General features: G+C 68.8%; 105 protein-coding genes (2 of these 105 only partly in view). 54 read left to right on the forward strand and 51 right to left on the reverse strand.

Features of this window, described 5'->3' with window-relative positions; all coding sequences use genetic code 11:
* Together mctP and DL990_RS02540 are read right to left on the reverse strand one after the other, a co-directional pair.
* Positions 1–1393, reverse strand: the 5' portion of a protein-coding gene (gene mctP, locus DL990_RS02535) for a monocarboxylate uptake permease MctP (protein WP_125779944.1). The gene continues 251 nt to the left of window position 1, outside the view; the window shows 1393 of its 1644 coding nt (coding positions 1–1393); its start codon is at positions 1391–1393; the stop codon falls past the left edge of the window.
* Positions 1390–1668: a DUF3311 domain-containing protein gene (locus tag DL990_RS02540; protein ID WP_199746190.1), complete on the reverse strand. Its 279-nt coding sequence runs from the start codon at positions 1666–1668 to the stop codon at positions 1390–1392. The genes mctP and DL990_RS02540 overlap by 4 nt, the downstream gene beginning before the upstream one ends.
* Before the next feature lie 205 nt (positions 1669–1873).
* Here DL990_RS02540 and DL990_RS02545 point away from each other — a divergent pair, with 205 nt between their 5' ends.
* Both DL990_RS02545 and DL990_RS02550 read left to right on the forward strand, forming a co-directional pair.
* Entirely contained in the window at positions 1874–3490 is a 1617-nt protein-coding gene (locus DL990_RS02545) for an alpha/beta hydrolase (RefSeq protein WP_125779948.1), read from the forward strand.
* A gap of 419 nt (positions 3491–3909) precedes the next feature.
* Positions 3910–4185 (forward strand): helix-turn-helix domain-containing protein, encoded by a 276-nt coding sequence (locus tag DL990_RS02550; RefSeq protein WP_125797775.1) that lies wholly within the window; start codon positions 3910–3912, stop codon positions 4183–4185.
* A 4-nt stretch (positions 4186–4189) separates the two neighbouring features.
* Here the strand turns inward: DL990_RS02550 and DL990_RS02555 are convergent, their stop codons facing one another.
* The 11 genes from DL990_RS02555 to DL990_RS02605 all read right to left on the reverse strand — a co-directional run bounded on the left by DL990_RS02555 (position 4190) and on the right by DL990_RS02605 (position 16100).
* Positions 4190–4765, reverse strand: coding sequence for an EndoU domain-containing protein (locus DL990_RS02555; RefSeq protein WP_233620363.1), 576 nt, complete (start codon positions 4763–4765; stop codon positions 4190–4192).
* Positions 4766–4841: 76 nt separating this feature from the next.
* On the reverse strand, positions 4842–6089 hold the full coding sequence (locus tag DL990_RS02560; RefSeq protein ID WP_125797777.1) for a DUF6297 family protein: 1248 nt from the start codon (positions 6087–6089) through the stop codon (positions 4842–4844).
* Positions 6090–6120: 31 nt separating this feature from the next.
* Positions 6121–6726, reverse strand: coding sequence for an ABC transporter ATP-binding protein (locus tag DL990_RS02565; protein WP_125797778.1), 606 nt, complete (start codon positions 6724–6726; stop codon positions 6121–6123).
* Positions 6723–7595 (reverse strand): TIGR03621 family F420-dependent LLM class oxidoreductase, encoded by an 873-nt coding sequence (locus DL990_RS02570; RefSeq protein ID WP_125779957.1) that lies wholly within the window; start codon positions 7593–7595, stop codon positions 6723–6725. Before DL990_RS02570 ends, DL990_RS02565 begins: the two co-directional genes overlap by 4 nt.
* 278 nt (positions 7596–7873) lie before the next feature.
* Positions 7874–9700 (reverse strand): phosphoenolpyruvate carboxykinase (GTP), encoded by a 1827-nt coding sequence (locus DL990_RS02575; protein ID WP_125779959.1) that lies wholly within the window; start codon positions 9698–9700, stop codon positions 7874–7876.
* A gap of 396 nt (positions 9701–10096) precedes the next feature.
* Positions 10097–10819, reverse strand: coding sequence for a DUF6802 family protein (locus DL990_RS02580; protein ID WP_125779961.1), 723 nt, complete (start codon positions 10817–10819; stop codon positions 10097–10099).
* Positions 10820–10910: 91 nt separating this feature from the next.
* Positions 10911–12746 carry a dynamin family protein gene (locus DL990_RS02585; protein ID WP_125779963.1) on the reverse strand — a complete coding sequence of 612 codons (1836 nt, stop codon included), beginning with the start codon at positions 12744–12746 and terminating at the stop codon, positions 10911–10913.
* Positions 12743–13228 (reverse strand): nucleotide exchange factor GrpE, encoded by a 486-nt coding sequence (gene grpE, locus DL990_RS02590; protein WP_125779965.1) that lies wholly within the window; start codon positions 13226–13228, stop codon positions 12743–12745. The genes DL990_RS02585 and grpE overlap by 4 nt, the downstream gene beginning before the upstream one ends.
* 39 nt (positions 13229–13267) lie before the next feature.
* Positions 13268–13924 (reverse strand): TetR/AcrR family transcriptional regulator, encoded by a 657-nt coding sequence (locus tag DL990_RS02595; RefSeq protein ID WP_125779967.1) that lies wholly within the window; start codon positions 13922–13924, stop codon positions 13268–13270.
* Positions 13921–14400, reverse strand: a complete 480-nt coding sequence (locus DL990_RS02600; protein WP_125779969.1) for a hypothetical protein — start codon at positions 14398–14400, stop codon at positions 13921–13923. Before DL990_RS02600 ends, DL990_RS02595 begins: the two co-directional genes overlap by 4 nt.
* Positions 14401–14525: 125 nt before the next feature.
* The gene (locus tag DL990_RS02605; protein ID WP_125780078.1) at positions 14526–16100 is read right to left on the reverse strand and encodes a dynamin family protein; all 1575 of its coding nucleotides are present in this window, start codon (positions 16098–16100) and stop codon (positions 14526–14528) included.
* Positions 16101–16265: 165 nt separating this feature from the next.
* Here DL990_RS02605 and DL990_RS02610 point away from each other — a divergent pair, with 165 nt between their 5' ends.
* From DL990_RS02610 to DL990_RS02620, 3 genes are all read left to right on the forward strand, one after another.
* Positions 16266–17462: a sensor histidine kinase gene (locus DL990_RS02610; protein WP_125780080.1), complete on the forward strand. Its 1197-nt coding sequence runs from the start codon at positions 16266–16268 to the stop codon at positions 17460–17462.
* The gene (locus tag DL990_RS02615) at positions 17459–18115 is read left to right on the forward strand and encodes a response regulator transcription factor (RefSeq protein WP_005167029.1); all 657 of its coding nucleotides are present in this window, start codon (positions 17459–17461) and stop codon (positions 18113–18115) included. Before DL990_RS02610 ends, DL990_RS02615 begins: the two co-directional genes overlap by 4 nt.
* Positions 18116–18232: 117 nt before the next feature.
* The gene (locus tag DL990_RS02620) at positions 18233–18655 is read left to right on the forward strand and encodes a VOC family protein (protein ID WP_125779971.1); all 423 of its coding nucleotides are present in this window, start codon (positions 18233–18235) and stop codon (positions 18653–18655) included.
* A 232-nt stretch (positions 18656–18887) separates the two neighbouring features.
* On the opposite strand, the gene DL990_RS02625 is transcribed toward DL990_RS02620, so the two are convergent.
* Together DL990_RS02625 and DL990_RS02630 are read right to left on the reverse strand one after the other, a co-directional pair.
* Positions 18888–19799 carry an SDR family NAD(P)-dependent oxidoreductase gene (locus tag DL990_RS02625; RefSeq protein WP_125797779.1) on the reverse strand — a complete coding sequence of 304 codons (912 nt, stop codon included), beginning with the start codon at positions 19797–19799 and terminating at the stop codon, positions 18888–18890.
* Positions 19800–20378, reverse strand: a complete 579-nt coding sequence (locus DL990_RS02630) for a TetR/AcrR family transcriptional regulator (RefSeq protein WP_125779975.1) — start codon at positions 20376–20378, stop codon at positions 19800–19802.
* Between the two features lie 190 nt (positions 20379–20568).
* On the opposite strand from DL990_RS02630, the gene DL990_RS02635 reads away from it, so the two are divergent.
* The 6 genes from DL990_RS02635 (at position 20569) to trmB (ending at position 25529) form a co-directional block, all read left to right on the forward strand.
* On the forward strand, positions 20569–21510 hold the full coding sequence (locus DL990_RS02635) for an ABC transporter ATP-binding protein (protein ID WP_125779977.1): 942 nt from the start codon (positions 20569–20571) through the stop codon (positions 21508–21510).
* Between the two features lie 28 nt (positions 21511–21538).
* Entirely contained in the window at positions 21539–22270 is a 732-nt protein-coding gene (locus tag DL990_RS02640) for an ABC transporter permease (protein ID WP_125779979.1), read from the forward strand.
* Positions 22271–22419: 149 nt separating this feature from the next.
* The gene (locus DL990_RS02645) at positions 22420–23340 is read left to right on the forward strand and encodes an ABC transporter ATP-binding protein (RefSeq protein ID WP_125779981.1); all 921 of its coding nucleotides are present in this window, start codon (positions 22420–22422) and stop codon (positions 23338–23340) included.
* Complete coding sequence (locus tag DL990_RS02650) at positions 23337–24089, forward strand: hypothetical protein (RefSeq protein WP_125797780.1); 753 nt, start codon at positions 23337–23339, stop codon at positions 24087–24089. Before DL990_RS02645 ends, DL990_RS02650 begins: the two co-directional genes overlap by 4 nt.
* Positions 24090–24285: 196 nt before the next feature.
* Entirely contained in the window at positions 24286–24801 is a 516-nt protein-coding gene (locus DL990_RS02655) for a hypothetical protein (protein WP_370305303.1), read from the forward strand.
* A 44-nt stretch (positions 24802–24845) separates the two neighbouring features.
* Positions 24846–25529: a tRNA (guanosine(46)-N7)-methyltransferase TrmB gene (gene trmB / locus DL990_RS02660; protein ID WP_233620386.1), complete on the forward strand. Its 684-nt coding sequence runs from the start codon at positions 24846–24848 to the stop codon at positions 25527–25529.
* A gap of 216 nt (positions 25530–25745) precedes the next feature.
* Here trmB and DL990_RS02665 read toward each other — a convergent pair whose 3' ends face one another.
* Complete coding sequence (locus DL990_RS02665) at positions 25746–27995, reverse strand: FtsX-like permease family protein (RefSeq protein ID WP_125797782.1); 2250 nt, start codon at positions 27993–27995, stop codon at positions 25746–25748.
* Positions 27995–28690: an ABC transporter ATP-binding protein gene (locus DL990_RS02670; protein ID WP_125779989.1), complete on the reverse strand. Its 696-nt coding sequence runs from the start codon at positions 28688–28690 to the stop codon at positions 27995–27997. Before DL990_RS02670 ends, DL990_RS02665 begins: the two co-directional genes overlap by 1 nt.
* A gap of 180 nt (positions 28691–28870) precedes the next feature.
* Between DL990_RS02670 and DL990_RS02675 the strand changes: the two genes are divergently transcribed.
* Genes DL990_RS02675 through DL990_RS02685 form a run of 3 tightly spaced genes read left to right on the forward strand, consistent with a single transcriptional unit; the run spans position 28871 to position 32615 of the window.
* Positions 28871–30646, forward strand: a complete 1776-nt coding sequence (locus DL990_RS02675) for a sensor histidine kinase (RefSeq protein WP_125797783.1) — start codon at positions 28871–28873, stop codon at positions 30644–30646.
* On the forward strand, positions 30643–31293 hold the full coding sequence (locus DL990_RS02680; RefSeq protein ID WP_125731249.1) for a response regulator transcription factor: 651 nt from the start codon (positions 30643–30645) through the stop codon (positions 31291–31293). Before DL990_RS02675 ends, DL990_RS02680 begins: the two co-directional genes overlap by 4 nt.
* Before the next feature lie 14 nt (positions 31294–31307).
* Positions 31308–32615 (forward strand): amidohydrolase family protein, encoded by a 1308-nt coding sequence (locus tag DL990_RS02685; protein ID WP_125797784.1) that lies wholly within the window; start codon positions 31308–31310, stop codon positions 32613–32615.
* A 294-nt stretch (positions 32616–32909) separates the two neighbouring features.
* Here DL990_RS02685 and DL990_RS02690 read toward each other — a convergent pair whose 3' ends face one another.
* The 8 genes from DL990_RS02690 to DL990_RS02725 all read right to left on the reverse strand — a co-directional run bounded on the left by DL990_RS02690 (position 32910) and on the right by DL990_RS02725 (position 44049).
* On the reverse strand, positions 32910–33596 hold the full coding sequence (locus DL990_RS02690) for an SDR family oxidoreductase (protein WP_125797785.1): 687 nt from the start codon (positions 33594–33596) through the stop codon (positions 32910–32912).
* Positions 33597–33638: 42 nt separating this feature from the next.
* Positions 33639–35366: a hypothetical protein gene (locus DL990_RS02695; RefSeq protein ID WP_125797786.1), complete on the reverse strand. Its 1728-nt coding sequence runs from the start codon at positions 35364–35366 to the stop codon at positions 33639–33641.
* A gap of 53 nt (positions 35367–35419) precedes the next feature.
* Positions 35420–36043, reverse strand: a complete 624-nt coding sequence (locus DL990_RS02700; RefSeq protein ID WP_233620364.1) for a class I SAM-dependent methyltransferase — start codon at positions 36041–36043, stop codon at positions 35420–35422.
* Between the two features lie 188 nt (positions 36044–36231).
* Positions 36232–37836 carry an SdrD B-like domain-containing protein gene (locus tag DL990_RS02705; RefSeq protein WP_125797949.1) on the reverse strand — a complete coding sequence of 535 codons (1605 nt, stop codon included), beginning with the start codon at positions 37834–37836 and terminating at the stop codon, positions 36232–36234.
* A gap of 125 nt (positions 37837–37961) precedes the next feature.
* The gene (locus tag DL990_RS02710) at positions 37962–40064 is read right to left on the reverse strand and encodes a PhoX family phosphatase (protein ID WP_125797788.1); all 2103 of its coding nucleotides are present in this window, start codon (positions 40062–40064) and stop codon (positions 37962–37964) included.
* A gap of 178 nt (positions 40065–40242) precedes the next feature.
* On the reverse strand, positions 40243–42285 hold the full coding sequence (locus tag DL990_RS02715) for a PhoX family phosphatase (RefSeq protein ID WP_125797789.1): 2043 nt from the start codon (positions 42283–42285) through the stop codon (positions 40243–40245).
* A 98-nt stretch (positions 42286–42383) separates the two neighbouring features.
* Positions 42384–43601 (reverse strand): MFS transporter, encoded by a 1218-nt coding sequence (locus tag DL990_RS02720; protein ID WP_125797790.1) that lies wholly within the window; start codon positions 43599–43601, stop codon positions 42384–42386.
* Positions 43591–44049: a MarR family winged helix-turn-helix transcriptional regulator gene (locus tag DL990_RS02725; protein ID WP_125780007.1), complete on the reverse strand. Its 459-nt coding sequence runs from the start codon at positions 44047–44049 to the stop codon at positions 43591–43593. Before DL990_RS02725 ends, DL990_RS02720 begins: the two co-directional genes overlap by 11 nt.
* A 77-nt stretch (positions 44050–44126) precedes the next feature.
* Between DL990_RS02725 and DL990_RS02730 the strand changes: the two genes are divergently transcribed.
* Positions 44127–44768 carry an HAD family phosphatase gene (locus DL990_RS02730; RefSeq protein ID WP_125780009.1) on the forward strand — a complete coding sequence of 214 codons (642 nt, stop codon included), beginning with the start codon at positions 44127–44129 and terminating at the stop codon, positions 44766–44768.
* A 105-nt stretch (positions 44769–44873) separates the two neighbouring features.
* Here DL990_RS02730 and DL990_RS02735 read toward each other — a convergent pair whose 3' ends face one another.
* Together DL990_RS02735 and DL990_RS02740 are read right to left on the reverse strand one after the other, a co-directional pair.
* A complete protein-coding gene (locus tag DL990_RS02735; protein WP_125780011.1) occupies positions 44874–45956 on the reverse strand; it encodes an inositol-3-phosphate synthase in 1083 nt (360 codons plus the stop codon).
* A 63-nt stretch (positions 45957–46019) separates the two neighbouring features.
* On the reverse strand, positions 46020–46565 hold the full coding sequence (locus DL990_RS02740; RefSeq protein WP_005168208.1) for a PadR family transcriptional regulator: 546 nt from the start codon (positions 46563–46565) through the stop codon (positions 46020–46022).
* A gap of 248 nt (positions 46566–46813) precedes the next feature.
* Between DL990_RS02740 and DL990_RS02745 the strand changes: the two genes are divergently transcribed.
* The 3 genes from DL990_RS02745 to DL990_RS02755 all read left to right on the forward strand — a co-directional run bounded on the left by DL990_RS02745 (position 46814) and on the right by DL990_RS02755 (position 52825).
* The gene (locus DL990_RS02745) at positions 46814–47227 is read left to right on the forward strand and encodes a DUF5318 domain-containing protein (protein ID WP_125780012.1); all 414 of its coding nucleotides are present in this window, start codon (positions 46814–46816) and stop codon (positions 47225–47227) included.
* A 508-nt stretch (positions 47228–47735) separates the two neighbouring features.
* Positions 47736–50120 (forward strand): transglycosylase domain-containing protein, encoded by a 2385-nt coding sequence (locus DL990_RS02750; RefSeq protein WP_125797950.1) that lies wholly within the window; start codon positions 47736–47738, stop codon positions 50118–50120.
* A 161-nt stretch (positions 50121–50281) separates the two neighbouring features.
* Positions 50282–52825, forward strand: a complete 2544-nt coding sequence (locus DL990_RS02755; RefSeq protein WP_125797791.1) for a transglycosylase domain-containing protein — start codon at positions 50282–50284, stop codon at positions 52823–52825.
* 360 nt (positions 52826–53185) lie between these two features.
* Here the strand turns inward: DL990_RS02755 and DL990_RS02760 are convergent, their stop codons facing one another.
* On the reverse strand, positions 53186–54235 hold the full coding sequence (locus tag DL990_RS02760; RefSeq protein ID WP_125797792.1) for a Gfo/Idh/MocA family oxidoreductase: 1050 nt from the start codon (positions 54233–54235) through the stop codon (positions 53186–53188).
* A 55-nt stretch (positions 54236–54290) separates the two neighbouring features.
* Between DL990_RS02760 and DL990_RS02765 the strand changes: the two genes are divergently transcribed.
* Together DL990_RS02765 and DL990_RS02770 are read left to right on the forward strand one after the other, a co-directional pair.
* Positions 54291–55370, forward strand: coding sequence for an ROK family transcriptional regulator (locus tag DL990_RS02765; RefSeq protein ID WP_125797793.1), 1080 nt, complete (start codon positions 54291–54293; stop codon positions 55368–55370).
* Positions 55371–55499: 129 nt separating this feature from the next.
* Positions 55500–57077 carry a glycosyltransferase family 87 protein gene (locus DL990_RS02770; RefSeq protein WP_233620366.1) on the forward strand — a complete coding sequence of 526 codons (1578 nt, stop codon included), beginning with the start codon at positions 55500–55502 and terminating at the stop codon, positions 57075–57077.
* 133 nt (positions 57078–57210) lie between these two features.
* On the opposite strand, the gene DL990_RS02780 is transcribed toward DL990_RS02770, so the two are convergent.
* Both DL990_RS02780 and DL990_RS02785 read right to left on the reverse strand, forming a co-directional pair.
* The gene (locus tag DL990_RS02780; RefSeq protein ID WP_125780022.1) at positions 57211–57720 is read right to left on the reverse strand and encodes a hypothetical protein; all 510 of its coding nucleotides are present in this window, start codon (positions 57718–57720) and stop codon (positions 57211–57213) included.
* Positions 57721–57902: 182 nt separating this feature from the next.
* Entirely contained in the window at positions 57903–58682 is a 780-nt protein-coding gene (locus DL990_RS02785; protein WP_125780024.1) for a deoxyribonuclease IV, read from the reverse strand.
* 119 nt (positions 58683–58801) lie between these two features.
* On the opposite strand from DL990_RS02785, the gene DL990_RS02790 reads away from it, so the two are divergent.
* The 12 genes from DL990_RS02790 to dnaB all read left to right on the forward strand — a co-directional run bounded on the left by DL990_RS02790 (position 58802) and on the right by dnaB (position 68617).
* On the forward strand, positions 58802–59605 hold the full coding sequence (locus DL990_RS02790; protein WP_125797794.1) for a hypothetical protein: 804 nt from the start codon (positions 58802–58804) through the stop codon (positions 59603–59605).
* A gap of 124 nt (positions 59606–59729) precedes the next feature.
* Positions 59730–60617 (forward strand): hypothetical protein, encoded by an 888-nt coding sequence (locus tag DL990_RS02795; protein WP_125780028.1) that lies wholly within the window; start codon positions 59730–59732, stop codon positions 60615–60617.
* A gap of 101 nt (positions 60618–60718) precedes the next feature.
* Positions 60719–61606, forward strand: coding sequence for a hypothetical protein (locus DL990_RS02800; protein ID WP_125780030.1), 888 nt, complete (start codon positions 60719–60721; stop codon positions 61604–61606).
* A 102-nt stretch (positions 61607–61708) separates the two neighbouring features.
* A complete protein-coding gene (gene rpsF / locus DL990_RS02805; protein WP_177242327.1) occupies positions 61709–62029 on the forward strand; it encodes a 30S ribosomal protein S6 in 321 nt (106 codons plus the stop codon).
* 17 nt (positions 62030–62046) lie between these two features.
* Positions 62047–62559: a single-stranded DNA-binding protein gene (locus DL990_RS02810; RefSeq protein WP_101611516.1), complete on the forward strand. Its 513-nt coding sequence runs from the start codon at positions 62047–62049 to the stop codon at positions 62557–62559.
* Between the two features lie 77 nt (positions 62560–62636).
* Positions 62637–62885 (forward strand): 30S ribosomal protein S18, encoded by a 249-nt coding sequence (gene rpsR / locus DL990_RS02815; protein WP_005168122.1) that lies wholly within the window; start codon positions 62637–62639, stop codon positions 62883–62885.
* A 12-nt stretch (positions 62886–62897) separates the two neighbouring features.
* Positions 62898–63353, forward strand: coding sequence for a 50S ribosomal protein L9 (gene rplI, locus DL990_RS02820; RefSeq protein WP_005168124.1), 456 nt, complete (start codon positions 62898–62900; stop codon positions 63351–63353).
* A 142-nt stretch (positions 63354–63495) separates the two neighbouring features.
* Positions 63496–63900: a hypothetical protein gene (locus DL990_RS02825; protein WP_199746191.1), complete on the forward strand. Its 405-nt coding sequence runs from the start codon at positions 63496–63498 to the stop codon at positions 63898–63900.
* Positions 63900–64493: a DUF3558 domain-containing protein gene (locus tag DL990_RS02830; protein WP_125780032.1), complete on the forward strand. Its 594-nt coding sequence runs from the start codon at positions 63900–63902 to the stop codon at positions 64491–64493. Before DL990_RS02825 ends, DL990_RS02830 begins: the two co-directional genes overlap by 1 nt.
* 3 nt (positions 64494–64496) lie before the next feature.
* Positions 64497–65837 carry a PPE domain-containing protein gene (locus tag DL990_RS02835; protein ID WP_125797795.1) on the forward strand — a complete coding sequence of 447 codons (1341 nt, stop codon included), beginning with the start codon at positions 64497–64499 and terminating at the stop codon, positions 65835–65837.
* 97 nt (positions 65838–65934) lie between these two features.
* On the forward strand, positions 65935–66732 hold the full coding sequence (locus DL990_RS02840) for an ESX secretion-associated protein EspG (protein ID WP_125780037.1): 798 nt from the start codon (positions 65935–65937) through the stop codon (positions 66730–66732).
* A 475-nt stretch (positions 66733–67207) separates the two neighbouring features.
* Positions 67208–68617, forward strand: a complete 1410-nt coding sequence (dnaB, locus tag DL990_RS02845; protein WP_125780090.1) for a replicative DNA helicase — start codon at positions 67208–67210, stop codon at positions 68615–68617.
* Between the two features lie 10 nt (positions 68618–68627).
* Here the strand turns inward: dnaB and DL990_RS02850 are convergent, their stop codons facing one another.
* A complete protein-coding gene (locus DL990_RS02850) occupies positions 68628–69515 on the reverse strand; it encodes a LysR family transcriptional regulator (protein WP_125797796.1) in 888 nt (295 codons plus the stop codon).
* 71 nt (positions 69516–69586) lie between these two features.
* On the opposite strand from DL990_RS02850, the gene DL990_RS02855 reads away from it, so the two are divergent.
* Positions 69587–69976: a RidA family protein gene (locus tag DL990_RS02855; protein ID WP_125780041.1), complete on the forward strand. Its 390-nt coding sequence runs from the start codon at positions 69587–69589 to the stop codon at positions 69974–69976.
* Between the two features lie 3 nt (positions 69977–69979).
* Here the strand turns inward: DL990_RS02855 and DL990_RS02860 are convergent, their stop codons facing one another.
* A complete protein-coding gene (locus DL990_RS02860) occupies positions 69980–71110 on the reverse strand; it encodes an NAD(P)/FAD-dependent oxidoreductase (RefSeq protein WP_125797797.1) in 1131 nt (376 codons plus the stop codon).
* Positions 71111–71179: 69 nt separating this feature from the next.
* Between DL990_RS02860 and DL990_RS02865 the strand changes: the two genes are divergently transcribed.
* Together DL990_RS02865 and DL990_RS02870 are read left to right on the forward strand one after the other, a co-directional pair.
* A complete protein-coding gene (locus tag DL990_RS02865) occupies positions 71180–71860 on the forward strand; it encodes a TetR/AcrR family transcriptional regulator (RefSeq protein WP_125797798.1) in 681 nt (226 codons plus the stop codon).
* A 63-nt stretch (positions 71861–71923) separates the two neighbouring features.
* A complete protein-coding gene (locus DL990_RS02870; protein ID WP_125780045.1) occupies positions 71924–73102 on the forward strand; it encodes a serine hydrolase in 1179 nt (392 codons plus the stop codon).
* 9 nt (positions 73103–73111) lie between these two features.
* Here the strand turns inward: DL990_RS02870 and DL990_RS02875 are convergent, their stop codons facing one another.
* On the reverse strand, positions 73112–74065 hold the full coding sequence (locus DL990_RS02875; RefSeq protein ID WP_125780048.1) for a YafY family protein: 954 nt from the start codon (positions 74063–74065) through the stop codon (positions 73112–73114).
* A gap of 84 nt (positions 74066–74149) precedes the next feature.
* Here DL990_RS02875 and DL990_RS02880 point away from each other — a divergent pair, with 84 nt between their 5' ends.
* Entirely contained in the window at positions 74150–74521 is a 372-nt protein-coding gene (locus DL990_RS02880; RefSeq protein WP_125797799.1) for a VOC family protein, read from the forward strand.
* Here DL990_RS02880 and DL990_RS02885 read toward each other — a convergent pair.
* Positions 74497–74958 carry a MarR family winged helix-turn-helix transcriptional regulator gene (locus DL990_RS02885; protein ID WP_125797800.1) on the reverse strand — a complete coding sequence of 154 codons (462 nt, stop codon included), beginning with the start codon at positions 74956–74958 and terminating at the stop codon, positions 74497–74499. The genes DL990_RS02880 and DL990_RS02885 overlap by 25 nt on opposite strands.
* Positions 74959–75020: 62 nt before the next feature.
* On the opposite strand from DL990_RS02885, the gene DL990_RS02890 reads away from it, so the two are divergent.
* The gene (locus tag DL990_RS02890) at positions 75021–75389 is read left to right on the forward strand and encodes a MarR family transcriptional regulator (RefSeq protein WP_125797801.1); all 369 of its coding nucleotides are present in this window, start codon (positions 75021–75023) and stop codon (positions 75387–75389) included.
* A 60-nt stretch (positions 75390–75449) separates the two neighbouring features.
* Positions 75450–76256: a dioxygenase gene (locus DL990_RS02895; RefSeq protein WP_125797802.1), complete on the forward strand. Its 807-nt coding sequence runs from the start codon at positions 75450–75452 to the stop codon at positions 76254–76256.
* Here DL990_RS02895 and DL990_RS02900 read toward each other — a convergent pair.
* Positions 76253–77419: an MFS transporter gene (locus DL990_RS02900; RefSeq protein WP_125780058.1), complete on the reverse strand. Its 1167-nt coding sequence runs from the start codon at positions 77417–77419 to the stop codon at positions 76253–76255. The genes DL990_RS02895 and DL990_RS02900 overlap by 4 nt on opposite strands.
* 91 nt (positions 77420–77510) lie before the next feature.
* Here DL990_RS02900 and DL990_RS02905 point away from each other — a divergent pair, with 91 nt between their 5' ends.
* Positions 77511–78704 carry an ROK family transcriptional regulator gene (locus DL990_RS02905; protein WP_199746192.1) on the forward strand — a complete coding sequence of 398 codons (1194 nt, stop codon included), beginning with the start codon at positions 77511–77513 and terminating at the stop codon, positions 78702–78704.
* A gap of 583 nt (positions 78705–79287) precedes the next feature.
* Here the strand turns inward: DL990_RS02905 and DL990_RS02910 are convergent.
* Positions 79288–82554, reverse strand: a complete 3267-nt coding sequence (locus DL990_RS02910; RefSeq protein ID WP_125797803.1) for a PE-PGRS family protein — start codon at positions 82552–82554, stop codon at positions 79288–79290.
* A gap of 192 nt (positions 82555–82746) precedes the next feature.
* Positions 82747–83763, reverse strand: a complete 1017-nt coding sequence (locus DL990_RS02915) for a hypothetical protein (RefSeq protein WP_125781448.1) — start codon at positions 83761–83763, stop codon at positions 82747–82749.
* Between the two features lie 272 nt (positions 83764–84035).
* Between DL990_RS02915 and DL990_RS02920 the strand changes: the two genes are divergently transcribed.
* Genes DL990_RS02920 through DL990_RS02930 form a run of 3 tightly spaced genes read left to right on the forward strand, consistent with a single transcriptional unit; the run spans position 84036 to position 87051 of the window.
* Positions 84036–85232 (forward strand): AI-2E family transporter, encoded by a 1197-nt coding sequence (locus DL990_RS02920; protein ID WP_125797804.1) that lies wholly within the window; start codon positions 84036–84038, stop codon positions 85230–85232.
* Entirely contained in the window at positions 85229–86395 is a 1167-nt protein-coding gene (macS, locus tag DL990_RS02925; protein WP_125781452.1) for a MacS family sensor histidine kinase, read from the forward strand. The genes DL990_RS02920 and macS overlap by 4 nt, the downstream gene beginning before the upstream one ends.
* Entirely contained in the window at positions 86392–87051 is a 660-nt protein-coding gene (locus DL990_RS02930) for a response regulator transcription factor (protein ID WP_125781454.1), read from the forward strand. The genes macS and DL990_RS02930 overlap by 4 nt, the downstream gene beginning before the upstream one ends.
* A 42-nt stretch (positions 87052–87093) precedes the next feature.
* Here the strand turns inward: DL990_RS02930 and DL990_RS02935 are convergent, their stop codons facing one another.
* Positions 87094–88020, reverse strand: coding sequence for a hypothetical protein (locus DL990_RS02935; protein WP_125797805.1), 927 nt, complete (start codon positions 88018–88020; stop codon positions 87094–87096).
* Positions 88021–88209: 189 nt separating this feature from the next.
* On the opposite strand from DL990_RS02935, the gene DL990_RS02940 reads away from it, so the two are divergent.
* Complete coding sequence (locus DL990_RS02940) at positions 88210–88872, forward strand: DUF1707 domain-containing protein (RefSeq protein ID WP_125781457.1); 663 nt, start codon at positions 88210–88212, stop codon at positions 88870–88872.
* On the opposite strand, the gene DL990_RS02945 is transcribed toward DL990_RS02940, so the two are convergent.
* The 8 genes from DL990_RS02945 to DL990_RS02980 form a co-directional block, all read right to left on the reverse strand.
* Positions 88869–90287, reverse strand: a complete 1419-nt coding sequence (locus DL990_RS02945) for an MFS transporter (protein WP_125797806.1) — start codon at positions 90285–90287, stop codon at positions 88869–88871. The genes DL990_RS02940 and DL990_RS02945 overlap by 4 nt on opposite strands.
* An 83-nt stretch (positions 90288–90370) precedes the next feature.
* Entirely contained in the window at positions 90371–90940 is a 570-nt protein-coding gene (locus DL990_RS02950; RefSeq protein ID WP_199746208.1) for a cadmium resistance transporter, read from the reverse strand.
* A gap of 24 nt (positions 90941–90964) precedes the next feature.
* Positions 90965–92599, reverse strand: a complete 1635-nt coding sequence (gene ptsP, locus DL990_RS02955; protein ID WP_125797808.1) for a phosphoenolpyruvate--protein phosphotransferase — start codon at positions 92597–92599, stop codon at positions 90965–90967.
* Positions 92600–92667: 68 nt separating this feature from the next.
* Positions 92668–93528, reverse strand: a complete 861-nt coding sequence (locus tag DL990_RS02960) for a ribokinase (RefSeq protein WP_125781466.1) — start codon at positions 93526–93528, stop codon at positions 92668–92670.
* A 319-nt stretch (positions 93529–93847) separates the two neighbouring features.
* Entirely contained in the window at positions 93848–95506 is a 1659-nt protein-coding gene (locus DL990_RS02965) for a DUF6346 domain-containing protein (protein ID WP_125797809.1), read from the reverse strand.
* A gap of 38 nt (positions 95507–95544) precedes the next feature.
* The gene (locus tag DL990_RS02970; RefSeq protein ID WP_125781470.1) at positions 95545–96621 is read right to left on the reverse strand and encodes a WXG100 family type VII secretion target; all 1077 of its coding nucleotides are present in this window, start codon (positions 96619–96621) and stop codon (positions 95545–95547) included.
* Positions 96614–96955, reverse strand: coding sequence for a hypothetical protein (locus DL990_RS02975; protein WP_125781472.1), 342 nt, complete (start codon positions 96953–96955; stop codon positions 96614–96616). The genes DL990_RS02970 and DL990_RS02975 overlap by 8 nt, the downstream gene beginning before the upstream one ends.
* A 23-nt stretch (positions 96956–96978) precedes the next feature.
* Complete coding sequence (locus DL990_RS02980; RefSeq protein WP_125797810.1) at positions 96979–97527, reverse strand: YbaB/EbfC family nucleoid-associated protein; 549 nt, start codon at positions 97525–97527, stop codon at positions 96979–96981.
* Between the two features lie 191 nt (positions 97528–97718).
* Between DL990_RS02980 and DL990_RS02985 the strand changes: the two genes are divergently transcribed.
* From DL990_RS02985 to DL990_RS03005, 5 genes are all read left to right on the forward strand, one after another.
* Complete coding sequence (locus DL990_RS02985; RefSeq protein ID WP_125781476.1) at positions 97719–98090, forward strand: hypothetical protein; 372 nt, start codon at positions 97719–97721, stop codon at positions 98088–98090.
* 78 nt (positions 98091–98168) lie between these two features.
* Complete coding sequence (locus DL990_RS02990) at positions 98169–99548, forward strand: hypothetical protein (protein ID WP_125797811.1); 1380 nt, start codon at positions 98169–98171, stop codon at positions 99546–99548.
* A 2-nt stretch (positions 99549–99550) separates the two neighbouring features.
* Positions 99551–100306, forward strand: a complete 756-nt coding sequence (locus DL990_RS02995) for an ESX secretion-associated protein EspG (RefSeq protein WP_125797812.1) — start codon at positions 99551–99553, stop codon at positions 100304–100306.
* Between the two features lie 14 nt (positions 100307–100320).
* The gene (locus DL990_RS03000; RefSeq protein WP_125797813.1) at positions 100321–100719 is read left to right on the forward strand and encodes a hypothetical protein; all 399 of its coding nucleotides are present in this window, start codon (positions 100321–100323) and stop codon (positions 100717–100719) included.
* Positions 100716–101357, forward strand: a complete 642-nt coding sequence (locus DL990_RS03005; RefSeq protein WP_233598676.1) for a DUF3558 domain-containing protein — start codon at positions 100716–100718, stop codon at positions 101355–101357. Before DL990_RS03000 ends, DL990_RS03005 begins: the two co-directional genes overlap by 4 nt.
* Here DL990_RS03005 and DL990_RS03010 read toward each other — a convergent pair.
* Positions 101341–102438, reverse strand: a complete 1098-nt coding sequence (locus tag DL990_RS03010) for a hypothetical protein (protein ID WP_233620367.1) — start codon at positions 102436–102438, stop codon at positions 101341–101343. The two genes, DL990_RS03005 and DL990_RS03010, sit on opposite strands and share 17 nt — an antisense overlap.
* A 97-nt stretch (positions 102439–102535) precedes the next feature.
* Between DL990_RS03010 and DL990_RS03015 the strand changes: the two genes are divergently transcribed.
* A complete protein-coding gene (locus DL990_RS03015) occupies positions 102536–103252 on the forward strand; it encodes a TetR/AcrR family transcriptional regulator (RefSeq protein ID WP_125781486.1) in 717 nt (238 codons plus the stop codon).
* A gap of 1 nt (position 103253) precedes the next feature.
* Here the strand turns inward: DL990_RS03015 and DL990_RS03020 are convergent, their stop codons facing one another.
* The 3 genes from DL990_RS03020 to DL990_RS03030 all read right to left on the reverse strand — a co-directional run bounded on the left by DL990_RS03020 (position 103254) and on the right by DL990_RS03030 (position 108249).
* Entirely contained in the window at positions 103254–103991 is a 738-nt protein-coding gene (locus tag DL990_RS03020; RefSeq protein WP_125781488.1) for a 3-oxoacyl-ACP reductase family protein, read from the reverse strand.
* Between the two features lie 89 nt (positions 103992–104080).
* Positions 104081–106927, reverse strand: coding sequence for a leucine--tRNA ligase (leuS, locus tag DL990_RS03025; protein WP_125797815.1), 2847 nt, complete (start codon positions 106925–106927; stop codon positions 104081–104083).
* 170 nt (positions 106928–107097) lie between these two features.
* Positions 107098–108249, reverse strand: coding sequence for an esterase-like activity of phytase family protein (locus DL990_RS03030; RefSeq protein WP_125797816.1), 1152 nt, complete (start codon positions 108247–108249; stop codon positions 107098–107100).
* A 65-nt stretch (positions 108250–108314) separates the two neighbouring features.
* On the opposite strand from DL990_RS03030, the gene DL990_RS03035 reads away from it, so the two are divergent.
* Positions 108315–108737, forward strand: coding sequence for an SdpI family protein (locus DL990_RS03035; RefSeq protein ID WP_125781493.1), 423 nt, complete (start codon positions 108315–108317; stop codon positions 108735–108737).
* Here the strand turns inward: DL990_RS03035 and DL990_RS03040 are convergent.
* Positions 108734–109315 carry a YqgE/AlgH family protein gene (locus DL990_RS03040; RefSeq protein ID WP_199746193.1) on the reverse strand — a complete coding sequence of 194 codons (582 nt, stop codon included), beginning with the start codon at positions 109313–109315 and terminating at the stop codon, positions 108734–108736. The genes DL990_RS03035 and DL990_RS03040 overlap by 4 nt on opposite strands.
* A 272-nt stretch (positions 109316–109587) precedes the next feature.
* Here DL990_RS03040 and DL990_RS03045 point away from each other — a divergent pair, with 272 nt between their 5' ends.
* The 4 genes in view from DL990_RS03045 to DL990_RS03060 are tightly spaced (at most 55 nt apart) and all read left to right on the forward strand, a layout consistent with a single transcriptional unit that may run on beyond the window.
* Positions 109588–110901, forward strand: coding sequence for an MFS transporter (locus DL990_RS03045; protein WP_125797817.1), 1314 nt, complete (start codon positions 109588–109590; stop codon positions 110899–110901).
* Between the two features lie 55 nt (positions 110902–110956).
* Entirely contained in the window at positions 110957–111568 is a 612-nt protein-coding gene (locus tag DL990_RS03050) for a YbaB/EbfC family nucleoid-associated protein (RefSeq protein ID WP_233620368.1), read from the forward strand.
* Complete coding sequence (locus DL990_RS03055) at positions 111568–111885, forward strand: WXG100 family type VII secretion target (RefSeq protein WP_125781497.1); 318 nt, start codon at positions 111568–111570, stop codon at positions 111883–111885. The genes DL990_RS03050 and DL990_RS03055 overlap by 1 nt, the downstream gene beginning before the upstream one ends.
* A gap of 10 nt (positions 111886–111895) precedes the next feature.
* Positions 111896–115343: the beginning of a toxin glutamine deamidase domain-containing protein gene (locus DL990_RS03060; protein ID WP_125797952.1), read on the forward strand. 3704 nt of this gene lie beyond the right edge of the window; only the first 3448 of its 7152 coding nucleotides appear in the window; it begins with the start codon at positions 111896–111898; its stop codon lies off the right edge, out of view.

The following is a 115343-nucleotide window of genomic DNA, read 5'->3' on the forward strand; positions in this document are numbered from 1 at the left end:
CGGTCGCCGCGTTCGGGATGTTGTAGAGCATGACCAGGCCCCAGCCGATGCCGACCACCCAGCCGGCGATCAGGCCCCAGCGGTGGAACCACCGCGTGTAGAGCGAGATCGCGACCGCCGGCAGCGTCTGCAGGATCAGCACGCCGCCGATGAGCTGGAGGTCGATCGAGAACTGCGGGTCGATGAACAGGATGAACGCCACCGCGCCGAACTTCACGATCAGCGAAGCGAGCTTGGCCTGCTTCGCCTCCTGGCCCGGCGTCGCGTCCTTCTTGATGTACTCCTTGTAGATGTTGCGGGTCCACAGGTTGGCCGCCGCGATCGACATGATCGCCGCGGGCACCAGCGCACCGATGCCGATCGCGGCGAACGCGATCCCGGCGAACCACGACGAGAACTGCGAGTCGAACAGCACCGGGACGACGGTGTTCGTGTCGGGCTTGCCGGTGGCGTTGTTGGTGATCGGCGAGACCGACGCGCTGATCGCGACGTAGCCGAGCAGCGCCAGCAGGCCCAGCACCAGCGAGTACGCCGGGAGCGCGACCATGTTCCGCTTGATCACGCTGCGGCCGCGCGAAGCGAGCACGCTGGTGAGCGAGTGCGGGTACAGGAAAAGCGCGAGCGCCGAACCGAGCGCCAGTGTCGCGTACTGCAACTGGTTGTTGGCGTTGAGCAGGATGCCGTCCGCCTGGGACGGCGTCTTGTCGAATTTGGCGTCGGCCGCGTCGAAGATCGCCGACCAGCCGCCGAGCTTCGAGGGCAGGTAGATGATCGCCACGATGATCACGAGGTAGATCAGGATGTCCTTGACGAACGCGATCAGCGCGGGCGCGCGAAGGCCGGACTGGTAGGTGTAGACCGCCAGGATGACGAAGGCGACCAGCAGCGGCAGGTGACCGATGACGCCGGAGCCGTTGATGCCCATGGTCCGCAGCACCGCTTCGAGGCCGACGAGCTGCAGCGCGATGTACGGCATCGTCGCGATGATGCCGGTGATCGCGATCAGCAGCGCCAGCGTCGGCGAACCGAAGCGGCCGCGGACGAAGTCGGCGGGGGTGACGTAGCCGCGGACGCGCGAAACCGACCACATGCGCAGCGCCGGCATCAACACGATCGGGTAGACGATGATCGTGTACGGCAGCGCGAACATGCCCATCGCGCCGGCGCTGAACATCAGCGCGGGGACGGCGACGAACGTGTACGCCGTGTAGAGGTCACCGCCGAGCAGGAACCAGGTGATCCACGAACCGAACTTGCGGCCGCCGAGGCCCCATTCGTCCAGGTGGTCGAGGGTGTTGCCGGCCTTCCAGCGGGAAGCGACGAAGCCGAGCACGGTGACCACCGCGAAGAGGATCGTGAAGATGATCAGCTCTGGCCATTGGATGTTGCTCACTTGGCGTCCCCCTCGTCGAGCTCGTCCACGGACAGCCGGTCGGGACGCTCACTGGTCGGCTTGTCCTTGGTCATCACGAAGACGATCCAGGTGCACAGGACGCCGACGGCCACGAACACGAATTGGAACCAGTAGAAGAACGGCATCCCGAACACTCGCGGCCCGTCCGAATTGAACAAGGATGTGATCAGCACCAGCAACGGGATGATCAACAGGAGGTTCCAGGGGCTGAACTGAAAGCCCCTCACCTTCCCGTCTGCCTTACCTGACGCCATCGGACCTCACCTAACGTTTCCCGTACCCCCGGATGGTCCCGATGACCCTAAGACCTCTCCCCCACCCGGGTCACGCGTGCCCGATATCGATTTGATCAGCGACGCCCCATACGACGAAGGGCGGTTGCCGTCCCGCTCCCCGCCGGATATCAATAGCCGCAAGTCGCGAACAGGAACTTCGCACGCAAGATCAAAGGGGCATCGGATGAAGAAACTCCGCTATGCGGTGGTGATCCCGGCTGTCGCCGGCACCATGCTGGCCGGGTTCACTCCTGCGTTCGCAGGACCGGAGGCTGCTCGGCAGCAGCCGCTGAACTCCACCAACATTCCGGCGAAGTACGCGGACCAGAAGCTGGACTGGCACAAGTGCACCGCCAGTGAGCTGCCGTCCGCGCCGCCTCCGGGGGCCGAGAACATCGAGTGCGCGACCTACCGCGCACCGCGCAACTGGTACAAGACGAACGAGGCCATCGACCTGACGATCGCCGTCAGCCGCCTCGCCGCCACCAGCGGCAACGCGACCGCCAGCGTGATCACGAACCCGGGTGGCCCCGGCGCTCCGGGCCGTAACTTCCCGGCCCGTCTGCGTAACCAGACGAAGCTCCGCGCGAACCAGGAGATCATCGGTCTCGACCCGCGCGGCACCGGCAAGAGCACCAACATCACCTGCGGCAACGCGATCGGCACCGGCTCCGACCTCGACCCGCGCGACCGCAGCCGGGCGAACCTGAACCTGATCCTGGACGCCACCAAGTACGCGGCGGACTCCTGCCAGGTGAAGTCCGGCGAGCTGGGCCCGCTCATCAACACCGCACAGACCATCCGCGACATCGACCTGCTGCGCGTCCTCCTCGGCCGCGACAAGATCAACTGGGTCGGCTACTCGGCGGGCACCTGGATGGGCGCGCACTACGCGCAGCAGTTCCCCACCCGGACCGGCAAGTTCCTGCTCGACTCCTCGACCGAGTTCACCACCACCTGGCAGAACTCGTTCGACGGGCAGCCGCTCGGCTTCGAGCGCCGCTGGCGTCAGGACTTCCTGCCGTGGATCGGCAAGTACGACAAGGTCTACGGCTTCGGCAAGACCGGTGAAGCCGCTCGCCAGACGTACGAGAAGGTCCGCTTCGCGCTGACGCAGAACCCGGTCGAGGTGGACGGCGTCCCGGTTTCGGCCAACGCCCTCGACTCGACCATCGCGGGGTACCTCTACTCGAAGCGCAACTTCCCCGCGCTGGCCGACTACCTGGTCAACCTGAAGACGCTGACCGAGGGCACCTCGACGCAGCAGCAGAAGTCGGCCGCCGCGCAGAAGGTCAAGGCGGAGACGGTGGACGGTGACGGCGTCATCGGCCCGCAGCCGCTGTTCGTCCCGACCGACGGCGACTCCTACAACGCCAGCTTCTGGACCATCCCCTGCAACGAGGGCAAGTGGACCGGCAACCGGCAGAGCGTCATCCGCCAGTCGCAGAAGCTGATCGACCGCGACCTGCCGCTGCTCGGCGCCGGTTGGCTGATCCAGCCGTGCATCTTCTGGAAGAACAAGCCGGTCGACCTGCCGAAGCTCGACGGCCGCGGCGTCCCGCCGGTGCTGATCGTCCAGTCGGTGAACGACCCCGCGACCCCGATCGAGGGTGCGACCCGTGCGCACCGCGCGTTCGCCGGCTCGCGGATGATCACGGTGACCGGTGAAGGCGACCACGGTATCTACGCCGGCGGCAACGCGGGTGTGGACAAGGTCGTGGAGGACTTCCTCGTCGACGGCAAGGTGCCGAACGACCAGAGCCTCCCCGGACTCCCACTTCCGGTGCCCGCGGGCGCCTGAAGCCACTAGGGATTGTGGCCCCGTCGAGCTCCGGCTCGGCGGGGCCCTTTTCTCGGGGTTGTCCACGACCTGTGCACAGAGTTATCCACAGCCTGGGGGTAACTCGGTGGGGACAACTCAGCGGGCGGCGGTAGGGCGTGGGTCGGGTGGGTCGTGAGTGGCGATTCGGTTAGAACCCGAAGGTGTCTTAGGCCCCAGTTCGTGGGGATGTCGTGAAGGGCACCTTTGAGACGATCATCGTCTCAAAGGTGCCCTTCACGACATGAGAGTTCGGCGCTACAGCGACAGTGCGTGAAGCCCCCATCCTTGCGACTACGTACAGGAAGGAGACCTTCATGTACTTCAGCCACTCACGACCCACCCGACCCACGCCTGTCCGCGACCTCGACTCCCTCAGATCCGGTATTAGTATTGGCGCCATGGTGCGAGTGCCGTTGACGGACGAAGAGCGCGAACGCGGCGAGCGGCTGGGGCTGGCGCTCCGGGACGCGCGCGCGTCGGCGTCGCGGAGCATGGTCGAGGTCGCCGCGGAGGCCGGGATCTCGGTGGAGACGCTCCGCAAGATCGAGACCGGCCGGATCCCGACGCCCGCTTTCTTCACGGTGATGGCGATCGCGGACGCCGTCGGGCTGCCGCTGGACTCGCTGCGGGCGGCCGCGGAGGGCGGCACCGAGCAGGTCGCCGAAGCGAGCTAGGCGCCTAGGGCCGCAGCGCGGCCAGGGCGTGTGCCCGGTCGTTCAGGTAGAGGAAGCCGTCGATCGGCAGGTCGAAGCTGCTCAGCAGGCTTTCCAGGGTGGCGTATTCGTCCACGCCGAGCCGCAGGTTCTCCTTCATCGCGTGTGCGATGAGGACGTCGGCCAGCTCTTCCCACTCACCCGACCAGCGCAGCGTGCGGTAGAAGGCCAGGACGTCCGGCGTGATCCGGTCGGCGATCTGGTCGAGCAGGCTGTCGCCGAAGAAGCTGATGCGGCCGGCGGCGAGGTCGGCGACGGTCGGGTTCGCCGGGTCGGCCGCGGTGTCGGGATTGCGGACCACGCCGGGGCCCGCCACCGGATAGCCCGTTTTGACGTGGCCGTTGTCCTCGACCAGCACGATCAGATGCACGCCGTAGCGCTCGCCGGCACAGCGCCAGCGGCCGTTGTGCATTCTGACGCGGGGTTCGCTCGGATCGTTGGCGACGTCCTTGATGACCGCGATGATCTGCTCGTCGGTCCAGCCCGCGGGGAACTCGCTGGTCGCCCGCCGCCCCTTACCCGGTGCGTGCCCGCCGCCCACTCGTGCTCCTTTCGTCGCATCGAGGGTAACCCGCGTTCGGAGTATCCGGATGATCCGAACGCGGGAACGGGTGACCTCAGGCGATCACGCTGAGCAAGACGGCGCCGACGGCCAGTACGTCCACGCCTCGCAGGGCTTGGAAGCCGGCGGCCCCGCCGGCGACGTCGTAGTTCATCGGCGGCCGGGTCGCCGTCCGCAGCGCGGCGACCACGGCGAGCGGGATCGCGAGCCACACCGGCCAGGCCGGGATCACCCCGAGGGTCAACGTCACCAGGCCGAGCAGCACTCCCCAGCCGAGGCCGAGCAGGGCGAAGACCAGGCCGTTGACCAGCCGCAGCTCCCAGTCGGAGGCGCCGAGCCATCGCCTGCGGCCGGGATTGCGCCACAGTTCGCCGAGCCCGCCGACGAACGGCACGAGCGCCGCGTACGCGCCGAGCGCGAACAGCGGCACCACCGGGACGGCGGGGAAGGCCAGGTGCCCGAGACCGACCAGGCAAGCGATCACCACGCCGGCCGCCGCGTAACGCATCCGGCCGAGCACGCCCGCCCACGCGAGCCGCAGCGTCGTCGGACGCCGCAGCGTCAGCCACGGCACCGGCTTCGATTCCGGGATCAGCAGCATGGGGTCCATGAAGACCGCGGCCATCGCCCGCAGGAGCCGCGCGTTCCAGCCGTCGACGAGTTCCTGGCGCCCGACCCCGGACATCGGCTCGCCGCAGACGGCCACCGCCACCGCCACCGCGAACAGCCCGCCGGCCAGCACCTCGATCGCGATCGGGCCCAGCCCCGCGGCCGCCGTCGCCAGACCGGCCAGCGCGAGCACGACCGGACCCGCCGTTTCCCCGCGGATCGCCGTCCGCCGCGCGGTGACGGCGGCCAGGATCGCGCCGGAGGCGGTCAACGCCGACATCGCGATCCACACGTCCTTCGACCCGCCACCGATCGCGGTGACCAGCGCCCCGGTGTAGCCGACCACGACGACCAGCCCGGACCAGAGCGCCCACATCCGCTTCACGACGACACGGCGTCTGTCGACGCGGGCGAAGTCCATCCAGGTCAGCGCCGCCGGCTCGGCCCAGACGAAGCCGCGGCGAAGCAGGCTGCGCCAGAACATCGCGCACAGCACCACCAGCAGGCCGAACACCGCCGGGAAGTCCACAACGGACTGTCCAAAAAGGAAGTCGCGGAGCTTCGGCAGGTTCTGGAAGGCGGTGAACAGCGCGCCGAAGCCGAACAGTGCCAGGAAGGTCTGGTAATCCCCGTTGAGCAACCCGCCGAATCGCTGCCGTCCCGGGACGTGCGTGGGGGCTTTCGTGGTCACCACCTTCGAGGTACTCCTTTCCGCCGAGAAGGCATCAGCAGAGCTCGAGGGTGGAGTCGGCCGCTTCGAGCAGCGGGGGATGATGCGTGGCCACGACGACGGCCGCCCCGGCGTCGGTCGAACGCTTGATCAACGACGTCAGCCATTCCTTCCCTGCGACGTCGAGCGCCCGCTCGGGCTCGTCGAGCAGCAGGACGTCGTGCGGCCGCGCGGTCGCGCCGAGCAGCAACAGGCGACGGCGTTGCCCGGCGGAGAACTTGCCCGCGGTGACCTTCGCGCGTTCCGAGAGCCCCGCGTCCGCCAGCAACGCGTCGAAATCGCCGAGGTCGGCCCCGAACGAGCCCTCCAGCAGTTCGAGATGCTGAAGCGGAGTCAGTTCGGCGAAGAAATCGGAATCGTCGAACAACACGGAAACCTTGCGGCGAAAGGAAACCTCGCGTTCGTCGGGTTTCCCGCCCGCGACGACGACGCGTCCGCGCTGCGGCGTCTGCGTGCCGTACAGACACCGCAACAGGGTCGATTTGCCCACCCCGTTGGGGCCGACGATGACCGCGCATTCGCCCGCATCGACCTCGAAGTCGAGGCCGTCGAACAACCAGAGATCCCCGGCCTGGACGCCGAGCCCGCGTACGTCGATCATTTGTCGCGCAACAACTCGATCACCGGTGCGAGCGCGTCCATGTTGTGCTCCAGCACGGTGAAGTAGGTGAACCCGAACCGCTCACGATGCGCCAGGATCTGTTCGGCGATCTGCTCGTGCGTGCCGACCAGAGCCGTCGGCAGCTCGGCGAGTTGTTCGACGGTGAGCTTGCCTTCGAGCAGCTCTCGCAGGCTCTCCAAACCCTCTCGCCGGTCTTCGACCACGGCGACGAAATGCGCGAGGATATTGAATTCGGCGGCGCGGCCCTTCAGTTTTCCGCGGACGAAGTCCGCCCGCTCCGCGATCCCGGTGGCGTCGTCGACGGCGAGTGCTCCTCCGTCGGGAACGGCGGCCGTGCCGGTGAACCCGATGATGTCGGCGTGTTCGGCGGCGAGCGTGAGCAGCCTGTCGCCGCGGCCGGCGATCATCAGCGGCGGCCCCGGTTTCTGCACCGTGGCCGGTTTGTGCTTTTCGTCGGCATAGAGCCGGTTGAGTTCTTTGATCGTTTTTTCGAGGTGGGCGACGCGCTGTCCGGCGCGGGGGAACTCCATTCCCATCGCTTCGAATTCGGCCTTCACGTAACCGGCCCCCAGGCCGAGCTCCAGCCTGCCCTCGGTGAACTGGTCGGTGCCGGTGACGTCGCGGGCGAGCAGCACCGGGTTGTAGAAGGCCGTGTTGATGACGAAGGTGTTGAGCCTGGGGCGGCTCGTCACCTCGGCGGCGAGCACGAGCGCCGGAAAGGGCGGTGCCATGCCGAGGTGGTCCGCCGCGCCGATCACGTCGAACCCGAGGTCTTCGGCCTTGCGGCACTTGCCGACCCACGCCGCGCGGGTCTCCGGGACGACCATGTTGACGCCGAATTTGACCATGCGGCCACGGTACCGAGCGCGAAAGAAGACGGCCTCATCCCCGGGAATGACTCCGAGGATGAGGCTCACACCAAGCCGCCCAACCCGAACCCGAACCCGAACCCGAGCGATCCCCCCGGCACCGAAAGGTCTCCCCAAGGGCGCCCCGCGCCCGACGGAGACTTCACCGCTCGAGCGCCCTCTTTCGGGCCGAAGGCCCCCGGAAACGTGATGAAGGGGCGCCCTCCGCTCCCACCGTGAGGTGGAGACGGCACGGGCGCCCCTTCGGCACGTTTGCGTCAGCGCTCGAGCCGAGACTTGAGCGCGTCCAGCTCGTCACGCAGCGAAGCCGGGACCTTGTCGCCGATCTTCTCGAACCACTCCTCGATGAGCGGCAGTTCCTGGCGCCACTCCTCGGCGGAGACGTCCAGCGCGGCCTGGATGTCGGCCAGCGGCTCCTTGAGGCCCTCGGTGTCGAGGTCCTCGGCCTTCGGCACGAAGCCGACCGGGGTCTCGTTCGCGTTGCCCTTGCCCTCGACGCGCTCGATGACCCACTTCAGGATCCGCGAGTTCTCGCCGAAGCCCGGCCACAGGAAGCGGCCGTCGTCGCCGCGGCGGAACCAGTTGACGTAGAAGATCTTCGGCAGCTTGTCCGCGTCGGCGTTCTTGCCGAGGTCCAGCCAGTGCTTGAAGTAGTCACCGGCGTGGTAGCCGAGGAACGGCAGCATGGCCATCGGGTCGCGGCGCACGTTGCCGACCGCGCCGGCGGCGGCCGCGGTGGTCTCCGAAGACATGGTGGCGCCCATGAACACGCCGTGCTGCCAGTCGCGGGCCTCGTTCACCAGCGGGACCGTGGTCTTGCGGCGGCCGCCGAACAGGATCGCCGAGATCGGCACACCCTGCGGGTCGTCCCACTCGGGCGCGAGGATCGGGCACTGCGACATCGGCGTGCAGTACCGCGAGTTCGGGTGCGCGGCCTTCTCTTCCGACTCCGGCGTCCAGTCCTGCTTCTTCCAGGAGGTGACGTGGGCGGGCTTCTCGCCCATGCCCTCCCACCAGACGTCGCCGTCGTCGGTGAGCGCGACGTTCGTGTACACCGTGTTGCCCTTTTCGATGGTGCGCATCGCGTTGGGGTTGGTGTGCCAGTCGGTGCCCGGCGCGACGCCGAAGAAGCCGAACTCGGGGTTCACCGCGTACAGGCGGCCGTCCTCGCCGAACCGCATCCACGCGATGTCGTCGCCGAGGGTCTCGGCGCGCCAGCCGGGGATGGTCGGCTGCAGCATGGCGAGGTTGGTCTTGCCGCAGGCGCTCGGGAACGCCGCCGCGACGTAGTGGACCTTGTCCTCGGGCGAGATCAGCTTGAGGATCAGCATGTGCTCGGCCAGCCAGCCCTCGTCGCGGGCGATGACCGAGCCGATGCGCAGCGAGTAGCACTTCTTGCCGAGCAGCGAGTTGCCGCCGTAGCCGGAGCCGTAGCTCCAGATCTCGCGGGTCTCGGGGAAGTGCGAGATGTACTTGGTGGTGTTGCACGGCCAGGAGACGTCCTCCTGACCCGGCTCCAGCGGCGCGCCGACGGAGTGCAGGGCGGGGACGAACGCGCGCTCGGTGCCGTCCTCGGTGACGAACTTGTCCAGCGCGGCCTTGCCGGCGCGGGTCATCACGCGCATGGAGGCGACGACGTAGGCGAAGTCGGTGATCTCGATGCCGAGCTTGGGGTCTTCGGCTCCGAGGGGGCCCATGCAGAAGGGGATGACGTACATCGTGCGACCGCGCATGCATCCGCGGTACAGCTCCGTCATCGTGGCCTTCATCTCGGCCGGGTCCATCCAGTTGTTGGTGGGACCGGCGTCGGCTTCGTTATCCGAACAGATGAAGGTGCGCTCTTCGACGCGGGCGACGTCATTCGGGTCGGAAGCGGCCCAGTACGAGTTGGGCTTCGCGTCGAGCTGCACGAACGTGCCGGCGGAGACCAGCTCGGCGTTGATGCGCGCGGCCTCTTCGTCGGACCCGTCGACCCACACCACGCGGTCCGGAGTGGTCAGTTCGGCGACCTCCCGGACCCAGGACAGCACGCCACTGTGCGTCGTCGGCGCATTTTCCAGTCCGGGGATGGCGACTGCGGTCATCTCTTCTCCTGACTTCCGACGGCAGAAGCCCACACCGGGAACGACGCTGTTCCGATGCGGGCTTCGATGCCGGCGACCGAATGGCTTCGCACACCGGCGGGAAGGCCGGTGTGCAGGTTTTGGGATTCCCCGAGAGTAGCCGGATGACCGGCAGGTAACCGAGAGCTGACCTGTCGGTTCTCTCACAAGAACGATAAGGGAATCGATTCAGTATCACCGGAATGGGCCATACGCAGAAATTCTTCCGGTGATCGACGGCACGGCGATGGGGCGAATCGGACATGAGAAAGCCCGGCACGAGGTTTCGTACCGGGCTGTTCTGTGACCAGGATTACACGAATTCGGGTTCTAAAATGGCCTAGACCATTCTGACGATGGTTTAAACCATTTCCGGAATCAGTTCAGGCTGATCCACTGGCCGGTCGAAGAATCGATCTTCGCCACACCTTCGAGTGTTTCGGTGCCCGCGCCGCCCCACGCCGCGTCACCCGCGGGGTCGCCCTCGACGGCGGCCGGAGTGCTCGCGAAGGCCGAGCCGATGTCGTCGTTGACCACGCCGCTGCTGACCTCGGTCCACTGGCCGGGGCCGGTGTGCTCGTAGGTCTTGGAGTTGCCGGAGGCGTCGGTCTCCACCGCGATGTCGGCGTTGCCGTCGCCGTCCTTGTCGGTGAAGGCGATGGTGCGGCCGTCCTCCGTCTGGACGACGGCGGTGTCGGGAGTCCCGTCACCGTTGGTGTCGATCGTCGGCGGGCCGATCTCGACGTCGCCGCTGGGCATGTCGGCGTGCATGGTGCCGCTGGTGCCCGCGTCGGAACCGCCGTCGTCGCTACCGCCACCGGCCTCGACCCAGGCGCCGGACGCCTCGTCGTAGACGGCTTCCTGGACGACCTTGCCGTTCTCGTCCAGCACCGCGTACTGGTCGGCCTCGCCGTCGCCGTCGGTGTCGACGAACGCCTGGCCGGTGCCGTCTTCGTGCTGGATGACCGCGGCGTCGTTCACGCCGTCCTTGTCGAGGTCGTAGTTGAGCTCGGCCTGGTACTCCTCGCCGTCAACGTGGACCGTGACCGCCTCCGTGGAGCCCGTCTCGGTGTCCGTGCCGCCGCTCTCGTCGACCCACATGGGATAACCCCCTCGTTGACCTGCTGGTGTGTCGAAGCTTAGGACTCACCGTAGGCCGGTTCGGTTCCGGTCCACAACAGGACCACCCTGGTCAGGCGTCGCGCAGTGACCGAATGCGACCGAGCAGTGCCTCAGCGCGATCGCGACCGTCCGAGACGTCCTTCAGGCGCTTCGCGACCACCGAGATCTTCTTCGCCCGTTCCTGCGCGCCCATCTTGATCGTCTTGTCGACTTCCTTCAGCTCCGCCTCGATCGCGTCGATGCGGCGGCCGAGGGCCTCGTCGAGCGCCATCGACAGCTGCTGTTCGGCCTCGATCAGCTGCTCCGCGACGAGCTGGTCCAGCGTGGAACGCGCGTCCGCGATCGCCTCGACCAGCCACTGCTTCATATGCTGCTTGTCCGAGGCGTGTTTGCGGGTGCGCGCCATCCACCAGCCGGCGCCGAGGCCGATGATGATCGTGGCGGGCAGGATCACCGGATTCAGGATCGCGACACCCGCCAGCGGCAGCGCGGCGACCTTTCCGGCGCCGAGACCACCAGAAACACCCATGAAGATGAGCAGTTTGTCCTCGGCCGTCGGCGGTTTCTTGTCCGGCGGGCGCAGCACGACCGGCGGGCCGCCCGCCCTGGCGAACTGGCCGCGGATGATGGCGAGCTCTTCGGCCGAGAACAGCTCCGAAAGCGCGACGTTGGTGACCTGGTTGAGCCGCTGGGAGAGCAGCATCGAGATCCGCTGCGAGGTCGTCTGCAACGCGATGTCGACCTGCTGGGGCAACGCGGCGAGGGCGTCCCGTTTCGCGCCGTCGATCTGCTGCCGGAAATGCGTCGACGCGTCGCGCATCTGCCTGCTGGTCTCGTGTCCGACCTCGACGCGGGTCCGCTGGATCTCCGCGCGCAGTTTCAGCTGCCAGCCCCGCGTCGACGAGCGCCGTTCGGTGGTCAGGTCGTCGCGGCGCTGGCGGAGCTGTTCCGCCTCGGCCTCCCCGGCGGACAGCGCACGGCTTTCCGCCTGCGACTTCGCCTTGAGCTCGGCGAGGGCGCTCGACAGCGCGCGCAGGGTGTTGGCCTCGCCCAGCATCGCCGAGCGGCCGACCAGCATCTCCTGCAACGCGCCCTGCAGCGCGCCGATCCCGGCCTTTTCCCGCAGCATCATGGCCATCTGCTCGTTCGGGGCCTTGGCCGCCGTCTCGAACATCCGCGCGGACACCGGATGGAACACCGCGTCGGCGAACCGGGGAGCGTGCTCGGCGAGCAGCCGCCGGTCGGCTTCGAGGACCTCGCGCCAGCCGCGGAACTGGTCGGTCTTGGTCAGCGCGAACAGCACGGTTTCGACGCGCTCGCCCATGTCCTGCAGGAAATGCAGCTCCTGCGCGGTGAAGGGAGAGGATGCGTCGACGACGAACAGCAGCGCGGTGGCGCCCGCGGCGGCCTCCTTCGCCAGTTCGCCGTGCATCGAGTCGAGCCCGCCGACCCCCGGGGTATCCACAATGGACACTCGTTCGAGCAGCGGGACCGGACCGGAGACCTCGACGTAACGCGGCGGGATCTGCCCTTCCGGCAGTTCGTGCGCGGCCGAAACCCAGTGGATCAGGTCGTTGAGGTTGATCGGCACCGACGCCAGCTGGCCCGGATAACAGGCCTGCGCGGACCACTGCTCGGCGTGCTCGAAGACCAGATACGTCGCCGTGGCGACGTCGGCGTCCACAGGGGACAGTCCCGGCATGGACAGGAGCGCGTTCACGAGCGAGCTCTTGCCGCGGTTGGTCTCGCCGACCACCACGACCGACGGCTTCTTCGGCCGCGCCTTCCGGATGTCCTCGACCCATTTCGCGGCCTGAGGATCCGCTTCGCGGACGACGGTGAGCAGCTGCTCGCGCGTGCTCTTCACGACCGCCGGCAGATTGGTCGCCGCGCTCGGAGCGGTCACTGGGCCTTCTTCGCGTAGACGATGACGATCGGCGCGCGCAGGACCCGGTCGTGATCGGCGAACCCGACGACCTCGGTCTCCGCGACGAGCCCTTCGAGCGCGGGATCTTCGGTCGCGACCGCGCCACCCGCCTCGTGCACGGCGGGGTCGAACCGCTCACCGTCCGGGCGCAGGGCACGGACACCGATCCCGGCGAGACCGTGTTCCAGCCGCTCGACGACGCCGCCGCTGCGGGCGCGATCGAGGGCGTACAGGCAGAGCTGGATCAGCGCCTGCCGGTCGGCGAGAGCCTGTTCGAGGTCGGCCGGACCCGTGGTCGTGGACTCCACATCGGTCTTCGACGTGGCTTCGACGGCCACGGTTCCCTCGGACGGCGAAGTCGCGCCATCCGCTTCGGCGATGATCGCCGCCGAGATCTGGCCTGTCGGCACTTCGTCCGGGTCCACCTCGTCGACCGCCTTCTTGCGCAGCCAAGCACCCACCCGAATCGACCCCCGTAACTGGTGTCCCGGGCCTGCTGATCAGCCCGGGGAGATTTCACCAGTGTCGACCAAACGCCCGTCGGCCGGGGGCGAAATCGGCAGAACGGGACGAAGGAATCTGCTGATCAGCTCCTTCATCACCGCGAGTTCCGCTTTCGGATCGAGGTCCGGCTCCAGAATCACGCGTGAAAGCGGCGCATCGACCAACGCGACCAGCCAGCTCGCCACCGTCTTCGGATCGAAACCGGGATCGATCCGGCCCGTGTCCACCGCCCGTGTCACCAGGCCGACGAGACCGTCGCGCAGTGCACGGTCGTTGCGCTGGATGAGCCTGGCCAGATCGCCGTCACGGGAACACTGCGCGGCGACCTCGAGGACGAGCTTGGCGATGACAGGGTGCAGAAGCTGTTCCGACACATGGGTGATGACCTGGAGGATGGCTTCCCCCGGATCCTCGATCTCTTCGGCGGCCGCGAGCAGGGCCGCGGTCTCGTCGGCGTCCTGCTCGAAGATGCCGACGAACACCGCGCGCTTGTTCGGAAAGTAGTGGAACAGGCTGCCGGTGCTGATCCCCGCGGCGCGGCAGATCTCCGCCGTCGTCGTCTTCTCGAAGCCCTTCATCGCGAAACAGCCCGCGGCGGCGTCGAGGATGGCGCGGCGTTTCGCCTCGTGCTTGGCCGGGTCGACCGTCCTCATTTCACCGCCGGCGGCTCGTCGAGCCACGGGTAGCCGTGGTCGAGGAAGGCCTTGGCGACGGCTTCGCGGTCGACGTCGCCCTTCTGCCGCACCAGTTCCCGGCCGTCCGCGGCGAGCAGGACCAGTTCCTTGCCGTCGAGGAAGACGGCCTCGAGCTGTGCTTCGTACGCGCGACTGCGGCCCTTGGTGGTCAGCGTGATGCGGGTCGGCGTCACCTTGACGATCAGCCGCTCGTGCGCCCAGACCGCGGCGAAGAACAGGCCGAGGGCCAGGCCGACACCGATCCCGGTGACCACGCCCCATGGCCGCGGCATATCCGAGACGAGCTGGAAGGGGCCCTTGAACGGGACCCAGCTCAGGGACGCCACCCAGCCCGAAATCGACTGGAGGAACCAGCCGAGCGCGGCGCCGACCAGCGGACAGCCGAGCCAGGAGGCCGTGCGCAGCCACTGGGGCTCGTCGACGATCGTTTCCATGCGCCCATTATTAGACCGAGCGCTCGGTTTATCAAACCGACCCCGCAATTAGTCACCTACTTGCCCGGGTCGTATACGCGCGCGGGAGGCGTACCGGGGCAAGTAGGTGACTAATTGCGGAGGGGTCAGTCGCGGATCTGCTGCCAGATGAGGAAGTACGCCCGGTGCACGACGTGCGCGACGCGGCTCTGGGCGGGCGTCGCGCCGAAGGACGCGAAGGAACGCCACCAGCCGGCGCGTTCCAGGGCGTGGGCCGCCAGCTCGGCGCGCGGAGCGCCCGGCTTGCCGAGCTGGGCGCCGATGTCGGCGTTGCTGCCGACCCGCAGGACCTCCTCGGACAGGTCCTCGGGCATGTCGACCGCGCCGGAAGCGACCAGCGTGAGCGCTTCGAGCAGCCGGAGCTGGTGTGCCTCGGGCTTGGCGAGCAGGACCTCGATCGCGTCGTGGACGCGCTGCCGTTCCGCCGGGTCGCCGGACGCGTGGGCCAGCGCGGTGACCGAAGCCAGCGCGGCGGCCGCCTTGATGCCGTCGGCTCGGGCGGCGAAGACGATGCTCAGCCGCTGACGGACGGCTTCGAGCCCGGAGGCGTCGAGCAGCTTCCGCCGCAGCGAGCCCGCGGTGATCTCGGGTTCCTTGCGGATCGCCTCGACGGCGTACCGGACGCCGAACAGGTCCAGCTTCTCCAGCAGCCGCAGCCGGGTGCCCGCCGCGACGTCGCATTCCCAGCTGGTGAAGATGTCCGCCGAGATCAGCATGGTCTCGAGGATGTCGTCGTCCATCTCGGCCAGCTGGCGCAGCGCTTCGGCGTCGGGGGAGGTGAAGCCGCCGGACTCGGCCGACTCCGCGATCAGCCCGATCACCGGCAGCACGTCCGCGACGCGGGGCTTCAGCGTCGAGGCCTGCTTCTCCGACAGGAGCGTGGCGGCCTTCCACACGTCGCCGCCCGAGCCTTCGACCGACTCCGGCGCGATGGTGTCCGCCTTGTTGAGCACCGCGATCGCGTTGACCGGACCCGCCTCGCGGCTCGCGGTCGCGGCGGTGAACGCGGCCAAGGCCTGCTGGTCGTCGGCGCGGACGCCCTGCGTGACCACGTAGAGCACGGCCTCGGCACCCGCGACGGCGTTGCGCGAGGTGTCGTCCAGCTCGTCGGAGCCTTCTTCCTCGTCCTCGTCCTCGTCACCGTCGGGCTTGCGGTGCTTCGCCGCGCCCAGCAGCTCCTCGGTCCGCGACACCGAAGCGGCGTCGAGCGAACCGAGGCCGGGGGTGTCGATGACGGTCATGCCCTGCAGGACCGCGTTGGTGAGGTACGCCTCGATATGCGAGACCTTGTCGATGTCGATGCCCAGTTCCGCCGGGATCATCCCGTCGGCGGAGAAGGGCAGCACCTGTTTGCGGCCGTCGTTGAAGACGATCTCGACGCGGTCGACGGTGCCGTACTGGAACCTGGTCACCAGCCGGGTGCACTCGCCGACGTCGGTCGGCGCGACCCGGCGCCCGATCAGGGCGTTGACCAGGGTGGACTTACCCGATTTGATCCGGCCGGCGACGGCGACCTGCAGCGGTCCGCCCAGCCTGCGCAGCACTTCGGCGAAGCCGGCGGCGGTCCGCGCGGACACCTGCGGTTGCAGGCGATGGCAGAGATTGGCCACCGACATCGACAGCGGACCGGCGAGCCGTCCCTGCTCCGAAGGTGACGTCACGGCGCCCTGCCCCTCCCAGTCGTCGAGCCTGCCGAGGAGAATCGTGCCATGCCGCTCATCCTCGGGTCGCACCGAAGGTGGTACCGGCGACCGACGCGCGAACGACACAGGCCGACATAGTGTTACCAGGTGCGACGGTTAAGCCTCTGGATGCGTGCCCACCCCATGGCGGGCGACAGTTCCATCGCCGTCATCCTGCTGCTGACCGACCTGCTGCTTTACGTCGCCGCCGCCGAGACGCCGGAAGTCCAGTCGATGCCGCCCTGGTACGTGGCGGTGCCGCTGGACATCGCGATGGTCGCGCCGCTGGTCTTCCGGCGGAAGGCGACGCTGTGGTCGGCGTATCTGGTGCTGCTGGTCGGCATCCCGCACGGGGCGCTGGAGCTGGGCGCGGCCAGCGCGTTCGCGGTGATGATCAGCATCTACTCGGTGCTGGTCTACGTCGGACGCAAACAGGGACTGCTGTATCTGCTGGCGACGCTGGTCACCTCGGGGCTCCAGCTGTGGGCCGACCCGCCGGAGGACGTGTGGGTGCTGGCGATCATCGGCATCTTCTCCAGCGCACTGTGCTGGACGCTCGGCGAGTTCGCCGGCGCGAGGCGCGCCTATCACGAGGAGGTGGAAGCCAGGTTGCATCTGCTTGAGACGGAACGAGACCAGGCGACCAGGATCGCCGTCGGTGAGGAACGCGGACGGATCGCCCGTGAGCTGCACGACGTCGTCGCGCACGCGGTGAGCGTGATGGTCGTGCAGGCCGACGGCGCGTCCTACGCGGTCGACGGGAATCCCGAGATGGCGAAACGGGCCTTGCAGACGATTTCGGAAACCGGTCGCGGCGCGCTCGCCGAGCTGCGACGGCTGCTGGACGTGCTCCGCAGTGACGGCGACGACGAGCCGCGGGTGCCGCAGCCGGACGCCAGCGCGCTGACCGACCTCGCGGACCGGATCCGCCAGGCCGGTGTGCCGGTGACGCTGGCGATCGGTTCCGACGCGCTGGCAGGGCTGCCCGCCGGTGTCTCGCTCGGCGTGTACCGGATCGTCCAGGAGTCGCTGACGAACACGCTGAAACACGCCGGACAGGGTGCGCAGGCGGAGGTGCTGGTGCGCCGCGAGGCCGACGTGATCGACGTCCGGATCACCGACGACGGCGCCGGCCGCGCGAAACAGCTGGTGCCCGCCGCGACGAAGACGGGGTCGCACGGCGCTCCGTCGGGGCCGCGGAGACTCACCGTCCCCGGTGGGAACGGATTGATCGGAATGAAGGAACGGGCGAACGTCTTCGGCGGCACGCTGGAGGTCGGACCCGCTCCCGGTGGAGGGTGGCAGGTGCACGCGAGGCTCCCGGTTAGGTTGGCGACGTGATACGGGTGGTGGTCGTCGACGACCAGGAATTGATGCGCGTCGGGTTCCGGATGGTCCTTGGCGCGCAGGCCGACATCGATGTCGTCGGCGAGGCGGGCGACGGGGCGCAGGCCATCCGCCTCGCCGAGGAACTGCGGCCGGACGTCGTGCTGATGGACGTCCGGATGCCGGTGCTGGACGGGGTCGAGGCGACGAAACGGATCGTCGAGGCCGGGACGGCGCGGGTGCTCGTGATGACGACGTTCGACCTGGACGAGTACGTCTATTCGGCGTTGCAGGGCGGCGCGAGCGGGTTCCTGCTGAAGGACACCCAGCCGGATCACCTGGTGTCCGCGCTGCGAGCGGTCGCTTCGGGCGACGCCGTGGTCTCGCCTTCGGTGACCAGGCGGCTGCTCGACCGCTTTGTCGGCGGCGGCGGGAAGCCGATGCGGGACGCGGCCGAACTCGACGTCCTCACCGAACGCGAGCGCGAGGTGCTCGTGCTGATCGCGAAGGGCCTCTCGAACCTGGAGATCGCCGAGACGCTGTTCCTGTCCGAGGCGACGGTGAAAACGCACGTCGGGCGGATCCTGTCGAAGCTCGACCTGCGCGACCGGGTGCAGGCCGTGGTGCTCGCCTACGAAACCGGGCTGGCGCGCCCCGGGGTCACCTGAGGCCGGATCGACGCAAGTAGGTGACTACTTGCGGAGATCGCGCCGGAAAAGTGGTCATTCGGTGAGCACTTTGCGGTGGATCCTTGTCTCCAGAACCACTTGATGGAGGAGAAGGAAATGCTGCGAGGTCTCACCACCACCACGTTCTACGCCGACGACATGGCCGCCGCGATCGAGTGGTACTCCGATCTCTTCGGGATCGAGCCGTACTTCGTCCGCAACGGTCCCGACGGCGCGCCGGCCTACGTCGAGTTCCGGATCGGCGACTACCAGCACGAGTTCGGCCTGGTCCGCGGCGACTTCCGGCCGTCGATGGCCCAGCCCGGCCCCGGTGGCGCCATCGTGAACTGGGCCGTCGACAACGTCGAGGACGCCTTCGCGAAGCTGCTCGCGAAGGGCGCGAAGGAGTACGAGCCGATCATCGAGCGCGGGCCGGGCTTTGTGACCGCGGCCGTCGTCGACCCGTTCGGCAATGTCCTCGGCGTCATGTTCAACCAGCACTACCTGGACGTGTTGGCCGGGAACGTGGCGCGTCCGTGAAGGCCTGGTTCCGGACGGTCGACGGTAGCCGGACGTGCCCGAGAGTCCACAAGGGACACTTTCGGGGGATGGGGGTGGTGGCGGGGTGAGGCGCACCGGTCGTGAGTGGCGATTCGTGTTCTAACCCGAATCGCCACTCACGACCCCGCAACACCGCGCAAACTGCCCAATCGGGCACGATCACTTCCTCAAGCGTCCCTTGTGGACACTTGAGGGCGCGGCCGACCTCGAATCAGCGGTACAGGGCGTGGTCCGCCGTCTCGGCATCCTCGCCCGCGTCCCGGACTTCGGCCATCCACTTGCCGAAGTCGGGGCGTGAGCCATCGACGTCGATCAGGCCGTACTCGTTCATCAACGTCCACGAGGCCAGCGTTTTGCCCGCGAACCGCTCGACCTCCGGGTCGGTCGCCAGCTTCGCGACACCCCGCCCGAGCAGCGCCGGGGTCTCCGAGATGGCGAAGTCGACCGGAGCGGACTTGCCGACCGCGTCCCGCCACGTCTCCTCGGTGACCCCGAAGTGGTCGAGCATGGCTTCCGAACGCAGGAAGCCCGGCGTGACGGTCATGCCGACACAGCCGTACTTCTTCAGTTCGGCGCCGAGCGCCCTGCCGATCGCGCGGATGCCGCATTTCGCGAGGAAGTACGGGATCCCCGCGCCGACGTACTCGTCGTGGTCGCCGTCGGTGACCTCGATGACGAGACCGCCTTCCCGCCGCACGACCAGCGGGAGAAGCCGGTGCAGCGCGATCAGGTGCGTGTCGATCGCGTTGTGCACCAGCGTGAGCGCGTCGTCGAGGCTGGAGTCCCAGTACGCCCCCTCGAAGTCCGCGTACTGGTCGCCGCCCCAGACGTCGTCGACCAGTACGTCGATCCGGCCGTCCACTTCGGACTCGATCCGCGCTCGCAAGGCGTCCACATCGGACACTTTGGTGAAGTCGGTCCGGACGGCGATCCCCCGGCCGCCCGCCGCGTCCACGAGCTCCGCGGTGTCTTCGATCGTCTCCGACCGCTTCATCGGCGACTGGTGCTCGCGCGTCGTACGGCCGGTGACGAACACCGTCCAGCCGAGCCTGCCGAGCTCCACCGCGATCGCGCGGCCACATCCCCTGGTCGCCCCCGCGACCACGGCCACTTTCCGGTCCATTCAGGACACTCCTTTCCACGCGGTCAGCACCGCGTCCACGTCTTGCCCCATCCGGTCGACGAATCGGCCCTTCGGCCGGATCGACCAGTCCAGCGCGGCCCCGTTCGCCACCCCCAGCAGCACCCGCGCCGCACTGACGACCCCGGGCGCGCCCGGCAGGTCCTGTGCCGCGACGCGCGTCAGCCGCCGCAATTCCGCCTCCACGGCGGTGAAATGTTCACCCAGCAGGGCGCGGAGTTCCGGATCCCCGATGTCCACCCCCAGCTGCCCGAGATGGTTCGCCGCCGTCGCCGGGGTGCCCAACCCCTCGTAGACCACGACGATCGCCGCCCGCAGCGCCTCGACGGGATCGGCGAGCTCGCCGCACTCCCGCATCCGCCCTACGACCGACCGCGTGTTCAACCGGCTCAATGCCTGCAAGAGGCCGTTCTTCGAACCGAATCGCTGGGCGACGGTGCCGACCGCGACCCCGGCTTCGGCCGCCACCTGGGCGAGCGTGAAACCCGGGCCCACCATGCCGATCACGGTCTCCGCCGCGGTCAGCAGTCGTTCGTCGGTGATGGTGCGAGGCCTCGCCATGCGATTATTGAACCACGGTTCATTAACCCTGGCGAATCAGGGTCGTTCTCAGGGGTATCACCGATCGCGTACGCCGCCCGGAGACGGCAAGCTACGTCTCAGGTCGGGTATCAGGTTGGCACCTCAGGATGACGCGCTCGACCACCCACATGGACGACGATTGTTCTCGCAGTCGCCGAGGGGAGCAGACATGATCGAGGCAGTGGGCCTCACCAAGCGGTACGGCAGGACACTGGCGGTGAACGACCTGTCCTTTTCCGTCGCGGGCGGGGAGGTCACCGGATTCCTCGGCCCCAACGGGGCGGGGAAGTCGACGACCATGCGGATGATCCTCGGCCTGGACAATCCGACCGCGGGCCAGGTGCGCATCGGGGGCAAGCTGTACCGCGAGCTGAAGGAACCGCTGCGGACGGTCGGCGCGCTGCTGGACGCCAAGTGGGTGCACCCCAACCGGTCGGCGCGAGCGCATCTGCGGTGGATGGCGAAGTCCAACAAGATCGCGGAGAGCCGGGTCGACGAGGTGCTCGAGACCGTCGGGCTCACCAGCGTCGCCGGAAAGCGCGCCGGTGGTTTCTCCCTCGGCATGTCGCAGCGGCTGGGGATCGCGGCGGCACTGCTTGGCGACCCGGAGGTCCTCCTCTTCGACGAGCCCGTGAACGGCCTCGACCCCGAGGGCATCCTCTGGATCCGGAAGTTCATGCACCGGCTCGCCGACGAAGGCCGCACGGTATTCGTTTCCTCGCACCTGCTTTCGGAGATGGCGCTGACCGCGAGCCACCTGGTCGTGATCGGCAAGGGGCAGCTGATCTCCCAGTCCTCCACCGAGGACTTCGTCTCGCGGGCCGCCGAGAACACGGTCAAGGTCCGCTCGCCTCAGCTGCCCGCCCTGCGCGCCGCGCTGACTCAGGCGAGCGCACAGGTCACCGACGCCGACCGATCGCTCGTCGTGTCCGGTTTGGACAGTGACAAGATCGGCGAGATCGCCGCGGCCAACCAGATCGTGCTGCACGAGCTCAGCCCGCAGACCGGCTCCCTGGAGCAGGCCTTCATGCAGATCACCGGCGATTCGGTCGAGTACCACACGGGTCTCAGGGACGACACTGCCGAAGCCGCGTTCTCCGCCGCCCAGTAGCCGCTCACCTTCCGAGGAAAGAAAAGCCATGACTCTGCTCGCCGTGGAACGCATCAAGCTGTTCACCACACGCTCACCCTGGTGGTGCGCGCTGGCCGCACTCGCTGTCGTGATCGGTTTCGCCGCCATCGTCTCCGGTGCCGCACCCGAAGGGGAACTCACCGACGTCAGCCTGACCCAGTTCGGTTACGGCTTCGGCATGGCCGTGATCATGGTGCTCGCCGCGCTTTCGGTGACCACCGAATACCGCTTCAGCACCATCCGGACCACCTTCCAGGCCGTGCCGAATCGCACCGCGGCGCTGCTGGCCAAGACCGGCGTGGTCGCGACCCTGTCGCTCGTGATCGGCGAAGTCGCCGCGTTCGGCGCCTGGGGCCTCGCTTCGGTCATGCGGCCGGAAGACCTCGCACTGAACACCGCCGCGGAGTGGACCAGTGTCGCCGGGGTGGGCGTGGTGTTCGCACTCGCCTCGGTGATCGCGATCGCCATCGGCATCCTGATCCGGCACAGTGCCGGCGCCATCTCGCTCGTGCTGATCTACGCCCTCGCGGTGGAGAACCTGATCCAGCTCATCCCGAAGATCGGCAAGGACATCTACGACTGGATGCCGTTCCACGTCGCCGACAGGTTCCTCGGCGGTTCGGGCCCCGCCGCGGCGAACGCACCGTTGAGCCAGGCCGGTTCGCTGGCCTACTTCGCGGGCTTCGCGCTGGTGCTGCTGGTCATCTCGCTGGTCGTCGCGAACAAACGCGACGCGTAAGGACTTCCACAGGGGAAAGCCGGACGCCTCACTCGGGGGAGCGAGACGTCCGGCCGGGGAGAAAAAGGGGAACAAGGACCGGGCCGCCTAATCGGGGGGCAGCCCGGTCCTTTCCCGCGTAATGTCGGAATCCACCGGAGGGAGGGCTGATGATCGAGGCCACCGGACTCACGAAACGCTACGGCGACAAGCTCGCCGTCGACGACCTTTCCTTCACCGCCGAAGCGGGGCGCGTGACGGGATTCCTCGGCCCCAACGGGGCGGGGAAGTCCACCACCATGCGGATGATGCTCGGGCTCGACAACCCGACGTCGGGCACGGTGACGATCGACGGCAAGGCCTACCGCGAACTGCGTGATCCACTTCGGACGGTCGGCGGCATGATCGACGCCACCTGGCGGCATCCCGGCCGCACCGCGCGCGAGCACCTCCGGTGGATCGCCGCGACCAACGGCCTGCCCGACAAGCGCGTCGACGAGGTGCTCCGGCTGGTCGGGCTGGAATCGGTCGCCCGCAAACGGGCCGGGCAGTTCTCGCTCGGGATGTCGCAACGGCTCGGGATCGCCACGGCGTTGCTGGGCGACCCTCGCGTGCTGCTGTTCGACGAGCCGGTCAACGGGCTCGACCCCGAGGGCATCGTGTGGATCCGGAAGCTGATGCACGCGCTCGCCGCCGAGGGCCGCACCGTGTTCGTGTCCAGCCATCTGCTGCCGGAGATGGCGCAGACCGCGCAGGACCTCGTCGTGATCGGCCGCGGAAAGCTGATCTACCAGGGCACGATGGAGGACTTCATCGGCCGCGCGAAGGGCCTCGGCGTCCGGGTCCGCAGCCCGCATCTACCCGAACTGCGGACGGCGCTGACCGAGAAGGGCGCCGGATTCCGCGAGGAGGACGGCGCGCTCATCGTGTCCGAAATGGACAGCGACGACATCGGCGAACTCGCGTTCGCCGCCGGCGCGACCCTCCACGAGCTGAAGCCGCTCACCGGCTCGCTCGAACAGGCGTACATGCAGCTCACCGCCGGAGCCGTCGAATACGGCACCGGCCCGGTTCCGGAGGTCGTCCGATGACCGCGGCGAACATGCTCCGCGCGGAGCGGATCAAACTGCTGAGCACCCGCGCGCCCTGGTGGTGCGCGGGTATCGCGGTCGTGGTCGCGCTCGCCTACACCGCGCTCTTCTTCGGCTTCGTGCCGCTCGAAGGCCAGACGGGCGTCAACTCGACCCAGGTCGCCAGCGCGCTCGGCCGCACCGTGGTGCTGGTCCTCGCCATCCTCGCGGCGGCGACGGAGTTCAACTGGGGCACGATGAAGCTCACCTTCCAGGCGGTGCCCTCGCGGGTGCCCGCGCTGCTGGCGAAGGGCGCCGTCGTCGGGGTGTTCTCGGGGCTGATCGGGCTGCTGGTGGGCTTCGGCTCGTGGGCGGTCGCGTATCTGATCGAACCGGCCGCCGACCTGGGCATCGCCTCGGGAGCCGACTGGCGCGCGGTGGCGGGCCAGGGCCTGACCTTCCTCCTGACCGGGCTGCTCGGCGTCGGTCTCGGGCTGCTGTTCCGCAACCCCGCGTTCGCCCTCGGGTTCGCGCTGGCCTGGACGCAGTTGCTCGAGGGCCTCGTCGTGCTGATTCCGAAAGTGGGCGGCGACATCTACCAGTGGATGCCGTTCTTCGCGGCGAATCAGTTTTCCGGACCGGATCTCACGGTGGCGATGTTGAAACTCGAACCGCCGTTGGGGCCGTGGGGATATTTGGCTTATTTCGGCGGCATCTGCGTGATTGTGTATACGGCCGGGCTGATGATCACCCATCGACGGGACGCGTGAGCTTTTACCGCCTCCAAAGGAGTTAAGTCCACGTTAAGAAGCTGTGGCTTCTCTCACAGGAAGCGGACATACTGTTCCCCACCGGGCGATGCTCGGGAGTGAGCCTATTTCGGCTCGTCGGCCCCGGAGGTGATCCTTGACGGTGGATTCCGGTCAGGGAGTGGAACGCAAGATCCCGCAAGCCCGCACGGAAAGTATGCAGCCCCGGCTCGAGCCCATGCTCGACCTGGAATGGTCACAGGCGATCGAACTGCCCCGCACGGTCGCGTCCGCGACGCGGCCATCCGATATCCGCCGCGCGTGGGTGCACCGCGCACCCGAAGATCTCGTTGTCGCGCTGTACCGCGCGTCCAGTGGAATGCACGGCGAAATTCCCGCGCCGTGGTGGCTCCGCGCCGTCGTGGACGGCAGGCTCGAATCGCGAGAACTCGGTTTCCGCATCGAAGATCGCATCGCGGGCTTGCTCGGCAGGCGTCCAGGTTGGGAATTCGTCCCGTGGGCCGCGGACGGAGAATCCGGTTACTGGGAGTTCATGCCTTCCGAACGCGGAGCGTCCGGACATTCGATCCCGACCACCGTGCTGAACACCAGCCGTCACGACGGCTGGATCGACGTCCTCCCCGCCCATTCCAGTACGACGCCGTCGCCGATCCCGGTCGCCGGATTCGCGGGCCTGCGCTCGCGACTGGGGGAGTTCGAAGCGGTCCGGTAACCCCCACGTTTAATGGGTGGGTGGAAAACGAGGACCAGCCACGGATGCGCAGCGTGGTCAGTTATGTCAACCGCGGCGGCCGGATGACCGTCGGGCAGCAGCGAGCCTGGGACGAACTCTGGCCGTCGCTCGGCCGCACCGTCGGCGAACTGCCCGAGGGCCAGGTGGACTTCGAGGAGTGGTTCGGCAGGCGGGCCCCGGTCATGGTGGAGATCGGTTCGGGCATGGGCGAGACCACGTCCCAGCTCGCGGCCGCCGCCCCGGAGCTCAACTACGTCGCGGTCGAGGTGTACGAACCGGGCCTCGGCCAGCTGATGTTACGTGCCGAGAAGCTCGGGGTGAAGAACCTGCGGCTGATGCACGGTGACGCCGTCGTGCTGCTGACCTCGCACGTCGAACCGGGCTCGCTGTCCGGGGTCCGGCTGTTCTTCCCGGACCCGTGGCCGAAGAAGCGGCACCACAAGCGGCGGATCGTGCAGCCGGAGTTCGTGTCGCTGGTCGCCTCACGGCTCGCGCCGGGCGGGACCTTCCACATGGCGACCGACTGGGAGAACTACGCCGAACAGATGATGGAGGTCTGCTCGGCCGAGCCGCTCCTGCGCAACCGTCACGCCGGCGAGCCCGGTGGCTGGGCGCCGCGTCCGGAGTGGCGGCCGGTCACGAAGTTCGAGAACCGCGCCGACGTCGAAGGCCGGATCTCGCACGACCTGAGCTTCGAGCGGGTCTAGCCCGACAGAAAGGGCCGGTCAGGACGTCCCCACGTCCCTGACCGGCCCTTTCTCACACCCCGCACCTCGGGATACCCCCTGCGTATCCCCGGTGCCCGTTCATCCCTCCCCCGACAGAGGGACGACCGGGCACCCGGCCCGTGGGTGGATCACCACCGACTCCACCCACGAGACCTGCCCGCCCGGATGCCATGACGCCATTCGGGCGAACTTTTCTCACTCGTCGGCCAGTGGCTCCGACTGCACCCGCTTGAGCGCCGGGGTCGAGACGGATGCCCCGAGCAACGCCACCCCGATTCCCAGCACCACGGGTGCCAGCAGCCAGGGGCTCAGCACGACCGCGTCCTTCTCGACCATGCTGTAGAGCCCCATGCCGACTCCGATCCCGACCACACCCGCGCCGATGGTGGCCACCATCGCGGGCAGGGCCGCTTCCATCCGCAGCGCCCTCGCCAGCACCCGGACCGGTGTCCCGGCCGCGATGAGTGCCCCGAAGGTGCGGCGGCGGTCCATCACCGAACCCGCGGTCGCCACGGCCGCGCTGCATCCGGCGAGCACGCCGGCGGCGATCAGGCCGATCACGGTGACCCGGCGCAGGTCGCCGAGTTCCTGCTGCTGGCCGATCAGGTGCAGGCCGCGGCTACCGACCTCCTGGCCGGGGGCCGCGCCGACCAGCGCGGTCCGGACGACCTCGGCGTTCGCCGGGGTGGTCGGCACGACCACGTTGACGTATTTCGGCTCGACACCCGCGGGCAGGAGAGCCGGGTCGAGCACGATCGTGCTGGACGTGTCCTCGTCGCCGTTCGGGAAGAGCTGCACCGGTACCTTCGGATCCAGCGCCGTGCCCGCCTTGTCGTACTCCGACGTCACGCGGTACACCGCCGGGTCGATCTTCTGCCTGCTGTAGATCGCGGGGCCCTGCGCGCAGGAGCCGCCGATGTTCACCCGCAGCAGTTTCGTGGCGTCCTCGCAGGTCATCACGAACGCCCGGTTCAACGTCTGTGAGCGGGTCCCCGTCTCGCCGGTGGCCAGGTAGACCTCACCGACCGCGATGGCCTTGTCGGTGATCCCGTTGCGGGCGAGGGAGGCGTTGGTCTGCTCGACGGCCTGCCCCGCGTGGGCCGCGTCCGACTCGGCGTAGAGGACGTTGTCCTTGAAGGTCCGGCCGCCACCCGCCATCGACTCGAACGAGGGCAGCAGGGTGAGCGCCATGGAGCCGGTGAAGACAGCGAGCACGACACCGGCGGTGGCGCGGTAGGCGCTCTTCGGGTCGTCGCGGAGCCTGCGCCCGGCCAGCAGCGACGCCGGTTTGCGCCAGATCCGGACGAACGTGCCGCCGACCGCCGAGGTGACCCACGGTCCGACGATGGCCGCCGACCCGACCAGCAGGAACAGTCCGAGCATCACCATCGGCAAGCTGGCGTTGTCCTGGCTGACCGCGAAGAGGAAGAACGCACCGGCCACGGGCACCGCGAGCAGACGCCACCAGTGCAGCGGTTTGCGAGCGTGCGCCGAAGCAGCGAACAGCGGCGTCTTCAGCACCCGGCGGATGCCGAGGACCCCGGCGAAGACGACCAGCAGCGGAATCGCCACGGCGATCGCGATGGTCGAGCCGATCGAAAGACTGAAGTCCGACGCGAGCCACGTGCCGCCGCCCCACGGGACGAACGTCGAGAGACCTTGCAGCGCCGGTGCCACGAGGATGCCGAGCAGGGCACCGACGCTGGCGGACAACGCCGTTTCGGCGGCGACGATCTTCGTCACCTGGCCGGGGGTCGCCCCCGCCAGCCGCAACGCGGCCATCCGCAGCTCACGCCGGGCGGCGGTCAGCCGGGCCGAAGACGCGACGAGTACCAGGCTCGGCACGAGCAGGACGATGACACCGACCCAGGCGAGCAGCGCGAGCAGCGGGTCGGGCTTCGCTTCCTTGACGGGGAAGCCGTCCGCGGCCATCGCCGAGGTCGGCATCGACTCCGGGGTGTGGCCGACGACGGCGACCAGCTGCTCCGGGTACAGCAGGGAATCGGGTCCGAGCGAGTCGACGAGTTTGCCGAACCGGTCCCCGAGCTGCGCCTGCGGCGTCGACTGGATCAGTTTCCCGAGCGCCGGGGAGACGATCGCCTCGCCGGGCGCGGGCAGCCGCGGGATGCCCGGCGGCAGGCTGAGCATCGGCGACGTGCCGGTCTGGGCGATGTCGACTCGGGTGATCTCGCGGTCACCCGAGTAGTCCTTGTTCGCGGCCATCAGCAGCGGCGCCGCGCGCTGGGGCTGATCGGACTCGGAGTAGTAGCTGTGGATGTCCTGCCAGATCGCGCGCTGGGCGCGGGCCTGCGTGGCCCCCGGGAGAGAGGCGAGCAGGATCACCAGACTGGTCGCGACGGCGACCCCGACCGCGGTGAGGATGGCCGACGTGCGGGTCCGGCGGTCGACCCGAAGCACCCGCATGGCCAGCTGGAAACTGTTCATTACGCGGCCAGCCTCGTCGCGATCAGGCCGTCGCGGATGGAGACGGTGCGCGGCATGGCTTCGGCGAGCTCGCGGTCGTGGGTCACCACGATCACCGCGGCACCGCTGTCGGCGGCCGCGGCGAGCAGCGCGTCCATGGTGGCGCGGCCGGTGCGGGTGTCGAGCGCGCCGGTCGGCTCGTCGGCGAAGATCACCTTCGGCCGGTGCGTCAGCGCCCGCGCGATCGCGACACGCTGCGCCTCACCGCCGGAGAGCTCGCCGGGGCGGCGCTTCTCTTTGCCCGCGAGGCCGAGCTTCGCCAGCCATTCGCGGCCGGCCTCGATGGATTCCTTGCGCCCCTTGCCGCTCAGCAGCGAAGGCAGCGCGACGTTCTCCTCGGCGCTCAGCTCGGCGACGAGCATCCCGGACTGGAACACGAAACCGAACTCGGTGCGCCGCAGTTCGCTGCGCTTGCGTTCGTTGAGCTGGTCGACCCGCTGTCCGGCAAGGAAGATCTGCCCGGAGTCGGCGCGGAGGATCCCGGCGAGCACGTGCAGCAGCGAGGTCTTGCCGGAGCCGGAAGGCCCGACGATGGCGACCGCGTCCCCCGCCTGGATGTCGATGTCGATCCCGGCCAGCGCGTGCTGCGTGCCGTATCGCTTCACCAGTCCACGCCCGGCGAGTACCGGCTGCCCTGTCCACTGTGGATCTACCACCGCGAGTCTCCCTAGTCAGTCACTTGTGTTCGGCTTCGGGGAAGAGCTTCGCCGTGGACCACCTGTGTCCACTTCGGGCAGACGGCCAGTGCTGATCACGCCCGCATCGGCCGATCGGCCGACCCGGCTCGGGCCGGTCGGCCAAGGTGCGGACGGCGCCGGATCCTCTACCGTCACGGTGTGACAGCAGGTCCCTCCCAGAACAGGTTCTCCGCGCGGGTGAGTGCGCTCGCGCGCCGGATCGGCATGCCCGCCGTCGTCCTGCTGGCCGCGCTCGCCTTCGACCTCGTCTTCGTGACCGACGCCGCTTTCGACGACACAGGCCGCCGCGGGATCGATCTCCTGCTCTTCCCCGGCATCTTCGCGATGGTGTTCTGCGCGCTCTGGGCGCAGAAGCGGGCCGCCGTCGCCGCCATCGCGGCCTCGGTCGTGCTGGTGGCGTACACGCTGGTCGTCCGGTACTTCGACATCCCGACCTACTCGAGTGTGCTCGCCCATCTGTCCATCACCGAGGTGGTGGCGGGGGTCGAGGTCCTGTTCTACGCCGCGCGCCGGACGCGGCCCGGTGTCGCGTTCGCCGTGATCTCCGGTCTGGTGCTGGCCACGCTGACCGCGGTGTCCGGCCGCTACTACTACGGCGACAACTCGAACGGCACCATGGCGCAGGCGATGCTGTTCGGTGGCATCCTGCTGGGTTGCACGCTGGTCTTCGCGATCCCGGGACGCGACCGCACGGCGCACCCGAACCGCTACGAGAAGCTGCAGAAGCTCAACAAGCTGGTGATGGGCCAATGGCCGCTCATCGGCTTGCTTGGCATCGCGCTGATCCTGGAATTCGGCTTCACCTACGAGAGCGGGGCACACGGCTTCCCCATCGTGGTCTGCTCGATCGTGGCCGCGGTCATCGCGGTCGCCGCGCCGCGCCGACCTGCCGACGCGATGGTCGCGCTCACCGCGGTCATGCTGCTTTCCGCGCTGGTGACGCCGTTCCTCCGGCTCCGCTACGACTACCCGACACCTGGCGGAGTGCCGGGAGCACAGGTCGTCGCGGGGATGGGCCTGGTCGTCACCCTGGTCCGCGCGGTCGGGCTGAGCAAGGCTGTGCCCCGGATCGCCGGACTGTCCGTCGTGGTCGCCCTGGCCTGCGTCCTCAACGCCAGGCGGCCGACCCCCAACCTGACGACCGACCCGGACGACCTCGCCGGTTTCGCCGTCATCGCGCTGCTACTGCTCGGCATCTCGGTGGCGGTCGGCCTGGCGTTGCGGTCGCGGGATTCGGAACGCACGCAGGTCATCCAGTCGGCGATCAGCGACGCGCAGACCTCCGAGCGGATGGCGCTGGCGCGGGAACTGCACGACGTCGTCGCCCACCACGTCACCGGGATCGTCGTGCAGGCGCAGGCGGCGAAGATGATGGGTGAGAAGAATCCGCAGGTCGCGGTCGAGGCGATGGGCCGGATCGAGGACGCCGGGGTGGAGGCGCTCGCGGCGATGCGGCGGCTCGTGCGGAGCATGCGCGGCGACGCGCCTGCCGGGAGCAGCGAGTTCAGCGAACAGGCCACCACCGATCTCGCCGCCGACCTGCGGACGCTGATCGAACGGTCGAACCACGGCGTGAAGACGTCGATGAAGCTCGAACTGCCGCCGAACGTGCCGCACGAGGTCGGGCGGTCGGCGTTGCGGCTGGTGCAGGAGTCGCTGACGAATGTCGGCAAGCACGCGTCCGGCGCGAAGGAGGCGCTGGTCATCGCCGAGGTGAGCGAGAACGAACTGCACCTCCAGGTGACCGATGACGGACGCGAGCCCCACGGCCGTCCGGCCGGCGGGTCGGGCGGCTACGGTCTGATCGGCATGCGCGAACGGGTCGCCCTGCTGCACGGCCGGCTCTCCGCCGGACGGGCGCCGGGCGGCGGATGGCGCGTCGAAGCGTGGCTACCACTTGAAGGAGAAGAGTGATCCGGGTATTGATCGCCGACGACCAGGACATGGTGCGGATCGGCTTCCGGATGATCCTGGACGCACAGGACGACATCGAGGTGGTCGCCGACGTGGCGGACGGCGTCTCGGCGGTCGCGAAGGCGCGCGAGCTGCGGCCGGACGTCTGCCTGCTGGACATCCGCATGCCGGGAATCGACGGGCTCGAGGTCACCAAACAGCTGGCGGGGCCGGACGTCGCCGATCCGCTCAAGGTGGTGGTGGTCACGACGTTCGATCTCGACGAGTACGTGCACACCGCGCTGCGGAACGGCGCGAGCGGGTTCCTGCTGAAGGACGCCGGGCCCGCGCTGCTGATCGAGGCGGTGCGCGCGGCCGCGCGCGGGGACGCGCTGGTCTCGCCGCAGATCACCGTCCGGCTGCTGAAGCATTTCGACGGCGGGACGGTGAAACGCGACGTCAGCCCGCCTTCGGAACCGTTGACCGCGCGGGAGCTGGACGTGGTCAAGGCCGCCGCGAAGGGGCTGACGAACACCGAGATCGGTGCCGAGCTGTTCCTTTCGCTGTCCACGGTGAAGACACATCTGGCGTCGGTGCAGGGCAAGGTCGGCGCGCGGAACCGGGTGGAGATCGCGGCCTGGGCGTGGCGGAGCGGTGTCGTGGACTGACCTAAGCTCCTTACATGCAACGCCGTTTCCACGCTCCCGTCGTACTCCCCGCCGACCCCGGTTGCTCGTTGCTGCGTGACGCCGTGGTCGACGTGGACGAAACAGGGCGTATCACCCATGTCGGTCCCGCGTCCGGGGCTCCCGAGACGTCCGCTCCCGTGACCCGGTTGAGCGGTCTTCTCCTGCCCGGCCTGGTCAACGCACACGCGCACAGCCCGATGACGCTGCTGCGCGGGATGGGCGGCGACCTGCCGCTGCTGCGGTGGCTGACCGAGATCATCTGGCCGACCGAGGCGAAGTTGAAGCCCGCCGACATCCGCACCGGCATGATGCTGGGCTCGGTGGAAATGCTGCGGCACGGCGTCACGACCAGCGCGGAGATGTACTTCGAAGGCGAGCAGCTCGCCGACGCCGTACTCACCACCGGCGGCCGGGTGGTGCTGGGTCCGCCGATCATGGAACTGCCGGGGATGGACTGGCGCGCGATGCTGACGAGCATCGAACGCTGGATCGACACCGACGGCCTCCGGTTCGGGCCCGGCGAGCGGATCGAGGTCGGCTACGGGCCGCACTCGGCGTACATGCTGAACGCCGAAGCCCTGCGCGCGACCGCGGAATCGGCGGCCGAACGCGGCGCGCTGGTGCAGATCCACGTGGCCGAGGCGGCGCTCGAAGACGTCAAACAGCGTGAAGAGCACGGCTCGGTGCCCGCGCTGCTGGAGAAGGTCGGGATGCTGCGGGGCCGGACGCTCGCCGCGCACGCCATCCACCTGTCCGACGAGGACATCGCGCTGTTCGCCGCGCGCGGCGTCGGAATGGCGCACTGCCCCGGCTCGAACGCGAAGCTCGCTTCGGGCATCGCGCGCGTGACGGAGCTGCGGAAGGCAGGCGTCGCCGTCGGGCTCGGCACGGACGGCCCGGCGTCTAACGACGACATCGACCTGTGGGAGGAACTGCAGCTCTCGGCGATGTTCGCGCGGCTCGCGACCGGCGAATCGACCGTGCTGACCGCGGCCGACGCGTTCCTGCTCGGCACCCGCGGCGGCGCGGGCGCGCTGGGCCGGACCGACATCGGCGCGCTGGAAACCGGCCGATGGGCGGACATGGTGCACGTCGACCTCGACGACCCGGCGTTCGCGGCGGGCATCGACGTCCCGGACGAGCAGCTGCTCTCGAACCTCGTCTGGGCCGCGGGCTCGCGGCGTGTCCGCGACGTGTGGGTGGCGGGCGAGCAGGTCGTCGGCGACGGCGAATCCCTGCGCGTCGACCGCGCGAAGGTGCAGGCCGAAGTAGCGGAAACCTCGGCGCGACTGCGCTCCTAACTCACCTACGCAGCCCCCGCCCATCCCGGGGGGCGACCCCGAGGCCAGTCTATCGGGGGTTGGGGCTGGGACCTGCGTAAAAGCGCTGATCAGGGCCTGGTGTCCACAACGGTGCGAGGCTGTGGACAACTCGCCGCTGGGCCTGGGCGCCCAATGTGGCATTGGGGACGTTGAGCGACCCCAATGCCACATTGGGCGCGAACGCGGCTGGCGGTGGAACCCGAGTCCGGGGTTCCGAGTGTCTCGAATGCGACCTTGGGGAACATGCGAGCAGGGCGAAGCAAGCGCGAGCGGCTAGACCAGGCCGCGCGGCCGAAGGGTCACCTCGGTGGGGTGCGCGTCATCGGTGGCGGAGACCGCGGCGAGTACGGCGGCCGCGACGGATTCGGGGCGCAGGAAGCGTTCCGGCTCGTACGCGCGGCCCTCGTCGGCGACGATCGCCTGCTGCATTTCGGTGTCCGTGCGGCCGGGGTAGACCGACGTCACCCGCAGCGCGGACTCCTCCTCCCGCAGCGCGTCGGCGAAGGCGCGGACGGCGAACTTGCTGGCCGCGTACGGACCCCAGCCGGGGCGCGCGTTCTGCCCGGCACCCGAGTTGATCACGACGACGTGCCCCTTCGCGGCACGTAGCGCGGGCAGCAGCTGCCTGGTCAGCGTGACGACTCCCAGGACGTTGACCTCGAAGTTCGCTCGCCAGTCGGCGTCGGTCGCGGCCTCGACCGTGCCGAGCCGCGCGACGCCCGCCGAGTGCACCAGCACGTCCAACTCGCCGAATTCGGCGGTCGCCGCCTCCAGCGTCTCGACGTCGGTCAGGTCGATCGGCCACGGCCGGGCGTCGGGCAGCGTGTCCGCCAGCGTGCCGAGCGCGTCGGCGTCGCGACCACCGAGCAGCAGCCGGTGGGTCGGGGCGAGCGCGCGGGCGACCGCGGCGCCGATACCGCGGGTGGCGCCGGTGACGAGAGCCAAGGGGAGATCAGCCATACCGCCACGCTAGTGGTTCGGGTCTGAACCACTGACGCGTGTTCAGTCGCCGCACACGACGGGCGGCGTCGCCACCCGGGGGAACCGGAGGGAACCGCGCGTGAACGACCCGATGAAGTTGTCCGCGAGCCGTCCGGCCGTCAGCGGATCCCGCACCGACGCGTCGATCTCCACGATGTCCGGGCAGTCGAGCGCCGCTCGTGCGGCGGCGACGTCCTCGCCGCGGGCCGGGCCGCCCTCGGCGATCGGGAGCCGCGCCGAATTCGCCAGCTCCCACACCGGGGGCAGCCACTTCTGGTGGCCGGGCCTGCCGTTGGCGAGCGAAGTCGAATGCGCGGCGAACGGGTTGGCGAGGCCGTATCCGTCACGCAGTCGCATGTCGAGCGGGATCAGCAGGCCGAGTGCGCCCATGCTGTCCGCGGCGACGGTCACGTACGGCCGGTCCGTCGGGTACGCGTACCAGCGTCTGGTCGCGTAGTCCTGGATCAGCACCGCGGGGCCGCTCACGCCGCGGATCGCTTCCAGCGTCGACGGCATCAACGGATGGCCGGCGTAATCCTCCGCCAGGATCGGGTGCTCGTGGCCGGTCGCTCGCGACCAGAACGAGCGCTCATCCGTGACGCCGACAGCGCGCGGAGAAGCCGAGTACGACGGGCGAAGCGACCCGGCGGCCACGACCGCCCAGATCCCTACGACGGCGAGAAGCACCACGGTCACCCTCGTCACCGGCAAGGCCAGCACGGGCAACAGCAGGCAGAACAGCGCCGGGAGCAGCATGCGCCCGTGCATGAAATCCCCGCCGACCCGGATCACGTACAGCGCGAGCAGCACCGCGCCGACCACCGGGACCGCGGTGAGCACCGCGAACGTCTTGTCCACAGTGGACGCGACGGTGACCACGGCTGCGGCGAGCGCCAGCAACGGGAGCCACAGCCAGTACGGCTGGACGAGGTCGGTCAGGTACGACCAGCCGCGAGCCCAGTTCGCCTCCGACGCCTCTTTGACCAGCGCGGTGTTCGGCGTCAGCAGACCGTAGTAGCCCATCCGGAACACCTGATAGACCAACGGGAGCGCGGCCGCCACCACCAGCAGACCCAGCGCGCGACGCCGTCCCGGTCGCGCGAGCACGAACAGCGCGGCCAAGGCGACGGCGCTGAAGAGCGCGAGATCGGGCCGCACCAACGGCCCCAGCCCGGCGACCAGCGCGACCGGCCAGATGCGCAGATCGTCCATTGTGGACGTACGGCGGACGAGCAGCCACCAGGTACCGCCCAGCCACAACGTGATCAGGCCGGTCTCGAGCCCGGACGTCGCGAAGTCGCGGAACGGCGGCAACGCGCACACCACCAGCGCGCCGGCGGGCGCGAGCCCGTGGAACGCCAGCGGCTGGTAGAGCCGCCGGGCGCCGTCCAGACCGAAGAACAGCCCGGCGACCGAGAAGAGCAGCCCGGTGACCGCGGAGATCCACTCCAGCGGCACTCCCGGGATCAGCCCGAGCACGCTCAGCGCCGCTGTCCACAAAGGACTGGTGTTCGCCTCGACCCGCTCGCCGATGTTGAACACCGGCCCGTTGCCCGCCAGGATCTGGCGGACCGTCCGCAGCACGATCAGCCCGTCGTCGCTCATCCAGCGGCGGCGCCAGGCCAGATCGGCGTAGACCATCAGCACCAGGCCGAACCCGAACCACGTCCAGGTCGACGGCCGCCGGAACCAGGTGCGCGAAGGCCAGTCGGGCGTGTTCTCACCCGTCGTCGTATTCGTCTGCGTCATGGCCCCGCCCGCCTCGGTTGCGTGCGCAGGAGATCAGGTCCGCGGCCCAAGAGTCAAACCGCCCGGGCGGCGAGGCAGGACTGTGGCAGCTTCCTCCCTTCCATGGCCAGCCGCGCGGTGACCTCGAAGCCTGCCCTCCCCAACAGGTCGGCGACCTTGCCGGGCTCCAGCAGGTACGCGTCATAGGTGACCGGGTGGCCGTACGCCGTCTCCGGGCTCAGGCGCTCGTCGCCGACGTGGAACCCGAGCAGCAACCGCCCGCCCGGCGCGAGCACGCGGCGGAACTCCGCGAACACCGCCGGCAGCACCTCCGGCGGCAGATGGAAGATCGACCACCAGGCGACGAGACCGCCCAGTTCGCCGTCCGGTAGATCGAGGGCGGTCATCGAGCCGACGAAGAACCGCAGCTCAGGGTGCTGACGGCGAGCGACCTCGATCATCTTCGGCGACAAGTCGACACCGGTGACCTCGAGGCCGAGCGACGCCAGATGGGCGGTGACATGGCCAGGGCCGCAACCGACGTCGGCGACCGGGCCGCGCACCTGCTCGGCGAACGCGGCGAGCATCGCGCGACTGATCGGCTCCTGCTCGAAGAGCGGGCCGATCCGCGCCACGTAGTCCTCGGCGACGGTGTCGTAGGACTCGCGGGTGGTGGTCAGGAACGAAGGTTCGGTCACGATGGGCGACGTTAGCGGCACCCACCGACAATTCGCGCTCGTGAGCGGCGAGGGATGAGGCGACTCGCGTGATCAGACGTCGAACTCACGTGATTGGAGGCGCAACACGCGTGATTGGGCGACGATCACGCGTGATTGGAGGCGTAACTCACGTGATTGGAGGCGTAACTCGCGTGATTGGGCGGCGATCACGGGTCGAGCAGTCCGGCGTCCCTGGTCAGGTCCTCCGGCGCCGCCGGTTCGGCCACCGGTGTGCAGCCGGTCGCGGGATCCGCCGCCGAATCGGTGCCGTTGTACCGCGCCGCACCGGGCCGGGTCAGCTGACGGGAGCCGACGCCGAAGCACACCTGGTACGAGCCCGGACGCAGGCTTTCGAAGGCGTATCGCCCGTCGGGCCCGGTCAAGGTCGAGCCTGCTTCCTTGCCCGAAGCGTCCTTCAGCGTCACCTTCACGTCCGGGACACCGAGCTCGTCGCGGCTCTGGAGGCCGTCTTTGTCCTTGTCCAGCCACACGAAGTCGCCCAGTTTGCTCGTCGGCGCGGTCAACCCCGCCGCGAGCGTCAGGTCCAGGCGTTTACGAGGCCCGACCGTGGTGGTCGCCGTGCATCCGGTCGCCGGATCGGCGTCCGAGTCCTTCGCGTCGTCGCCCGCGTCCTTCGCCGTGTACGTGAAGGGAAGCCCGCTGATGTCGAAGCAGACCTGGTAGATGCCGTCTTTCAGCTTGGTGAAGCGGTACTTGCCGCCGGCGTCCGTCGTGAGGGTGCCGAGCGCAGTGCCTGACGCGTCCTTCAAAGTCACCTTCACGCCCTGAACGCCCGGTTCCCCGGAGTCCTGCAGCCCGTTGCGGTCGAGGTCGTTCCAGACGAACTCGCCGATCTCGTCGATGGCGGGCGGCGGGGTGACCTTGATGGTCGTGGTCGCGGTCTTCTTCGGCACCGTGCCGCTGGAGACGGTCACGGTGCTGACGTGGCCGTTGTCCGCTTCGGTGACGTTCTTGTGGTCGCAGGTGACGGTCGCGGACTTGCCGCCTTCGAGGGTCGCGATCGGGGCGGGTTTCACGTCGCAATACGGGTCTTCGACCTTGATGTCGGTCAGCGTCGTGGTGCCGTCGTTGGTGACCGTGAACCGGTAGTTCGCGGTGGTGCCCGCCTCCAGGGTGGCCGTGGCGCCCCAGGCCCCGCTCGCCGGATCCCGCACCTCGGCCTTGGCCGAGAACGAGGCGACCTGCAGGTGGACGCAGTCCCACATGACCCAGTTGCGGTCGGTGGCGGCGAAGAACTTCACCGAATTCGCCGACGGCGGGGCGGTCGACGGCGGGAAGTCCTGCCGGGCCAGTTCGCCGTCGGTTTCGACGGCGTGCACGACCTTGAGCTTGTTCTCCAGGACGACCTTGCCGGAGCCGTCGTAGAACCGCAGCCCCGTCTCCTGGACGGCGTCCGCGCGCCGGAGGTTGCCGTCGTTCGTGCCGGTCCAGTCGGTCAGCGTGTAGACGGCGCCAGGCACGAACTTCATCGCCGCGTAAGCGGTGCTGATCATCTTGTCCGGCGTCGAGATCAGGGCGTATTTGCCGCCGTCGGACTGGTAGCCGCCGGCCGTCGACAGCCGAGGCTGCTTGCTCCTCGGCGTTCCGTTGGGCACCGGGGCGGCCGGGTTGAACGTGTACCCGGCGGGCGGGCTGCCCTGTTCCACGCTCGGATTCGGCGCGGCGCCGCCGGTGCAGCCGGACGGAACGGTCGCGGCCTGCGCGGACACGGGAACGATGCCCGCCACGAGTGCACCTGCCGCCATGAACACCAGTGCCCTTTTCACAGGGCTGAAGCTAATGAGCGCGACACCGTTCCGTCATCACCGAACGGTGTCGTCCGGCGCCCCGATCAGGCAGAAGAGTCTCGCCGAGAGTGATCGGGGCGCCGGAGGCACTACTTGACGCCGATGCGGCCGACCTGGCCCCAGCGGCCCTTCTTCCACACCGACACGATCGACGGCCGCGGCTGCGTCGTGCCGCCGTCCGGCCAGTGCGACGTCGGGTTCGCGGAGCTGGCCGCGTCCTCACCGGGGTGCTGCACGGCGACGAGCACCAGGTGGTCGGTCACCACCGGGCCACAGCATTCCGCGCCGACCGGGACCGACAGGAACTGCTTGACGTGCCCGCGTTCCGGACCGTCGACCGGCACCGAGAACAGGCCGTCGTGGGCGCCGAGCGCGTTGCCGTCGGTGGAGATCCACAGGTTCCCGTGCCGGTCGAACGCGACGTTGTCCGGGCAGGAGATCGGGCTGACCTGCTCCTTCGGGAAGCCGCCGAAGTAGGTGTCCGCCGTCTTCGGGTCACCGCAGACGAGCAGCAACCGCCAGGAGAACTTCGTGGCCGCGGCGTCGCCGCCGTTCTCCTCCCATTCGAGGACGTGCCCGTTGCGGTTGTTCGGCCGCGGGTTCGCCTCGTCGACGTTGGCCTTGCCGGCGGGGCCACGCTGGCTGTTGTTGGTCAGCGCCGCGTAGATCCGGCCGTTGACCGGGTTCGCCTCGATGTCCTCCGGCCGGTCCATCTTGGTCGGCTGGACCTTGTCCGCGGCCTCGCGGGTGAACACGTAGACCTCTTCGGCGGTGAAACCGTCCACAAAGGACTTGTTGCCCGCGGCCAGCGGGATCCACTCGCCGACGCCGTCGAATTCGCCGTCACCGGGCAGCTTTCCGGTGCCGTCGATCTCGGCGGCCGGGCTGTCGCCGGTGAACCGGCCGACGTAGAGCGTGCCGTCGTCGAGCAGCGCGGAGTTGTGGCGACGCGCGTGCGCGCTCTTACCCGGCTTGTACTTGCCCTTGGAGACGAACTTGTAGATGTACTCGAAGCGCTCGTCGTCACCGGAGTAGACGGCGACACGGCCGTCCTTGGTGATCTTGATGTTCGCGGCCTCGTGCTTGAACCGGCCGAGCGCGGTGTGCTTGATCGGCGTCGAGTTCGGGTCGTTCGGGTCGATTTCGACGACCCAGCCGAACCGGTTGGCCTCGTTGGGCTCCTGCGCGAGGTCCCAGCGCTTGTCGAACCGCTCCCACCTGCGGGTGCTTTCGGTGCCGGAGAAGCCGTATCGCTTCAGGCGTGCCGCCGCGACCGGGTCGGTGACCTTGGCCGCGTTGGCGAAGTACTGGTTGACGTTCTCCTCACCGGAAAGCACGGTGCCCCAAGGGGTCACGCCGCCGGCGCAGTTGTTCTGCGTGCCGAAGACCTTGCGGCCGGTCGGGTCCGCGGAGGTCTTGAGGTACTTCGAACCGGCGGCCGGGCCACGCACCTCGAAGGCGGTGTTCAGCGTGATGCGGCGGTTGAACGGGCTCGGCGTCACGCGCAGCGCGCCACCGATCGGGTCGCGGAAGGCCTGGACGACCGAAAGGCCGTGCGCGGCCCACGCGATCTTGACCTGCTCCTCGGTCGGGTTCTTCGGGTCGTACTGGTCGGCCGGGAACATGTGGACCTCGGTGGTGTACTCGTGGTTCACCACCATGAGGTTGCGGATGCCCAGCGGATCCTGCGGGATCAGGCCGACGAAGTCGCAGTTGTAGCCGAACTGCTTCGCCTGCGCGGCCGCGGTCTGCTTGTGGAAATCGAACTTCGGCGCGCCCCACTCGACGGCGTCGCCCCAGCGGATGACGACGCGCTGCTCGTAACCCTCGGGGATGGTGATCGCGTCGAGCGTGTTCGGCGGCACCGCTTCGAAGTCGGTGCCGGGCACCGGACGCCCGGGGCGGCCCGGCTTGCCGTGTCCCGCGGCGGAAACGCCGTCCGGGGTTTCGGCGGCGGCCGTGCCGGACAGCGCGGCGAAGCCACCGGCGGCCGCGGCCATCACGGCACCGGCCTTCAGCGCGCCACGACGGGACAGCATGTTCTTGACGACGTCGCCGAAGTATTCGTTGTCCGACGTGTTGGGCTCGGGGTGGGCGCACGCGTTGCCGCAGCGGTACTCGCAGGTGACCGCGGAGCGGCCACCGGGGTGGGAGGTGATCAACGGCAGCAGCCGCTGAGGCTCGAAGGACACAGGGCCTCCATGGTCGCGGTGGGTACACGTAGTCCAGTCGGGGGAACGTCGTGACGGTAAGCGACCAAAGAGATCCGGCACTGGCCAGAAGATGAACAGCGCGCGAACGAGCGATGGCGCGCTGCCGGAGTGGCAGCGCGCCATCGACCAAAAGCACTGCTAGATCGTTGCTTTTCGACTAGGAACCGATGTCGGACAGGCCATGCCTGCCGGGTTTCCAGACCGCCACCACCGAGGGACGCGGCTGGGTTTCCCCGCCGTCCGGCCAATGGGAGGCCGGTTTGTCGGCGTTCGCGCCGTCGACTTCACCCGGATGCTGGACACAGACCGTGACGATCTTCCGCTCGACGATCGGCCCGCAGGTCTCCGCGCCGCGGGGCACGGTGAGGAACAGCTTCAGCTCCCCGCGGTTGCGGCCTTCCAGCGGCACCGAGTAGAGGCCGTCGTTGATGCCGAGCGCGCCCGCCGAGTCGGTGGAGATCCACAGGTTGCCGTGGTCGTCGAAGGCCACGTTGTCCGGGCTGGAGATCGGCGAGACCTGGTCCTTGGGGAAACCGGCGAAGTAGGTGTCCGGCGACGCGGGATCGCCGCACACCAGGAACAGCCGCCAGCTGAACGTCAGCGCGAGCGCGTCGCCGCGCCGTTCCTCGAACTCCAGCACCTGACCGTGCTTGTTGTTCAGCCGCGGGTTGGGCTCGGTGGCACCTTCCTTGCCGGGGTTGCCTCGTTCGACGTTGTTGCTGAGCGCGCAGTAGATGCGGCCGGTGCGCGGATGCGCCTGGATGTCCTCCGGGCGGTCCATCTTGGTGGCGCCCACCTTGTCGGCCGCCTCGCGGGTGAAGACGTACACCTCTTCGGCGGTCATTCCGTCCACAAAGGACTTATTGCCGGAAGCCAGCGGGATCCACTCGCCGCTGCCGTCGAATTCGCCGTCACTGGGCAGTTTCCCGGTTCCGTCGATCTCGGCGACCGGGCTGTCGCCGGTGAACCGGCCGACGTAGAGCGTGCCGTCGTCGAGCAGCGTCATGTTGTGCCGCCGGGCGTGCGCGCTGTCGCCCGGCTTCATGCGGCCCTTCGAGATGAACTTGTAGATGTACTCGAAGCGCTCGTCGTCACCGGAGTAGGCGACCACCCGGCCGTCCTTGGCGACGCGGATGTTCGCCGTCTCGTGTTTGAACCGGCCCAGATGCGTGTGCTTGACCGGGGTGCTGTCCGGATCGTTCGGGTCCAGTTCGATCACCCAGCCGAAGCGGTGGGCCTCGTTCGGCTCCCTGGCGATGTCCCAGCGCGCGTCGAACCGCTCCCACTTGCGGGTGGTCGCGGTGCCCTTGATGCCGTAGCGCGCGTATCGCTTGCGCTTCACGGGGTCGGCCACCGTGTCCGCGTTGCCGAAGTACTGGTTGATGTTCTCCTCGCCCGACAGGATCGTGCCCCAGGGCGTGACGCCGCCCGCGCAGTTGTTCATCGTGCCGAGCACGACAGTTCCGGTGGGGTCGGCGGCGGTCTTGAGCAGGTCGCTGCCCGCCGCCGGACCCGTCACCTTGAACGGCGTGTGCAGCGTGATCCGCCGGTTGTAGCGGGACATCCTTGGCCGCAGATGCCCGGTGTCGCGTCCGCGCGACACCTGGACGACGGTCAGCCCGTGGGCGGCCCAGGCGATCTTGACCTGTTCCTCGGTCGGGTTGTCCCGGTCGTAACCGCGGAACATGAACTCTTCCGACGTGTACTCGTGGTTCGTGACCAGCAGCGAGGAGAGCCCCCAGTGGTCGAGCGGCAGCAGCGCGGCGAAGTCGCAGTTGTAGCCGAACTGCTTCGCCTGCGCTTCGGCGGTCTGGTGGTCGAAGTCGAACTCGGGCGCGCCGGGCAGCACCGCGTCACCCCAGCGGATCACGATGCCCTGCTCGTAGCCCTCTGGCACGACAACGGCGTCGAGCGTGTTCGGGCTGACCCGCTTGTAGTCGGTGCCGGGTGGTGGTTTCGGACGCCCCTCGGGAGCGGCCGACGCGGGCGCGGCGAGCGCGAGCGGCGTACCGGCGGCCAGTGCGACGACGGCGGTCGCCTTCAACGCGCCGCGGCGGCTCACCGCGCCGAGCACGTCGGCGAAGGTGGGGTTGTCCGAAGTGTTCGGCGCGTCGTGGAAGCACGCGTCGCCACAGCGGTAGGTACAGGTCACTGACGCCCGGCTTGGTGAGTGGCCGGCCAGCAACGGAAGGAACTTCACTCGGACCTCCGGTCAGGCAGTTCGGGAGGTCGACGCTAAGGCACCGGACCGACGAGAGGAAACCCCTCGTTGGTCCGGCGTTCACCTTTTGTTCCGATTCACATCTCTTCGCCCACGAGGACCGCTTCGGCCGGGATCGTGTGCGGATCGGCGGTCTTCTCGCGGATCGTCAGCAGGGCACCGGCGAGCACGCACAGGATCGCGGCGATGACGAACGGCGCCTGCTTCGCGCCGAACCACTCGGCCAGGTGACCGACGACGGTCGCGGCGACCGCGCCACCGAGCCAGCGGCAGAAGTTGTAGCCCGCGCTCGCGACCGGACGCGGGGCGCCGCTGATCGACATGGCCGTGCCGGTGAAGAGCGTGTTGAGCAGACCGGACACCAGCCCCGACAGGATGATGCCGACCACCAGCACCGGCTTGCTCGGGATCGCCATGATCAGCAGCAGCACGGCGTAGCCGAAGACGGCGACCACGGTCGCGTGCCGCTCACCGAGCTTCGCGGCGAGCTTCGGCGCCAGCACCACCCCCGCGACGGCGACCGAAAGGCCCCAGCCGCAGAAGATCAGGCCGACGGCGACGGCACTCCACTCCAGCACGAACGGCGACCAGGCCAGCACCACGAAGAACGCGGCGGTGTAGAGCGCGGAACCGATCGAGGTACGCAGCAGGCCGCCGTGCTTCAGCGCGCGGAACGGGTCGAGCAGGCGGATCTTGGGCCGCTGCTCCTTCGCGTCGGCGGTCAGGAAGATCGAGCACAGCACGAGACCGCACAGCATCAGCAGCGAAGTACCGAAGAACGGGCCGCGCCACGAGATGCTGCCGAGCAGGGCGCCCAGCAGCGGACCGACCGCGAGGCCGACACCGAGCGCGGCTTCGTACAGCAGGATCGCGCCCGCCTGGCCGCCGGTCGCGGCGCCGACGATGACCGAAAGCGCGGTCGCGATGAAGAAGGCGTTGCCGAGTCCCCAGACCGCGCGCAGCCCGATGAGCTGCTCGATCGACCCGGACGCGGCGCACAGCGCGGTGGCGACGACGACCAGCGTCAGCCCGACGATCACGGTCCGCTTGGCCCCGAACCGGGCACTCATCGCGCCGGTCACCAGCATGGCGACCGCCTGGACGCCGAGGTAGCTGGAGAACAGCAGCGTCACTTCGGACGGCGTCGCCTTCAGGCCCTCCGCGATCGACAGCAGGATCGGGTCGACGAGCCCGATGCCCATGAACGCGATGACCGCGGCGAACGCGGTGATCCATACCTGTTTGGGCTGTCCCTTGACGGCGTCCAACAGGCTTGAGTGGTGCTCAGCGCTCATCGCGGATCAGTTCCTCCTTCTTGTCTTCGTGCAGCAACCTGGTGAGAGCGGGGAGCGCGGCTTCGATCGCGGTGCGGTCGGTCTCGTCCAGCTCGAAGAGCCGCTCGCGGAGGAATTCCTCCCTGGCGACGATCAACCGCCGATGGAAGCGCTGCCCCTGTTCGGTGACCTCGACGAGCACCGCCCGGCCGTCGGCGGGATCGCGACGACGGCTGACCAGGCCGAGCCGTTCGAGACGGCGGACGACGTCGGTCATCGTCGGCATCCGGACCCGTTCCAGATCGGCGAGCGTGCTCATCCGGCGCGGACCGCCGTTCAGCAGCTCCGACAGCACCGATCCCTGGGTGAGGGTGAGCTGAACTTGCGGCGTCTCCCGGCGGACGAGGTAGTACAGCCGGAACACCAGCGGGCGGAGCCGGTGGGCGAGGTCGGCGACTTTCGTGGTCACTTAGCCATGCTAACTAATATTACTGAGCATGGCTAAGTAATATGCCGCACAGGTTTCCACCGCCTAGGCTTGGAAGCGTGGAAGCGGTGATTTTCGATCTCGACGGTGTCCTGGTGGATTCGGAAACGATGTGGGACGAGGTCCGGCGATCCGTCGTCCACGAGTTCCACGGCACCTGGCGGGAGGAATCGACCAGGGCGATGCAGGGGATGAGCACCCCCGAATGGGCCGCCTACCTGGCGCACGACCTCGGCGTGCGACTCCGGCCGTCGGACGTCGCGCAGGTGGTGATCGAGCGGATGGCGCGGCGGTACGCGGAGAAACCGCCGATCATCCCGGGCGCGCCGGGTGTCGTCCGCGAAGTCGCGAAGCACTGGCCGGTGGCGATCGCGAGTTCGTCTCCGCCGCTGCTGATCAAGGCGTTCCTCGACATCACGCGGCTGCCGGTGCCGACGGCGGTGTCTTCGGAGCAGGTCGGCGCGGGGAAACCGGCGCCCGACGTGTACCTGAAGGCGGCAGAGTTGCTGGGCGCGGAGCCCAAGAACTGCGCGGCCGTGGAGGACACGACGAACGGGCTGCGCGCGGCGCTGGCCGCGGGGATGAAGGTGTACGCGGTGCCGAATCCGCACTTCCCGCCGGATCCGGCGGTACTGGCGGAGACGACGGTGGTCGGGAAGATCACAGACCTGCCTGCGGCGCTTCAGGACGCGAAGGACTGAAGTCGGGTCGGTCACGCGGGGTCGCCCTGCCTCCCGATGCTATGAAGGGGCCTTTCATTGCAAATTTTGCAATGAAAGGCCCCTTCATAGCGCGCTACTGGAGGGTCACGCCTCGCCGGCGATGAACTTCTCCACCTCGTCACGCGCGGTGGCGTCGTCGTACTGCTCCGGCGGCGACTTCATGAAGTACGAGGAAGCCGACAGGATCGGGCCGCCGATGCCGCGGTCCAGCGCGATCTTCGCGGCGCGCACGGCGTCGATGATGATGCCCGCCGAGTTCGGCGAGTCCCACACCTCGAGCTTGTACTCCAGGTTCAGCGGCACGTCACCGAAGGCGCGGCCCTCGAGCCGGACGTAGGCCCACTTGCGGTCGTCGAGCCACTGCACGTAGTCGGACGGCCCGATGTGGACGTTGCCCTTGCCGAGCTCGCGGTCGACCTGCGACGTGACCGACTGGGTCTTCGAGATCTTCTTCGACTCGAGCCGCTCCAGCTCCTTCATGTTCAGGAAGTCCATGTTCCCGCCCACGTTGAGCTGCATCGTCCGGTCGAGCTGGACGCCGCGGTCTTCGAACAGCTTCGCCAGCACACGGTGCGTGATGGTGGCGCCGACCTGCGACTTGATGTCGTCACCGACGATCGGGACGCCGGCCGCGCGGAACTTCTCCGCCCACTCGGGGTCGGAGGCGATGAACACCGGCAGCGCGTTGACGAACGCCACGCCGGCGTCGATGCACGCCTGCGCGTAGAACTTGTCGGCCTCTTCGGAGCCCACCGGCAAGTACGAGACGAGCACGTCGACCTCGGCCTCGCGCAGTGCCGCGACGATGTCGACCGGGGTCTCGTCGGACTCCTCGATGGTCTCGCGATAGAAGCGGCCGAGTCCGTCGTAGGTGTGACCGCGCTGCACGGTGACGCCCAGCGGCGGCACGTCGGCGATCTTGATGGTGTTGTTCTCGGAGGCGAAGATCGCCTCGGACAGGTCGCGGCTGACCTTCTTGGCGTCCACGTCGAACGCGGCGACGAACTCGATGTCGCGGACGTGGTACTCGCCGAACACGACGTGCATCAAACCGGGCACGCGAGTGCCGGCATCTGCGTCGCGGTAGTACTGAACGCCCTGGACCAGCGAGGCCGCACAGTTGCCGACGCCCACGATGGCCACCCGAACGCGGCGGTTCTCGCCCATGCCGGTTTCTCCTTCATTAGTTCAACAGTTGTAGGTGGTGCGCAGCGAGCACTCCGGAGCGCCTCAGGTCTCCGGTCCACGCTGCTCGGCCTGTTCGTGCGCGATGAGCTCGTTGAGCCAGCGCACCTCCCGCTCACTGGACTCCAGCCCGAGCCGGTGCAGTTCACGGGTGTAGCGGTCGATCTTCTCCTCGGCCCGCGCCATTGCCGTCCGAAGCCCTTCTCGGCGCTCCTCGACCCGACGACGACGGCCTTCCAGGATTCGCATCCTGACGTCGGCCGGTGTCCTCGAAAAGAACGCCAGGTGGACGCCGAAGCCTTCGTCGTCCCACGTCTGCGGCCCGGCGTCGCCGAGCAGTTCGGCGAACCGTTCCTTGCCCTCGGCGGTGAGCTTGTACACGCGCTTGCCCCGGCGTGCCCATGCCCGGTCTTCCACCTCTTCGAGTTCCTCGACGAGGTAACCGGCGCGAAGCAGCCGGCGCAAGGTCGGGTACAGCGAGCCGTACGAGAACGTCCGGAACATCCCGAGCGTCTCATGCAAACGTTTGCGCAGCACGTAACCGTGCATGGGGGTCTCGTGCAGCAGCCCCAAGATCGCGAGCTCGAGCACACCGCACCCCCTTCCGGGAACAAACCGCGACCGGTCGCGTTGGCCACCGAGACCGGCTCGGTCAACCTACCGGCCCACTATATCGCGCCGATACATCGAAGTGGTGTAGCTAACCCCGATCGAGCACCCGGAAATCCGGCCGAAATTCATCGGACAGTTATCGAATCTTCGGCGTGTCCGACCGCGCACGGACCGTCCCCTCGCGAACGGGGCGTGGACCACACAGCAATAGCCCGTACTCTGTTGGCGTGCGAAACCAGCGGCAGGTCGTGGACTACGCCTTACAGCGGCGCTCGCTGCTCAAGGGCGTCCACTCCGGACGCGTCGGCACGTACGACGTCTGCGACGCTGGCCCGTACCTCCTGCGGGCCGCGAAATTCCACGGACGACCAGGTGAGCAGGACTGCCCGGTCTGCCACCGGGAGGAACTGACCCTGGTGTCCTGGGTGTACGGCGACGAGCTCAAGCACGCCGCCGGATCGGCCAAGACGCCGGAAGAACTGGTGCGGATGGACGGGCTCTTCGCGGAGTTCACCGTCTACGAGGTCGAGGTCTGCGGGAGCTGTCACTGGAACCACCTGGTGCGCTCCTACGTCCTCGGAACAGGAGATCCGGGAACCACCCGGCCACGGACCCGTTCGCAGAGGACAGCGGGTCAGTGACAGGTATCGAAAACGCAGTTGAGCACAGAGCGGCGTCCCCCGAAGCGCCGGTCTGGGAGGCCCATTCGTGAACGACGACCGCAACCGCTCCTGGCCAGGCCAGGAGCCTGATGCACCTCGCCGTGCCCAGTGGCCGGGTGAAGCCGACGAACCCGGCTGGCCGAGCGAAGAACCCCCGCGCCGCCCCCAGCGCCGGACGCCTCCGAACGGCACTCCCCGCTCGACTCCGCCGCCACGCTCGGCGACTCCGCCGAATCCGCAGTGGCCTGGCGGTGACAGTGGCGGCCCAGAGTGGCCGTCCGACAACGACACAGGCGAACCGCGCCGTCCCGCGGCCCCGCGCCGCCCCAACGGCATGCCGCCGCGCAGGCAGGGGCCCCCGCCGCCGGTGCCCGCCCGTGGGCCCGCCGGTGACCAGCGTGTCCGTCAGGGCGCCGCCGGCCACCGCCCGCCGCCGCCTCCGCCCGGCAACCGCCGTCCCCCGGCTCCCGCCGACCAGGCGACCGCGCTGGTCCGGCCGGTCGAACCGGAGCCGTACGAGCGTGAGCCGGATCTCATCACGCATCACGCGCACAACGGCACCGAAGACCCGTACGGCTACGACCCGTACGACGATCGCTATGACGATCGTCACGAAAGCACCGCGCTCGGCGCCGAGGGCGAAGACCCGTACGACGAGCCCGCCGAAGACGAAGAGGACGGCAAGAAGAAGGTCCTCACGCCGAAGCAGCGCAAAAAGCGACGCTGGCGGATCATCCGCCGCGTCCTCTACGCGATGTTCGGCCTCTTCGTCGTGGTGCCCGCGATCGCGTTCGTCATCACCTATTTCTTCGTGGACGTCCCGTCGCAGGAAAGCGTCGCGAGCCTGCAGAGCCAGCCGATCACGCTGATGTACGCCGACGGCAGCCCGATGGGCAAGATCGCGCCCGCCAGTGGCGGCAGCCGGTACCTGCTGCAGCCCGGCGATATCCCGGACACCGTCAAGAAGGCCGTGTACGCGGCCGAGGACTCGTCGTTCGAGACCAACTCCGGCTTCGACGTCGGCGGCATCCTGCGCGCGGTCTACAACAACGTCACCGGCGGTCAGGGCGGCGGTTCGACGATCTCCCAGCAGTACATCAAGAAGGCCACGGCCAACGAGGCACCGACGCTCACGCGTAAATGGACCGAGCTGGCGAAGTCCTTCAAGATGAACAACCAGATGTCCAAAGAGGAGATCATCACCGCCTACCTCAACACCATCTACTTCGGCCGCGGCGCGAACGGCATCGAAGCGGCCGCGCAGGCCTACTTCAAGAAGCCGGCCAAGGAGCTCGGCGCGTCCGAGGCGGCTCTGCTCGCCGGGCTGATCCAGGGCCCGAGCAAGTCCGAGAACGACGCGTACGCGCAGCGACGCTGGAACTTCGTGATGGACCAGATGGTGGCGAACAAGTGGCTCGATCCGGGTGAGCGCGCCGCCGCGCAGTTCCCGAAGCCGATCCCGAAGGCGCAGGCGAAGGCCGACGACGCCGGAACGCTGAGCCTGCACATCCGCAACCGGGTGATCGACGAACTCGAAGCCCGCGGCTACGACCAGGACCGGTTACACCAGGGCGGCTTCAAGATCACCACGACGATCGACCCCAAGGCGCAGAAGATGGCCGAGGAGTCCGTCGCCGAGGGGATGAAGGGCCAGACGGACGAGAACATCCTGAACGCACTGGTCGCGATAGACCCCAAGACCGGCGGCGTGGTCGCGTACTGGGGCGGTCCGGACTGGACCGAGAACGCGCAGGGCCAGAAGGTCCAGGCCATCGACTGGGCGAACGTGCCGCACAACCCCGGTTCGGCGTTCAAGGCCTTCGACCTCGCCGCGTTCCTCAAGATGGGCAAGGGACTCGGCGAGACCTTCGACGGCTCCAACAACCGGAAGTTCGACGGTCGCACGATCCGGAACGCGGGCGAGAGTTCCAGCTGCGGCGCGCAGTGCACGGTCGCCGAGGCGATGAAGGTCTCCGCGAACACCGTGTTCTACGACATGGTCCGCAACGAGACGAAGATCGACCCGGTGGCGAAGGCCGCGAAGGAAGCCGGCGTGATGGTGGAGGCCGACGGCGGCAAGGCGAAGCTGAGCCCCGACATCAACATCGCGCTCGGCGGTGGTGGCACGGTCACCACCGCGGAGGACATGGCGGCCGGTTTCGCCACCTTCGCCGGTGACGGCGTCCGGCAGAAGCAGCACTTCGTCGCCAAGCTGACCAACTCGCAGGACGAGGTCGAGTTCGACGAGACGGCTCCCAAGGGAGCCCCCGCCTTCAGTGACGACGCCGGCAAGAGCAAGCAGATCGCGGGCAACGTCACCGACGCGCTCGAAGAGGTCATCCCGTACTCGAAGCTCAAGTGCCCGAAGGGCCACGAGTGCGCGGGCAAGACCGGGACGCACCAGTACGACCCTCAAGGCAAGGACCCCGCAAGCTACAACGACCGCAACGCGCAGACCTGGATGGTGGGCTACACGCCGAGCATCTCGACGTCGGTGTGGGTCGGCGGCGACGGCAACAGGCCGCTGCACGACAAGAGCGGCAAGCCGATCTACGGCCGGACCATCGCCGGTCCGATCTGGGAAGACTTCATGTCCCGGTACATGACCGGCAAGCCTTCGGAGAAGTTCGAGAGCGTCAAACCGATCGGCAAGGACGCGCGGTACGTGCCGTCCACGACGGCACAGAAGCCGCCGGAGACGTCGACACCGCCCTCGACGCCGACGACCACCCCGACACCGTCGACGCCCACCTCGCCGACGGAGACGACGGAGACCGGCGGCTGGCCGACGAAGCCGACCAAGCCCACCAAACCGACAAGGCCGGGGCCGGGGACGTCGGATCCGTTGTTCCCGAACGCCGAAGACCCGTGATGACCGGGCAAAACACATGAAGGAAGGTGTGCGGGGCGGTCGCCCGGCACACCTTTTTTCTTCGCGCCGGTGAACCTGAACCGATCCGATACGTCTTAACTAGAAGGAGACCTGCGACCGCAGGACCGCGCTCACCCACGGAAGGTTCGGAGGACGTCCCAGTGAACGACGATCCCCACGGCGGATGGCCAGGTCAGGACCCTGACCCCGCACGTCGTCCGCAGCGCCCGGCCGGACCACCCCGCCGCCCCGCCGGACCGCCTCCGGGATACGGGCAGCAGCAGGGCCCCGGCAGGCAGGGCCAAGGGCAGGCACCGTGGCAGCGGCAGGGCGGGCCTCAGCAGCAGCCGCCCCAACAGCCACCGCGGCGTTCGCAGCGGCCGCCGGTCGCACCGCAGCACGAGCCGGACCTCATCACGCATCACGAGCACAACGGCACCGTCGATCGTGGCGGTCGTGAATACGAAGAGCCGTACGAGGACGAGCAGTACGCCCCGGAGACCGACGAGAACGGGAAGCCGATCCTCACCCCGGCGCAGCGCAAGAAGCGCCGGTGGAGACGCATCCGGCGAGTGCTGCTCGCGCTGTTCGGCCTGTTCGTCGTCATCCCGGCGATCGCGTTCGTGATCACCTACTTCGCCGTCGACGTCCCGTCGCCGCAGGCCATCGCGGCCACACAGGGCCAGGCGGTGACGTATTACTACGCCGACAACACCGAAATGGGCAAGGACGTCCCCAAGGGCGGCAACCGGCAGATCCTGACGCCGGAGCAGATCCCGGACATCGTCAAGAAGGCCGTCATCGCCACCGAGGACGCCTCGTTCGAGACGAACTCGGGCTTCGACATCGGCGGCATCCTGCGCGCGGTCTACAACCAGGTGACCGCGGGCAAGGGCGGTGGTTCGACCATCTCCCAGCAGTACATCAAGGTCGCCAGTGGGGACGACGAATCGTCGCTCGCCCGTAAGTGGACCGAGCTCGCCAAATCCTTCAAGATGAACCAGACGTACGAGAAGAAGGACATCATCTCGGCGTACCTGAACATCATCTACTTCGGGCGTGGCGCGTACGGGATCGAGTCGGCCGCACAGGCGTTCTTCGGCAAGCCCGCCGGTGAGCTCAACGCCTCCGAGGCGGCGCTCCTCGCCGGCCTCATCCAGCAGCCGGGCCGCTCGGAGAACCCGAAGGTCGCGAACGAACGCTGGACCGTCGCGCTGAACCGCATGGTGCAGAACGGTTTCCTCTCCGCCGCGGATCGCGCGAACCTCCAGTTCCCGACGCCGATCCCGCAGGAGGACAAGCAGCAGGCAGGCGTGGTCAACCCGTTCATCCGCGACAAGGTCAAGGAAGAGCTCGCCGCGAACGGCATCACCGACGACGTCTACTACCGGGGCGGCTACAAGGTCTACACGACCATCGACCAGAAGGCGCAGGCCGCGGCGGAGCAGGCGGTCGCCGACGGGATGAAGGGCCAGACCGACGAGAACCTGCTCAACGCGCTCGTCGCGATCGACCCGAAGACCGGCGGGGTGAAGGCGTACTACGGCGGGCCGTCCATCGTGAAGGGGCCCGACGGCAAAGACCAGAAGGGCCGGGACTGGGCGAATACGCCGCAGAACCCCGGGTCGTCGATGAAGCCGTTCGACCTCACCGCGTACCTGCAGATGGGCAAGGGCGGCATCAACTCGACGTTCGACGGCTCCAACAACCGGCAGTTCGGGAAGCAGACGATCCGGAACGCCGGTCCCGGCAGCTCGTGTTCGGCGCAGTGCACGGTGTCCGAAGCGATGCAGCGCTCCGCGAACACGGTGTTCTACGACATGGTCGTGAACGTGACCAAGCCCGGCCCGGTGGCACAGGCCGCCAAGGACGCCGGGATCAAACCCGCCCCCGAGGGCGCCTCCGAACTGTTCGCCGACAACAACATCGCGCTCGGCGGTGGCAAGACGGCCGTCAGCCCGGAGGACATGGCCGCCGCGTACGCGACCTTCGCGGGCGATGGCCAGCGGCGGACCAGGCACTTCGTCGCCAAGGTGACCAACTCGCAGGACGAGGCCGCTTACTCGGCCCCGGAAGAGGCGAAGCCCGCGTTCTCCGACAACTCCGACAAGAGCAAGCAGATCGCCGGCAACGTCACCGAGTCGCTCAAGGGTGTCATCCCGTTCTCGAAGCTCAAGTGCCCCAACGGCCATGAGTGCGCGGGCAAGACGGGAACCCAGCAGCACACCTACCGGCCGGGCGAGCCCGCGTCGGCGAAGGACTCCAACTCGCAGACCTGGATGGTCGGCTACACGCCGTCGATCTCGGCCGCGGTCTGGGTCGGTGGCGACGGTGACAAGCCGCTGAAGGGCAAGAACGGCAAGGCGATCTTCGGTTCGACGATCGCCGGGCCGATCTGGCAGAAGTTCCTTTCCCTGTACCTGAACGGGAAACCGGGGGAGCGCTTCGACAAGGTCAAGATCATCGGCGGGGACGACAACAACACCGTCCCGTCGACGCAGACCCCGCCGGGCGAGGACGAGGGTTCGACCGAGACCGGCACGCCGTCGACCGGACCGTCGACCGGGCCATCGTCTTCACGGAACGAGGAGGAACCGCCGTCCAGCTCGCGGAACCCGCCTTCGTCCAGTGAGAACAACGAAGGCGAAGAAGGCGGCGGCAACAACGGTCCCGGCCGCGGGGGCGGCAGAGGCGACAACGAATAGCTGAAGGGGCCCTTCACCGCATGGCATGCCAGAGTCCCGGCAAAGTCGAGATCTTGCAGGTCAGGCGACTATTCCTGCACTGTCGGCAGGCCGGATTCCGGGCGCCGGCGGGGGTCGTGAGTGGCAATGAGGGTTAGAACAACAAAAATCACTCACGACCCCCTCGCAAAACCGCGCAAGTCACCCACATCGGGCACCTTTGTCTCGCAAAGTGTCCCTTGTGGACAGTCAAGAGCCGGGTGAGGCTCCTTGCGGGAGCCTGCTCCCGTCGGGTCCACTTGCCGGGACCCTGGCATGGCACGCGGTGAAGGGCCCCTTCGCTTCATCTGATGCGGGGAAAGTCCCCTTCAGCTCCCGGAGCTAGAGGGTGACCACGCGCCGTTCGGCACCCGAAAGGTGAGCGGCTTCGATGACCTGGAGCGCCTCGACGGAGGAGGCGGGATCGACCGGGAAATCGCCCTTGCCGAGCAGCGCGTCGCGCACCTGCGCGTAGAAGTCCTCGTAGCGGCCGACCTCGGTGGGCACGGTTTCGACGTCGTCGTTCACGCCGAGCACGCCGGCGTCCGACGACGGTTCGATGCCCCAGCCGGGGTCACCCGGCCGCAGTCCGTCCTTGATCTGGGGTTCCTGCACGTCGAGGCCGTACTTGGTGAAGGTCGCCTTGTCGCCGAGCACGCGGAACCGCGGGTTCCGGGTCCCCGCGAGCGCGGACGCCCACAGGTGCGAGCGCACGCCGTTCGCGTGCTGGAGGGCGACGAAGACGTCGTCGTCGACCGATACCCCGGCACGCCGCTTGTCGACCTCCGCGTAGACCTCGGTGACCGGGCCGAACAGCTGGAGCGCCTGGTCGACGATATGCGCGCCGAGGTCGTACAGGAGCCCGCCCGCCTCGGCGGGATCGCCGAACTCGCGCCAGTTTTCCCGCGGCTTCGGCACCCAGCGGTCGTAGCGCGACTCGAAGCGGAAGACGTCCCCGAGGCGGGCCGCGTCGAGGATCTTCCGGACGGTGAGGAAGTCCGAGTCGAACCGCCGGTTCTGGAACACCGTCAGGCCGACGCCCTTGGCCTTCGCCGCTTCGACGACCTTCGCCGCCTCGGCCGCTGTCGGCGCGAAGGGCTTGTCGACGACGACGGGCAGCCCTGCGCCGATCGCCCGAAGCGCGAGCGGGACGTGCGTGCGGTTCGGCGTGCTGACGACGACCAGGTCCAGCTCGCCGGCCTTCGCGAACAACGCGTCCGCGTCCGGCAGCACGTCGGCGCCCGGATAGTCGGCGCCTGCCTGCGCCACCCGGTCCGGGTTCGAGGTGACGATGGCGGCCGGGGTCAGCCCGGGCGTCGCGTTGACCAGCGGGGCGTGGAAGACGCGCCCGCCGGTGCCGTATCCGAAGATCCCCACTCGCAAGTCAGCCATACGCCCATTAAACAACAGTGTTGCGTAATCAGCCAGTCATGGCAGGATGCGCGCTATGCCGGAGACCGGGGTCAATCTGCGCGGCCTGCGCCAGCACAACCGGGCGCTGCTGCTCACGCACATCCTGCGCGCGGGCGGCCTCAGCCGCGTCGAACTCGCCGAACGCACCCGGCTCACGCAGCAGGCCGTCTCGAAGATCGTCCCCGAGCTGCTCGAAACCGGCCTGCTGGACGAAGAACGCCAGCCCGCGTCCGGCGTCGGCAAACCGCGCACACTCCTGCGCGTCCGCGCGGACGCCCGGCACGCGCTCGGCGCCCAGCTCGACCGGGACTCGTTCCGGGTGCTCATGACCGACCTGACCGGGAAGATCACCGCGTCGCGCGGCGGGCCGCTGTCACCCGGCTTCACTCCAGACCAGGCGGTTTCCGCCCTGGGCGAAGCGACCGAAGAGCTGCTGAAGAGTGTCGAGCGTGAACGCGTCCTCGGCCTCGGCGTCGGCTCCGTCGGCCCGCTCGACCACCGCGAAGGAGTGGTCCGGGACGCCACCAACATGCCGGGCTGGCACCACGTCCCCCTGCGCGACCTGCTCGCGAAACGCACCGGACTGCCCGTGCGGCTCGACAAGAACACCAACGCCGCCGCCTTCGCCCAGCAATGGACCGGCGGCGACCAGACCGCGACCGCCGTCGTCCTCGTCGGCACCGGGATCGGCGTCGGCCTGCTGATCGACGGCAGGCTGTACCGCGGGCCGCGGACCAACGCCGGCGAATTCGGGCACACCACGCTCGCCTTCGACGGACCGCGTTGCGCGTGCGGCCGGCGCGGCTGCGTCGAGGTGCTGCACAACGCGGCGGCGACCACCGAGGAGGCGGCGGGCCTGCTGGGGATCGGGCTCGCCGACCTCGTCCAGGTGCTCGACCTCGAACGTGTCGTGCTGACCGGCCGTTCGGTCCGCGCGGAACCCGAGGTGTACCGCGACACCGTCGCCGCGCGACTGCGGGAGCTCCTGCCTTTGCCGCACTGGCAACGGATCCAGGTCGACCTCGACGAGATGGGCGACGACGTCGTCGCGTTCGGCGCGGCCGCGGAGGTGCTGGCCGGGTTCTACGACAGCGGCGACGTCGCTTTCGCGTGATCGAGTGGACGACACGCGTGATTGGCCGGCCGACTCGCGTGTCCAGAGGGACGACTCGCGGCAGGGGCCCGAATGGCCGAGCGGCGACATCACCGGGTGGTCACCCGGATAGGCGCTAACATCCGCCACGTGTCCGACCAGACGACCCAGCCCGAGGCTCCGCTCTCCCTCACCCCCGGCGAGCGGGTCATCCCGAGCTGGAACGAACCGCTCGCGGCCGCGGCCACGAGGCCGATCGGCGGCCCGCTCGGCGAGCACGCCGCCGTGGGGCGGCACTGGTTCTGGTCACCGCAACGGGTCGGGCTGCTGCTCGCCTGCCTCGCGTTGCTGCTCTCATGGTTCGGCAAGGCGTCCTGCATTCAGCAGTACACCGACGACTCCGGGACCCATCAGCTCGACTGGCGGGCGGGCCGCCCGTTCGTCGCGATGTGTTACTCGGACATCGTCCCGCTCTACAGTTCCGAGCGGCTGAACGATCCGGACACCTTCCCGTACGTGACTTCGTGGACCGAAGACGCGGGGACGGCGAAGGAGACCACGCGGTACATGGAGTACCCGGTCGCGACCGGGCTGTTCCAGTGGATCAACGCGAAGCTCACCGAAGCGTGGCTTTCGGTCGCGGAAGCGGGCTGGCTGCCCGGCGCGCTGCCGGTGGCCGTCTATTTCAACATCTCGGCGCTCTGGCTCGCGCTGGCGTGGCTCGTCACGGTGTGGGCGACCGGCCGATCGCTGAAACGCCGTCCGTGGGACGCCGCGCTGGTCGCGATCTCGCCGCTGGCGCTGGTGCACGTCTTCACGAACTTCGACGCCATCGCGACCGCGTTCACCGCGACCGCGCTGCTCGCCTGGGCCCGGCGGCGGCCCGAGGTCGCGGGGTTCCTGCTCGGTCTCGGCGCGGCGGCGAAGCTGTATCCGTTGTTCCTGCTGATCCCGCTGTTCTTCCTGTGCCTGCGCGCGGGCAAGGTCAGACAGTGGGCGCTCACCGCCGGACTCGCCGCGGCGACGTTCGTGGTGGTCAACGTCCCGTTCGCGCTCGCGGCGCCGACCGGCTGGTGGGAGTTCTTCCGGCTCAACACGATGCGCCCGATGGATCCGGACTCGCTCTACAACGTGATCTCCCACCTTTCCGGCTGGGCCGGGTTCGACGGGAAACTCACCGCGGGCCAGACACCGGTCGTGCTCAACACCGTCGTCGCGGTGCTGTTCCTCGCCGCCTGCGCCGGCATCGGGTACGTCGCGCTGAAGGCGCCGCGCCGTCCGCGGCTCGGGCAGCTCGCGTTCCTCGTGGTGGCCGCGTTCCTGCTGACCAACAAGGTGTGGAGCCCGCAGTACTCGCTGTGGCTGGTGCCGCTGGCGGTGCTCGCGATCCCGCGCTGGCGGCTGCTGCTCGGCTGGATGATCCTCGACGCGTTCGTCTGGGCGCCGCGGATGATGTACTACCTCGGCGTCGACAACAAAGGACTGCCCGAGGACTGGTTCCTCGGCGCCGTCGTCGTCCGCGACCTCGCGGTGGTCGGCCTCTGCGCGCTGGTGATCCGGGAGATCTACCAGCCGCGCAGGGATCCGGTCCGCGCCGCCGGGGACGACGATCCGATCGGCGGTTTCCTCGACGGCGCCCCCGATCCGGCCGACCGGCGCTCGGCGAGCCTCTCGGCCTCCAGCAGGGCGGCGGAGCCGTCGAAAGCGGCGGGCCCGCCGAGCGGGTAGCCGAAAACGGTCAGTACCTGCCAACGGGTTTCCGGCGCGGGGACGACGTGCACGCCGTCCTCCGCCCGGTACCCGGTCCGCTTCTTCATACGGCCCAGGCTCGACCCTCCCGTGGTGTGAGGGTCAAGCGAATTCAGCGTACAAGGTAGCCGCCCGTGCTCGTTTCGAAGAACGGAATCGGTCCGGTGCAGGGCAGGACGTCGTGCTCGAACGAGCCGAACGCCCAGCTCCAGCCGATCCGGTCGTGGCCGCGCGGCACGTCCCGTACCGAGAAGCCGACGCGGCGGCCGACCACGTTCACCGGGAACCCGGGGATGTCGGCGCGTTCGATCACGCCGGTCAAGATGGCGAGGTCGCCTTCACGCGAGACGCAGTCGACCTTGCCGTCGAAATCGGCGACGAGCTTCCCGTCCTCGGTCAGATGGTTCACGTGGAACCGGCCCGACGATTTCCCCGGTTCCCCGAAGGCGGCGAAATCGAATCGGACCGGGTCGGCCCCGTAACCGGGGAACGTCAGCGGTCCGCCCGCCGACCCGATGACGGTCGCTCCCGGCCCCGACGCCGCGTTCGCCTGCGTCGCCCCCAGCGTTCCCGCCGCGACGGCGAGCACGGCGACCGCGGCGATCTTCGACTTGATGTTCATGGCTTCCCTCCAGAACCGGGTGCTTCCCGGTCGAGGTCGAGCCTTTCGCGATCGGCGAGCCCGGCCCTCCCTCCCGAGAGGGAACGACCTCCCGCCCAGGTAGCCCAGGTCCGAAAACGCAATTCGTCACCTACTTGCGCCCGTCGTCCGGGCAAGTAGGTGACGAATTGCGAAAGGGGGAGTCAGGCGGAGGCGACGCGCTCCCGGAGGTAGGCGATGTCCGCGGCCTGGCCGTCGGCCGGGGTCTCGACGATCACGGGCGCGCCGGCCTCCGCCGCGACGGCGGCCAGCACCTCGGGATCGATCGTGCCGTCGCCGCCGACGACGTTCGCGTGCCGGTCCCGCGTGGAGCCGAACTCGTCGCGCGAGTTGTTGAGGTGCACCAGGTCGATCCGGCCGGTGATGGCCTTGACCTTCTTGACCGCCTCGGTCAGGTCCCAGCCCGCCGCGTACGCGTGGCAGGTGTCGAAACAGAAGCCCGCGCCGAATTCGCCGACCTTGTCCCAGAGCCGGGCGATCGTGTCGAGGTCGCGGGTCATGGCGTTGTCGCCGCCCGCGGTGTTCTCGATCAGGATCGGCACGGCGAAGCCGCCCTTTTCCTGTTCACGCTCGAAAAGCTTGCGCCAGTTGACGAGGCCTTCTTCGACGTCGTCCGCGGAACCGACGTGGCCGCCGTGTACGACGAGCCCTTTCGCGCCGATTTCGGCGGCGCCGTTCGCGTGCTGCGTCACGTTCTTCCGCGACGGGATGCGGATGCGGTTGTTCATCGACGCCACATTGATCAGATACGGCGAGTGGATGAACACCTCGACCGGCGATTCTTTGATCGCTTCGCCGTGCGGGTGGGGTTTGGGAGCCTTCCAGCCCTGCGGGTCGGAAAGGAAGAACTGGAGTACTTCGGCTTCGCGCTCGGCGACCGCGGCCAGCGGATCGTCGTCGCGGACATGGGCACCGATTTTCATGCCAGCAAACTACCCTCGCCGGTTTTTCCCCGGCGCGCCCCAGCCGGTCACGCTCGTGGGGTAGCGTGAGCGCGTTCCGTTAAACCGCGTTGGGTCTTGAGGGGCGGAGGACGAACTCGATGGGGAAGACTGCCGGGCGGATCACGGCTTGGGGATTCGCGCTTTCGGTCACGGCCGGATTAGCGTTCCCGATGACCGCGACGGCCGCCGAGGAACCGAGCCCGACCCTTTCCGGCGAATGCGATTCGACGCTGCAGAACGGAAAGTCCGGCGACGGCCTCGTCCTCGACGCGGCGGCACCACTCGGTTCATCCGAGGTGGTGACGGTCGGCTTGGACTCGAAGGCCAAGACAGCCGAAGGCCGGAAGCCGCTGCTTTCGCTTCCGGTCGGCGACGTGGTCAAGGCGACCGGCCTGACCGACAACGAGGTCGGCGACCTCGCCGCGCAGGGTGTCTGCAAGCCCGCGCAGGGTGCGGTGAACGCCGTCGGCAACCTGACGCAGGGCGTCGTCGAGGAGGTTCCGGGAGTCCCCGAAATCCCCAAACCGCCCAAGCCCGAACCGCCGAACCCGGAACCCCCGAAGCCTGAGCCCCCGAAGCCGGGTCAGCCCGGCGGCCCGGGTAGCGAACTCCCGGTCCAGACCGGCCCGGGTTCCTCCACCGGCATCGGCGGCGACTCGATCGCCGGCGTGATCAGCAACGCGGCGCTGCTCCCCGGCAGCTTCGTCCAAGCGCCGGTGATCACCGAGATCGTCCCCGGCGAGGTGCCGCCGCCCACCGTCGACGAGAAGGACACCGGCAACGCGCAGGCCGTGCAGTCGCCGGTGGCCCCGGCCAAGCTGCCGCTGCTGCTCGCGGTGCTGGCGCTGGCCGTCGTCGCCGCGGCTCTGGTCCGTGCTTGGCTGCGGGGTAAGCCCGCCTGATCTTCACCCTCAGTGACGCCCGCTTCCACTCGAATGCCTGACCTCTTCGAGTGAGCGGGCGTTACTCGTCTCCATTAGCGTCGTTATGTCGGTAGGTGACCCCGACGACGGAGGAGTCGAAGGCATGCGCGAACGGACACGGAGGGCGACCGCCCTGGGTGCGTCGGCCTTCATTCTCGCGGGCTCGGCCGCCCTCGCCATGCCCGGCACGGCCGCCGCCGCCGAGACCAAGACCGCCACCTGCGGCGGATCGGTGACCGCGAAGACCGGTGACACGATCCTCGGCAAGACGCCACTGCTCGGCATTCCCCTCAACCTCGGCCAGGCCGGTCCGGTCTCCGGGGTACTCACGGGCACGATCAACGCGCTGCTCGGCACGGTCTGCAAGGTGACGGTGACCGTGGTGAACGCCGTCGTCGCGCCGGTCCCGGTCATCGGCGAACCCGCCGCGGAAGCGCTGAACGGCGCCGTCTCCGGCACCCACGACGCGTTGACCGGCGGCGGCAAGCCCGCCCCTGGAACCCAGCCCCAGCCCGGGAAACCCGCCCCCGGAACACCCGGCAGCGGCGGCCCGCAGACGGGCGGACCCGGTGCTCCGGCGCAGGGCGGCACGCCGGAAGGCGGTATCCCGGCGGCGAACAGCCCGCTGCTGCCCGGCACCTTCACCCCGAACTTCGGCGGCCTGCCGTGGGGCGTCAACACCGGCTACGCCCCGATGCGTGACTACAGCTCCATCCCGATGGCGACCGCCGGTCTCTTCAGCCCGTCGCCCGGCCTCCGGTACGGCGGGCAGATCCCGGGTTACGCGCCGCAGTTCGGCGTCGCGACCGAAAACCAGAACGGAAATCCCGACGTCCAAACCGCGGGACAGGCCGAGGCATTACCGAACGTGAGCGACGGATTCACTCAGGACGGGAAACTGCCGCTGCTGATCGCCGTTTTGGCACTCTCCGGAGTCAGCGCGGGCCTTGTGCGCACCTGGGTCCTACGCCGAATGGCCGCTACAAGTTAGTCCTACCGCCTAGTATCTTTCTGGTCACTCCCTCGTTATCCCCGTTGCGGTGCTTCCTCATGCACTGCCACACGCCCCCACCGACCCGGAGGATCGCGCTCGTGCGGAAGACCACCATCTGGCAGACCACCCGCAAGGCGCTCACCGTCACCGCACTCGCGACCATGGTCACCGGTGGCGCGCTCCTGACGGCGGGCACCGCGTCGGCGGCGGCCACCACGCTGGCGAACGCGTGCAGCGGCACCGTCAACGGCGGGATGGGCGACACCGTCGCGATCACCGGCACCTCGGTCAAGGAACTGGTGCGCGCCGGCGCGAAGGAAGCGGGCACGCTGGCCCTCTACGACGTCGCCGCGAACGACATCGCCAAGGTCAACACCATCAGCGTCGGCGCGGTCCCGAACGCCGCGGGCGGCGCGGTCGAGGGCAAGGCGATCGGCGCGGCCGTGCGGCAGGCGGTCAAGAACACGAAGTCCTGGGGCCTCGGGCTCAACCCCGAGAAGACCCTCGACTCCATCGAGCACAAGGTCACCGGCAGCTGCGGCCTGACCACGGTCGCGACGAACTACGTCGCACCCACCCTGCCGACGCCGGGCACCAACGCCCCGCAGCAGGGCGGCAACGGCGGCGGCACCAACGGGCTGCCGTCCTCGCCGAGCCTGCTGCCCGGCGGCAGCAACGGCACCGGCTACGCCCCGCCGCGCGACTACGGCAACCTCCCGGTCGCGCAGCCGGGTGTCGCGGTGGCTCCGGGCGTGCGTTACCCGGCCAACAGCCCGCTTCCCGGCGAGGGTGCCCCGCAGTACGGCACCGACGGCCAGGCCGGACAGGGTGGCCCCGACGTCCGCAACGCGGGCAACGCCGAAGCGCTCGCGACCGACGGCATGCCCGGCGGCGACGTCCAGCTGCCGATGCTGCTCGCGGTGCTCGTGCTCGCCGGTGTGACCGCCGCGCTGGTCCGCACCTGGGTCCTGCGCCGCGTCTCCTGACGCCCGTCCGGGACCCGGCCGAAGCCGCCAGGTACGCTTACCTGGACAAACCCTCCTGCCACGGACAGTCCGTGGCCGCGAGCCCATAGGAGGTGAGTGGTTGTGTCACGCCATTACGAGGTAATGGTCATCCTGGACCCCACGCTCGACGAGCGTACGGTGGCCCCGACCCTGGACACCTTCCTCAACGTGATCCGCACTTCTGGCGGAAGCGTGGAGAAGGTCGACGTCTGGGGACGCCGCCGGCTGTCCTACGAGATCAAGAAGCACGCCGAGGGCATCTACGCGCTCCTCGACCTGAACTCGACTTCGGAAGCGGTCAAGGAGCTGGACCGTCAGCTCTCGCTGCAGGAGACCGTGCTCCGCACCAAGGTCATGCGCCGCGAGATCAAGCCGGCCAAGCCCGTCGCCGCCAAGGCCTGAGCCGAAGGACTTTTCCGATGGCTGGAGACACCGTCATCACGGTGATCGGCAACCTCACGTCCGACCCGGAGCTTCGCTTCACCCCTTCCGGTGCGGCGGTCGCGAACTTCACGGTCGCGTCCACCCCGCGCACACTGGACAAGCAGTCCGGTGAGTGGAAGGACGGCGAGGCCCTGTTCCTGCGCTGCAACATCTGGCGTCAGGCGGCCGAGAACGTCGCCGAGTCGCTGACGCGTGGCGCGCGTGTCGTCGTGCAGGGGCGCCTCAAGCAGCGGTCTTTCGAGACCAAGGAAGGCGAGAAGCGCACGGTCGTCGAGCTCGAGGTCGATGAGATCGGCCCGTCGCTGCGCTACGCCACCGCCAAGGTGAACAAGGTCAGCCGTGGCACCGGTGGCGGTGGAGGCGGCGGCTTCGGTGGCGGCGGCGGTGGCGGCCAGTCCGGCCCGCCCGCCGACGACCCGTGGGGTTCCGCCCCGCCCGCCGGTGGCGGCGGCGGTGGCGGCGGCTTCTCCGACGAGCCGCCCTTCTGATCAGGCGCTCCACCGCGGGCGAGAGCTCCGCGAGACGCCTCGTGACAACCACTACGTAGAAATCCAGGAGAAATACCGTGGCCAAGCCACCCATCCGCAAGCCCAAGAAGAAGGTCTGCGTGTTCTGCAAGGCCGAGAAGAAGGGCCGCCCGGAGAACATCGACTACAAGGACACCAACCTGCTTCGGAAGTACATCTCCGACCGCGGGAAGATCCGTGCCCGCCGGGTGACCGGCAACTGCAGCCAGCACCAGCGTGACATCGCCATCGCGGTCAAGAACTCCCGCGAAATGGCGCTGCTGCCCTACACCTCGACCGCACGCTAAGGAGGCACGTCAATGGCGAAGATCATTCTCACCACCGACGTCGCCAACCTCGGTGGGCCCGGCGACATCGTCGAGGTCAAGGACGGCTACGCGCGCAACTACCTGCTCCCCCGCGGCTACGCCATCGTGGCCACCAAGGGCGCGGAGAAGAACGTGCGCACGATCAAGCGGGCGCAGGAGAGCCGTCGCATCCGCGACCTCGACCACGCCAAGGAGATCAAGGCGACCCTGGAAGGCCTCGGCGCCATCCAGCTGAGCGGCAAGGCGGCCGAGGGCTCGAAGAAGCTCTTCGGTTCGATCACCACCGCCGAGATCGTGGACGCGATCAAGGCCGCGGGTGGCCCGCTGCTCGACAAGCGCGTCATCGAGCTGAAGGACCACATCAAGACCGTGGGCAAGCACTCGGTCGGCGCCCGTCTGCACCCCGACGTCCGCGTCGACGTGCGGCTCGAGGTCAAGGCCAAGTAGCACCGCTTCGACAGAGGGCGGGACGTCTCCATCGCGGAGAAGTCCCGCCCTTTGCTTTGCGCGGAACCCCACCCCGCCGGGTCACGTCTTAGGATTGACTCGACGTCGAGGCACGGGGACTCAAAAAGGGGATCTGGAACCAATGGCTTACGACAGCAACGCCGAGCAGAACCGGCAGGAGAAGGTCACGGTGTCCGCACCTGCCAATCCTGACAAGCCGTCGTCGGGCGGGGGCGGTGGCGGGTTCACCTTCGACAAGGACAAGATCGACGGCATCATCAAGAAGTGGACCGACCTGCAGGCCGAGCTCAAGCGGGACTACAACGACGCGAACCTGATGGCGAACGTCAAGGCGCCCGGCAAGGAGTTCGCGAGCGGCGACTGGGAGAAGCTGGCCAACCCGTCGGGCAAGGCGTTTCTGGAGCAGAACCAGAAGATGCAGGACTACGTCAAGAACTACATCGACCAGCTGACCGCCGCGAAGCAGAAGATCGCCACGAACGAGGCCGAAACGCAGTCTTCGCTCAACAAGCACAAGGCCGTGTGATGCGACGTTCCCTCGTACTCGTTTTCGCCGCCGCCGCGCTGGTCGCGGGCTGTTCGAGCCCCAAGAGCGGCACGGCCTCCTCGGAGCCGACCTACACGACCGGTTCCCCCGGCGCGTCGAGCGGCTCGTCCGGCTCCGCGCCCAAGGTGTCGAACCCGGTGAACACCGCCTCGATCGAGAGCAACGCTTGCTCCGCGCTTTCCGCCGCGAAGCGCACCGAGCTCGGCCTCGGCGAAGGTGAGCAGCGCACGACGAGCGTCGGGCCTGGCTGCTCGATCTTCGCCGCGGACGACCGGCTGAACCAGATCGAGATCAGCCCGGTGCTCGCGAACAAGAACGGCCTCAGCGACGTCTACGACACGAAGGCCAACAACGAGTACTTCGAGCCGACCGAGGTCGCCGGGTATCCGGCGGTGTACGCCGCGTCGCTCGACGCCCGTGACAAGGGCAAATGCGGCCTCTTCGTCGGCGTGACCGACCAGCTGGCCGTCAACATCCTGGTGCAGTACGACAACGGGCCCGGCGCGAGCGCGCCGTGTCCGGTCGCGCTCAAAGTGGGGGAAGCGATGATCGAGACGTTGAAGGAGGGCTGACGCGTGTTCCTGCTGCCGATCATCGCCGGATATTCGGCCTACAACCTGGCGACCACGAAATCCGGCGACTACGAAGCGTCGGGCGGCGATCGCAAGATCGACTGCTACAACATCTGGGAGAAGATCGTCACCGGTCCGGGCACCGGGTCGATCCAGGAGGGCCAGGCCGCGGCGACCCGGCTCAAGTCCGGCTACCAGGACAGGCTGACCACCATCGACACCCTGTCGAAGGAGATGGACGCCGCCTGGACCGGTAAGAGCGCCGAAGCCGCGCAGCAGTCCGGCGCGCATCCGCTGCGGGCGTGGATGGAGGACTCCGGCAAGAAGCTGGTGGACTCCGACAAGTACCTCGGCGAGCAGAACACCGCGTTCACCACGGTGAAGGCGAAGGTGCAGCAGGTCCCGAAGGACCCGCCGAAGAACAACCTGCTCAACTCCATCACCCCGTGGACCACCGACACCGACCGCGCGATCCGGGACTACAACCAAAAGGGTCAAGCGAACGTCGACGCGTTCAACGAGTACTTCAAGGCCAGTTCCGAGAACGGCAAGAAGCTGCCCACCTACAGCAAGATGGAGGGGCAGAACACGAACGTCGACGTCAACGGCGGCGGCAACGGCAAGGACAAGGACGGCAACGGGAACGGTCAGGGCGACCGGAACGGGCACAACGGCATGCCGGGCATCTCGACGCCGCCCGGTTCGATGCCGCCCGGCGGGATGCCGAGCGTCCCCGGTTCGAACATGCCGGGCATCGGCACGCCGGGTTCGAACCTGCCAGGGTCGAACCTGCCGGGCAGCAACATGCCCGGGTCGAACATTCCCGGATCGAACCTGCCGGGGTCCAACCTGCCCGGCGGGCAGTACAACCCGAACATCCCGGGCAGCAACTACAAGCCGCCGTCCTGGGACGACGGGACGAGCGCGTCCGGCTACACCCCGCCGAAGATCCCCGGTGCAGGCGGCTTCGGCCCCGGCGGCGGGGGAGGCGGTGGCGGTGGCTTCGGCGGCACCGACATCCCCGGTGCGGGCGGCTTCGGTCCGGACGGTGGTTTCGGCGCCGGGTTCGGTCCCGGTGGCAGCAGCGGAGCGGCCTTGCCCGGCAACGCGGGTGCGATGGGCGGCGCCGGCATGGGTGGCGGCGCGGCCGGTTCCGGTTCCGGTTCCGGAGCGGGCCGTGGCGCCGGCGGCATGATGGGCGGCATGGGCGGTATGGGAGCCGGTGGCGCCAAGGGGAAGGGCGGCGAGGACGAGGAGCGCAGCGCCAAGTTCCTCGTCGGCGACGATCCCAACGAGATCTTCGGAACCGACGAACTGACCGCACCGCCGGTGATCGGCGAGTAGTCGTCACGAGCGGGCCGGGCGCGTGCCAAGATTGGGGCGGCGCCCGGCTTGTCTTGTTCCGGGCTGGACGAACAAGAACGACTAGGGGGCAGTTCCGGTGCTGGACAAGCAGGTCACGATCACGACCGGCACCCTCATCACGCTGATCCGCCGACGGGGCGGCGAGCCGCACACGATCCTGTCGGAAACGCCGACCTGGTACGACGAGGACGCGCAGCGGACCGAGGACGAGCGGACCAACGAGGAGCTGGCGAGCCAGGGCCTCTTCGGCGCGCGGGGGCTGCACCCCGGCTTCAAGGCGGCGCTCGAAGCGATCGCCAGGCCGTCACTCGAGTACTACGGCTGGGTCGACGGCGGCTTCGAGGGCAAGGCACTGAGCTTCAGCCTGCTCGCGGGGAGCGCCGGCGGCGAGGGCTTCGTCCTCGCCCGGCACAGCGAGCACGACGGCATCGCGCTCGCGTCGGTGCGGCCCGAAGAACTGCTCACCGAGTTCCTCGACCAGATCCCGAAGCTCGCTCCGGGACGCGGCCGCCCGATCGCCGTGCCGAAGAGTCAGGTCGAGGCCCCGAGGTCGTCGTCGACGGCGCAGGACGAGGGCTTCGAGGTGCTTCGCAGCGGACGGCAGAGCGCGGGCAGCCAGGAGGCCGACGAGCTTCGCCGCATCCTCGCGTTACGCCGTTTGGGGAGCGGCAGCCTCTACGTCGCGGCTCGCGGCCGGAGCGGCGCGCGGCAGCGGATCGAACGCCCGGTGAACTACATCGATACGACCGAGGGCCGGTGGCTGACCGAAGAGGTACCGGGGAGTGGCGAGCCGAGGATCGCCTTCGCACCCGCCGACCAGCAGGTTCTCGCGGAACGACTACGGAGCGCACAGGGCAGGTTGTTCGCGTCCTGAATTCCGCTCCGGTCAGCCGGGCGGGCGGCCCCTCTACTCTCCGTGGTATTCATCCACAGGGCACCCCTGTGCGCCCGCGTGCGACACGCCGAACGACGAGTTTCGCCCGACACGCCGGACGGAGTCGAATCAAGTTCTCCACAGTGTCTCCACAGGCCCTGACCAGCACTTTTGTCAGACCATTCGCTCGTTGCCCACAAGTTGTACACAGGCTTTCGGTCACCTGTGAAGGGATGCCCGCAGTCATCCCCAGGTTATCCACAGGGCAGTCCCCAGGCGAAATTGCGCTGGTCCTTTCGGGAGGCCTACCGTGCCCGTCGGGCCGGTACACACCGTGGTGGCCGTCCGGCAGGGGAAGAGCGCAGGGGAGCACCGGGAGCCGAGGGAGGGCGGCCGGTGGACACGGGCGGACCGACCGGGGAAATTCTGGCATAATCGAACGCGTGTTCGATGTCTTGAGGAGGTGGCAGCAGCGGTGGCGCTGACCGACGACCGCAATCCGATGTACGCGGAGTCCGACCCGGGTCCCGGCGACCCCGGTCCGCGTGGCGGCGAATACGACCGCCAGCCTCCGCAGGACATCGCGGCCGAGCAGTCCGTGCTCGGCGGCATGCTGTTGTCGAAGGACGCCGTCGCCGACGTCATCGAAGCCCTCGGGCCCGACGACTTCTACCGGCCCGCACACCAGGCCATCTACGACGTCGTCCTCGACCTCTACGGACGCGGCGAACCCGCCGACCCGATCACCGTCTCCGCCGAACTGGAACGCCGCGGCGAACTGGGCCGCGTCGGCGGCGCCCCGTACCTGCACACCCTGATCGCGACGGTGCCCACGGCGGCGAACGCCGGGTACTACGCCGAAATCGTCTCCGAGAAGGCGGTGCTGCGGCGACTGGTCGAGGCGGGCACGCGGATCGTGCAGTACGGCTACGGCGCGGCCGCGGCCGACGGCGCGAACATCGACGAGGTCGTCGACCGCGCGCAGGCCGCGATCTACGACGTCACCGAGCGGCGCACCAGCGAGGACTACGTCGCGCTGGAAGAACTGCTCCAGCCGACCATGGACGAAATCGACGCGATCGCTTCCCGCGGCGGGCAGTCGCAGGGCATCCCGACCGGGTTCGCCGACTTCGACGATCTGACCAACGGCCTGCACCCCGGCCAGATGATCATCGTCGCCGCGCGTCCCGGTGTAGGGAAGTCGACCCTGGGATTGGATTTCGCGCGTTCGGCGTCCATCAAACACGGCCTGACCAGCGTGATCTTCTCGCTGGAAATGAGCAGGACCGAGATCGTCATGCGCATGCTCTCGGCCGAGGCTCGGATCCGGCTGGCGGATATGCGCGGTGGCAAGATGTCCGACGACGACTGGACGCGCCTCGCGCGCCGGATGAGCGAGGTCTCCGAGGCGCCGCTGTTCGTCGACGACTCGCCGAACATGACGATGATGGAGATCCGCGCGAAGGCCCGGCGGCTCAAGCAGCGCAACGATCTCAAACTCGTCGTCCTCGACTACCTCCAGCTGATGACCTCAGGCAAACGCGTCGAGTCGCGGCAGCAGGAGGTCTCGGAGTTCTCGCGGCAGATGAAGCTGCTGGCCAAGGAGATCGAGGTCCCGGTGATCGCGATCAGCCAGCTGAACCGTGGTCCCGAGCAGCGGACCGACAAACGCCCGATGCTGTCCGACCTCCGTGAGTCCGGCTCACTGGAGCAGGACGCCGACCTCGTCATCCTGGTGAACCGCCCCGACGCCTGGGAGCGGGACGACCCGCGTGCCGGCGAGGCGGACCTGATCATCGCGAAGCACCGTGCCGGGCCGACGGCGACCATCACCGTCGCGCACCAGCTGCACTACAGCCGCTTCGTGGACCTTTCGCACGACTAGGGCGTGTCTCCTACGCGAGCGTCGCGAGGAAGCGGGCGACCAGGGGATTCTGGTCGTCGACCCGCCAGGCGACGGCGACTCGCGTGCGCGCGGTGGCGGGCGTGATCGTGCGGAAGGCGACCTCTTCGAGGCGGATGCGCCGGATGCTTTCCGGGGCCAGTGAAACGCCGAGTCCGGCACCGACCAGTGCGCAGACGGTCTGCCATTCCACCGCTCGTTGAGCCACCTGGGGTGTGAAGCCCGCCTCGCCGCACAGGTCGATGATCCGGTCGTGCAGCCTCGGACCGACAACGCGGGGCAGGAGCACGAAGGGCGAGCCCGCCAGCTGCTCGACCCGGATCGTCCGATGTGCCGCGAGCGGATGGGCCGACGGCAGGACGGCCACGAAGGGCTCGGTCAACACGGTCTTGAACCCGAGCTCCGGCTCGTCCGCGGGTGGTTCCCGCAGCAGGCCGATGTCGATATTCCTTTCGTGCAGGGCGGCGATCTGGGGCGCCGTGGTCATCTCGTGGATGTCCAGGTGCACGTCGGAAAACCGGTCACGAAAAGTCCGCAGCAGACCGGGAAGGACGGTCAGGGCGAGGGAGGCCGCGAAGCCGATCCGCAGACTTCCGGCGAGACCGCCGCCCACGGCCCGAGCCGCGGCCAGGCCGTCCGCGAGGCCGGCGAGGGCGTGCCGGGCGGCGGGCAGCAGTTCCCGGCCTGCCGGGGTGAGGGCGACGCGTCCGGGGGCGCGGTCGAAGAGCGCGTGGCCGACCTTCTCCTCCAGACGGCGGATCTGCTGGCTCAGCGGCGGTTGCGCGATGCCGAGGCGCGTGGCCGCGTGACCGAAGTGGAGCTCCTCGGCGAGCACGACGAAGGCGTGCAACTGGGCGAGGGGAAGCTCGGGGCGATCCATATTTCCAGAGATATCAGATGATGCTCAAAGCTGTATTAGACGTATCGCTGTCGGCCACTTAGGTTCGGCGTATGACAGCAAGACGCGCGATCCTCAGCGGCTCGACGTTCGAGGAACAGATCGGGTACGCGCGGGCCGTGGTCGACGGCGACTGGGTGCACGTGTCCGGGACGACGGGGTTCGACTACCGCGCCATGACGATCTCCGACGACGTCGTGGCGCAGGCCGAGCAATGCCTGCGCAACATCGAGGCCGCGCTGGACGAGGCTGAATGCAGCTTCGCCGATGTGGTGCGAGTGCGCTATCTGCTGCCGGACCGGGAGGATTTCGAGCCATGCTGGCCGGTTCTGCGCCGAGCGTTCGGTGCGGTCCGGCCCGCCGCCACGATGCTCGTGTGCGGCCTCGCCGACCCCCGGATGAAGATCGAGATCGAGGTGTACGCGCGACGGGCCACCGCGTGAGTTTCAGTCCGGCTGGAAGAACGCGAGCATCTTCCGCGCGCCGTCCGGCGCCGTCATGAGTTCGTGGACCCGTGCGGACATCCTGGCGGCGGCGCTCGTGCGCTCGAACATCTCGCGTTCGTACTCCTTGACGGCGGTCGGGAAGTCGCCGGGGTGCACGGCCAGCGCGAGGCCGAGCAGGGCGCCGTCCAGCAGGGCCATGTTGGCGCCTTCCCCCACCGCGGGCATCAGGTGCGCGGCATCGCCCAGCAGCGTGACACCGGGATTCGCCTGCCAGGTCAGGCCTACCGGGAGAGCGGCGATGGGCCGGGGCACGACCGTGTCGTCGCAGGCCGCGATGAGCGCGGTGAAACGGGCGTCCCAGCCGTCGAGTTCCTCGATCAGCCTTGTCCGGGCGGCGGCCGGGTCGTCGAAGGGGATCCCGCTCGTGGCGAGCCAGTCCTCGGCGGTGTTGTAGAAGCTCAGGCCGACACGGACGCGGCCGTCACCGTTGCGCTGTGCGGCCAGGGATTTCCCGTCGCCGAGCGCCCAATAGGTGCCACGTCCGACCATCTCCGCGAGATCGGGATGTGTGCGATCGATGTCGGAAACGCAGAGCTCGACGAGGTTGTGGCCGAGATGCACCGGGCGGGCGTCGGTGAGCAGCGCGCGGACCCGGGAGTTCGCCCCGTCGGCGCCGACCAGCAGGTCGTACGCCGCACTGCTCCCATCGACGCTGCGTCCATCAACAAAGTGCAGGACGCCGTCGGCGGCGGAAGCGAACGCGTGCCCCCAGCGCACGGTGTCTTCGGGCAGCGAGCTCAACAGCAGGTCGCGCAGATCGGCTCGGTCGACCTCGGGCCGCGCGAACGGCGCGTCTTCGGGCGTGTCCTCCTGCAACAGCAAGGTGCCGTCGGGCTCCAGAAGCTTCATGTCCTGGCCCTCGCCGCGGGCGATCGCGTGGAACCCGTCGATCAGCCCGGCTTCGCGCAACGCCCGCTGACCGGTGTCGGCGTGGATGTCGAGCATGCCGCCCTGGCCGCGTGCGTCGCGCGACGGTTCGCGTTCGTAGACGACGGCGTCGATGCCGTTGACGTGCAGAACGCGAGCGAGCGCCAACCCGCCGAGGCCTGCTCCGACGATGGCGATGGTCATGTCGTCCTCCTTCGATACACCGTATTGATCGATACACTGTATCGAACGATGCGTTGTATTGTCAGCGACATGGTGGTGTGGGAGCGGCCGGAGCCGCCGGATCGGCCCGCCCTGGCCCCGCTGAGCCGCGAGCGGATCGTGCGGGCGGCGATCGAACTCGCCGACGCGGACGGCCTGGACGCGGTGTCGCTGCGCAAGATCGCCACCGCGCTCGACGTCGGCCCGATGCGGCTGTACGGCTACATCGCGAGCAAGGAGGAGCTGCTCGACCTGATGGTCGACGCCGCCCATGCCGGGATCCGGCCCACCGGAACCGGCTGGCGGGAAGCGCTGCGGTCGTTCGCCGAAGCCATGCGGCACACCGTTCACGAGCACGAATGGCTCGCCGACCTCCTCGGTGGCCGCCCTCAGCTCGGGCCGAACGCGCTGGCAGGCGGGGAGGCCGTGATGGCCGAGCTCGGCGAGCTCGGCGTGGACGCCGTGATGCCGGTGGTCTCCGCGGTCAACGCGTACACGATCGGCGCGGTGCGCCGGGAGATCGCCGAGTGGCGCGCGGAACGCGCCACCGGGATGGACGAGAAGCGCTGGCAGGCCGAGCTCGGGCCCTACCTGCGGCGAACTCTCGCGACCGGCGAGCTCCCCGCGCTGGCCACGGTCGTGCGCGACGCCGTCCACCTGGACGCCGAAGAGACCTTTCGGATCGGCCTCGATTTCCTGCTCGACGGCATCGAAGCCCGCCTCTCAAGCTGATCGAGACTCCCGTGTCAGCGCCGTGACCGTCCCGTGTCAGCGCGGCCCGCGAACGTGGTCACCATGAACAAGACATCGAAGACCTTCCGCCGCATCGGCCTCACCGCGCTGGCGGCCGCACTGCTGACGGGCGTGGCCGTGCCGACGGCTTCCGCCGGGCAGGACCGGCCGGAGCTGCGGCAAGCCGTCCAGGAATTCGTCGACGCCGGGTTCGGCGGGATGCAGCTGCGCGTCCGCGACGAGCGAGGCGAATGGACCGGCAGCGCCGGGGTGCGTGAGCTGGGAGGAACCGCGAAACCGCCGACCAACGGTCACTTCCGCGTCGGCAGCACGTCGAAGAACTTCACCGCGACCCTGGTGCTGCAGCTCGTGGCCGAGGGCAGGATCGGGCTCGACACCCCGGTCGCCGGTCTCCTTCCCGGGCTCGGGCTGGACTCGCGGATCACCGTGCGGATGCTGTTGCAGCACACCAGCGGGCTGTTCAACCACACCGGCCAGGTCAACCCGGACGGGACGGTCACGCCGGGAATCCCGTGGGCGGGCCAGGAGTGGGTGGACAAGCGATTCCACACCTACCAGCCGGAGGACCTGGTCCGGCTGGCGGTGTCCAAGCCCGCGGTCTTCGAGCCGGGGGCGGGCTGGAGCTATTCCAACACCAACTACGTGGTGGCCAGGCTGCTGGTCGAAAAGCTCACCGGACGCGCCTTCGCCGAGGAGCTGGACCGGCGGATCCTGCGGCCGCTCAAGCTGCGCGACACCTTGTCGCCGGGAGCGTGGGCCGGGATGCCCAAGCCGTACGCCCACGCCTACTACCGCTACGAAGACGCCGGCCAGTGGAAGACGATCGACGTCACGCACCAGAACCCGTCCTGGATCTCCAGCGCCGGCGACATGATCTCGACGACCAAGGATCTCCAGACGTACTTTTCCGCGCTGCAGAGCGGAAAGCTCCTGCCGGCCTGGCTGATGGCCGAGATGCGCAAGACGCACCCCGGCAGCGAAAGCCTCTACGGCTTCTACGGTCTCGGACAGTTCACGCAGGACTTGGGGCCGGGCTGCGCCGGACCCATCCTGAACCACAACGGCGGCCTCAACGGCTACGCGGCACTGATGTACAGCACGCCCGACGGCAGCAAGACCCTGACCGCGTCGGTCACCGCGGGCGACTCCGAGACCGACCCGCTGCCTTCGTTCCCGGCAGCGCTGAACAAGCTGCTCAAGACGGCGTTCTGCGGCAAGTGAGCGTCCTGGTCAGCGCGCCCGCTCCGTCAGCCGCGCCGCAAGCGCACTGACCAGGTCGCGGAGTTCGGCCGGCCGTTCGATGACGAACGGCCGGTCGAGCGCGGCGAGCAGCGGTGGGATCCAGTCGAGCCGCTGTGCCCGGATCCGGGTGCGCACCCAGTCGCCGTCGGGCTCCAGGGTGGCCACGGACGGCGGGAAGACGACGCGGATCTGGTCGGGTGTCGCCTGGATCCGCACGGAAACGTCGTGCCGGTGCGGTGTCTCGGCCAGCGCGGTCAGCACTCGCTCGGCCGGGTCGAAGCCGTCGGGCGCCTCGAACGTCCCGGCCCGCGCCTCGGCCGACTTGATCCGGTCGACGCGGAAGGTACGCACCTCGCCGCTGGCCGAGTCGAACCCGGTCAGGTACCACCGCCCGGAGTGCGCCACCACGCCGTACGGATGGACGACACGTTCGCTGGCTCCGCCGTGCCCGGCGAGGTACGCGAGTCCGACCGGATGCCGATCCCGTGCCGCCTCCGCGACGGTGAGCAGCACTTCGGCCTCGGCCGAGAGGGCTTTCCGGGCGGGCGAGGTGAAGTCTGCGGTCTCCAGCAGCGCGTCCAGCCGCCGGCCCAGTGCTTCGGGAAGGACACGGCGGACCTTCGCGGCCGCGCTCTCGACGGCCGCGACCGAAGTGGTGATCAACCCGGCCCGCCGTCCCGCGACCAGGCCGAGCAGGACCGCCAGCGCCTCTTCGTCGGTCAGCATCAGCGGCGGCATGCGGTAGCCGGGTGCCAACCGGTAGCCGCCGTACCGGCCGCGCACCGAACGGACCGGGATGTCCAGGTCGACGAGGTGTTCGGCGTAGCGGCGGACGGTGCGTTCGTCCACGTCGAGCCGTCCGGCGAGCTCGGCGACCGTATGCGTCCCGCCGCTCTGGAGGATCTCGAGCAACGCGAGCACGCGGGCGATGGGCCTGGTCACAGCCGGAGAATACCGGGCGGATCCTGTCCGGTATTGCTCCTAGCGTGGCCGGTGTTCCGCTTTCCGGCACCGAAAGGATCCATCGTGCAGTTCGTATCCGTCCGCGTGATCACCCACGACGTCGCCCGCCTCGCAGGGTTCTACGAGAAGGCGACCGGCATCGAAGCGCGGTGGCACTCCGAGCAGTTCGCCGAACTCGTCGGCCCGTCGTGCACCTTGGCGATCGGCAGTGCCGAGACGATGACCTTGTTCGGCGCGGGCGCCGCGGTGCCGGAGTCGAACCGGACCGCGATCCTCGAGTTCCGGGTCGAGGACGTCGACCGGGAGTACGACCGGCTGGCGGACCTGGCCGAGATCGTGCAGAAGCCGACCACGATGCCGTGGGGGAACCGGTCGATGCTGTTCCGCGACCCCGACGGCAACCTGGTCAACTACTTCGCGCCGAGCGCGCCGTAGTTCCGGACGAACGCGGTCAGCAGCCGGGCGAACTCGCGGCGGTCTTCGTCCGGCCAGTCCGCCATCGCCTCGGCGAACACCGAGCGGCGGAATTCGTGCATGCGCGTCACTTCGGCGCGACCTGCCTCGGTGAGCACGAGGACGGCGCGGCGGCCGTCGCGCTGATCGGCTTCACGCCGGAGAAAACCGTCCTCGACCGCGCGCGCGACCAGACGGCTCGCGCGCGGCTGGTCGATGGCCAGCGCCGCGGCAAGGCTGGTGACGGTGCCGGGTTCACCACTCTCTTCGGCCGCTTCGACGACGTCGAGGAGTCCTTGTATCGCCTGGTCCGGCATCGTTTCGGCGCGGTCGCGCGCGAGTTTCGACAGCGATCGCCTCGCCTGGCTCCGCCGGATGGCGATCATCGCGCGTTCCACTTCGGCCACGGCGTCCGTCATTGCCCGTCCTCACCAAATGCATGTACTTTTACATGTAGTTGCCGTCTACATGAGGAGTATCCATGAAGCCCATCGGATTCTGGTTCGCCCACCTTCACCAGGCACTCGAATCTTCCTTGGAACAGGTCCTCACCGCCGAAGCGCTGACCCGTCGCCACTGGCAGGTTCTGAACACGATCGACAGCGGAGCCTCTGTCGACGAGGCACTGTCACCGTTCGGAGAACTGCGGAAAACCGTCGCCGACCTGCGCGCTCGCGGTTTGATCGACGCCGAAGACGCCTTGACCGAAGCCGGCAGGGAGACACATCTCCGATTGAAGGCCAAGGTCGGCGAGTTCCGCTCACGCGCGACCGAAGGCATCGGCGACGGCGACTACCGGACGGCGGTCGGCGTGCTCGAACGCATGGCGGCGAACCTCGCGCGGGAATAAGGCGAAACCCGGCGGCGTCGTCTATCCTGGTAGTTGAAAGTTCAAACACTTGGAGCTGACATGACGCCGGTGCTCTACCTCAGCCACGGCGCGCCGCCGCTCGCCGACGACGCCACCTGGACCAGCCAGCTCGCCGGCTGGTCCACGGACCTCGAAAAACCGAAGGCGATCCTCGTCGTCTCCGCGCACTGGGAAGAGGCACCGCTGACCCTCGGCGCCACCACCACGGTGCCACTGGTCTACGACTTCTGGGGCTTCCCGGATCGCTACTACCAGGTGAAATACGCCGCTCCCGGCGCTCCGGAGCTGGCGGACAAGGTGCGCAAACTCCTGCGCTCGTCCCAGACGCCGGTCCACGACGCCCCCGACCGCGGCCTCGACCACGGCGCGTACGTCCCGCTCGTGGAGATGTATCCGGACGCCGACATCCCCGTGCTCCAGGTGTCCATGCCGTCGCTGGACCCGCGCGAACTGTTCGACCTCGGCCGGAAGCTCGCGCCGCTGCGCAACGAAGGCGTGCTGATCATCGGCAGCGGCTTCTTCACCCACAACCTGAGCGCGATGAGCCAGACCGACGGCACCGACGGGGCGCCGCCGTCGTGGTCGAGCGAATTCGACCACTGGGGTGCGGAAACGCTGCGCGAGGGCGACCTCGACGCGTTGCTGGACTTCCAGCACAAGGCCCCCGCCGCGGCCATCGCGCACCCCAGGATCGAACACTTCGCGCCCCTGTTCGTCTCGCTCGGCGCGAGCTCTTCAGGAAATGGCGAGGCCCCGCCGATGAGTCCTCGGCGGGAATACGTACCTCGGACTGTCATCGACGGCTACTGGCACGGCCTCGCCAAGCGTTCCCTCCAGTTCGATTAGCGGGACCGGAGCACTCCGGCGCCCGCCACCAGGCCGAGCGCCAGCAGCGTGACCACCCCGAACGACACGGTCAGCGAGGTCAGGTCGGCGATTCCGCCGATCAGCGACGGCGCGACGAGACCCGACGAGTAGGTGATGGTCGCGACGCCGGCGATCGACTGACTCGGGGTCGGCCCGCTGCGTCCGGCCGCCGCGAAGGCGAGCGGAACGACGACGGAGACGCCGAGCCCGATCAACGCGAAGCCGCCCATCGCCATCACCGGATGGGCGGCGAAGACGACCAGCAGACCGCCCGCCGTCGCGAAGACACCGCCCGCGCGGACGGTCTTGACCGAGCCGAAGCGCCGCACCAGCGCGTCGCCCGAGAGGCGGGCAACCGCCATCGTGCAGGTGAACGCGGTGGTCGACGCGGCCGCGATCCCCGGCGAGGTGCCGAGGACGTCACGCAGGTAGACGGCGGACCAGTCGAGGCTCGCGCCCTCGGCGAAAACGGCGCAGAACGCGACGGCACCGATGATCACGGCCGACTTCGGCGGCAGCGCGAACCTCGGCGGCGGATGCTCGTCGGGTGCGCTGCGGACGTCGAACACGCCCTGGCAGATGAGGGCACCGGCGACGGTGAGCACGGCGGACACGATCGCGAAGTGGATCCGTGCGTCCAGCGCCGTGTGTGCGGCGAGCGTGCCCGCCGCGGAACCGACGAGCGCACCTGTGGTCCACATGCCGTGCAGTCCCGACATGACCGACTTGCCCATTTTCTCCTCGACGTCGACGCCGAGGGCGTTCATCAGCACGTCCGAGGTGCCCGCCGCGGTGCCCATGACGAACAGCGCGAGGCACAGGGTGAAGAGGTTTCCCGCCAAGGACGGCAGGATCAGCGCCAGCGTCCAGTAGGCGAGAAGCAACCGGAGCCCCAGCCTGCCGCCGAGCCGGTGTCCGATCCGCGCGGCGAGCGGCATGGTGAGCGAGGCACCGATGGCGGGGAAGGCGAGTGCGAGCCCGAGCTGGCCCGCGCTGATCCCCGCGTGTTCCTGGATCCACGGGATCCGGGTGGCGAAACTGCCGGTCACCGCGCCGTGCACGGCGAAGACTGCGGCGATGGCGATCCGCGCCTGCCGCACCCGCCGCGTCGGCCCGCCGACGGTTTCCACTGTGTTGGTCACTGGGCCCCCAAGGTCCGTGAAACGACTCGACGGGCGTCAGCGTAAACTATCAGGAAGGGAACCTGATAATTAATTCTGGGAGGATCTGCCGGTGAGTGTCATCCGGATGCCGTCCGCCTCCCCGACCACCGCGCGTGCCATCAACGACCGCCTCGCGCTCGACCTGCTCCAACGCGAGGGCTCGCTGACGGCCGCCCAGCTCAAGACGTTGACCGGGCTTTCCCGGCCGACGGTGGCCGACCTCGTCGAACGCCTGCGGGACGCGGGGCTGATCGAGATCGTCGGCGAGGCGGGCGCGGAACGCCGCGGCCCGAACGCGAAGCTGTACGGCATCGTCGCCGAACGCGCGTACCTCGCCGGACTCGACGTCCGCACCCACGGCATGGCCGTTTCGGTCGCGGACCTCCTTGGCCGGACCCGCGCGGAAGCCTCGCTGCCGTTCGAACTGGACATCGACACCGACGTGGCCGTCGAGCGCGCGATCGCCCTGCTGGCGGCCACCACCGCCGAAGCGGGTGCGACGGCGCTGCACACGATCGCCGTCGGCGCTCCCGGCCTGGTCGACCCGGCGACCGGCGGTCTGCGGCCCGCCGGGGGTTTGCCCGCGTGGCACGGGAAACTCGTCGACGAACTCCGGCGACGGCTGGGTGTCCCGGTGCTGCTGGAGAACGAGGTCAACCTCGCGGCCGCCGCCGAGCAACGGCTCGGCGCCGCCCGCGATCGGGACACGTTCGTCCTGCTGTGGCTGGGTTTCGGCGTCGGCGCGGCCGTCGTCCTCGACGGTTCGCTGCGGCGGGGCGCGTCGGGCGGCGCGGGGGAGATCGGGTTCCTGCCGATGCTGGGCCCGGGACGGCTCCCGACGGCGACCGACTGCGACGGCGGCTTCCACACCCTCGCGGGCAGCGGCGCGATCTGCGAACTCGCCCGCGAACACGGCATCCCGGCTTCGTCGGCCGACAACGCCGAAGCGGCCGCAGCGGCTGTCGGTTACGCGATCGACGCCGAGTCCGAAGAGTTTCTGGAGATCGCCGCGGAGCGGATCGCGATCGGCGCCGCCGCGGTCACGGCGGTACTGGACCCGGGTTGTCTCGTGCTGGGCGGGGAGATCGGCCGTGCCGGTGGCGATGCGTTCGCCACACGGGTGAGCCGTCGGCTCGCGGAGATCTCACCGCTGCGGACCGAGGTGCGGGCGGGGACCGTCGGCGGGAGCGGCGTACTGGAAGGCGCGGTGCTCACCGCGATGGGCGCCGCCCAGGACGCGCTGTTCACCCCGGGTTCCGAGTGAGCCGCGGCGAGGCGTCGGCACAGGTGGCCGTGAGTGGGCAGGAGGCCTTCGTGCCGTGTCTCTGGATCACTTCCGGCACGGTTTCGCGTAGGGGGCGTGAGTGGCAATGACGGTTAGAACCCGAAGGGTGTCTTAGGTACCTACGTGGTTCAGGCTGCGGTTGATGCCAGGCCCCGGTCCGTGAAGTCGCCGGTCGGCGGGGATGTCGTGAAGGGCCCCTTTGAGACGGTGAAGGTCTCAAAGGGGCCCTTCACGACATGAGAGTTCGACGCCGGAGGGTGCGTACGGCGGGTGGATCGGGATCGCAGGTCCATGAAGGACTCCTTCCCTACCCTGAGAGTAGGGAAGGGGCCCTTCACCTCACGACCCCCACGCAAAGTCCCGAATGGACACCGTTGCCCTGGCTGGCGTCCCTTGTGGACGGTCAAGAGCGCGCCGGGCTCCTTGGTGACCCCACTCCCACCACCGACTCGACCACGCCATATTCGCCTTGCCCCGTTGGCCGCGAACAAAACAAAGCGGGCCCGGGAGTGTCTCCCGGGCCCGCTTCGGTTCATTCAGTGGCGCTAGCCGACTGGCAGGTTCACATGGTGTGGAACTTCTTGCCGGTCAGGGTGCCGATGAAACGCTGGAACATGCTCAGCGGCGACGAGTCGACGCCCGCCAGAGCCGGGACCTGCGCGGTCGGCATCGCCGGGGTGTTGCTCACGACGGGCAGGGTGCCCGCGGTGGGCAGCTGCACCGGCAGTTCGCCCGCGGCCGGCAGCGCACCGGCGGTGGGGAGCTGCACCGGCAGGTTGCCGGCGGCCGGCAGGTTACCGGCGGTGGGCAGCTGGACCGGCAGCTTGCCGGCGGTGGGCAGCCCGTTCAGGGCAGGCAGCTGGGCGAGCTTGGGGGCGTCCGCACGAGCGGCGTCACCGGGCAGACCCGGGGCCTTCGGCAGGGCCGGGACACCGGGCAGCGCCGGGGTGCCGGGCAGCTCGGGCAGTTCCGACTTCGGCAGAGCCGTCGGGACGGCGGTCAGCTGCTTCAGCGCGGTCAGGCCTGCCACCTGCACGGGCAGGGTGGCCACCTGGGGACCGTCGGCGCGGGCGCCACCGATCGCCGGGGTGGTCGGCAGGGTGCCGGCACCGTTCAGCGACGGAACCGCGGGAGCCGCCGGGGCCGCGGGCAGAGCCGCCGCACCGAAGGGCAGCGTGGGCAGCGCGTCGATCGGCATCTCCGAACCGACCGCGTCGGTGAAGGCGCGGCTGTGGTCCTCACCGTTGATCTCGGTGAGGTCCGTGGTGGTCGACTCCGCGATGGCCAGCACCGGGATCTCGTGGCTGTCCAGCGGGATCACGAAGATGAACGGGTGGTGGAAGTTGAACCCGGAAAGGGCCTCTCCACTGCCGTCCGTGACGCTGTCGCCGCCGACCTGGCCGAGGGTGACGTTGTCCGACGTGGTCTTCGAAACGCCACCGAGCGCGGCGATCGCGTTGCCGAACAGCTTGGTGTCCACGGCGGTCGGCAGGTCGAGGATGTTGCCCGAGAGCGATCCGTCGAGGCCCGAGGTCTCGACGTCCCCGCCCGAAGCGGCGTCGATGGTGTCGGTGCCCTGAGCGGTGCCGATGCCCGCGACCGAAACCGCGTCGTGCGCGAACGGCACCAACGGCAGCAGCTGCGGACCGACGATGTTGCCCGCGACCGCGCCGTTGTCACCGTTGGTGGTGGCGTCGCCACCGGCGGACGACACGACGTCGTTGACGCTGGTGCCCTCGGCGATACCCGCACCGGCCACGCCGTGACCCGTGATCGGGACGGCGCCACCGATCGGCGACTGGACGATGTTGCCTGCCAGCGCGCCGTTCTCCCCGGTGGCGATGGCGTCGCCGCCCGCGTTGGAGTCGGTCAGGTTCGAGCCGGTGCCCGAGGCGATCCCGCCGAGCACAGCGGCGAAGTTGTGCGCCTGGACCGGCAGGGAGACCGGGCCGTAGACCAGGTTGCCCGAGCCCGCGCCACCGTCGCCGGTCGCGTGGACGTCGCCACCCGCGTTGGACGTGGTGTCGCCGTCGGCGGCACCGTGGCCCTGGCCGATGAACGCGCCACCGATCCCGAACGCCTGCAGCGGCAGCGAAACCGGCGTGGTCGCCAGGTTGGAGCTGAGGAAGCCGTTGTCGTCGGCGGTGTTCCCGCCGCCGCCACCGGAGACGACCTTGGTCTCCTCGGCCGAGGCGGTGCTCTGGCCGATGAACGAGCCACCGACGCCGAAGATCTCGGCCGGAACGGCGGCCGGGACCTGGACGATGTTGCCCGAGCCGGACGAGTCGTTGCCGGTGGTGCCGTCGTACGCACCCGCGGTCACGGTCTTCGTCTCGGACGCCTCGGCGGTCGCCTGTCCGATGTGCGAGCCGGCGACGCCGAACACCTCGGGGGCCAGCGCGGCCTGGGTGTTGACGATGTTGCCCGCGAGGGTGGAGTCGTCACCCGTGGTGTGGCTGCCGTTGCCGGCGTTCGCGTCGACGGTGTTCTCGCACGAGGCGACGTTGGCGCTGCCGATGTAGGTGCCCGCGATGCAGGTCACCTCGACGGGAGCGGCCACGGCCGGGTCGACGATGTTGCCGCCACCGGCGGAGCCTTCGCCCTCGCTGCTGACGAAGCCACCGGCGTCGACGGTGCTGGACTGGCTGGTCCCGCCTTCGGTGCCGGTGTTCGCGAGCCCGATCCAGCTGGCGGCCACGCCGCCGACGTTCGCGACGTCCGCGGTCTGCGGCACGATCGCGTTACCCGCGACGGCCGAGTCCTCGCCGGAGGTCTGCACGTAGCTGGGGACGTTGCTCCAGCCAGGGGTGGTGTCACCGGCGGTGGCGTCCGCCGACGAGCTGCTGTTGGAGTTCGCGAGCGAACCCCACGCGGCGGCCGCGTTGTCGTTGACCTTCACCGGGAGGGCGATCGGCACCGCGCCGACGTTGCCGCCGAGGGCGGAGTCGTCACCGTCGGTCTCGACCCAGCCGCCGGAGGTGGCCTCGGTCTCGGCCTCGTAGCCGGAGCTGTTGGCGTTGCCGATGATCCAGGACGCGGCGTTGCCGGTGACCTGGACCGGGGTGGCGAACTGTCCGGCCAGCACGTTGCCGGACAGGGCGGAGCCCTCGCCGTCGGTGGTGATGTTGCCGGTCTCGGTGGTGCTCTGGCTGGCGGAACCGCCGACCACGCGGCCGGTGCCGCCGGCGAGCCCGCCGCCGTTGCCCGCGATCTGCACGGGCAGCGCCCAGTCGAGGGACACGACGTTCCCGGCGAGGCTGGAGTCCTCACCGGTGGTCTCGATGTCCTGGTTGTGCGACCAGGTCTGGTCGTGGGTGCCACCCTCGACCTCGGCGTCGCCGATCACGCCGATGGCGTTGTCGACGATCTGGATCGGGACGACGACGTCACCGACGACCTTGTTGCCCTTGAGGATGTCGTCCGTGGTGGTGAAGCCGCCGTCGGTCACCCCGCCGCTGACCTGGCGGGCCGAGTCCTTGGCGGCCAGCGGCGCGGGAACGGCGCCGGTGGTCGGGAGGGACGGAAGCCCTCCGCCGACGCCATCGGTGCTGCTGCCCGGCGAGGAAGCCGAGTCCAGCGCGTCCGAGACGGGCTTGGTGACGGCCTTGGTGCTGACCTCGCCCTTGTAGCCGGGGAGGTCGGCCTGGCCGAGGGGCGTGCCAACGGCGTTGTTGTCGATCTCGACCGGAACGGTGACGTTCGCGTCGAGCGGGGAGGCCGGGGTGTCGGGGTTGACGTGTTCGTCAGCCGAGGCGATGCCGGTGCCCAGCATCAACAACCCACCCGTGACCAACGCGGTCTGGAGTCCGCGCTTTGCCCAGGATTGCATGGGGTTTTTCTCCTTCATTTCGGGTTCCCTTTCGGGTTCGAGGAGGCGCCTTCTGGAGAGGCACCAGGGGGATGGAGCGAATGCGGGCGCACAAAAGCGCACCGCCGTTTCGCGGGGATCAGGAGCGGACGCGAAGCCAAGCCCGGAATCGGGAGGCGTGAGGCGCGTCGGCTACCCCGCGGAGGGAGGTGTTCAGTCGGGAGTGACGCCGGGCTGCGAGCCCGGGGTGAGCGGCATGTACCGCGTGCCTGCCAGCGAGTAGCCGGTCAGGGAACGCTCGACGGCGGCGACGACCCAGGCGGGGACGCCGTGGGTCAGGCCGTCGAGGTGACCACCGGGGGCGGAGCCGCCGGGGACAGTCGGGAAGGAAGGCGCGGCGGGAAGCGGCGCCGGGGTGAACGGACGCGGGAAGTCACCGCGGTGACCGTCACGCGCCGGAGCGTCCTCGACCTGATCGAAGGCACCGTGCTGCTGCACGAAGGCCGGCATCGGGAGGACGGTCTCGGAGGAAGCGGGGAACTGCGTCGTCGCCAGCTGCGCGAAGTCGGTGACCTGGTCACCGGCGCCGATGGTGTCCAGCGGCGAGTCCGGGTCGACCGGACCGCCGCCGACCGGGAGCTCCGGGACGAGGTCGCCGTGTCCGTTCGGGTCGAGGAGGTCCCAGACCTTGCGGCCGAAGTCGGGTGACGGGGCGAAGGTCTCGTCCAGCACCTGGCGGGTGTCCTGCGGCTTGCGCACGATGTGCTCGACGGCGCCGAGAGTGCGCTTGACCGGAGTGACGACCGAGTTGTCCGCGAAGTCGGTGACCGCGTCGCTGACGCGGGTGGAGACTTCGTGCTCGTCGGCGCGGATGTCGCCGCAGTGGTGCTTCGCGGAAGCGGATCCGTTCTCGCCCGGCATCGACCACGTGGTGGCGTCCTGGTGGCTGTCGCCGCACATCGCACCGGCGACGTCGCCCGCGAACTTCGAGGTACCGCGGGAAACGTCGGTCAAGCCCGCCGCGGTGGCGTCGGTGACCGGGGTGACGCTCGTCCCGGGAGTGGAGATCACCGGGGCGGACGGGACGACGTCGGCCGAAGCGGAGGCGCCGGAAACAGCCCACGCGGCGGCCGAACCGGCGACGGCGCCGCCGATGACGAACAGCGCACGCGAAGCGAGACGGCCGAAGCGCGCCGCGCCCCGCCCCTCGTTCTTCGCCGCGTTCGTCACTCGGTCTCCTTCTCGCCTCGGTCGGTCGTTGCGGGACCGACATAAGCAAAGTGCGGAAGCCCGGCGCGACTTTGAACCACCTTGATGGCACGATCGTGTGAAGAACACAGGGTGTAGCCCGAAATCACGATGCGTGATCGGTGCTGGCGGCACCGGGTTACTCCCGAGTTGATCCCCGGCCGGTGTGTCAAGCGTCGCATCGGGCGAATTCGCGTCGTGCGCGTTGCCCGGAATGTTCAAGAAACGTCGGCTCGGACCGATACGGTGTGCCCGTGAGCGAGCCCCAGCGCAAACAGCCGGAATTCGACCCGGCGAACCCGTTCCTTTCGGAGTCCACCGAAGACGTCACCAACCTCGTGCCCCGCGGCCTGCGGATCGGCGCGGCGTTGTCATGGCGCTTCATCGTGGTGATCGCCGCGCTCTACGTCATCGTGTTCCTGATCGGCTATCTGTCGGTCGTCGTGATCCCGCTGTCGATCGCGTTGCTGCTGGCCGCGCTGCTCGCGCCGGCGGTCTCCAAGCTGACGACGCTGAAGTTCCCTCGCGGGCTCGCGGCCGGGATAGTGCTGATCGCCGGGCTCGCGGTACTCGGCGGGCTGCTGACGTTCGTCGTCGCGCAGTTCTCCTCCGGCCTGCCGGAACTGCAGAAGCAGCTGACGGAGAGCCTCAACCAGATCAAGGTCTGGCTCATCGACGGGCCACTGCACCTGCGGCAGGAGCAGATCCAGGAGTTCATCAACCAGGCGATCAGCTTCCTGCAGAACAACCAGGCGTCGATCACCACCACCGCGCTCACCACCGCGGGCACGGTCGGCGAGATCGTCACCGGCTTCATCCTGACGCTGTTCATCCTCATCTTCTTCCTTTCCGGCGGCGACCAGATCTGGAAGTTCCTCGTGCGTGGCGTGCCGGGGCGCGTGCGCGACCGGGTCGACGTCGCCGGGCGGCGCGGGTTCGCGTCGCTGGTCAGCTACGTGCGCGCGACGGCGGCGGTGGCCGTGGTCGACGCGGTCGGCATCGGCGTCGGGCTGGCGATCGTCGGCGTGCCGCTGGTGATCCCGCTGGCGACGCTGGTGTTCCTCGGCGCCTTCATCCCGATCATCGGTGCCGTGATCGCGGGCGCGGTCGCGGTGCTGATCGCGCTGGTGACGAAGGGGGTCGTCGGCGCGCTGATCGTGCTGGCCATCGTCATCGGTGTCATGCAGCTGGAAAGCCACGTGCTGCAGCCGATCCTGCTCGGCCGCGCGGTGAAGCTGCACCCGCTCGCCGTGGTGCTCGCGATCACCGCCGGTCTGGTCACCGCCGGGATCGCCGGAGCGCTGCTTTCGGTGCCGCTGCTCGCGGTGCTCAACGCGGGGATCCGGTCGCTGCTGCACGAACACGATCCCGATCCGGCCGAGATCGATGTGCTGAAGGATCAGGCGGCGCAACCCAACGATGCCGGGAAAGCGGCCGAAGCCGAGTCATGACCGAGACCCCGCTCTGGCGCGCCGTCTCGGCGCTCGGCACGCGGGACCCGGTCACCCCGTTGTGGCGCGGGGTGATCGTGCTTCGGGTGACGACGCTGCTCTTCGCACTGGGCTCGTTCATCGTCCACTACGACGGCTACGCGAATAAGTGGCTCGCGTGGACCGCGTTCGGCGCGATGACGGTGTGGACGGTGCTGAGCAGCGTGTTCTACGCGCGGCCGTCGAGCCGCTGGCCGTGGCTGGTCGGCGTCGACCTCGTGGTGACCGCCGTCCTCATGTTCACGTCGGCGTGGATCCTGACCACCGGGCAGTTCGACGCCAACACCCCGCTCATCACGACGGTGTGGGCGGCCGTCCCGCCCGCGGCCGCCGGGACGCGGTTCGGCGCCGTCGGCGGCGTGCTCGCCGGACTGGTGGTCTCGGTGGTCACCGGGCTGGTGCGCTGGCGGTTCGACGTCGACGTCGCGCGGGACGGCTTCCTGCTGACCGCGAGCGGGTTCGTGATCGGTCTCGCCGCGACCATGGCCCGCCGGTCCGCCGACGCGCTGACCAGGGCGTTGCGCATGGAGGCGGCGACGGCCGAACGGGAACGGCTCGCCCGCTCGATCCACGACAGCGTCCTGCAGGTACTCGCGCGGGTGCGCAAACGCGGCGCCGAATTCGGCGGGGAGGCCGCCGAACTGGCGAAACTGGCAGGCGAGCAGGAGATCGCGCTGCGGGCACTGGTCACTACCGAACCGACGCGTTCGAGTGAGAACGGGACGACCGACCTCCGGGCCGCGCTGCAACTGCTCGCGACGCCGTCCGTGCAGGTGTCGACCCCCGCGGGCGAGGTCCAATTACCCGAGCACGTGACCGCGGAACTGGTGGCCGTGGCGCGCGAGGCGCTGGCGAACGTCGAGAAACACGCGGGTGAAGACGCGCACGCCTGGGTGCTGCTGGAGGACCTGGGCACCGAGGTCGTGGTCAGCGTCCGCGACGACGGCCCCGGAATCGCGCCCGGCGTTTTGGAACGAGCGGCGGCCGAGGGACATCTAGGTATCGCGGAGTCCATCAAGGGACGGGTGCGGGATCTGGGCGGAAGCGCCGCCCTCGACACCGCGCCCGGCCAGGGCACGGAATGGGAAGTCAAGGTTCCAGTCGCGGCGAGGGGAAAGCGATGACCGGTGAGGCTCAGGTCTCGGTGATGGTGGTCGACGATCATCCGATGTGGCGGGACGGGGTCGCGCGCGACCTGGCCGAACACGGATTCGACGTGCGCGCCACCGCGCCGGACGCGCCGGCCGCGGTGCGGATCGCGCGGACGGTCCGGCCGGACGTCGTCCTGATGGACCTCAACCTCGGCGAGACGTCGGGGGTCGACGCCACCCGCGAGATCACCACGGAACTGCCGTCGACGAAGGTGCTGGTGCTGTCCGCGAGCGGCGAGCACAGCGACGTCCTCGAGGCGGTGAAGGCCGGCGCCTCCGGGTACCTGGTCAAATCGGCTTCGGCGACCGAGCTCGTGGACGCGGTCAAGCGGACCGCGGCGGGCGACCCGGTGTTCACCGCCGGCCTCGCCGGTCTCGTGCTCGGCGAGTACCGCCGCATGGCCGACGCCCCGGACGACGGGCCCGCGCCGCCGCGGCTGACCGAACGCGAGACCGACGTCCTGCGCCTGGTCGCGAAGGGGATGACGGCGCGGCAGATCGCCGAGAAGCTCGTGCTGTCGCATCGGACGGTGGAGAACCACGTCCAGTCCACGCTGCGGAAACTCCAGCTGCACAACCGTGTCGAACTGGCCCGCTACGCCATCGAACACGGACTGGACGTGGAATAGCGCGCGTGCCTTTTCGGCCGGAGGCCTCGGATTTGCGAAGGCTCAGCCCTGGGCGATGGCCACCACCCGCTGGTTCCGCTCGGCGGGCAAGGGTGTCTTGACGACCGTCCACCGCGGCCGATCGAGGCGCCAGTTCGCGACGACGTCGGTGGCGATCACCAGGCTGCCGTCCTCGGTCCATTCGATCGCGACCTGCTTGAGCGGGGTCGCGATCGGCGTCGAGGGCGCGTGCGTCCAGGTCAGGGTGTCGAGTGCGAGCACCCAGACGTCCGCGGTCTGCGTCGCGGTCCCGGCCCAGGCGGGGTCACCGAAGAGCACGGCGACCTGGTAACCGTCGCGACTCGGCACCACCATGCCGGGCGTGCCGTTGGCCACCGGCCGCTCGACCGGCATCCGTTGATCGTTGCGCAGGTCGAGCACGGAGAACTTGGTCAGCTCGGCCAGCAGCATCCGTTCCTTGGTGACCGCCAGTACCCGGGGGAACTGGTGCAGGGCGCGGCCCGTCGCGGGGTCGATCAGCACGTCCTCGGCACTGGCCGTCCCGCTGTTCACCGTGATCAGCAGACCCTTCGGTACCTCTTGGCGAACGGCTGTCGTGCAGCTCGCCGGACGGCCGCGATCGCGCTCCGCACCGAGCAGGGAGACGTATTGGAGGCGGCAGAGGTCGTCGCCGTCGTCACGGATCAGCCAGACGCCGCTCTCGTCGGCGGCCGGGGCGACGCTGCGGGCCTTGCCCAGCTTCCACGGCTGGTTCCCGGGATCGCCGTAGACGAGTACTTCGGACGGCTCCAGGCAGGACGGCCCGCAGCGCGCGGCCGACAGCACGACCGGGAACTTGCCGACGCGGAGGACGTCGTTGACCCGGTCCCCGGCCGGAGCGCCCGGAAGCGGGGTGGTGACGCCGGTGGCGGGATCGAGCATCGAAGGCGGCGAAGTCGACATGACGAGCCGGAAACCGCTGTAGTCCACCGGTTCGCCTTCGAGTTTCGACGCTGGTGGGGCCGTCGGCGTCGGAACGGCCTCCGGCGGGTCTGCTTCGACGGTGCAACCGGCCAGCAGGAGGAACGCCGCCAGCAGAGCGGCACAGGGAAGAAATGCGGGTCTGTTCAGGGTATTTCCCCGATCTCGCGCGTGAGATCCGGTTCTACCATTCAAGGCATGGGCGAGGAAGAGCAGCCGGCGACCGAAACCAAGCCGTTGACCGGACGGGACATCCGGGTCTCCGACGCGGAACGCGAACACGTCATCGAAGTCCTGCAGAAGGCGATCGGCCTCGGGATGCTGAACCTCGACGAATTCACCGAACGGACCGACCGCGCCCTCGCTTCGAAGACCCGCGGCGAGCTGAACGCGGTGCTCACGGATCTGCCAGGTCTGGTGCATCCCGAGGCGGGAATGGTGCCTCGACAGCAACAGAACCCGTGGTCGCCGCCGAGGCAGCACGCCTACGCGCAGTCGTCCGGGCAGGTCATGGAGCTCAACGGCAAGTACTCGGCGTTGCAGCGCGACGGGAACTGGCTGGTCCCCGAGTCGATGGTGATCCGGAACAAGTACGGCGCCACGAAACTGGACTTCTCCCAGGCCGAGATCCGGCATCCGGTCGTGCACATCGAACTGCAGGCCAAATGGGGTCCGGTGGAGATCACCATCCCCGAGAACGGCGCCGTCGACACCAACTCGATCACCGACATCAAGTTCGGCAACCTCGACGACCGGACGCGTTCGAACGGCCGCCCCGGCACGCCCCGGTTCGTCATCACCGGGCGCGTGCACGGGGGGTCGCTGATCATCAAGTACCCGCGGCGGGGCTTCTTCGGCTAGGCCCCGACCGGGCGCACGTGGCGGAGGTGCCGGAGCACGAAGTACGCCACCGCGGCCAGCACCAGCGCGGCCAGCCCGGACACCGCGTGCATCCCGCTGGCGAACGCGTCGTGCGCGGGGACCGCGTCGGCGAGCCGGGACCGCGTGACGGCGTTGCCCAGCGTGCCGACGGTCGCGATGCCCAGCGCGTAGCCGAATTCGTTGCCGGTCTGCGAAAGCGAGGCCGCCGAACCGGCCTTCTCCGGCGGCACGGAGCCGACGACCAGATCCGTGCCAAGGGTGACCAGCGGGCCGCCGCACAGGCAGGTGATGGCGAAGGCGATCGACGGGATCACCGGACCCGCGCCCGCCTCGACCTGCGTCAGCAGCAGGAACCCGCAGACAGCGCCCGCCAGCCCCGTCGCGATCAGCGTGGCGGGACGGACGCGGCGGGCCAGGATCGGCGCGCCGAGGAAGCTGACGGTCGAGGCGAGCATGCCCGGCAGCAACGCCAGCGCGGCGCCGACCGGCGAAAGCTCGAGCACGATCTGGAAGAACTGCGCGACGAAGAGCATGGTCGTGCCACCCAGCATGGTGAACGCGCACATCCCGCCGATCGCCGTCGTGAACGCGCGGGCCCGGAACAGCGTCAGGTCGATCAGCGGATCCTGGAGGATTCGCTGGCGTCGCACGAACACCACCCCGAAGCCGAGACCGATCAGGAGCGAGGCCGCCGGGACCACGTGGACGCCGTCGCGGGCGAGTTCCTTGATGCCGTAGACCGCGGGCAGGATCGTGACCAGCGAAAGCACGACACTCGGCAGGTCGACGCGGCCGGCGTTCTCGTTGCGGTACTCGGGCAGCAGTTTCGGGCCGACCACGAGCAGCAGGACCATCGCCGGGACGCCGAGCAGGAACACCGAACCCCACCAGAAGTGCTCCAGCAGCACGCCGCCGACCATCGGCCCGACGATCGCGCCGACGGTGAAGCAGCCTGCCCAGATGCCGATCGCGAGGGAGCGCTGGCGGCTGTCGAGGAACAGGTTGCTGATCAGGGCGAGCGTCGACGGCGCCAGCGTCGCACCCGCGATACCGAGGAGCGCACGGGCGACGATGAGCATCAGCGCGCTGGTCGAGAACGCCGCCAGCACGGAGGCCAGCCCGAACGCCGTGGCGCCGATGAGCAGCAGTTTCCGGCGGCCGATCCGGTCGCCGAGGGTGCCCATCGTGACCATGAACCCGGCGATCATGAAGCCGTAGACGTCCATGATCCACAGCTGCTGGACGCTGTCGGCGCCGAGGCTCTGGCTGAGCTTCGGCAACGCGAGGATCAGCACGAACACGTCGAGGGAGACCAGGAAGGTGGGCAGGGCCAGTACGGCCAGCCCGACCCATTCCCGGCGTCCAGCCCGCGTCGGGGTCATGGTGGTCGTCATGGTCGGCGTCCTTTCGTCGCTTCGGTGTCTTCACCCAGGCGTCGAAGCGGTGGACCGGATTTCGACATGCCGCCCGATCTTTTTCAGCCGTGCAGGAGGATCAGCAGGCCGATGCCGATGAGGACGACCGGAAGCAGTAAATGGCCCCAGCGGGCCAGGGCGCGGGCGATCACCGGGCGGGTCGCGAAGAACCGGCCCGCCAGGCACCAGACCGCGACGAGCGCGAGGAATACGACGGCGTACACGATCAGCCCGCCGGTGCCGGTGTTGGCGAACACGGGAACGTAGACGCCGATGTTGTCGCCGCCGTTGGCGAAGGTCACCCCCGCCACGGCGAGCACACCGGGACCGGCCTCGGGCTCTTCGGTCCCGGTGCCGCGCTCACGCCAGACGCGCCACGCCGCACGCAGACCGAGCAGGAGCGGCACCAGCCCGAGCCAGGGCAGGACGGCATCCGGCAGCAGTCCCGCACCGAGCGCCCCGACGATCGAAACGGCGAGGATGCCGGCGAACCCGAGGTATTGCCCGGCCACCACTCGCAGGGCACCGCGCCGGCCGGCGGCGTTGGCGAAGAAGAGCGCGAGCAGCACGAGGTCGTCGACGTTGGTCGCCGCGAACATGCCCGCGGCCTGGCCGATCAGGCCGAAGTCCACCACGGCGGGAGCAAGGGACCTTTGCTATCGCTTGGCGGCCGCCGTGCGGGCCTCGACCGGGTTCGCCGTGGCCAAGACCGCGTCGGCGAGCGCCTCGCATTCGGCCAGCGTGGTCGCGGCAAGGCTCGCGCCGACCGCGCGCACGGCGGGCGCGTTCATCGAGAGGCTGGTCAGGCCGAGCCCGGCCAGTACCAGCGCGAGCCGCGGGTCGCCGGCGGCCTCACCGCAGACACCGGCGGGTTTGCCGGTGTCCTTCGCGGCCTGGCCGATGACCTTGAGCAGGCGCAGCAGCCCCGGCTGCCACGGGTCGTTGAGCTTGGCGACCGCGCCGAGCTGGCGATCCGCGGCGAAGGTGTACTGCGCGAGGTCGTTGGTGCCGACGGAGACGAAGTCGACCACGTCGAGGATCTCGCGGGCGGTCAACGCGGCGGCCGGGATCTCGATCATCACGCCCGCGCGGGCGATTCCGGCGGCGCGGGCGCGCTCGGCGAACCAGGCGGCCTCGGCGGCGGTGGCGACCATCGGGGCCATCACCGAAACCTCGGCGCCGGAGTCCTGCGCGGCACCCGCGATGGCCTCCAGCTGGCGGTCGAGGATCTCGGGCCGGTCGAAAGCGACCCGAAGGCCACGTACGCCGAGCGCCGGGTTGGGCTCGACCTCGGGCTCCAGGAAGGCGAGCGGTTTGTCGGCGCCCGCGTCGAGGGTGCGGACGATGACCGGCTTGCCGCGGAACGGTGTGAGCACGGCGGTGTAGGCCTTGCGCTGCTCTTCGACGCTCGGCTCGGAGGACGCGTCGAGGTAGCAGAACTCGGTGCGGAAGAGACCGACGCCCTCGGCGCCCGCCTCGGCGGCGGCCTGGGCGTCGTTGGCGGAACCGACGTTGCCGAGCACCTTCACGCGGTGGCCGTCGGCGGTCGCGCCGGTGCCGTTCCACTCGATCGCGCCGGTCTTGGCGGCCGTGACGACGTCGGCGTTCGGGTCCGCGACCTCGACGACCCCGGTGTCACCGTCCACCGCAAGCGCTTGCGCGTCGAGCGCGAGGACGCCGCGGACCGCGACGACGGCGGGAATGCCGAGCGCGCGGGCGAGGATCGCGGTGTGACTGGTGGGGCCGCCCTCTTCGGTGACGAGCGCGAGCACCTTCTCCGGATCGAGACCCGCGGTGTCGGCGGGCGCGAGGTCACGGGCGACGAGCACACTCGGCGACTCGAGGTCGGGAACGCCGGGAGGCGCGATGCCGAGCAGCTCGGCGACAAGCCTGTCGCGCACGTCGAGGACGTCGCGAGCGCGCTCGGCCATGTAGCCGCCGGCGGCCGCGAGCGCGTCGGCGAACTTGCCCGCCGCCTGATGCACCGCACGCGGCGCGGGCAGATTCTGGTCTTTGACCAGCTGCTCCGCCGACGAGACGAGCGCCGGGTCGGCCGCCATCGCCGCCGTGGTGATGAGAATCGTCGCGGCCTCACCGGTCGCGGTCTCGGCCAGCTTCTCGAGGCGTCCGGCCACGATCTGCGCGGCCGGGGCGATCCGGGCGGCCTCGGCGGCGGGATCGGCCGGGGCCGGCGTGCTCGCGGGTTCGCCGAGCGGTTCGGCGACCCGGACGACAGGACCGCTCGCGCGGCCGGGACTGACGGCGACCCCGGTCAAAGACTCAGACGGCATGGTCTAGACCATATCTCATGGGCGGCGTGACCTGACTCATAGCCGACAGCACAACACAGAAGCACACATCATTCCAGTTCGGACGTCGTCGGATACGACGGCTGCGCGCCCTGACGGGTCACGGTGATCGCCGCCACCTTCACCGCCCTGCGCGCCGCGTCGGCCAGCCCCTCGCCCTTCGCGAGCGACGTGGCGAGCGCGCCCGCGAAAGCGTCACCGGCGCCCGTGGTGTCGACGGCCTCGACCTTCGGCGACGACACCTCCGTCACGCCGTCCGCGGTCACCACCGCCGCCCCCTTCGCGCCGAGCGTCACGACAGCGGCCTTCGGACCGAGATCGAGCAACTTGGGGAAGTCAGCCTCACCACCGAGCAGGAAGGCAGCCTCGTGCTCGTTGACCAGCAGGACGTCGAGCCCCTGAAGCGTCTTCGCGGAAAGCTCGGCCGCCGGGGACAGGTTCAACAAGGTCTTCACGCCATTCTCGACAGCCTTCGCGACGGCGTGCTCGACGGTCTCGAGCGGGATCTCCAACGACAACACCACGATCTCGGCGCCGTCGAGATCGATGTCCTCGGGGCGCAGCCCGGAATTGGCGCCTGGCGAGACGAGGATCGAGTTCTCGCCGTCGGGCGTGACCGTGATGTACGCGATCCCCGTCGGACGCTCACTCGTGCGCAACGAGCCCGTGTTCACCCCGGACTCGGCCAGCGACCGCTTGAGCAACTCGCCGTACGGATCGTCACCGACCGCCCCGAGCAACGCGACGTCGGCACCGAGCCTCGCCGCGGCGACCGCCGTGTTGGCGCCCTTGCCACCCGGCGACAAGACCGTGTCGCCACCGAGTACGGTTTCGCCACCCCCGGGTCGCCGGTCGACCGGGACGACGAGATCGGCATTGGCGGACCCGATGACCAGCACCTGAGAAGTCATGGAGGAAACGATGCCATGACCAGCAGTTGTCCGGTCATGACCCTTCTCCCGGCGAAGATGTGAAGAACTTTGTAACTTTCTCGGCGCGTAGTGCGACAATCAGGCGAGCAGCGGAACGCCGTCACTCTTTCGGGGGATAACCTTCCCCCGGACGTCACTTCGGCGATCACGCCCGCTCTTGAGATGCGTTGCCGCGTCCACGCGGTGACGTTGCCCCGATTCCGGCTTGCCGGGAGTGGGGCATCGGGTCGCCGGCGTCGATCACGTAGCCCCCCGAGTGATCGGCGCCGGCGGCGCCCCGGTTCGCGGGCGCCGCTGCTCAGGCCGCGGTTCGCCCTGGTTGCTTGAGCACCACATCGCCCGCGAAGGCGGATCGTGCTTTCAGCGTCTCGGTCAGACGCGATGCGGCGGCTGCCGTGATCTTCTCCGCGAGAACCGACCGGACACCATCGTTGCGTACCGAAAGCCTGACGTACTTCCGGCCGTGCTCCGGTGGAACGCGCTCGAACTGGAGCTGCTGGAGGTCCGTGAGCAGCACATCGACCGGTGGAATTTCGCGTGGTACGACATGCCTCTGGGGCGTGTCGCGCTCGAACCAGGTCAAGGAGTCTTCGTCCACTTCGAAAACGCCGGGCGTTCCGCGGAATCGCGTCTTGTGGAGCACCACGCCCCACGTCACCGTCGCGAGCACGACTACCGGTGACCACCACAAAGGCACGGAATCAGCGGACTGCCGAAGGACGAACAGCAAAACGATCAGCGCATAAAGCCCGGCGAAACCGAGGATTCTCGCTCCTGGCATCCGGCCGGACCGGATCCTGACCGGCTCGTCCGCTCGCATGGCTTCCGCATCCACCCGCTGTGCGGCGGATGCCCCGTCCTTCCATCTCACCAGACGCGGTCCGGAGTTCCTGCCGGGCCCGAAACCACCGCGCGAGAGTTCGCGCGAGCGCCAATGCACCAAGCCAGGGCGAAAATCTTCGATCGCTTCCGACGCCGACTCCGCCTCTTCCATCGCGATTTCGGGAGTCAGGAGGACTCCGTACTTCGAGGGCTGTCTATATTCCTCGAGAAGCTTCTCCCTCGACGCCTCGTCGGCCAAGGTCAAGTGGACACTGATCCGCCCTGGTCGCCCGCGTTCATCGAACACCACAGATCGAACGTCATCCCACGGCAACACCAACGCCTCCGACGAATCGTCCTGCTGCCTCATCCCCGCTTCCGTGAGTTCGATCGTCTTTACCTCACCGGGTTTCTCCGGCGCGAAAGCCCACCAAGCCGCAGCGGCCGAAAACCCGATTCCGAGCAACACGATCGACAGGGCTGCGGCGAATCCCCAAAGATCGCCGCTCAGCCGGCTGTGGAGGTAGAACATCCACACGCCGATTACCAGTGAGAAAAGACCGCTGAAGCCGAGCACGGTGGCTCCGGTAGGCGAGCGTCGCTTCGGCTTCGGAGGGGCCTTGATCCGAATGGCGACTTGCTGCTCCTCTTCCCCGGAGGCAACGGTTTCGGGAGTTTTTCGACGCCAGAGCTGAGCGAACACCCACAGGACGGAGACGAGCAGCGGTATCAAAGCCGCCAACACCGCGAAGAAGTCGATCATCAGGATCACGAGCCCGGCCACGTGCAGCAGGCGATAGGGATGTGCGACGTCGCGCTGCCAGTGATCGCCACTTCGCTGAACGCCGACGACATTCGTTCCATCGGCCGGCGTCAGCTCATCTGGATCGAACCTGATGGCGCCGAGCGAGTGGCCGTTCACCGTGACCTCGGCATCACACTCCCAGAAGTAACCGAAGCCCTCGGAGGAAACGGGGCCACGGCGCTCACAGGTCTTGATCACTGCCGAAGCGTCGCCGACCGCTGTCTGTCCGGTGTTGATCTCCGGCGCCCCCGCCAAGCGGAACATCGTCAGGCAAACGAAGAAAAGTAAAGGCCCGATCACCAATGCGACCGTCACCGCCGCGGCGAGCACACCTGCACCGGTCGCCTTAGTCCGGCTTGCGCCCTTCATTACAACGAACCGGAGATCCGCTGCTCGCCAGGCTGGTCGAATACCGGCTCGACGCCGTCCTTGCGAACCGACGATGCAGCCGTCCTTCCGCCACCGCTGCCGACCACTCCACTGTCCTTGGGCTCGATGGTGGTGTTCGTCTTGTCACGCTGTTTGTCCAGATCGCTCTGGTTGTTGTCGCTGCCGACACCGACGTCGAGAACGCCTTTCACGGCTTCCTTGATCGCCGCGCCACCAAGGCCCGGGACAACTTCCTTGGCCATGTGGCTGAGCCCCTGGCCAACACCCTTCGCGTACTTGCCGAACCCCTTCGCGATGGATTCCAGCGCCTCGCCCAGGAGTTTGAGGATGCCCTTGGCATTCGAGAAGGCCTTCATCAGACGCTGAACCTGCCCCATCGCCTTCCGTGCCTGCTTCACGGCGAACGGAACACCTTCACCCGCAAGGGCTCCGGGGTAGCCGGGCGGGGGGTACCTGAGCAGGATGAAGATGATCTTGGCGAGGGTATCGGTGATGAGGTCCCGGATGAGCGTGCGGACGACGTCGAGGATCGTCTTACAGATCTCCACGACGGCGCCCGCATTGCTCGCGGCATCGGAAAGCGCACGATAGGTGTCCAGTTGTTCCTGTACGTACTCGCGGTACCGGTCGGCCACCTGACCGGTCCAGTCCATGGTGTTCTTACGGACCTCGTCCGTAAGTTCTTCCGCCATCTTCTGGACGTCTTTGCTGATGGTGGTCCATTTCTGCGCTTCGAGATCCAGCGCGTCCTGATCGCCGGTGACGTAATCGAGCGGTTCCTTCAGGAAGTCGACATGCTCGATGACCCACCCGAGCCCCCAGCTCAGAAGAGACTCGAACGGGTTGCCCCCAGCGGCGATCATGCCGATGTCGACGCCCGCGCTACCCAGACTGAGCAGGCCTTCCGTCCAGTCACCGTGGACGAGCTTTTCGATGCCGCCGATGGTGTCCTGGATCGCGCCCGCGCCTTCCAGGGCACTGTCGACGACGTACTTCTCCGAGTCCGTTTCCTTCGTGGCGTCTTGGATGATCTGGTTCGAGCCCGGCTCAGCCATGCTTCACCTGCCCCGCACGGTTGACCAGATCCTTGGCGGATTCATCGTCGACCCGGCGCGCCTGAGCCCACGCTCGGACCGTGTCCACGTGGTAATTCCCGGCATCGACAGCCGCCTTGAGAGCTTCGACCGCCTTGTCTGCGGCGGTGTTGCACCATGCGTCGAGCTGGACGAGATCACCGATCAGACCGAAGTCCTCGGACTTGATCCGGTTCGTCTGGTCAGCGCTCAATGCTGTCTGAAGCAGTTCCAAAGTCTTCTCGACCTGCTTGGCGTGCTCGTCGATCCGCACCGGGTCGACATTGAAGCCCTGTTTGCCTTGTGGCTGTCCCATGATTCCCTCCCTCAAGAACCCGCTCAGCGCAGGAAGTCGCCGCCGGTGAAGTAGTCGTCCTCGTGGTCCGTCTGCGGCCGTCGCGCGGCGCGCGGTGGCGCGGGTGTGGCCGGAGGGGCGGGCGGCTTCGGGGCGGGAGGGGGCGGGGGCGCGTCGAGTTCGTCTTCGGCGACGAAGCGGGCGTCCTCGTCCACCGTTTGGTGACCGCCCTCGACGTAGCCTGTCGGCTCGGGTTCCGGGTACTCGCTCTGCAGCTGGTTGACCAGCTCGTTCATCGTCTCGGTGCCCGCGATTGACGGGACGCCGGCCTGCATCGCGCCCGCGAGTTTGCTCTGCGCGCTCTGGACGACGCGGAGGATCTCCTGCGCGAGCGCCGGGTTGTCCCGCACGGACGGACCGATCTCCAGGCCCACGAGGTTTCCCGCGTGGTTGACCTTGACCGAGATCTGGCCGTCCTTGCTGCGTTCGGACACCGAGACGCCTTCGATCTCGGTGCGCATCTGATTCGCCTTTCGCTGGGCGTCGGCCAGCTTGGCCTCGAAATCAGCGAAGAGCTGCTCAGGGTTCGACACGCGAACCTCCCCTGTTCACGTCGTAGCCATTCGGCGACCGAGTGTTGCATACCCGTCTGACGGCGGGGAACGTTTCGCGCGCATCCACACCCCGGTCGTGTGGATCACCACAACGATCCCTGGTTTTCCCTACCCTGGGTCGGCGGTCAGCCCGGTATCAGCACAGGTCAGAAGCTCATAGCGTGCCGGGTATGACGATTTCGGACTGGAAACGCGCGATCTACGCACTGCTCGTTCTTCCGGGTTACCTCGGTGGCGCGAAGGTCCAGCGTGGGCTCTCTCGGCGCTGGCTCGGGCAGGGAAGCGGGGCACGGCCGCGATTCTTGGCGGCCTTCGGTCCGAGTGTGATCGCGTTCCTGCTCGCTTTGCTGCTCTTCTATCTTGTCGGGCGCATCGCGACCTACGGGTTCTTCTGGACCGGGAACGACCCGGAGGGCACGTGGGGCGGGCCGACGCTGGCGGGGGCTTGGATCGTGCATTTCTTCGTCGCGCTCGGAATGGCCATTCCGATCTTCCTGGCGCTCCGGCCGATCACCCGGCTGCAAGCTCGCCTTCTGGGTTGAATCCGCCCACCTGGTGTAATCGGCACGGTATTGTGCGTGAGCGCAAGACATCAACCGATTGGGCCGGGGAGGGCTTCGATGGGTTTGTTCGGGGACGTATGGGAGGCGGCCGCGGGGCTGCTCGGCAAGACGGGCGCCGGTGCGGCGGCCGGTTTCGTCGTGGGCGGGCCGGTCGGTGCGATCGTCGGCGGAATCGTCGGGTCGAACGTGAGCGACGGCTCCGGAGCGGTCAACCAGGGCGGAATGACGCCCAAGCAGCTGCTCGAAGCCGTCCTGAACGGCCCTGGCACCGGCTCATTGGAAGAGGCGCGCAGGGTCGGCGGCGAACAAGCCCGAAACCAGACCCAGTTGCATGACGGGACCCGCGGTGTGATGACGGCGCTGGAGTCCGCCTGGACCGGTGGCGCCGCCGACGCGGCGCGCGCGAAGCTTCAGCCGCTCGCCGACTCGTCCACGTCGGCGTCATCGAGTCTTGAGCGCAATTCGGGATTGACGCAGACGCAGCTGGATCAGTTCGTGTCGCTGAAGAACTCACTCGACCGGGAAGTCGCCGCCGACCCGCCGACCACGGGCACCTACGACGACGCGACTCCGTGGGACACCGACACCGAAGACAAGGTCAACCAGTACAACCAGAAGGCGCAAGCGAACCTCGATCGCTACAACGCCTATAACGACCAGTCGAGCTCGAACACCACGGGCCGGACCATCGACTACGGGCAGCTCGGCGCGTTCGACGGCGGCGATTTCAAGGTCGACGACAGCGGCCCCGGTCCCGGCCCTGGTGACGACGGCAAGGTGCGGGGATTCGACGGGCGCTCGGATCCCGGCGACGGCGGGTACCGGCCGCCTCCGGGCGGGGTGCAGCCACCGCCACCGACGGGGCCGCCACCCGGCCACGAAACCCCGAGCCCGCGGCCGTATGAACCTCCCCGGCCTCACCAGCCTTCGGATCCGGGCTTCCGCCCAGGTCAGTACGACGACGGCACGCGGGCAGCGGGCTACACGCCTCCGCAGCCTTCGTCGTATCCGGGTTACCAGCCGCCGTCCTTCGGCCCCGGCACCGGTGGTGGCACCAACTTCGGCCCAGGTGGTGGCAGCGGGGTTGGTTTCGGACCGGGATTCGGTCCCGGCAACGGCGGCGGTTTCGGACCCGGCTCGGGTTCTTCCGGTGGGCCGGGCAGTGGCGCCGCCACGCCCGGAGCCGGTCGCGGCAGTGGGGCGATGGCTCCCGGTCAACCCGGCCAGGTGGCGCGTCCCGGAATGCCCGGTGGTCCCGCCGGGGGCGCGGGCAGGCCCGGCGCGCCCGGGATGGGCCCGATGGGCGCCGGCGCGGGCAAAGGCAAGGGCGGTGAGGACGAGGAGCACCAGCGTGCCTCGTACCTGCAGGAAGCCGACCCCGAGAGCGTCTTCGGCGGCACTAACACGAAGCCGGTCCCGCCGGTGATCGGGCTTTGACCGTGTTCGAAGCACCTCTGTACCTGCCGAAGACCGTCCTGCTCACCGCGTGGGAATGGGAGCGCCACGGCGCCCCGCCCGCGGCGCTCGGTTCGGACCACCTGTGGCTCGCCGAAGACACCAAGAAGAAGCTCGACGACGCGGTGCTCGACACCCTCACCGAGCTGAAACTGGCCTCCGGAGGCACCCTGACCAGGGAGTTCCGCGACCTCCTCCGGGTGCTGGCCACCGGCCCGCTGCGGTTCACCGCCTGGCTCGGCGACATCGAGTCGGACGAGACCGGGAACATCCTCGTGTCGGCGTCCGGCCCGGACGCGGTCCGAGTGATCCGCCAGGACGAGAAGATCCGCATCGACGTCATCGACCCCGGCTACGGCGCCGAATCCCTGGTCGACATGTTGCCCCCGGTCGCACCGGCTCGGATCAATCCGGTCAAGATCCCGAAATCACGCTTCTCCGGCCAGCCGGTCTACGAGGATTCCTACGACCTCGAGGACCCGACCGAGGAGCCTGCCTACGACCCGCTGCCCTCGGCGCGGGAACTGATGGCGGCGAAACGCACCGGGGTGCACCAGCTCTATGCGGTCAACAACGGCACCAGGAGCACTCCGCTCACCGTGGTCGACACCGCCCACGCCGGACGCGTCCTCACCTACGTGCTGCCGGGCGAGGACGGCGAACCGCTGGTCAGCTTCGAACCGGGGAGCAGGGACGTCCTGGTCGACGTCCTCTACGCGACCCTGCACGGACTGAAGTAAAGGGGGAGATCTCGATGACTTCGTTCTTCGGAGATGTCTGGTTCCAGAACAGTGACGACGTCGTGGGCGGTGGAGCGGCGCCGGCGACCGGTCAGGGCTTCACCATGAACGGTGACGAGATGCGTGGCCTGCTCAAGAAGTGCCAAGATCAACGAGACTTCATCCGCAACCAGTTTTACGCTGCGGCCCGGTTGTCACAGGTCGTACCACCGGGCGATGAACCAGCAAGCAAGCATGCGGTAGACGGCCCGAACGGCGTCAACGAAACCGGGCGATTCTATGAAGGACATCTACGATTCCAGGACGAGTACTTCACCGAACTCATCCTCCGACTGGAAAAATCACTGGGACTGACCGAGGAAGCCGACCGGCAAGCAGCCGACGCGACCAAGAAAAGCGGGACAATCGATTGACCTCACGAAACCAACTGGCCGCCTTCGCTTTGCTGGCCAACGGCATCCTGCTCCTGGCAGCCTGCAATGGCGACCGCACCACCCCCGGCACCCCCACACCAGGAACACCTGCCGCATCGTCGAGCGTGGCGGGTGTCCCGAACAGCGGAGCACCCGCCGTGCAGAATCCGTTACCGGCCAAGGTGCTCGACGGGAGCCCCTGCGACAGCGCCCTCACCACCCAGCAACTCGAATCCTTCATCGGTGAACCGCGTCCTGGCAAGCCCGGAACCGACGCCCTCGGCGCCGCGTGCGACTGGAGTTCCGCATCGGGAACCGGCGCGGGCTTCTCGATCAGCTACCAAACCAAGTCCGACCAAGGAATCAGCCTCCCCTATCAAAGCGTAAAACCGAAAACAGCCCGCTGGCTCGAACTTGACCCGATCGACGGCTACCCGACGATCGGCTATGCCAACAACGTGGGCGTTTCGAAAGACGACAAGAAGTTCTGCGTCGTCGTGGTAGGCGTCTCAGATCAGCTTGCCTATTCGGTTTCACTCGGCCTCGGAGACAAGGCGTATCGAGAAGGTAAGGACTCCTGCATTGCAGGACGCAGTGTGGCGGCTGAAGTCCTGAAGAACCTCAAGGGGAGGGCGTAAGCCGCGCATAGACGGCCTCTGCACCTTTGGCCAGGTTTTCGCGAGTGGTGGTCGGATCGGTCTTCGCGGCGATGAGACTGATCCGCACCATCGATCGGCCGCTGGGGAACAGAACCTGCCCGCCGTCGGCGCCGAAATCGCCGCAACCGGCCTCTCCGATCGGCCGGGACAGCGGCTCGCCCTGGCTGAAGTCGCATTGCTCGCGAACACTGGCGATGGCGGCGGCGGGGTCCGGCACGGACAGCACGGTCTGGCTGACGGTGACGTTCGGTGCGATTCCCTCCGAGAGCGCCACCTGGCCGGCGCGGTCACAGCGCATCTCGACACTGTTGTGCTTCGAGCCGGGGGTTTCGCTCAAACTGAACAGATCCCGCTGCAAACCATCGGTCGGCCGTTCCGTGATCGTGGTGAAGACCTCCGCGGGAAACGCCGCGCACGGGTCGGCGACGAGGTCGTAAGGCGCGGGGTAGCTGTGTACCGGCATGGACCGCGGCCCTTGGGCGACGTTCTGGCGGATGCCGTCGAGCAGCGTGGTCAAGGCGGCTTCGGGATCGGGGAGCTTGGTGAAGCCGCTGATGCCGAGCTCCAGGATGTTGTAGTCGGTCTGGAGGCTCACCCTGATGTCTTCCGGTGATCCCCGGCGAGCACCGACCTCCAGTACGGCGTCCCGCCAATCCATCCGTTGCGAAAATCGCGAGTGCAAGACGTGCAGGCGCACGCTGATATCGGTCAAGTCCGGCTCGCCGGACACGGTGACGCTGCCGCCGCAGGTACTCGCCCACAGGCCCTTTCCGGCGAGGTCGGGGCGGTCTCCGTCGGTGGTGCTCAGGCGGTCGCCGCCCTGGAGGAAGCCGTCTTTCAACGCCAGCCCCGCGGCCGCCAGCACATCGGCGGTGAGGGTCGCGCACGCGTTGTGGACGAAACCGCCTTGGAAGGTGGCCGCCGGTTCGGTGCTGGGAGTTTCCTTCAGGATGAAGCGCTGGGGTGGCGGAGGCGGATCTGCGGCGTCAGCGGGCCCGGGCCGGGGAACGCAGGCGGCGCAGAGCAAGGCGGGCACGATCAGCAGAAGTAGGCGTCTCATCAAGATGGAACGCTACGAGTTGCGGAAGCGGAAGCCAGCCCGCGACAGCGTGAGGCCATGCGGCTCCATCCCCGCACTGACCACCTAGAATGCGCGGATGACCAACACCGGCCGCAGGGGTCGCGAGCGCGCCGCGACCGATCAGGACATCCGCCGGACGGCGCGGGCGCTCCTGGTCGAGCAGGGGCCGGAGGCCGTGACCCTGCGGGCGATCGCACGCGAGCTCGGCATCACGGCGCCGGCGTTGTACCGCTACTACGGCTCCCGGGACGATCTGGTCGAGCACCTGCGTGCGGACGTCGTCGCGGATCTCGCGGCCGGGCTCGCCGAGGACATCGCGCAGCTTCCGGACGAGGGCGCGCTTCAGCTTTTCGCCATCTGCAAGGGATTCCGGCGCTGGGCGCTCGCGCACACCAAGGAGTTCACGCTGGTCTTCGCGTCGCCGTCTTCGGACGCGGGAAACCGGCTGGACGAGCCGTTCGGGCGCATCTTCCTCGCGGCGGCGGGCCGGGTGCTCGCGATGCACGACCTGGTGACGCCGTCGAACGACGTGGTGCCCGTCGAGCTGCGCGACGATCTCACGTCCTTCCAAGAGGAACTGCTCGCCGTGTTGAAGGAGTCCGGCGCGACGTTCCCGCTGGAGAAGCTCGACCTCGGCGTGACGTACCTGATGATCCAGTTCTGGGCCCGGCTCTACGGGCACGTCACGCTCGAGGTCTTCGGCAACTATCCGATCCCGTTCTCGAAACCGGACGTCCTCTTCGATGCGATGCTGGCCGATCTCGCGCGCGAGATCGGCCTCACCGCGGAGTGAGCTACGCCGCGTGCCCGCCGTCGACCGAGACGGTCGCCGCGGTCACGTACTTGCTTTCCGGCCGGGCCAGGAACGACACGGTGGCGGCGACCTCCGACGGCGAACCGTAGCGGTCGAACGCCGTCAGGCTCCGCTGGTCGGCGGCGTACGGGCCGTCGGCCGGGTTCATGTCGGTGTCGGTCGGGCCGGGGTGGACCAGGTTCACGGTGATGCCGCGCGGCCCGAGTTCCCTGGCGAGGCCCTTGGTCATGCCCAGCATCGCGGTCTTGCTCACCGCGTACAGCGACATCCCGGGGCCGGGAACGCGGTCCGAGACGCAGCTGCCGATGGTGACCACACGCCCGCCGTCGCCGAGGTGCCGGGCCGCGGCCTGCGTGGCCACGTAGACACCGCGGACGTTGACCGCGAGCACGCGGTCGATGTCCTCCAGGCTCGTCTGGTCGAGCGGTCCGACGAAGCCGACGCCCGCGTTGTTGACCAGCACGTCGAGCCTGCCGAACTCGGCGACCGTCGTGTCGACCGCGGAAACCAGAGCCGCGGCGTCGGCGCTGTCGGCCTGGATCGCCAGCGCCCGGCGGCCGAGTGCCTTGATCTCGTCCACGACACCGGCCGCGAGCGCGGCGTTGTGCTGATAGGTGAGTGCGACGTCGGCGCCGTCCTGGGCGAGCCGGATCGCCGTGGCGGCACCGATCCCGCGGCTGCCGCCGGTCACCAAAGCCACCTTGCCGTCGAGGGTCATGGGGTGTTCTCCGTTCGATTTCGTTGTCCTTGAACAACTCCATCGAATCGCTTCACGACCCTCGACGCTGGCGTCTTTCGGCCACGGCACTACAGCACGATGTTGACCAGCCGTCCCGGGACGACGATCACCTTGCGCGGCGTGCCGTCGCCGACCAGTGCGGCGACCTTCTCGTCGGCCAGCGCGGCCGTCTGCACGGCGTCCTTGTCCGCGTCGGCGGGCACGGTGACACGCGAGCGCACCTTGCCGTTGACCTGGATCGGGTACTCCACGGAGTCCTCGACCAGGTACTTCTCGTCGACGACCGGGAACGGCCCGTGCACCAGCGAATCCGCGTGGCCCAGGCGCTTCCACAGCTCCTCGGCCAGATGCGGGGCCAGCGGCGCCAGCATCAGCACCAGCGGCTCCACCAGTTCCCGTGGCGCCGCCTCGGTGCCGCCGTAGGTCTTGGTGACGTAGTTGTTCAGCTCGATCAGCTTCGCGCCGGCCGTGTTGAACCGCATCTCCGCGTAGTCCTCGCGGACTCCGGCGACCGTCTTGTGCAGCTGCTTGCGATCCTCGTCGGTCGCGTCCACATTGGACACCCGCAGTTCGCCGGTGTCCTCGTTGACGACCAGGCGCCACAGTCGCTGCAGGAACCGTTGCGCGCCCACGACATCCTTGGTCGCCCAAGGCCGCGAGACGTCCAGCGGGCCCATCGACATCTCGTAGAAGCGGAAGGTGTCGGCGCCGTAGTTCGCGGACATCTCGTCCGGGGTGACGACGTTGCGCTGCGTCTTCCCCATCTTGCCGTATTCCTGCTTGACCTCTTCGTCGCCGAAGAAGAACTTGCCGTCCTTCTCCACGACGTCTTCGGCAGGAACGTAGACGCCACGGGAATCGGTGTACGCGAACGCCTGGACGTAGCCCTGGTTGAACAGCTTCCGGTACGGCTCCTTGGACGAAACGTGGCCAAGGTCGAACAGCACCTTGTGCCAGAACCGCGAGTACAGCAGGTGCAGTACCGCGTGCTCGACACCGCCGACGTACAGGTCCGTGCCGCCCGGGTCCTCGACGCCGTGCTCGGCGGGACGCGGGCCGACCCAGTACGCCTCGTTCTCCGGCGCGACCAGCACCTCGGAGTTGGTCGGGTCCAGGTACCGCAGCTGGTACCAGCAGGAACCCGCCCAGTTCGGCATGGTGTTGATGTCGCGGCGGTAGGTCTTCTTGCCATTGCCCAGGTCCAGTTCGACCTCGACCCAGGCGGTGGCGCGCGCCAGCGGCGAGGACGGCGTGCTGTCCTTGTCCTCCGGGTCGAAGGTCACCGGCGAGTAATCGGCGACCTCGGGCAGTTCGACCGGCAGCATGCTGTCCGGCAGCGCGTGGACCTGGCCGTCCTCGTCGTAGACCACCGGGAACGGCTCACCCCAGTAGCGCTGACGCGAGAACAGCCAGTCGCGCAGCTTGTACTGGACGGTGCCGCGGCCGTGATCGTGCTCCTCCAGCCAGCCGATCATCGTCTTCTTGGCCTCGTCGACCCCCATGCCGTCCAGGAACCCTGAATTGATCGCGGGGCCGTCGCCGGTGAACGCCTTGCCTTCGAAGCCGTCCGTCGGCTGGACGGTGCGGATGATCTCCAGGCCGAACTTCTCGGCGAATTCCCAGTCGCGGCTGTCCTGGCCGGGGACGGCCATGATCGCGCCGGTGCCGTAGCCCATCAGGACGTAGTCGGCGACGAAGACCGGGATCTCCTTGCCGTCGGCCGGGTTCACCGCGTAGGAGCCGGTGAAGACGCCGGTCTTCTCCTTGTTCTCCTGACGGTCCAATTCGGACTTCCGCGAAGCGGCGTCACGGTACGCGGCGATCGCCTCGGCGGGAGTCGCGGCGTCGCCGGTCCACCTGGCGTCGACGCCTTCGGGCCATGTCGCCGCTGTCAGCTTCTCGACCAGCGGGTTCTCCGGAGCAACGACGACGTAGGTCGCCCCGAACAGCGTGTCCGGGCGGGTGGTGAAGACCTCGATCTCCTGCTCACCCGCCTCGAACTTCACCTGTGCGCCGTGCGAGCGGCCGATCCAGTTGCGCTGCATGGACTTGACCTTCTCGGGCCAGTCCAGCAGGTCCAGGTCGTCGACCAGGCGGTCGGCGTAGGAGGTGATGCGCATCATCCACTGACGCAGATTGCGCCGGAACACCGGGAAGTTGCCGCGTTCGCTGCGGCCGTCGGAGGTGACCTCTTCGTTCGACAGCACCGTGCCCAGGCCGGGGCACCAGTTGACCGGTGCCTCGGAGATGTAGACCAGCCGGTGCGAGTCGATGATCTCCAGCTGCTCGGCGCGGGTCAGCTCACACCAGTTGCGGCCGTCGGGCGTGCGGCGCTTGTCCTGCGCGTACTCGGTCTCGAGGTCGACGATCGGACGGGCCTTACCGGCCTTCTCGTCGTAGTAGGAGTTGAAGATCTGCAGGAAGATCCACTGGGTCCAGCGGTAGTACTCCGGATCGGTGGTGCGGATCCGGCGACGATCGTCGTGGCCGAGGCCCAGGCTGCGCAGCTGACGCAGGTACGTCGTGATGTTCTCGTCGGTGGTCTTCGCCGGATGCTGACCGGTGCGCACCGCGTACTGCTCGGCCGGCAGGCCGAAGGCGTCGAAGCCCATCGTGTGCAACACGTTGCGGCCGATCATGCGGTGGTACCGCGCGAAGACGTCCGTCGCGATGAAGCCCAGCGGGTGCCCGACGTGCAGGCCGGCGCCCGACGGGTACGGGAACATGTCCTGGACGAACAGCTTGTCCGACGGGACCTCTCCGCTCTCGTCCGCGAGCGGGCCGACCGGGTTCGGCGCGTGGTAGGTGCCGTGGTCGGACCAGTAGTCCTGCCAACGCTGCTCGATCTGGCCTGCCAGCTCCGCGGTGTAGCGGTGCTGAGGGGCCGCGTCGGCGCCTTCGCTCGCCTGGTTCATCGCCGAAATCCTCCGTGCTCATCCACGTCAAGCCACTCCAGAAACAACTCGACCCCTCAGCCCGGAGGGCATGAGGGGTCGCCGCGCTGGTCCCGGCCGTGGGGCCGAGTTCAGCGCGGCAGGCTAAGGAGCAGCCGAGCCGTGTCCATATGGCCAGTTTAACGCGCTGGTCAAAGCCGTTCCGAGGGGACCGCCAGAGCGATGAACTGGGTCACCTGCGTCGGCGAGAAGTTGTTGTCGCTGACGAGCACCAGACTGCGCTCGCCACCTCGCAGGCGCGGGCCCCAGGTCATCCCCTCGACGTTGTCCACAGTGGACAACTTGAAGTCCGCGAGGTCCGCCAGCAGGCGCTTCTTGACCGGTTTGACCTTCTCCGCGTCGCCCAGCGAGGGGGTTTCCAGGATGTTCGTGGCGCCCTTGGTGTCGATCTCGTAGATGCGGACCTTGTTGCCGACACCGGTGACGAACGAACGCTCCATCACCAGGTAGCGCGTCGGATCGGCCTGGTCGACGGCCAGCAGCGACGAGATGCCCGTCGTCGCGAAGGCGCCGGGCGGGTTCGGCGACGCGAAGACCTTCTCCTGCGGGTACGCGTACTGCGCGAGGACCGGCCCGAACCGCGACTGAAGCGTGATGCGCGAAAGGGCGCCTGACGTGGTGTTCGCTTCCGGTCCGTCCTGCAGCAACGGACCCTCGACCGAGCTGGCGACCAGCGATCCGAAACCCGCGAAGGTGAGGCCTTCGAGGGCGAGGTTCTGCCGCGGCCCAGTCGTCTCCGCCATCGTCTCGTTGGCGGGAATCGGCAGGTCACGGACGTAGGCGCCGTCGCGCTTCGCCTCGCGGATCGACGGATCGATCCGCGCCGCCGCCGACCGCTCACCCTCCTGCGACCAGACGTACCGGCCGGTCCAGGGGTCGACGCGCAGCTCTTCGGGATCGATGGTCCGCATGTTCGGCGGCTGCGCGGGGTCGTTCTTCGCGAGCGGCGGGTACGGCGTGCCGTCGGGACGCAGGAGCGGCTTGGTGCCGGTGAAGGTGACCGGGCCGAGTCCGTCGGCGTCCAGGGAGAACTTCGCCGTGTAGAACCGGGCCGGGTTGATCGCGGACCGGTCGTCGCAGATCAGCGCGTACTCGCCGGTGCGGGGGTCGAAGTCGATGCTGGAGAGACCGCCGACGACCGTGCCCTGGTAGGGCAGGGCGTTCGGGACGATCTGTTCCCCGATCAGGCGAAGCGGACGGTGACCCGCTTCGGCGGCTGGTGCCGCCATCAGGGTGAGGGGGACGGCCCCGATCAGGGCGAGGGCAAAGGCTCGGCGTGACATGGCCTGTAGCACAGTCGATCAGGGTATCCGGCAGGTTGCCGGAACGTCACGCTTATCCTCGTGGAGTGTTCGTCATAGCGCTGGTCCCGATCGTGCTGGGTGTCCTCGTCGGCTGGGGTGGGTTCCTCGGCCTGCGCGAGAAGCTGCCGCGTGACCGCGGCGCCGGCGTGCGCACCGCCGCCACGATGCGCAGCGAAGAGGCCTTCCGCCTCGGCAACAAGGTCGCCGGGCTCCCGACGCTGGCCGGTGGCGTGATCGCCGTGCTCGCGGGGGCCGCCGGGCTGATCATGCCGACGACGTCCGGCCTCGTACTGGCCTCGATCGTGGGCGTGATCGGGTTGATCGCGCTGATCGCGGCCGGGGGAGTGCTCGGCAACCGCGCCGCCGCGACGGTCCCCGAGCCCGAACCGGAGCGGCCCGCCGGGTGCAGTGGCTGCGCCTGCGGAACCTGCGGCGTCTTCAAGAAGGCCGACACCGCCACCGCTTAATTGCGCTGGAGGTCTCCCGGGTGGGTGGCCAGCAGCGCCAGCGGGATGCCCTGACGCCGCAGCACCTGGCCCCAGAGGTCGTGGTTCGGCGAGGCGAGGACGTCGCTGGGCAACGCCGGGACGATCACCCAGTCGTCGCGTTCGATCTCGTTCGCCAGCTGGCCGGAGTCCCAGCCCGCGTACCCGGCGAACACCCGCACGCCGCGGACCTTCGGGACCAGGATCTCGGGATCGGTGTCGAGATCGACCAGCGCGACCGGACCACGGACGGCGATCACCCCCGGCACGCTGGACGCCGTCTCACCGGTCCGCAGCGCGGCCAGGCACAACGCCGTCTTCTTCTCCACCGGACCGCCGACGAACACCGACTGCGGTTCGGCGACGTGCCCGCCCCAGTTGGGGAGCACGTCGTACACCGGGACGTCACTCGGCCGGTTGAGCACGACCCCGAGCGTTCCCTCGTCCCGGTGATCGATGACGAACACGACGGTCCGCCTGAAGTTGGGATCGAACATCGTGGGGGCGGCGACCAGGAGCGTTCCCGGTTCGACCTCGGCGTCCGCTGGCACGTCCGCCATGATCCCACTTCGAGTGAGGACAAATCGTCCGGCACTGGGAACAACAGCATCACGAGCACCGTTGGACACAACGGTCGGTGCGCTTTCCGTGTCCCCCGGGCTCACTGAAGAACCGCCTTTGTGGAATACCGTCCGGCTGGAGCCACACTGCGCATAGCCGCCGAGAGGCGACCCTAAAGCGCACCGACCGCCTTGAACTCCGGTCGTTCGTCTCCGTGACGGGGTGGACGACACGGGTGCGGCGTCGCCGCGCCTCTCACTAGGCTTCCGCCGTGACGACCTGCGCACCCGAGCGAGTCCGTTCGAGGGCGTTCGTTCGCGACCGTGACTTCCGCCGTCTGCTGTTCACGCGGTTCTCCGCGCACTGGGGCAACGGCATGTACCAGGCCGGGCTGGCCGGCGCCGTCCTCTTCAACCCCGAACGCGCCGCCGACGCGCTCGCCATGGCGGGCGGTTTCGCGGCGTTGCTGCTGCCCTATTCGCTCGTCGGGCCGTTCGCGGGCGCGCTGCTCGACCGCTGGGATCGCCGGAGGGTCCTGATCTTCGCGAACCTCCTGCGGTCCCTCACCATCCTCGCGACGGCCGTCGCGGTGGGCACGGGAGCGGCGGGGATCGGGCTGTTCTCCCTGGCGCTGGCGTCGGAGGGCATCTCCCGGTTCATCGGCTCGGGTCTGTCCGCGTCGCTTCCGCACGTGGTCGAAGAGAAATCCGTGGTCGCCGCGAACGCCTTCGCGGCGACGTGGGGTTCCGTGCTCGCCGTCGTCGGCGGCGGCTGCGCGATCGGCCTCCGGGCGCTGACCGGCGCCGACGACGCCGGTTCCGCATGGGTCACCGCCGTCGCCGCGCTCGGCGGGATCGGGGCCGCCGTCCTCGCCTCGGGGTTCACGCGCGGGCTGCTCGGGCCGTCGACGGTCGACGAGCCGTCGAATCCGGCTCTCGCCGTCGCCCGCGGCCTCTCCGACGGCGCGAAGGCGGCTTGGCGCACGCCCAGCGTCACGGCCGGTTTCGTCGCGCTGTTCGCCCATCGCGCGTCGTACGGGATCTCGCTGCTGGTGACCGTGCTGCTGATGCGCAACCACTTCACCGACGCCGGGATCTTCCGCGCCGGGATGGCGGGGCTGGGGCAGATGGCCGCGTTCGCCGGGGCGGGGATCCTGGTCGCCGGACTGCTGACCGCGCGGCTGATCCGGCTGCTGGGCAGGGTCCGCGTCGTGGTGGGTGCGCTGATTCTGGCGGCGGTCGCGCAGTCCGCGCTCGGCCTGCCGATGGTGGTGCCCGCCGCGTTGGTCGCGGCGTTCCTGGTGACCGGGGCCGGACAGGTGCTGAAACTCTGCGTCGATTCGTCGGTTCAGCTCGACGTCGCCGACGAGGCGCGAGGGCGGGTCTTCGCGCTCTACGACACGCTTTTCAACATCACCCAGGTCGCCGCCGTTTCCCTGGCCGCGACGGTGATCCCGGCCGACGGACGCTCGCCGGGGCTGCTGATCGCGGCCGCCGTCCTCTACCTGGCAGGCGCCGCCGCCTACCTGCTCGCGGTGCGAAAAGGGAGAACCACTGATACGGCTCCGCCCATGGCATTAGGGTGACGCTTACCGACACCGGGTGGCGTATGCCCGGGATCAAGTACTTGCGGGGGCTCAAGTGACGACGGCCGGCGACGACAGCGCACGCCTCGAAGCGCGCAATGCCGCCATGAAGGACCAGGTCGACACGCTGCTCGAGCAGTTCGAGCGCCAGACGGCCCAGCTCCGGGACGCGCAGGAAGCCGCTTCGCAGACGTCGGCGACGGTGGTCTCGCAGGACGGCCTCGTCCGCGCCACCATCGACGCGACCGGCACGCTCGCCAAACTGGAGATCCAGCCGAACGCCTTCGAGCGCACCACTCCCGCGCAGCTCGCCAACACCGTGCTGACCTTGGTGCGTCAGGGATCGCTGCAGGTCAAGCAGCAGGTCGCCGACCTCATGGCCCCGATCACCGAAGGGCTTCCGGACCTCTCGGACCTCATCGAAGGCGCACCTTCGCTGCAAGGGCTGGTGCCGTCGATCCCGGACTTCCTCGCGGAAGAAGAAGAGGCGCCGTCGAAGTCCGACGAAGACTTCGACGCCCCGCTCATGATCAAGGACGACACACCGCCGCCGGCTCCTCCGGCCCCGCCCGCGCCGCCGGCACCGAAACCGGTTCCGAAGCGGGTGCGCCAACAGGACGACGATGAGGACGAACCGCCTTCGAGCTGGTTGACCAGGGGAGTCTGATGCCGAACGGTGGGTTCACCGCGGATCCGGACGCGGTGAAGACGGCCGCGGCCAAACTGGGCCTTGCCGCGGATCAGCTGGACGACGCGGGCAAGGAACTGCTGGCCGCGATGAATTCGCTCGGCCAATGCTGGGGCAACGACGACGCCGGCAAGGAGTTCGCGAAGGACTACGAGCCGGGCGCGCAGGGTTCGTCCGAAGGGTTCGCGAACATCGTCGAGGCGCTGCGGGGCATGCAGCACAACGTCGAACGATCGATGACCGCGTTCACGAACGCCGAGGAAGAGATCAAGACGACGCTGGACAAGAAGGTCTAGCGCCGTGGGTATGGAGATGCCCGACGCGGTCAAGTGGCTCCTGCCGATCGTCGTCGGGGAAAGCTGGCCCGAAGGCGACGAGGACAAACTCCGCGAACTGCGCGACGCCTGGCACAACGCCTCGAAGGCCGTCCAGCCGATCGCCGACACCGCGACCAAGGGCGCCACCGAGGTCCTCGGCGGCTGGACCGGTGAAGGCGCGGAGAAGTTCGCCGAGGCCTGGAAGAAGTTCGTCGAGGGCGACGAGGCGTACTTCAAGTCGCTCGCCGACTCGTCGAAGGCGCTCGGCGACTCGTGCAACGCGACGGCGCTGGACGTCGAGTACACGAAGTACATGATCATCATCTCGCTGGTGATCCTCGCCGCGCAGATCGTCGCGATGATCGCGGCCGCGGCGGTGACCTTCGGTGGTTCGACGGCCGGGATCGCGCCGGCGCAGATCGCCACCCGCATGACCGTCCAGATGATCTTCCGGCAGCTGATGCAGAAACTCGCGCAGGAAGGCTTCAAGAAGGTCGCGAAGGAACTCCTCGAGAAACTCCTCAAGGAGGGCCTGAAGAAGATCGGCAAGGAGGTCCTGCAGAACACGGCGATGAACCTCGCCATGGACGCGGGTATCCAGGGCCTCCAGATGGCCAAGGGTGACCGCGACAGCTGGGACTTCAGCAAGACCAAGGACTCCGCGATCAGCGGTGCCGTCGACGGCGTGGTCGGCGCGGGCAGCAGCAGTATCGGCAAGGGCGCGACCAAGGGACTTTCCGACAGCGTCGGCGGCCAGATCGTCGACAGCGCGGCGCGCGGTGCCGTACGCGGCGCGGCCGAAGGTGTCGCCAGCACGGTCGGGCAGGCCGCCGTCACCGGCGACCTGGACAAGCTTTCGGCCAAGGACGTCCTGATGGGCGCTTCCGGCGGAGCCGTGGGTGGCGGTGTCGACGGGGCGAAGAGCCAGATCGGCGACATCAAGGCCGCGAACACGCCCGGCGCCTCGGCGGGCGACGGTCCTTCCACACCGGATGTGGATTCCGGGGATTCCGGTTCTTCGTCGGACTCGCGTTCCTCCACGGACTCGCGTTCCTCCACGGATTCCGGCTCCTCTTCGGACTCCGGCTCCTCTTCGGACTCCGATTCTTCGTCGGACTCGCGTTCCTCCACGGACTCCGGCTCTTCTTCGCGGTCGGATTCTTCGTCGGACCCGGCGCCACGGTCCACTTCGGACAGTCAGGCGGCTTCGAGCCGCGGTTCGGACAGCGCTTCCGGGTCCGCTGATCCGCAGCCGCGTTCCGAGAGCGGCCCGCAGCGGGCGGCGGACGGCGACCGGGTCAGCCAGTCCTCGACGCAGGCCCCCGAACGTCCGGCCGACGCCCCGGCGAACACCGGTGACGGTCAGCGTGCGCCGCAGACCCACCAGAACGCTCCGGCGGCCGCCGCGGACAACGGTTCCGGTCAGCAGCAAGGCGCGGCGGGTAATCAGCAGCAGGCACCCGCCGCCCAGTCGCAGGCGCCCGCGGCGAGCCCGGCACAGACACCGGCTTCGAGCCCGGCACAGGGACCGGCGTCCAGTCCGGCACCGAGTCCGTCGCACGGTCCTTCGCCGAGTCCTTCGCAGTCCAGCGCGACGCCGCCCGCCGCCTCCTCTTCCTCGGGTGCGCCGTCGAGTTCGGGCGGGTACGGCATGGCGTCGAACCCGGGTTCGAGCTCGCCCGCTCCGTCTGGCGGGTACGGCATGGCTCCCGGCGGCAACCCGCCCGGCAACGGTCCGGCTCCCGGCGGTTTCCCGCCTCCCGGCCACGATCCGTCGCGGCCCGGCCGGCCGAACGACGGCGTCCAGGCCGCGGGCTTCACCGGCAACGGCGGGCCGCAGCAGCCGCGTTTCGACCAGCCGCCCGCCCCGATGCCCTTCCAGGGCCAGCAGCCGATGCAGCCGCCGCCTCCGGGTGGTTTCGCACCGCCGCCGCCTCCGCCCGGCGCCATGCCGCCGCGCGGGCCGCAGGGTCAGCCCGGTCCGATGGGCCCACGTCCGACTGGACCACAGCCGCCGCAGCAGCATCCCGGTCAGGGTGGATATCCGCAGGACCGCGGGCCGCGACAGCGTCCTCAGCAACCGCCACAGCCGCCGGGACCGCAGGGTCCGCCGCGCCCGCCCCAGGGGTATCAGGGCAGGCCGGGACCGGGTCCCGGCCCGAACGGCGGGGTCCCGCCGCGCCCGCAGACGCCTCCGCCCGGCCCGCCGCCGGGCAACCGCCGTCCGGCAGGCCATCCGCCGCGGCCCCCGCATCCGGGCAACGGTCCGTTCCCCGGCAACCGCGGCCCCATGCCGCCGCCTCCGCCCGGCCATCACCCGGGTCAGCCAGGTCACCCGGGCCGTCCCGGACAGCAGCCCGGCAGGCCGATGCCGCCCGGTGCCGAGCCGCCGCGCTTCGGTGGTCCGCAACGTCCGCCGCAGGTCCCGGCACCGCGTCCCGGCCACGACGGGAACGCGGGACCCCAGGACCGCACCCAGCAGCCGCAGCGTCCCCCGCAGCAGCAGCCCCCGATGCGACCGGTGGAGGAGGCGCCGCGGCAGGCACCTCAGGACACCGGGCTGCCCAAGGACACAGAGCTCCCGAAGGACGTCGAGACTCCCAAGGACACGGACGTCCCCAAGAACACCGAGACGCCGAAGGACGTCGAGGCTCCGAAGGACACCGAGGCACCCCAGGACGTCACACCTGACGACAAGACCAGCGACGACGTCGGCACCACCGTCGACGAGCCGTACCTGACGGATCCGGACTTCCACACGGACGACCCCGCCGCCTACCGCGCGCTCGCCGAGACGCAGATCGACAAGCGCGGTTTCGACACCGAGACCGGGGAAGCGCGGAGCGAACAGGTCCGCCGCGAAGGTCTCGCCAAACGCGACACCCACGAAGATCCACGCGTCAAGGCGATGTCGGATCAGGGCGCCTACGCGGTCCACAGCTACACGCGTACCGACATGGCCGAGCGGATCACGCACGCCCAGCGTCACGGCGGCGCGGAGCTGGACGCGCTCCGGCCGCATATCGAGGCGATCACCTCCGGCCTCAACGAGATGCCCGCCTACGAGGGCCTCGTCTCGCGGCGGGTGAACTTCAACGGCAACGAAAGCGCGATCCGGAGTTTCCTCGAAGCGCACGCCAGGGGTCAGGTCATCGTCGACCCGCAGATGCTGAGCACGTCGCGGGTCACCCCCGACCATCCGCGGAGCAACTTCCCCGGCGAAGTCGAGATGCGCATCCAGTCGAAGACCGGACGCCACATCGAGGACCTCGCGTCCATCAAGGACGAACGCGAAGTGCTGATGAAGTCGGCGACGCAGCTGCGTGTCACCGACGTCAAGATGGGCCCGGGGCATCCCGATCACCCCGACTACAAGAAGCGGCTGGACGACGGCTCGCCCAACGACCTGCCGAAGTGGATCGTCGAATGCGAAGAGG

It is taken from the genome of Amycolatopsis sp. WAC 01416 (assembly GCF_003947485.1).
In the GTDB taxonomy this organism is placed as follows: domain Bacteria; phylum Actinomycetota; class Actinomycetes; order Mycobacteriales; family Pseudonocardiaceae; genus Amycolatopsis.

What these genes read in the sequence shown, in the direction of transcription:
- DL990_RS02540 (WP_199746190.1), bottom strand. Translation starts at nt 1,668, where the DNA reads ATGGCGTCAGGTAAGGCAGACGGGAAGGTGAGGGGCTTTCAGTTCAGC.
- DL990_RS02545 (WP_125779948.1), top strand. Translation starts at nt 1,874, where the DNA reads ATGAAGAAACTCCGCTATGCGGTGGTGATCCCGGCTGTCGCCGGCACC.
- DL990_RS02550 (WP_125797775.1), top strand. Translation starts at nt 3,910, where the DNA reads ATGGTGCGAGTGCCGTTGACGGACGAAGAGCGCGAACGCGGCGAGCGG.
- DL990_RS02565 (WP_125797778.1), bottom strand. Translation starts at nt 6,726, where the DNA reads ATGATCGACGTACGCGGGCTCGGCGTCCAGGCCGGGGATCTCTGGTTG.
- DL990_RS02570 (WP_125779957.1), bottom strand. Translation starts at nt 7,595, where the DNA reads ATGGTCAAATTCGGCGTCAACATGGTCGTCCCGGAGACCCGCGCGGCG.
- DL990_RS02575 (WP_125779959.1), bottom strand. Translation starts at nt 9,700, where the DNA reads ATGACCGCAGTCGCCATCCCCGGACTGGAAAATGCGCCGACGACGCAC.
- DL990_RS02580 (WP_125779961.1), bottom strand. Translation starts at nt 10,819, where the DNA reads ATGTGGGTCGACGAGAGCGGCGGCACGGACACCGAGACGGGCTCCACG.
- DL990_RS02595 (WP_125779967.1), bottom strand. Translation starts at nt 13,924, where the DNA reads ATGAGGACGGTCGACCCGGCCAAGCACGAGGCGAAACGCCGCGCCATC.
- DL990_RS02600 (WP_125779969.1), bottom strand. Translation starts at nt 14,400, where the DNA reads ATGGAAACGATCGTCGACGAGCCCCAGTGGCTGCGCACGGCCTCCTGG.
- DL990_RS02610 (WP_125780080.1), top strand. Translation starts at nt 16,266, where the DNA reads ATGGCGGGCGACAGTTCCATCGCCGTCATCCTGCTGCTGACCGACCTG.
- DL990_RS02620 (WP_125779971.1), top strand. Translation starts at nt 18,233, where the DNA reads ATGCTGCGAGGTCTCACCACCACCACGTTCTACGCCGACGACATGGCC.
- DL990_RS02625 (WP_125797779.1), bottom strand. Translation starts at nt 19,799, where the DNA reads ATGGACCGGAAAGTGGCCGTGGTCGCGGGGGCGACCAGGGGATGTGGC.
- DL990_RS02630 (WP_125779975.1), bottom strand. Translation starts at nt 20,378, where the DNA reads ATGGCGAGGCCTCGCACCATCACCGACGAACGACTGCTGACCGCGGCG.
- DL990_RS02635 (WP_125779977.1), top strand. Translation starts at nt 20,569, where the DNA reads ATGATCGAGGCAGTGGGCCTCACCAAGCGGTACGGCAGGACACTGGCG.
- DL990_RS02640 (WP_125779979.1), top strand. Translation starts at nt 21,539, where the DNA reads ATGACTCTGCTCGCCGTGGAACGCATCAAGCTGTTCACCACACGCTCA.
- DL990_RS02645 (WP_125779981.1), top strand. Translation starts at nt 22,420, where the DNA reads ATGATCGAGGCCACCGGACTCACGAAACGCTACGGCGACAAGCTCGCC.
- DL990_RS02650 (WP_125797780.1), top strand. Translation starts at nt 23,337, where the DNA reads ATGACCGCGGCGAACATGCTCCGCGCGGAGCGGATCAAACTGCTGAGC.
- DL990_RS02655 (WP_370305303.1), top strand. Translation starts at nt 24,286, where the DNA reads ATGCAGCCCCGGCTCGAGCCCATGCTCGACCTGGAATGGTCACAGGCG.
- trmB (WP_233620386.1), top strand. Translation starts at nt 24,846, where the DNA reads ATGCGCAGCGTGGTCAGTTATGTCAACCGCGGCGGCCGGATGACCGTC.
- DL990_RS02665 (WP_125797782.1), bottom strand. Translation starts at nt 27,995, where the DNA reads ATGAACAGTTTCCAGCTGGCCATGCGGGTGCTTCGGGTCGACCGCCGG.
- DL990_RS02685 (WP_125797784.1), top strand. Translation starts at nt 31,308, where the DNA reads ATGCAACGCCGTTTCCACGCTCCCGTCGTACTCCCCGCCGACCCCGGT.
- DL990_RS02690 (WP_125797785.1), bottom strand. Translation starts at nt 33,596, where the DNA reads ATGGCTGATCTCCCCTTGGCTCTCGTCACCGGCGCCACCCGCGGTATC.
- DL990_RS02695 (WP_125797786.1), bottom strand. Translation starts at nt 35,366, where the DNA reads ATGACGCAGACGAATACGACGACGGGTGAGAACACGCCCGACTGGCCT.
- DL990_RS02720 (WP_125797790.1), bottom strand. Translation starts at nt 43,601, where the DNA reads ATGAGCGCTGAGCACCACTCAAGCCTGTTGGACGCCGTCAAGGGACAG.
- DL990_RS02735 (WP_125780011.1), bottom strand. Translation starts at nt 45,956, where the DNA reads ATGGGCGAGAACCGCCGCGTTCGGGTGGCCATCGTGGGCGTCGGCAAC.
- DL990_RS02760 (WP_125797792.1), bottom strand. Translation starts at nt 54,235, where the DNA reads ATGGCTGACTTGCGAGTGGGGATCTTCGGATACGGCACCGGCGGGCGC.
- DL990_RS02765 (WP_125797793.1), top strand. Translation starts at nt 54,291, where the DNA reads ATGCCGGAGACCGGGGTCAATCTGCGCGGCCTGCGCCAGCACAACCGG.
- DL990_RS02780 (WP_125780022.1), bottom strand. Translation starts at nt 57,720, where the DNA reads ATGAACATCAAGTCGAAGATCGCCGCGGTCGCCGTGCTCGCCGTCGCG.
- DL990_RS02785 (WP_125780024.1), bottom strand. Translation starts at nt 58,682, where the DNA reads ATGAAAATCGGTGCCCATGTCCGCGACGACGATCCGCTGGCCGCGGTC.
- DL990_RS02790 (WP_125797794.1), top strand. Translation starts at nt 58,802, where the DNA reads ATGGGGAAGACTGCCGGGCGGATCACGGCTTGGGGATTCGCGCTTTCG.
- DL990_RS02795 (WP_125780028.1), top strand. Translation starts at nt 59,730, where the DNA reads ATGCGCGAACGGACACGGAGGGCGACCGCCCTGGGTGCGTCGGCCTTC.
- DL990_RS02810 (WP_101611516.1), top strand. Translation starts at nt 62,047, where the DNA reads ATGGCTGGAGACACCGTCATCACGGTGATCGGCAACCTCACGTCCGAC.
- rplI (WP_005168124.1), top strand. Translation starts at nt 62,898, where the DNA reads ATGGCGAAGATCATTCTCACCACCGACGTCGCCAACCTCGGTGGGCCC.
- DL990_RS02825 (WP_199746191.1), top strand. Translation starts at nt 63,496, where the DNA reads ATGGCTTACGACAGCAACGCCGAGCAGAACCGGCAGGAGAAGGTCACG.
- DL990_RS02830 (WP_125780032.1), top strand. Translation starts at nt 63,900, where the DNA reads ATGCGACGTTCCCTCGTACTCGTTTTCGCCGCCGCCGCGCTGGTCGCG.
- DL990_RS02850 (WP_125797796.1), bottom strand. Translation starts at nt 69,515, where the DNA reads ATGGATCGCCCCGAGCTTCCCCTCGCCCAGTTGCACGCCTTCGTCGTG.
- DL990_RS02855 (WP_125780041.1), top strand. Translation starts at nt 69,587, where the DNA reads ATGACAGCAAGACGCGCGATCCTCAGCGGCTCGACGTTCGAGGAACAG.
- DL990_RS02860 (WP_125797797.1), bottom strand. Translation starts at nt 71,110, where the DNA reads ATGACCATCGCCATCGTCGGAGCAGGCCTCGGCGGGTTGGCGCTCGCT.
- DL990_RS02865 (WP_125797798.1), top strand. Translation starts at nt 71,180, where the DNA reads ATGGTGGTGTGGGAGCGGCCGGAGCCGCCGGATCGGCCCGCCCTGGCC.
- DL990_RS02870 (WP_125780045.1), top strand. Translation starts at nt 71,924, where the DNA reads ATGAACAAGACATCGAAGACCTTCCGCCGCATCGGCCTCACCGCGCTG.
- DL990_RS02885 (WP_125797800.1), bottom strand. Translation starts at nt 74,958, where the DNA reads ATGACGGACGCCGTGGCCGAAGTGGAACGCGCGATGATCGCCATCCGG.
- DL990_RS02890 (WP_125797801.1), top strand. Translation starts at nt 75,021, where the DNA reads ATGAAGCCCATCGGATTCTGGTTCGCCCACCTTCACCAGGCACTCGAA.
- DL990_RS02895 (WP_125797802.1), top strand. Translation starts at nt 75,450, where the DNA reads ATGACGCCGGTGCTCTACCTCAGCCACGGCGCGCCGCCGCTCGCCGAC.
- DL990_RS02910 (WP_125797803.1), bottom strand. Translation starts at nt 82,554, where the DNA reads ATGCAATCCTGGGCAAAGCGCGGACTCCAGACCGCGTTGGTCACGGGT.
- macS (WP_125781452.1), top strand. Translation starts at nt 85,229, where the DNA reads ATGACCGAGACCCCGCTCTGGCGCGCCGTCTCGGCGCTCGGCACGCGG.
- DL990_RS02930 (WP_125781454.1), top strand. Translation starts at nt 86,392, where the DNA reads ATGACCGGTGAGGCTCAGGTCTCGGTGATGGTGGTCGACGATCATCCG.
- DL990_RS02940 (WP_125781457.1), top strand. Translation starts at nt 88,210, where the DNA reads ATGGGCGAGGAAGAGCAGCCGGCGACCGAAACCAAGCCGTTGACCGGA.
- DL990_RS02945 (WP_125797806.1), bottom strand. Translation starts at nt 90,287, where the DNA reads ATGACGACCACCATGACCCCGACGCGGGCTGGACGCCGGGAATGGGTC.
- ptsP (WP_125797808.1), bottom strand. Translation starts at nt 92,599, where the DNA reads ATGCCGTCTGAGTCTTTGACCGGGGTCGCCGTCAGTCCCGGCCGCGCG.
- DL990_RS02960 (WP_125781466.1), bottom strand. Translation starts at nt 93,528, where the DNA reads ATGACTTCTCAGGTGCTGGTCATCGGGTCCGCCAATGCCGATCTCGTC.
- DL990_RS02970 (WP_125781470.1), bottom strand. Translation starts at nt 96,621, where the DNA reads ATGGCTGAGCCGGGCTCGAACCAGATCATCCAAGACGCCACGAAGGAA.
- DL990_RS02975 (WP_125781472.1), bottom strand. Translation starts at nt 96,955, where the DNA reads ATGGGACAGCCACAAGGCAAACAGGGCTTCAATGTCGACCCGGTGCGG.
- DL990_RS02985 (WP_125781476.1), top strand. Translation starts at nt 97,719, where the DNA reads ATGACGATTTCGGACTGGAAACGCGCGATCTACGCACTGCTCGTTCTT.
- DL990_RS02990 (WP_125797811.1), top strand. Translation starts at nt 98,169, where the DNA reads ATGGGTTTGTTCGGGGACGTATGGGAGGCGGCCGCGGGGCTGCTCGGC.
- DL990_RS03000 (WP_125797813.1), top strand. Translation starts at nt 100,321, where the DNA reads ATGACTTCGTTCTTCGGAGATGTCTGGTTCCAGAACAGTGACGACGTC.
- DL990_RS03010 (WP_233620367.1), bottom strand. Translation starts at nt 102,438, where the DNA reads ATGAGACGCCTACTTCTGCTGATCGTGCCCGCCTTGCTCTGCGCCGCC.
- DL990_RS03015 (WP_125781486.1), top strand. Translation starts at nt 102,536, where the DNA reads ATGACCAACACCGGCCGCAGGGGTCGCGAGCGCGCCGCGACCGATCAG.
- DL990_RS03020 (WP_125781488.1), bottom strand. Translation starts at nt 103,991, where the DNA reads ATGACCCTCGACGGCAAGGTGGCTTTGGTGACCGGCGGCAGCCGCGGG.
- leuS (WP_125797815.1), bottom strand. Translation starts at nt 106,927, where the DNA reads ATGAACCAGGCGAGCGAAGGCGCCGACGCGGCCCCTCAGCACCGCTAC.
- DL990_RS03030 (WP_125797816.1), bottom strand. Translation starts at nt 108,249, where the DNA reads ATGTCACGCCGAGCCTTTGCCCTCGCCCTGATCGGGGCCGTCCCCCTC.
- DL990_RS03040 (WP_199746193.1), bottom strand. Translation starts at nt 109,315, where the DNA reads ATGGCGGACGTGCCAGCGGACGCCGAGGTCGAACCGGGAACGCTCCTG.
- DL990_RS03055 (WP_125781497.1), top strand. Translation starts at nt 111,568, where the DNA reads ATGCCGAACGGTGGGTTCACCGCGGATCCGGACGCGGTGAAGACGGCC.